Raw genomic sequence first — 115,343 nt, forward strand, 5'->3', positions numbered from 1 at the left:
CGAGGAGACCGTCGGACACCCAGTGCGCGATCGACAGATCGAGGGCGGTGCCTGGCACGGCGATGTGGACGTCGATGAAGGCGGCGAGCGCATCATGCGTCGGGAGGTTCGCGAGCAGCAGGCCGAGCCCGGCCGCGAGAAGGAGGAGGACGGCGGGGAACTGCTGTCCGCGGAGGGGGTTCGCTGAGATGCGCATCCCGTCCATCGTAGGTCGCACACGTGCTGCGGGCCTCCGATGGCGCAGTGACGCAGTGCGTCGTCATGCGTGCAGGCGACCCCTCGCACGCGGGATACTCTCGAGGGGTGACCCCCGCACACTCCTTCTCCGAACCCACGAACACCGAGGCCATCCGCGTGATCGGCCGATTCGAGGCGGGCCAGGGCATCCCCGATGCCATGCGCACCGATGTCCGCATGCTGGGCCAGCTGCTCGGTCAGGTGCTGCGCGAGGCCGGTGGCGACGACCTGTTCGACGACGTCGAACGTCTGCGCCTCGCCACGATCCAGGCCTATGAGGACGAGACCTCGGACGCCTTCGAGCGCGCCGCGGCCATCGCCGAGTCGTTCACGGTCGCCCGTGCCGATGAGGTCGCCCGCGCCTTCACCTGCTACTTCCACCTCGTGAACCTCGCGGAGGAGCATCAGCGCGTGCGTGTGCTGCGCGAGCGCGCCGGTCAGCCGGGTCGCGAGGACACCGCGGACACCGTCGCCACCGCATACGCGCGCCTGCGCACCGAGGTGGGGGACGACGAGGCGCGACGTCGGCTGGAGGGGCTCCGCTTCCACCCGGTCTTCACCGCGCACCCGACCGAAGCCCGCCGTCGCGCGGTGTCGTCGAGCATCCGCCGTCTGTCCGAGCTGCTCACACAGCACGATGCGGCGAGCGAACGCGGTGCGGAGGAGCACCGTGCGCGCCGGCGCATGCTGGAGGAGATCGACACGCTCTGGCGCACGGCCCCGCTGCGGTCGCAGAAGCCGACTCCGACCGACGAGGTGCGCACCGTGATGGGTGTGTTCGACGAGACGCTCTTCACCACGGTGCCGCACGTCTACCGCCGTATCGACGATGCCCTCCGCGGAGACGATTCGGGTGCGAGCGCTCCGGTGGTCCCCGCGTTCGTGCGCATCGGCTCCTGGGTGGGCGGTGACCGCGACGGCAACCCGTTCGTCACGGCCTCCGTCACGCGGGAGGCGTCGCAGATCGCGGCGGACCATGTGCTCCGCGGCCTCGAGCGCGCGCTGGGGCGCATCGGCCGGACCCTCACTCTCGCCGCCGACGACACGCCGCCGAGCGCCGAGGTCACGGCGCTCTGGGAGCGCTTCGCCCAGACGGAGCCCGACCTGGCGGCCGAGCTCGCCACCCGCTCCCCCGATGAGCCGCACCGTCGCGTGCTGCTCGTGCTGGCGCGCCGCGTCGCCGACACCCGCCGCGGAGACGGCGGCCAGCCCTACGCGCGTCCCGAGGAACTGCTCGCCGACCTGCGGGCGGTGCAGGCGTCGCTCGCGGATGCCGGCGCGAAGCGCCACGCGTTCGGCGGGGTGCAGCACCTCATCTGGCAGGTCGAGACCTATGGCTTCCACCTGACCGAGCTCGAGGTGCGTCAGCACTCCCAGGTGCACGCGAAGGCTCTTGCCGAGCTCGATGCGGGCGAAGCCGTCAGCGCACAGACCGAAGAGGTGCTCGACGTCTTCCGCGCGATCGCGGACATCCAGCACGACCGGGGTCTGCGTGCGGCCGGGCGGTACGTCGTCTCCTTCACCCAGGCAGCCTCCGACCTCGCCAACGTGCACCGTCTCGCCCGATACGCGCTCGGCGACGATGCGCCTGTGCTCGACGTCGTGCCGCTGTTCGAGACCTTCGCCGACCTCCAGGCCGCCCCGGGCATCCTCGCCGAGGCCGTGACCTTCCCGGAGTTCCGCGAGCGCATGGCCGCGACCGGCAACCGGCTCGAGGTCATGCTCGGCTACTCGGACTCGTCGAAGGACGTGGGCCCCGTCGCCGCGAACCTGGCGCTGTACGAAGCCCAGGAGAAGATCGCCCGCTGGGCGCAGGACAACGACATCGAGCTGACGCTCTTCCACGGTCGTGGCGGCGCACTCGGACGAGGGGGCGGGCCTGCCAACTCGGCGATCCTGGCGCAGCCGCCGCACTCCGTCGACGGCCGGTTCAAGCTCACCGAGCAGGGCGAGGTCATCTTCGCGCGCTACGGCGAGCCCGCGATCGCGATGCGGCACATCGACCAGGTCGCCGCGGCCACCCTGCTGGCGTCGTCCCCCACCGAGGAGGAGCGCACCAGCCGTGCGGCAGAGCGCTACGCCGAGGTCGCCTCGGCGATGGACGCGGCCTCTCGTGAGCGCTTCTTCTCGCTGGTGAAGGCCGAGGGGTTCGCATCGTGGTTCGCCACCGTGACCCCGATGGAGGAGATCGGTCTGCTCGCGCTCGGCTCGCGCCCGGCACGACGCGGGTTGTCGGTCGAGTCGCTGGAGGACCTCCGCGCCATCCCGTGGGTGTTCGCCTGGACGCAGGCCCGCATCAACCTCGCCGGCTGGTTCGGACTCGGCTCCGCCCTGCAAGCCGTCGGCGACGAGGAACTTCTCGTCGAGGCGTACCGGGAGTGGCCGCTGCTGCGCACCATGATCGACAACGTCGCGATGAGCCTCGCCAAGACCGACGAGCGCATCGCCCGCCAGTACCTCGCCCTCGGCGACCGCGACGACCTGGCCCAGCTCGTGCTGGACGAGCTCGCCCTCACGCGGCGCTGGGTGATCCGTCTCACCGGCGGCACCGGACTCCTCGAGAACAAGCCCGTGCTGCAGCGGGCCGTGCAGCTGCGCAGCCCCTACGTCGACGCCCTCTCGCTCCTGCAGCTCCGGGCGCTGCGTGCCCTGCGTTCGGCGGATCACGGCCCGACCGGCTCCGGAGCCGACGCGGAGCAGCAGCGGCTGCTGCTGCTCTCGGTCAGCGGGGTCGCCGCCGGGCTGCAGAACACCGGGTGACCCGAGCCCTCCCGCCGGGTGCGCTGACGCGGCTGTGGCCGACGCTAGAGTGAAACCTCCGCCTCACCCGGCTCTGCTTTCGCGCGCGACACGATCGCCCGCACCCCATCCCCCACCAGAAAGCCCTTCCGCGTGACCGCTACGTCCCCTGCTGACTTCCATCCGCTCGCCGACTCCGTGCAGCCTGTCTTCGACACGGTGCTCTCCCGCAGCCCGCACGAGCCGGAGTTCCACCAGGCCGTCCACGAGGTGCTGCACTCGATCGCACCCGTCCTGGAGCGTCACCCGGAATACGTCGACGGCGGCATCCTCGAGCGCCTGGTCGAGCCCGAGCGCCAGATCCTCTTCCGTGTGCCGTGGATCGACGACGCCGGGAAGCTGCACGTCAACCGCGGCTACCGCATCCAGTTCTCCTCCGTGCTCGGCCCGTACAAGGGCGGGCTGCGCTTCCACCCCTCGGTGAACCTGTCGATCATCAAGTTCCTGGGCTTCGAGCAGATCTTCAAGAACGCGCTCACCGGTCAGGGCATCGGCGGCGGCAAGGGCGGGTCCGACTTCGACCCGCACGGCCGCTCCGACGCCGAGGTCATGCGCTTCTGCCAGTCGTTCATGAACGAGCTCTACCGGCACCTCGGCGAGCACACCGACGTCCCCGCGGGCGACATCGGCGTCGGCGGCCGCGAGATCGGCTACCTGTTCGGCCAGTACCGCAAGGCCACCAACCGCCACGAGTCGGGCATGTTCACGGGCAAGGGCACCGGATGGGGCGGGGCCGAGGTGCGCACCGAGGCCACCGGCTACGGCGCGGTGTTCTTCGCGCAGGAGATGCTCGCCGTGCACGGCGACTCCCTCGACGGCAAGCGCGTCGGCATCTCGGGCTCCGGCAACGTGGCCATCTACGCGATCCAGAAGGCCACCCAGCTCGGTGCGACCGCGGTCACGGCGTCCGACTCGTCCGGCTACGTCGTCGACGACGCCGGCATCGACCTCGACCTGCTGCGTCAGATCAAGGAGGTCGAGCGCGCCCGCATCGTCGAGTACGCCAACCGTCGCCCGAGCGCCCGCTTCGTGGAAGGCGGCAGCGTGTGGGAGGTGCCCGTCGACATCGCGGTGCCCTCCGCCACGCAGAACGAGGTCTCCCTGGCCGATGCAGAGGCCCTGATCGCCAACGGCGTGCGCGCGGTGTCGGAAGGTGCGAACATGCCCTGCGTGCCCGACGCCGTCGACGCCTTCCAGAAGGCCGGAGTGCTGTTCGCCCCCGGCAAGGCCGCGAACGCCGGTGGCGTCGCGACCTCGGCGCTCGAGATGAGCCAGAACGCCTCCCGTCAGCGCTGGAGCTTCGGCGACAGCGAGAACAAGCTCCGCGAGATCATGGGCGACATCCATGGCGCCGCCTTCGACGCCGCGGAGCGGCACGGCGTCCCCGGCGACTACGTGGCCGGGGCCAACATCGCCGGCTTCGAGCGCGTCGCCGCCGCGATGCTCGCTCAGGGCGTCATCTGACCTTCCGGTCGCGATATGTCAGCTGTTTCCACCTTTTGAGCTGACATATCGCGACCGGAGCGGGTCAACTCTCGTCGACCGGCACCTTGACCACCTTGTTGTACCCGGTCACCGCCTGGTTCTCGTCGAACGCGACGACCTTCTTGCGGAAGCCCTTGGTGATGATCGCGAGGTAGACCACCCCGATCGCGGTCCACACCAGACCGCCGCGCAGCGCGTCCTCGTGCAGGTTCGCCCACAACAGGCCGGTGAGCACCATGCCGATCCCCGGCATCACGATGAAGCTGAAGATGTCGCCCGGGGTCTTGCGGCGGCCCTTGCGGATCGCGAACCACGCGATCACCGAGATGTTGACGAACGTGAAGGCGATCAGCGCGCCGAAGTTGATCCACGCCGCGATCAGCTCGAGCGTGAAGGGGATCGCGAGCAGCGAGATGGCGCCCACCAGCACGATGTTGAACGTCGGGGTGTGGGTGCGGGGGTTGATGTAGCCGAACGCCCGCTGCGGCAGCACGTTGTTGCGCCCCATCACCAGCAGCATGCGAGACACCGAGGCGTGCGAGGCGAGACCGGAGGCCAGGGTCGCGCAGAAACCGGCCGCGGTCAGCACGGCCATGAGCACGGGGCCGCCGACCAGGTTGCCGATGATCGGCAGCGTCGAGTCCTCGACGAACTGCATGTCGCCGCCGGGGGCGAACTCGTTCCAGTCGGGGAAACGCAGCTGCGTGAGGTAGCCCGAGATCAGGAAGATCGCCCCACCCAGCAGCACGGTGAGAAGAATCGCCTTCGGCATGATCTTCGGATCCTTCGCCTCCTCCGCGTACATGGTGACGGCATCGAAGCCGATGAACGAGAAGCACACGATCGTGGCGCCCATCAGCACCGCCCCCATGGTGGCGCCGTCGTGGAAGATCGGCGTCAGCGAGGCGACCGTGCCCGCACCGTCGCCGCGCATCAGCTGTGCGACGACCATCACGACGAACACGGCCATCACGACGATCGAGAACACCAGCAGGATCATGTTCATGTTCGAGGTGCCGCGCATCGTCAGGTAGATGATGCTCGTGACGAGGATGCAGTAGAGCACCACCCAGATCCACCCGGGGATCTCGGGGAACAGCGCCTCGAGGTAGCTGCGGATGATGAGGCAGTTCACCATCGGCAGCAGCACGTAGTCGATGAGCGACGTCCAGCCGACCATGAAGCCGAGGTTCGGGTGGATCGACTCGCGCACGTACGTGTATGCGGACCCGGCGCTCGGGATCGCACCGGAGATCTTGCCGTAGCTGATCGCGGTGAAGACCATCACGACCAGGGCGACGAGGTAGGCCGCCGGTACGACGTTGTCGGTGTCTCGGGCGACCATGCCGAAGGTGTCGAACACGACGGTCGGCGTCATGTACCCGAGACCGAGGCCGACGATCGCCCACAGCCCGAGGTTTCTCTTCAGCGTTCCTCCGCCTTGCGCGAGCGGCTTCGTCTTCGTGGCCATGGGTACTCCTCGGGGGACAGCGCATGGGTCGGACTTCGGGTCGTCCGACGCTGAGCAACAGTATGGACCGGAGGGAATCATCTGCGCTACGGCGAATTCGGTTCGAAATGCGCTTTTAACAATCGGACCGACCGCGGGATTCGAAGACCCGTCGCGCGGTCACCATCCTTCGGCGAGCACCCGATCCAGCATCGCAACGACATGGTCGGCGCTGTCGGCTGTGAGGCACAGCGGCGGCTTGATCTTCAGGACGTTGGATCTCTCGGAGGTGGTCAGCACGATCACACCGAGCTCGCGCATCCGCTCGCAGATCGCCGCGGCCTCTGCGGCCGCCGGCTCCATCGTGTCGCGGTCACGCACGAGTTCGACGCCGAGATACAGGCCCTCCCCGTGCACGACGGCCACCAGCGGATGCCGATCGACGAGACCGCGAAGCCCCTCGGCGAGGCGGGCGCCGATCACGGCGGCGTTGCGCTGCAGGTCGTCCTCGACCATGGCGTCGAGCACCGCGAGTCCGACACGACAGCTGAGCGAGCTGCCTCCGGCCGATGAGAAGAACTGCCCCTGCGTCGACAGCGCGTCCGCGATGCGCTTCGACGTGATCACACCGCCGATCGGGTAACCGTTGCCCATGGGCTTCGCGATCGTGACGATGTCCGGCACGACGCCTGCGAGCTCGAACCCCCAGAAGGCGGACCCCATCCGCCCGAACCCGACCTGCACCTCGTCGGCGATGCACAGCCCGCCCGCCGCCCGGATCTGCGCATAGGCACCATCCACGTAGCCCTCGGGGAGCACCACGCCGCCCGCGTTGCCGAGGATCGACTCGCAGAGGAACGCTGCGACCTCCCGCCCCTCGTCCTGCAGCCGGTCGAGATCGCTCGCGAGGTCGGCGAGGTAGTCGGCGGCGACATCCGCCCCTCGATACGTGCCGCGGAAGCGGTTGGGCACATCCGCGACGTGCACCCAGTCGGGACGCGTCTCGAGCGCGGAGGGGTTGTCGTACGCGCTGGTGGTGACCGCATCGCTCGCCGCGGTCCAGCCGTGATATGCCTCGCGCAGTGCGACGACCGTGCGTCGTCCGGTCGCGGCCTGGGCCAGACGGATCGCCAGATCGACCGCCTCGGAGCCGCTGTTGACCAGCAGCACGGTGTCGAGCCCGCTTCCTTCCGGCATCAGGGCGAGCAGCCGTTCGCTGTACTCCGCGAGGTCGCGGAACAGGAAGCGGGAATTCGTGGCCAGGGTGCGCAGCTGGCGGCCTGCCGCCTCCGCGACCTTCGGATGCGCGTGACCGAGGCCGGCGACGTTGTTCACCATGTCGACATAGGTGCGCCCTGTGGTGTCGATCAGATGGTGCCGCCATCCGCGTTCGATCTGCGGAGGACGCTCGTAGTAGCGCTCCTGCGCGGAGGCGAAGATCCGCTCACGTCGCCGCAACTCCGCGGCCGCGTCGTCGCGCTGCACGAACGACGGCAGCCCGAGCAGCGGGGCGGGGTCGGCGGTAAGACGGCTCCACGCCGGGACGCGCTCGGGCGCGACGAGTGGCGCACCGTCCGCCTGACGTTCGGGAGCATCATCGCGGTGGATGCCGACGGTCAGGCGCCGCGGCTCGAATGCGGCAGCGATCCAGCCCACGGTCTCGCCGACGTCCACGGGGCGCTCGCGCCGCTCCTCCGCATCGAGCCCCGAGATCTGCAGCACCCAGTCGTGACCGTCGCCAGCACCGTCGTCGCCTGCACCGTCGCCAGCACCGTCGTCGCCAGCACCGTCGTCGCCAACACCGTCGTCTCCAACACCGTCGTCTCCAACACCGTCGAGATCGAGGACGAGACGGGCCACCCCGCCCCGTTGCGTCACCCGCCCGCTCGCCGGAGCCGCCACCCTCACACGAGGGCCCGGAGGGAGATGCAGTTCGCACGACGTCGCCCACGTCTCCCCCGACGCGGCCTCGTCGATGCGCGCCCGGGTGAGTCGGAACACCCCGTAGGGCAGCACCGCTACGGCGACCCCGAGCTCGATCGCCTCGGCGACCAGTTCCCGCTCCGACGTCTCCTCGAGCCAGCGTCCGCCGTCGAGGTCCGCCGACTCGACGCCCGGATCGATCACGGCGACGCGACCGGTGAGATCCGGCAGGAGCGCGGCCAGCGGAGCGGCGTCAGGATCGGTCACCACATCCGCCGCATCGAAGCCGGGGCCCTCATCGACGCCGACCGTGGCGAGCACGTGCTCTGTCATCTCGACGAGCGGCAGCAGTGTCGCGGCGTCGAAGATCGCCTGCTCGCCCGCGACCCTCTCACGCGCGTAGTCGTTGTCCCCGTCGATCTCCAGCTGACGCCACCCGCTCGCGACCAGCAGGGCAGCGCGCAGCACCACGAGCGGCCAGACCGCTCTCGCCTCCGCGTCCCTCAGAGGTGCATGACGGTGGAAGGCAGCGATGGTCTCGAGCACCCGCAACGGCCGCTCCGGCTCGTGATGCAGCATCGATGCCGCGCACACCGCCAGCTCGGCGACGCGCCAGCCGAGCCCGAGGTCGCCGAGATCGAGCACCGTGCGCGGGTGCAGCCGTGCGTCGTCGCCGCGCTCCCCCATCACGTTGTCGTCCGTGAGGTCGCCGTGGATCGCCTGCACGGGGAGCCGGTCGGCGAGAGGCTCGACGGCGGCATGCGCCTTGGCCGCGGCGCGCAGCACCCGTCCCCGGAGCGCGGCATCGGCGATCGACGGCGCGAGCGCATCGATCTGCTCGTACGCGACGCGCATGTCCCACATCTGCCGACGGTCGAGGCCGGGATGATCCAGCGCCGACAGCGCGTTCACGGATGCGCCGGCCAGCGCCCCGAACTCCGCGAGCACGACGGGCGCGAGGTATCCGGCATCCACCATCGGCTCGCCCGGCGCGCACTCGCTGCGCCGCGCGGCGAAGCCGTTCCAGCGCTGGGTGAGCGCGCCGTCGAGCCCCGGGAGGACCGCCGGGACCTCGACGCCTGCGTCACGGTAGGCATCGAGTGCGACGTGCTGCGCCTCGCGCTCGTCATCGCCGAACACCGGGTTGTCGATCCTCAGCACGCTCTTCGCCCCATCCTGCGTGGTGAGCAGGAAGTTCCGATCCTGGTTGCTGCCCAGCTCCTCCGCGGTCGCCGCGATCCCCCAGCAGTCGAGGGCGATCCGCGCGGCGTCGGCCGTGCTGACGGCGGGGCGGACCAGGCCCACGTCGCCCGTCATGCGTGGGACTGCCCGCGGTGCGCGTCGAGGCTCACATCCTGCGCATGCCGTGCCAGCGAGCTGCCGTAGCGCTCCGTCAGCTGCACCATCAGGTCGGGGGTGTCCCGGTCGACCCCGAAGACGTGCCCGGGGAAGTCGAGGTCGGGCTGCGCCGCCGCGATCTCCTCCTCCCGGTCGGGCGAAAACAGCTGCACCGGATCGCCGACAGCCACCCAGCCGATCGGCACGACGGTGCCCTCAGGCAGCACCGCGCGGCGGAGCACGATCGCATTGACGCGCACCTCGCAGCGCGATCCGATCAGGGAGCCGTTGAACACCCTCGACCCCGAGGCGAGGAACGTCTCCTCCCCCACGGTCGCACCGGCGATGCTCGACAGCGTGCCGATCAGGGTGTGCGATCCGATGTGCACCGCGTTCGCCGCAGTCGCCCGGATGAGCGCGTTCTCCATGACGATGACGTGCTCACCGAGGGTGATCGCGCCTCCCTCGGCGGTGATCACGGCGCCGTGCAGCACCTGGCAGCCCGGCCCGATCTCCACGTCTCCGGAGACGACGGCGGTGGGGGCGATGACGGCGGTGTCATGGATGCGGGGGCGAGCCCCGAGGTGCTCGTACAACATGCGGCCAGACTAGTACTGCCGCCCGGGGCCCCGCGCTACTCGGCCTTGACCGGTTCGGGGAAGATCGCCGTGAACAGCTGTCCGACCCACTCGAGCAGTTGCGCATCGGGCAGGGGTTCGAGCCCCACGCCGACTGCAGCAGGGACCGTGGGCATCGGCACGACCAGAGCCTCTCCCCCGGAGACGAGCTTCGCCTTCGGGTACAGACGCTGCAGCCGCACCTTGATCGAGTCCTCGAGCCGCGCGGGCGCGATGCGCAGGTTCGACCCCATCACCACGACGTCCGTCAGCCCCGCCCGTGCCGCACGACGACGAAGGCGCGAGACGGCCAGCAGCCCTTCGACCTCTTCCGGCGGAGTGCCGTAGCGGTCGACGAGCTCTTCGACGACGAGATCGATGGCATCGTCCTTCGCGGTCGCAGCGGATGCGGCGGAGAGCTTCTGGTACGCCTCGAGGCGCAGCCGCTCACTGTCGATGTAGTACTCGGGGATGCGCGCGTCGAGGGGCAGCTCGAGCCGCAGCTCCTGCCCGGTCTCGACCTCGTCGCCGCGGAAGGTCGCCACGGCCTCGCCGATCATGCGCAAGTAGAGGTCGAAGCCCACGCCGGCGATATGACCGGCCTGCTCGGCACCGAGCATGTTGCCCGCACCACGCAGCTCGAGGTCCTTGAGCGCGACCTGCATCCCCGACCCGAGTTCGTTGTTGACCGCGATCGTCTGCAGACGGTCGGCGGCAGTCTCGCTCAGCGGCTTCATCTCGTCGTACAGGAAATAGGCGTAGGCGCGCTCTCGCCCACGACCGACGCGGCCGCGCAGCTGGTGCAGCTGGCTGAGTCCGTACTTGTCGGCGCGGTCGATGATGATCGTGTTCGCGTTCGCGATGTCGAGTCCGGTCTCGATGATGGTCGTCGACACGAGCACGTCGAACTTGCGCTCCCAGAAGTCGTCGACGACCTGTTCGAGCTGGTGCTCGGCCATCTGACCGTGTGCGACCGCGATCCTGGCCTCCGGCACCAGTTCGGCGAGCTCGCTCGCGACCCGCTGGATCGACTGCACCCGGTTGTGCACGAAGAACACCTGGCCTTCGCGCAGGATCTCGCGTCGGATCGCCGCCGCCATCTGCTTGTCGCTGCGGGGACCGACGAACGAGAGGATCGGATGCCGGTCCTCCGGTGGCGTCGCCAGGGTCGACATCTCGCGGATGCCGGTGACCGCCATCTCCAGTGTGCGCGGAATCGGGGTCGCGCTCATAGCGAGGATGTCGACGTTCGTCTTCATCTTCTTGAGCGCGTCCTTGTGCTCGACGCCGAAGCGCTGCTCCTCGTCGATGATCATCAGGCCCAGGTCCTTGAAGATCACCTGATCGGTGAGGATGCGGTGGGTGCCGATCACCATGTCGACCGAGCCCTCCAGCAGGCCCTGCAGGGTGAGGCGCGCCTCCTTGTCGGTCTGGAAGCGCGACAGCGGCCGCACCTTCACCGGGAAGCCCGCGAAGCGCTCCGTGAACGTCTCGAGGTGCTGCTTCACGAGCAGCGTCGTCGGCACGAGCATGGCGACCTGCTTGCCGTCCTGGATCGCCTTGAACGCGGCACGGACGGCGACCTCGGTCTTGCCGAAGCCCACATCGCCCGAGAGCAGACGGTCCATCGGGATCGGCCGCTCCATGTCGGCCTTGATCTCGTCGATGGTCTGCAACTGGTCCTGGGTCTCGGCGAACGGGAAGGCTTCTTCGAGTTCGCGCTGCCACGGGGTGTCGGGGCCGAACGCGTGGCCCTTCGCGCTCATCCGGGCGGAGTAGAGCTTCACGAGCTCGACGGCGATGTCGCGGACGGCCTTGCGTGCTTTGCCCTTGGCCTGCGACCAGTCGCTGCCGCCCATCTTCGAGAGCGTGGGGGCCTCGCCACCGACGTACTTCGAGAGCAGGTCGAGCTGATCCGTCGGAACGAACAGCTTGTCGCCGGGGTACCCGCGCTTGGAGGGCGCGTACTCGAGCACGAGGTAGTCGCGGATCGACTTCGTGGCGTTGCGTCCGCCGGTGGACACCTCGCGCTTGGTCATCTCGACGAAGCGGCCGATGCCGTGGGTGGCGTGCACCACGAAGTCGCCCTGCTTGAGCTGCAGCGGGTCGACCACGTTCTTGCGGCGCGATGCGAGCTTCTTGACCACCCGCTGGTCACCGCCGATCGTGCGGCCGTAGAACTCGTTGTCGGTGAGGACCGCGAGCTTCGCCTCCGCCACCTGGAAGCCGGCTTCCACGGACCCGATGACCAGCGTCGCGACGCCGCCCTCCGGTGCATCGCCGAGCGTCTCGACCACTCGGGCGGCCAGGCCGCGGTCGGCGAGCACGTCGCGTGCGCGGTCGACCAGACCGCCACCGGCCGCGATCACGACGACGCGCCACCCGTCGGTCAGCTTCGCCTCGACGAAGGAGATCGCGCCGTCGACGTTGCCGTGGAAGGACGGGATGACGGCGGCGCCGAGGTTCGTGGCGTCCGCGTCGCCCTCGCCGAGCCCGGCTCCGAACGGGCTGAGCCGCCACCACACGCCGTCCCGATCCCGCACGACCTCGCGCAGCTCGGCGATCGTCAGGAAATCGCCGGCACCGAGGTCGATGGGAGCCGACGCCCCCGAGGTCGCGGCGCTCCACGCGGCATCGAGGAACTCGCGATTCGTGTCGCCGAGGGTGATGGCACGCGCACTCGAACGCTCCGGGTCGATGATCGCCGTGGCGCTGCCGACGGGCAGGTACTCGGCCAGCGACTTCAGCGGCCCTGCGACGGCGGGGAGCAATGACTCCATGCCCTCGACCGGGATACCCTCGGCCATCTTCTCGAGCATTCCCGAGATCGCGGGGAAGCCTCCGACCAGGGCACGGGCACGATCTCGGACCTCGGCGGTGAGCAGCAGCTCGCGGGTGGGAGGCAGATCGACACCGGTGACGTCGCCGGGCAACGAGCGCTGATCGGCGACCGAGAACGCGCGGATCTGATCGATCTCGTCGCCGAAGAACTCGACGCGATACGGATGCTCCGACGTCGGAGGGAAGACGTCGAGGATGCCGCCGCGCACCGCGAACTCGCCGCGACGGGACACCATGTCGACGCGCGAGTAAGCCCGCTCGACCAGCTGCTCCACCGCGAGGTCGAGTTCGTTCCCCCTGCTGCCGACGGCGAGTTCGAGCGGGGCGATCTCTCCCAGGTTGCCCGCGATCGGCTGGAGCGCGGCGCGCACGGATGCCACGACGACGAGCGGGTGATCGCCCGACCACTCGGCGATCCGGCGCAGGGTCTGCAGCCGCTGGCCGACCGTGTCGGGGCTCGGGCTGAGCCGCTCGTGCGGCAACGTCTCCCAGGCCGGGAAGGTCAGGACATCGGCCTCCGGAAGGTAGGCGTGCATCGCGAGCGCGAGGCTCTCCGCCCTCCTGCCCGTGGGGACGACGGCGAGCAGGGCGGCGGGGTGCCCTGCCGCGGCGCGCTTCTCGAGCAGCCCGGCGAGCGCGGGCGCATCGAGCCCGTCGACCAGGCCGAGATCGGCGTCGGTGCGCGCCCAGCTGAGGGCATCGCGGTACAGAGACGCCTCTTCCAAGGCGCGCAGAATCCCCGGAACAGTCACCGGACAAGACTAGTCGCGCCCACCGACACTCCGGCCGCTCCGCGTTCGCAGGGGCATCGTTCTCCCTAGGCTGTCGGGATGGAATCCGTCGTCCTCACCACCGAACGCCTCGTCCTCCGCGCCCCGACGGAGGCGGACATCGATGCGATCACGGATGCCTGCCAGGACCCGGAGATCCCGCGCTGGACGACCGTTCCGAGTCCGTACGGTCGCGAGGACGCCGCAGAGTTCGTGCGCATGGTCGCCGCGCAGTGGGACACCGGGTCGGAGGTCGTCTGGGGCATGTACGCGGATGGCGAACTCGTCGGCATGATCGGTCTGCACAACATGACCGAGCACTTCACCGGCGCGACTGCCGAGCTCGGCTACTGGGTGACGGAGGCGGCCAGGGGCAAGGGCTATCTCGCAGAGGCGGGGAGGGCAGTGGTCGACTGGGGGTTCGTCGGACTCCGGCTGGTGCGCATCCGCTGGCAGGCCGTCGCGGGCAACGTCCCCTCCGCCCGCGCTGCGCGCGCCCTCGGCTTCCGGTACGAGGGACTGCAACGGCAAGCGCTCACGGGCCCGCGCGGCCGGGACGACGGCTGGATGGCCGGGCTGCTGCCGAGCGACGACCGCACGCCGGTGGACTGGCCCATCCTCTGAGGTTCGTGACCGCGCGGCGAGCGATGACCTCGGCAGCCGAGGGTGACAGTGTCGGCGGCCGATGACAGGATGAACGCATGCCGGAGATGCCGGAAGTCCAGGGGCTGTCCACCTTCCTCGACGAGCGCGCCGTGGGGCACACGATCACGCGCGCCACCGTCTCGGCGATCGCCGCGCTGAAGACGTACGATCCGCCGATCCATGCGCTTCAGGGGCAGACGATCACGGCGTCGACCCGTCTCGGCAAGTTCGTCGTGCTCTCCTGCGGCGACGAACTGCACCTGGTGTTCCACCTCGCGAAGGCCGGCTGGCTGCGCTGGTACGAGACCCTCCCCACGACGCTCATCAAGCCGGGCAAGTCGCCGATCGCCCTGCGCGTCGCGCTCGACGACGGGAGCGGGTTCGATCTCACGGAGGCGGGCACGAAGAAGTCGCTCGCGGTGTATGTCGTCCGCGATCCGCAGGAGGTGCCGGGCATCGCCAGGCTCGGACCCGATCCGCTCGACGAGGCGTTCACGCGCGAGACGTTCGCCGCCCTGCTCGACGGCCGCCGCATGCAGATCAAGGGGCTGTTGCGCGACCAGGCGGTCATCGCCGGTATCGGCAACGCGTACTCGGACGAGATCCTGCATGCCGCTCGCATGTCGCCGTATGCGATCGCCGACACGCTCGACGGTGCCGAGATCGATCGCCTCTTCGATGCCATGCGCGAGACGCTCACCGAAGCGGTCGCCGAAGCCTCCGGCAAGCCACCGGCCGACCTGAAGGATGCGAAGCGCCGTGGGATGCAGGTGCACGCCCGCCGGGGGGAGGCCTGCCCGGTGTGCGGCGACACGGTCCGCAGCGTGTTCTTCGCCGACCGTTCGCTCGAGTACTGCCCCACCTGCCAGACGGGCGGCAAGGTGCTCGCCGACCGGCGTCTGTCCCGGCTTCTCAAGTGACGGCGAGCGCGTGGCGCACCCGGATGCATGTCTTGGAATGAAATCTGCGCAGATGCGTTGACTACACTCAGATCAACAACGTGCTCCGGGGTCGGTGGGAATCCGAACCGGCGGTGACAGTCCGCGAGCGTCTCGAGAGATCGAGATGCCGATCCGGTGGAATTCCGGGACCGACGGTGATGCGAGGGAGACCTCGCTAGTCCGGAAGGGAGGCAGCACGAGACGCATACGTGCGTCCGTTCCGCCATCCCTGCCCGAATCCGGAGCCTCAGAGGAGGACGACGGATGGCAGTGAACGCGGCAGAGCGCACCGCGATGGACCGCGCTCTCCATCTCGCCGCTCGCGGGCCCCGCGGGGCGAACCCGCAGGTCGGCGCGGTCATCCTCTCCCCCGACGGCACCGTGCTCGCCGAGGGCTGGCACCACGGCGCCGGCACTCCGCACGCCGAGGTCGACGCTCTCTCGAAACTCGCTCCCGGCGAAGCCGAAGGCGCGACGGCCGTGGTCACACTCGAACCCTGCAACCACACCGGCCGCACTGGCCCCTGCGCCGTCGCCCTGATCGAGGCGGGCATCTCACGGGTGGTCTACGCTCTCGACGATCCCGGCGCGGTGTCCGGGGGCGGCGCGGAACGTCTGCGCACTGCCGGCGTCGAGGTCGAGTCCGGCGAACAGGCGGATGCCGCGCACGCCCTCATCGCCGGATGGCTGACCGCCCAGCGACTCGGCCGTCCGCACATCACCGTCAAGTGGGCGCAGAGCCTCGATGGCCGCGCCGCCGCCGACGACGGGTCGAGCCGGTGGATCACCGGATCCGCAGCCCGCACCGACGTGCACCGTCGCCGGGCAGCGGCCGATGCGATCGTCGTCGGCACGGGAACGGTGCTCTCCGACGACCCCGCTCTCACGGCCCGCGACGGTGAAGCTCTGCACCCGCATCAGCCGATCCCCGTGATCATCGGAACGCGGCCCACACCCGCCGCGGCAGCGGTGCATCGCCACCCGCAGACGCCCCTGTTCTTCGACACCCGCGACCTGCATGCCGTCGCGGCCGACCTCCATGCCCGCGGCGTGCAGAGCGTGTTCGTGGAGGGCGGCCCGACGCTCGCCAGCGCCTTCATCGCGGCGGGGCTGGCCGACCGGGTGCTCGCCTACATCGCGCCCGTGCTGCTGGGCGGACGCCGGCTCGCCCTGACGGAGATCGGCGTCGGATCCATCGGCGAGGCGCGCCGCCTCGTCGTCGACGAATGGGTACCTCTCGGCGAGGACCTGCTCGCCGTCGCACACCCCGCGGACGCGGCGGACCCTGCGCAAACCACGAACCCCCAGAGCGAAGGAGCCGCCTGATGTTCACCGGAATCATCGAGGAGATGGGCGAGATCACCGCGATCACCCCCGCGGGCGACGGCTGGCGACTCACCGTGCGCGCGCCCCGCGCCGCTGCGGATGCCGTGCACGGCGAGTCGATCGCCGTCTCCGGCGTGTGCCTGACCGTGGTCGGCTCGACCGCGGACACCTTCGACACCGACGTGATGAAGCAGACGCTCGATGTGGCCGCGATCGGGTCGGCGACCATCGGCACCCGCGTGAACATCGAGAAGGCCATGCCGGTGGGCGCCCGACTCGGCGGACACATCGTGCAGGGCCACGTCGACGGGGTCGGCGAGGTGCTCGAGGTGCGGCCCGGCGCGCAGTGGAGCGTGCTCCGGATCAGTCTGCCCGCCGATCTCGCCCCACTCGTCGTCGACAAGGGCTCCATCTCGGTCGACGGCACCTCGCTGACGGTGAGCGCCGTCAGCGCCCCTGCAGACCCCTCTCCGTGGTTCGAGGTCTCGCTGATCCCCGAGACCCTCGCCGCGACGACCCTCGGCGTCCGCGCCGTGGGGGACCGCGTGAACCTGGAGACCGATATCCTCGCCCGCCACGTGGAACGCCTCCTCGCGTTCCGGGCTGCACCGGAAGGAGGCTCGCGATGAGCCTTTCCACCATCGACGAAGCCCTGGAAGCCCTGCGCGCCGGGCGACCCGTCCTCGTCGCCGACGATGAGAACCGCGAGAACGAGGGCGATGTCATCCTCTCGGCAGAGCTCGCGACGCCGGAGTGGGTGGCGTGGACCGTGCGCTGGTCGTCCGGTTTCATCTGCGCCCCGATGCCCGCCGACCTCGCCGACCACCTCAACCTGCCGCCGATGGTCGCCGCCAGCGAAGACGCCCGCTCGACCGCCTACACCGTGAGCGTCGACGCCGCGCAGGGGGTCACCACCGGCATCAGCGCCCATGACCGCGCCCACACGCTGAACGTGCTGTCGAACCCGGAGTCGACGTCGACCAGCATCATCCGCCCGGGCCACGTACTGCCTCTGCGGGCGGTCGACGGCGGCGTGCGCGAGCGCAGCGGCCACACCGAGGCCGCCGTCGAGCTCATGAAGCTGGCGGGGCTCCGCCCGGTCGGAGCGATCGCGGAGGTCGTCGCGGAGGACGGCAGCATGATGCGCCTGCCCGGACTCATCGAGCTCGGTGCGCGAGACGGCGTACCCGTGATCACGATCGAGCAGCTGATCGCCCACCTGAACGAGATCGACCCCGATGGCGCGACGCCCAGTGCGCACCACGGACGCCGCGTGAGCCTGCGCGCCGACGCCACCGTCCCGACCACGCACGGCACGTTCCGCTTCCTCGCGTACAAGGACCGCATCACCGGCACCGACCACATCGCGGTCGTCTCCGGCGAGCCTGGCGACACCGCGCTGGTACGCGTGCACTCGGAGTGCCTGACCGGCGAGGCGTTCGGGTCGCTGAAGTGCGAGTGCGGCCCACAGCTCGACTCCGCACTCGACGCGATCGAGAAGGAGGGCGGGATCGTCATCTACATGCGCGGCCACGAGGGGCGAGGGATCGGCCTGATCAACAAGCTGCGCGCCTACAGCCTGCAGGAGGAGGGCCTCGACACGGTCGATGCCAACCTCGCTCTTGGCCTGCCCGCAGATGCGCGCGACTACGCCGCGGCGGCCGGCATCCTCTCGGACCTCGGCGTATCGAAGGTGCGTCTGCTGACGAACAACACCGACAAGGTCGCGCAATTGCGCGAACTCGGCCTCGACGTGATCGAGCAGGTGCCGCTGATCGTCGGAGTGGGTCCGAACAACCACCAGTACCTCGAGACCAAGCGTGACCGGATGGGTCACATCATCGGCGAAGCAGACCTCGCAGAGGCACTCGCCCACGGAAAGGACGACGAATGAGCGGCGCAGGAGCACCCGAGACAGGAAACATCGACGGGCGGGGTCTGAACGTCGTCATCATCGCCGGCACCTGGCACGAGACGATCTCGAACGGCCTGATCGCCGGGGCGGAGCGCGTGCTCGACGCCGCCGACGCCACGCACCGGCTCGTGCGCGTGCCCGGCTCCTTCGAGCTCGCGATCGCCGCGCAGGCCGCTTTCGCCGGGGGAGCCGACGCGGTCGTCGCGCTGGGCGTGATCATCCGCGGCGGAACCCCGCACTTCGAGTACGTCTCGGCGGCGACCACCGACGGCCTCACTCGGGTCGCACTGGATGCCGGCAAGCCCGTCGGCTTCGGCGTGCTGACTCTCGACGACGAGCAGCAGGGACTGGACCGCGCGGGGCTGGAGGGTTCCAAGGAGGACAAGGGCGCCGAGGCGGCCGATGCCGCCCTGCGCACCGCTCTCGTCACGAGGGAGCTCCGCGGCTGAGGTCAGCCTGCCCTTGCTAGCGCAGGAGGGCTCCACGCTCGTACGGTGAGGGCATGGAGACCCTGCGTCATATCGTCGTGTTCATCCACCTGATCGGCTTCGCCGTGCTTTTCGGCGCCTGGGCCGCGCAGGCCTTCGGCGGTAAGCGCCAGATCACGAAGATCATGGACTACGGTCTCGCGATCGCCGGTGTCGCAGGTCTCGCCCTCGCCGCGCCGTGGGGCATCGACTACGACCTCAACTACGTGAAGATCGGCGTCAAGCTGGTCGTGCTGGTCATCATCGGCGCGCTCCTCGGCATCGGTTCGGCGCGACAGAAGCGCGGAGACGCCGTGCCGCCGGCCGTGTTCTGGCTGATCGGCATCCTGGCACTCCTGAACGCGGGACTCGCCGTCATCTGGCGCTGACCGGCGCCACTTCCTCCCCCTCGAACAGCTTTCGCACGCGCGGCAGCACTCGCGCATAGGTCCGCTGCACCTCGGCGTAGGCTGCTCTCGCTTCGGGGTCCACGTCCACTTCCGCCCCCACCGCGACCATCGAGGCCATGGCAGCGTCCCACGAGGGGTGAATGCCGGTGCCGACGGCCGCGCAGATCGCCGCCCCCATCCCGGCGGCGTCGTGCACCAGGGGCACCCGCACCGGGACTCCGTACACCGCGGCGAGGATGCGCAGCATGAGCGTCGATGCGCTCCCGCCGCCTGTGACGAGCAGGCCGCTGCGGGGGCGACCGAGTACCCGTCTGGCACGGGAGTCCGCCGCCTCGGTCTCGATCGCGAGAGCCTCGAGGATCGCCCGGTGGATGTGGAAGCGTCCCTGCGTGCCGTCGAACCCGACGAGGGCGCCGCGTCGCCACGGTTCATCGGCGGGCGCGAGCCAGTCCAGAGCAGCGACCAGGCCGCCGGCACCGACGGGCACGTCCTGGGCGCCCCGGTTCAACTCCTCTTCGGAGATGGTGACGTCGGCGCCCGACAGCAGGTCACGGAACCAGCTCACCGTCCACATCCCACGGCGCACACCTCCGCTCTCGTAGAGGAACGCGCCCGGCTCCGCGGCGAAGTTCGTCCAGACGTCCGGGTGCTCCGGCAGCGGCCGATCACCCGGCGTCATGGTCGCCACGTAGGTCCCGAGCGACAACAGGGCATCGCCCTCATCGCGGAGGCCGGCGCCCAGTGCCTCCACGGCCTTGTCGTTCGAGGTCGCGATCACCGGAATCCCGGCGGGCAGACCGGTAAGCTCGGCGGCGCGCTGGGTCAACCGGCCGAGGGGCTCGCCCGGCGCCACGAGCTCGAACAGCATCGAGGGATGCATACCGGCGCGGGCATATTCATCCGCATCGTCGCTCCACCCCCAGCGATCCGCATCGATCGGCCAGACCCCCTGTACGTTCCCTGCGGCATCGCGCCTCTCCCCCGTGAGCCGGTGCCCGAGGTATCCGGACGACGTGGTGACGTACACCGCGTCTTCGACCTCCCTCTCGTAGGCTCGCGAAAGCCGCTCGTCCATCCAGCTCATGACGGGCTGCGCCAAGGTGCCGTCGGCGCGCAGTACCGCCCGGCAGAAGCGGATGGTGCACAGGCCCACACCGCGGATCTCCGTGGCGTCTCCGGAGAACTCCGCCATCGCCTTGCGGACGGCGGCCACGATCGAGTCCCACAGATCGTCGTCCGGGTGCTCCCATCTACCGGGCGCCGGCGAGGAGTACGGGCGCAGGGCTGCTCGCGCGCTGGCGTGCACGACGCCCGTCCCGTCGACGATGAGCACCTTCGTGCTCTGGGAGCCGTTGTCGATCGCGACGACGTAGCCCGGCGCCGTTGCGCTCACGCCGTCAGCTCGCCGTGCTCCAGCGGGTAGATGGTTCCCCGATTCATGATCCCCCTGGGGTCGAGCCCGTCCTTGAGCATCCGCAGCAGCCGGTACGCGCTGCCGTGCTCCTCGTGGGTCCACGGCGTGCGGTACTTGCCGATGCCGTGGTGGTGCACCATCGAGCCGCCCAGACGCAGCGCCTCCTCGACCACGATGGCGTTGAGGGGCTCGTGGTACTCGGTGATCTCCTCGCGCGGCTCGCACCGGATGTCGTAGTCGTACACGAAGTAGAGGTTGGTGCCGGTCTGGTAACTGTGCGACGAGTGCGCGCCGAGCAGCGTCAGGTCGGCCGCGCGTGGGAACTCGGTCCTGGCACGGAGCATCACGGACTCGAACAGCTCCTCCACGCCCGACCAGTCGATCGACACCTCTGTGGTGTAGCCGAGGCGTGCGTTCTGGAGCATCTCGCGCTTCTCGGCGTCGATCTTGTCCTGACCCCAGTTGAGGTTGTCGAACCATTCCTCGATCAGCGCCGGGTCGACCTTCTCGTGCGGGATTCCGGCGAAGATCTCCTCGACTCCCGCGGCCGTGGCATCGGCCACGCCCTTCGGTCCCTCGGCGACGACGACCACGACCGCTCTGCCCCCCGCGAAGTGCGAGAAGTGCTGCGCCGCATCCTCCTCGGAGTACGCGCGCGCGACGGAGGGCCGGTAGCCGGCGACGACGATCTCGCGAAGACCGGCCACACCGGCGGGGAGCGAATCGACCAGATACCCGAGGAAGCGGTTGTTCTCGGGCTGGTACGTGAACACCTTGACGGTGACCTCGGTGATGACCGCGAGCGCTCCCTCGTTGCCGATCACGATGTGGCGGATGTCGGGGCCGGCCGCACGACGCGGGACGTTCTTGACCCGCACGACGTCTCCCTCGGGGAGCACCGCCTCGAGCCCGACGACCATATCCTCGATCCCGCCGTACAGGGTGGAGAATTGGCCGATGGACCTGGTCGCGACGAGTCCTCCCATCTGTGCGAGAGGCTTGGACTGCGGAGAGTGCCCTGTCGTCAGGCCCCGCGCCCGCAACGTGTCCTCGAGCACCTGCAGGGGAACTCCGCACTGCGCGGTGACCATCATGTCGACGGGGTCGATCTCGAGGATCGCGTCCATGCGGGAGCCGTCGAGCACGAGGGAGTCCTCGACGATCGTCTCGAGGCCGCCCTCGGTCGCCGTGCGTCCGGTGCGGGGCACGACGTTGACGAGATTCTCCGCGGCGAACGCGAGGATCGCCGAGACGTCCGCCGTCGAGCGGGCATAGACGATCGCGGCCGGGATCGGGCCGTCGAAGATGCCGTGCACCGAGGTGTACTTCTTGAAGCGGTCGACGCTCGCCTCGCGCAGCGCCTGTGCCTCGGTCTCGACCTGGTCGGCGCCGAGGAGCTCCTGCATGCGGGTGACGATCTCCTCGCGTGAGAGAGCGGATCGTGAAGTGACCATGGGGAGGGTGTCCTGTTCTTTGGGTGTGGAGGCGCGCCGCTGTCAGCGCACCAGGTAGCCGCCGTCGACCGACAGCACATGTCCGTTGACGAAGTCGGAGGCGGGACTGGCGAGGAAGACGGTCGCCCCCATGAGGTCGGCGACGTCCCCCCACCTCCCCGCCGGGGTGTGGTCGACGATGCGGCGGTTCGCCTCGTCGTCGGCCCTGGTATCGGAGGTGAGGGGAGTCGCGAAATATCCCGGGGCGATCGCGTTGACCTGGATGCCGTGGCTGCCGAGCTCGTCGGCGTACGCCCTGGTGAGACCGGCGATGCCGTGCTTGGTCGCCGCGTAGGCGGGCGACCCGAGTCCGCCAAGGAACGAGAACAGCGAGGCGATGTTGATGATCTTCCCCGAACCCTGCGGGATCATCCGCTTGGCCGCTTCGTGCGACATCTCGAACGCGGCGGTGAGGTTGACCGCGACCATGGGGTCCCACTGCGCGCGGCCGAAATCGGTCACGTCCGCGATGCGGCTGATCCCGGCGGAGTTCACCAGGATGTCCAGCCCCCCGAACGCCTCGACGCATGCATCGATCACCCGGGCAGGTGCCCCGTCGGCGGTGATGTCGATGCGCAGCTCCCGGTAGCCGACCCCGGCCTCGGTGAGGAGCGCAGCGGTCTCGCCACCGTCATCGAAGAGGGTGGGGACGAACACGTCGGCTCCCGCCTTGGCGAGGGCGAGCGTGAACGCCTGACCGAGGCCGGTGTTCCCGCCCGTTACGATCGCTCGTCTGCCCTGGAGTGAGAAGTGATCGAGGGAGAATTCGGTGATGTGCACGATGATCCTTCAGGAAAGAGAGCCAGCGAACGGATCGGCGATGCCGATGTAGGTCGTCTCGAGGTATTCGTCGATCCCCTCGAACCCGCCCTCACGACCGATGCCGGACTGCTTGACGCCCCCGAACGGGGCAGCCGGGTTCGACACGAGGCCGGTGTTGAGGCCGAACATCCCTGTCTCGAGCCGCTCGGCCAGACGGAGACCGCGATTGAGGTCCTGCGTGTACGCGAAGCACACGAGGCCGTACTCGGAGGCGTTGGCGAGCCGCACCGCCTCGTCCTCGTCGCGGAAGGTCGTGATCGGCGCGACCGGGCCGAAGATCTCCTCCTGGAGGATGCGGGCGTCCCGAGGCACATCGACGAGCACGGTCGCAGGGTAGAAGTACCCACGACCCTGCGGAACGCTTCCGCCGAGTGCGATGCGCGCGCCGTCCTCGACAGCGCCGGACACGAGCTCGACGACCTTGTCCCGGGTCGACTGGTCGACGAGCGGGCCGAGCGTCGATTCCGGGTCGGTGCCGCGCGCATTCACGGAGCCGGCCATGCGGTCGATGAGGCGGGAGGTGAAGACGTCGGCCACGCTCTCGTGGACGAGGAATCGGTTCGCCGCCACGCATGCCTCCCCGCCGTTGCGCAGTTTCGCGAGGAGGGCTCCTTCGACGGCCGCATCGATGTCGGCGTCCTCGAAGACGAGGAACGGTGCGTTGCCGCCGAGTTCCATCGACACGCGCAGCACCTGGTGGGCGGCGTCGGCGATCAGCCGTCGTCCCACCTCGGTCGATCCGGTGAAGGAGAGCTTGCGCAGGCGGGGATCGGCGATGAGTGGCCCGGTGACCGCACCCGCGCGGCTGGTCGGGATGACGTTCACGACCCCGTCCGGCACCCCGGCCTCGCGCAGGACTTCGGCGAAGAGCAGGGCTGTGAGGGGCGTGAGCGCCGCAGGCTTGAGCACCGAGGTGCACCCGGCGGCGAGCGCCGGAGCGATCTTGCGTGTCGCCATCGCGAGCGGGAAGTTCCAGGGCGTGATGAGAAGGCTGGGTCCCACGGGGCGTTTCGCGACGAGCAGTCGATTGCGGCCGTCCGGTGCGGTGGCGTAGCGCCCCGAGATGCGCGGCGCCTCCTCCGAGAACCAGCGCAGGAACTCGGCTCCGTAGGCGACCTCGGCACGCGACTCGGCGAGCGGCTTGCCCATCTCGAGGGTCATGACGAGTGCGAAGTCCTCCGCGCGTGCCGTGACGATGTCGAATGCCCGGCGCAGGATCTCACCCCGTTCACGCGGAGCGGTCGCTGCCCAGGCCGCCTGTGCTGCGGCGGCCGCATCCAGCGCCGCCATGCCGTCCTCCGGCGTCGCGTCGGCCACCTCGGCGAGCACGTCGCCGGTCGACGGGTCGTGAACCGCGAAGGTATGCCCTGAGGCTGCGTCCCGCCACTGCCCGCCGATCAACAGGCCCTTCGGTATGGAGGCGATGACGTCGAGCTCGCGAGCGGCGCTCATACGGCCACCTCCCGACGCAGGTCGCGTCCGAGGACCTCTTCGTACAGGCGCACGGGTGTCATCTCGCCGGCACGGTCTCCGTAACGGGCGCGCGCCCGACGGAAGATCTGCTCGACGAGCGAGGACACCTCCACCGGCATTCCCACCGATCGAGCGAGGTCGATGGAGAGGCCCAGGTCCTTGCACGCGAGTGCGATCGCGAACCCCTCGTCGTAGTCGCCGTGGTCGAGGATGGACAGCACGTCGCGGGAGACGAAGGTGCTGTTCGCCGGGCTCGCGATGAGCGCGTCGCGAAGCACACCGAGGTCGACGCCCGCCGCGACGCCGACCGAGAGCACCTCGGCGGTCGCAACCAGGTGCGAGAACCACAGCTGGTTGATCATGAGCTTCACTGCGTACCCGGCGCCGTGACCGCCCACATGGAGGATCCGCTCCGGGTCGCCCATCGCCTCGAACACGGGGCGCAGCCGCTCGACGTCTGCGGCCTCCCCTCCCACGAAGATCTGCAGCATTCCGTTCGCCGCCCCCACCGACATCCCGCTCACGGGCGCATCGACCAGGTGCAGACCGCGGCTGGCGGTCGAGGCCCTGACGCCGTCCAGCACATCGGGCACGGAGGTGGACATGTCGATCCAGGTGCCGCCGTCGGGAAGCCCGGCGACGAGACCTTCCGGGCCCGTCGCCACGGCTTCGACGTGTTTCGGCGTCGGCAGCATCGTGATCACGAGGTCGCTGGATGCGGCGACCTCGCGGGGCGTGTCCGCCCACGTCGCACCGCCGGCGATCAGCGCGTCCGCCGACTCGCGTCGGAGATCGGTGACCACCAGGGGGAAGCCGGCAGCCTGCAGGTTGAACGTCATGCCGGAGCCCATGTTGCCGAGGCCGATGAAGCCGACGGTGGGCCGGGTCTCGACGCGTTCGGGGTCGAGGACGGGGGTGGGAGAACTCATCGGTCGTGCGTGTCCTTCGAGATCGGAGTGGAGGGGGTGAAGAAGGGATTACGTGGCTCGTGCCGCGCAGCGAGCACCTCGTCGAGGAGCGGCAGCCCACCGGCGCCGTTCACCAGTGCGGTGCGCGTGGCCTCGCGGTTGTTCCGGTAGACGGCCTCGGCGTCGTCGGCTGCGGGGTTCACCCACACCGCGGCGATGAGGGCGTGCGTCTCCGCGGACTCGGAGGGGATGGCCCCCTCGGCCACGGCATCCGCGACGCCGGCCGCCACGCCCGCCTGCGCGGGGCCCCAGATGAGGAGGCCGTGCTCGTCGCCGACCGGGGCCGCCTTGGTGACGAACAGGGTCATCGGCTTGACCGGTAGGGAAGGCCGGAGCACGGCGACGAAGGGCACGTGCCCTGCGCTGGGGCTGGCGAGGGCGGTGGCCCATGCCGTCCCCGCCGGGCCCTCGCGATGACCGAGCACGGTGTTGATGTGCGCCGCGTTCACGCCTTCTCCGACGAAGCTCTCGCCGATCTGGAGGGACGCGGTCATCAGATGAGTCCCTGCTCTTCGAGCCAGTCGATCGCGATGTCCTCGGGATCCTCACCGTCGACATCGGCCTTGGCGTTGAGCTCCTGCATGACCTCGGTGGTCAGCAGCGGGCTCAGCTTCGCCAGCACGTCGGCGATCGCCGGGTACTCGTCCAACGTGCTCTGCTTGAGCGTGAAGCCGCCCTGGTAGCTGGGGAAGAACTCCTTGTCGTCCGCCATGACCACCAGGTCGAGTGCGGGGATACGGCCGTCGGTCTGGAAGACCTCGCCGAAGTTGCAGTCGTCGCCCTTCTGGGTCGCGGTGTAGATGACCCCGGTGTCGAGCATGGTGACGTTCGCGTCCGGAGCGTCGAAGCCGTAGGCGGCCTTGAGTCCGGGCCAGCCGTCGTCCCGCGTCGAGAACTCGCTCTCGATGCAGAAGGTCTGGTCTGCGCCCGGCAGCTTCGCCACGTCGCTGAGCGTTTTCACACCCAGCTTCTCGGCTTCACTCTGGCGGATCGCGAAGGCGTAGGTGTTGTTGAACGGAGCCGGATCCAGCCATGCGATGCCGTTCTCGGCGTCGGCCTTCTTCACGGCGTCGAACTGCGCCTCGGCGCCCTGCACGGGTGCGGTGTTGCCGTTGTAGGTGATCCACGAGGTGCCCGTGTACTCCCAGTACCCGAGGAACTGGTCGTTCTCGAGCGCCTGCCGCACGTTCGCGGATCCGACGAGCTTGGTGTTGGCTTCGACGTCCGCGCCGTGGGCGTTGAGCAGCTCGGCCGTCATGTAGGCGAGGATGTACTGCTCCGAGAAATCCTTCGAGCCGATCTCGCCGGTGAGACCTTCGAGCTCGTCGCCCTGGGCGCCGGAGCCCCCTGCGGAGCTGGAGGAGCAGCCGGCGAGCAGCAGCGTGCCGGCGGCGATCGCGGCGAGCGAGGCGGATGCGATGGTACGGGAGTTCATTGCGGTTCCTTTCGGGATGAGGACGTGAGGAGGACGGTGGGTGTCACAGGCCTTTGGGGCGCACGATGTCTTCCACGACACCGGCTGCCCAGTCGATGAGCACGGCGATCGCGGCGACGAGGACCGCCCCGACGACGAGCACGGGATAGCGCTGGAGCTTCAGACCGTTGATGATCATGTCGCCGAGACCTCCGGCGTTGATGAACGTCGCCACCGTGGCGACTCCGACGGCGAACACGAGAGCGGTGCGAAGACCGGCGAGGATCACGGGTGAGGCGAGAGGGAGCTCGACCCGACGGAGGACCTGCGCGGAGGTCATGCCCATTCCCCTGGCCGATTCACGGATGTTCGGGTCGACCTGCGCGAGTCCGGCGATCGTGTTCTGCAGCACCGGGAGGAAGGAGTAGATCACGAGGGCCAGGAGGGCGGTGGTGAATCCGGTCTGCCACACGATCGCCAGCAGGATCACGACGCCGATCGCCGGTGTGGCCTGGCCGATGTTGGCGATGCCGATCACGATGCCGCGGAAGACCTTCGACCGCGAGCGGCTCACCGCGATTCCCACCGGGATGGCGAGCACGGCGACGAGGATCGAGGCGATGATCGAGAGCACCAGGTGCTCGCCGATCCGAGACGTGATGTAGCCGGCGTTGAGCGTGCGCTGCTCGATCGAGTCGAGCTCCAGGCTGGAGACCCACGCGTAGGTGAGCAGCAGCACGACCGCGACCACGATCAGCGGCATCGTCCGTCGCAGCAGCACGGGCATCCCCCGGCGCCGGACACCCTGCGTCTGCAGCACCGTGGTCGCCGAGGGGACCACCTGCGGGCCGGTCATGATCAGCCCTCCTCGGCGCGGCGCACGGGACCTTCGACCCCGAGCGCGGCGGAGATCGCTGCCTGGTCGACCGAGCCGACGACCTGGCCGGCACGCGTCACGTTGACCCGCGCGGCTCCCGTGACGACCAGGGTGTCGAGTGCCTCACGAAGGGAGGCGTGCTCGTCGACGGTCGCCAAGGGTGCCGCGGTGTCGGCCGCCCCGATGCGGGCATCGGCGACCGGGATGAGGGTGAGGCGCTTGAGCGCCGCACCCTCCCCGATGAACGAGCGCACATAGTCGTTGGCCGGTGCCGCGAGGATGCGCGCGGGGGTGTCGAACTGCTCGATCTGGCTCCGATCGCTCAGCACGGCGATGCGGTCCCCCATCCGGATCGCCTCTTCGAAGTCGTGCGTGACGAAGATGATGGTCTTGCCGATGTCGGCCTGGAGACGGAGGAACTCGGCCTGCAGCTTCTCGCGCGTGATCGGATCGGTGGCGCCGAACGGCTCGTCCATGAGCATGACGGGCGGGTCGGCGGCGAGGGCTCTGGCCACTCCGACGCGCTGCTGCTGTCCCCCCGACAGCTGCCGCGGATAGCGCTGTGCGAACGTGCCGGGGTCCAGCTGCACGGTGCGCAGCAGCTCGTCGACACGCTCGGCGATCTGGGACTTCGACCAGCCGAGCAGCTTCGGGACGATCGCGATGTTCTCGGCGATCGTGAAGTGCGGGAACAGACCGATCTGCTGGATCACGTAGCCGATGTGGCGGCGCAGCTCGTTGCCGTCGAGCGAGAGCACGTCGTCGCCGTTGATGCGGATGGATCCCGACGTCGGTTCGATGATGCGGTTGATCATCTTCATGGTCGTGGTCTTGCCACAGCCGCTGGGGCCGACGAACATGATCAGCTCACCGGGTTCGATGCGCATCGAGAAGTCATCGACGGCCGGTGCCGACTGCCCCTGGTACTGCTTCGTGATGTGGTCGAGCACGATGTCGACCCCGCCCTGCTGGGCTGCGAGAGAGGTGAGAACGCCGGTGTTCGTGGTGATGTCAGGCACGGAGACCCCTTGAGGTGGTGAGACGGGCGATGAGCACGAGGATGCCGTCGAGGACGAGGGCGAGGAGGATCACGGCGACGGTGCCCGTGAGCGCGTAGTTCAGAGCGTTCTTCGAGCCGAGCGAGCTCAGCCCCTTGAAGATGTACTCGCCCAGTCCGGGGCCGGCGACGTACGCGGCGATCGCGGCGATGCCGACCGTGAGCTGAGCGGCGACGCGGATGCCGGTCATGATCACCGGCCAGGCGATCGGGAGCTGGACCGTGAACAGGATGCGGGTCGGGCCGAGACCCATTCCGCGAGCAGACTCGAGCACCGGGAGGGGGACCTCCCGGAGCCCGACCACCGTGTTGCGGACGACGGGGAGCAGGGAGTAGAAGACCAGCGCGACGACGGTCGGAAGCCATCCGAGTCCGAGCACCGGGCTCAGCAGCGCCAGGAGCGCGAGGGACGGGATCGTGATCGCGACGGCCGCGGCGGTGAGGACGCTGGTGCGGGCGATGCGATGGTTGCGCACCAGGATGCCGAGCCCCACGCCGATGATCGCCGCGAGGACGACGGAGATGAGGACGACGACGAGATGATCGCGAGTGAGCTCGAGGATGTCGTCGGCGCGACGTGCGAGGAAGGCCATGAGGTCTTCCCAGTTGAATCCGGACAAGGGGGCTCCTGTCTCGTCTTTGAGGCCGGTACCGGGTATGTGATTCACCGTAGCCGGTGTAACCATTTCGCCAAAGTGTGTTGCGTATATGGCAACAGAAGCAGGTAGACTTCCGGTGTGAGCACGACTCCCTCCGCCCCACGGCGCAACTCCTCCGGCCTCGGCCGCGACATCGAGATCCTCGAGCTTCTCGGCGGTGACGACGCACTGAGGGCCGGTGGACTCGGCGTCTCCCAGGTCGCTCAGGCGACAGGTCGCGACAAGGCCGTCGTGTCACGGACGCTCGCCACGTTGGCCGAGACGGGCCTCGTCGAACGGGACGAGGTGACGCTGCGCTATCTGCTCGGTCCGCGGCTGTACGCTCTCGCGGCGCACACCGCCACCTCCACGCTCGTGCACGCCTCGCGCAGCATCCTCCGCCGCCTCGTGCAGTCCACGCGGGAGACCAGCCACCTCTGTGTGCTGCGCGGAGGCAACGTGCTGACGCTGCTGAGCGAGCTCAGCCCGCACGACGTGCGCACGACGGGCTGGGCCGGCACCACGACGGCTGCATGGCGGACACCCTCCGGTCGCGCGCTGCTGAGCGACTGGGACGAGGAGTCGCTCTCCCGCTGGTACGACGATCACGGACAGGATCAGCCGCTCGTCGGGCACTTCGATCAGGCGGACCCCTTCGGATTCCCTGTGCTCGACGCTCCGCCGCCCGGCAACTCCCCCGTGACAGACCTCGGCACCCTGCAGTCCGAGCTCGCGCGCATCCGCGATCAGGGCTACGCGCTCTCGGACGAGGAACTCGAGTTCGGAGTCGTCGCGGCGTCAGCACCTATCGTCGATTTCACCGGTCGTATCGTCGCCGCGGTGAACGTGAGCGCGCCGAAGGCACGCATCGGCCCTCGCCTCGACGCCCTCGGGGCGCTCGTCTCACGCGCCGCGCGCGAACTGTCCCTCCGCCTGGGCGCGAGCTGACGTCCGGAACCGATCCGCCTGTATCCCCGGGGAACGGTCAGTAGTTCGCGAGCCGTCGCTGCAGCTCGACGCTGGCCGTTGCAGCGTCCACGTCGCGGATCCGCTGCCAGTTGCGGCCCCCGCGGGCGAACGCCACCTCCACCCCCGGCGGCACGAGCGCAGCCGGCATCGGCGTCGCCAGCCAACGGCATGACCTGATGTGCATGAGGTCGACCTCGTGGGCGCCCGGAGAGGAGTCGAAGCGCCACGGCCCGTCGAGTGCGCCGAGCCAGAAGAGGCCGTCGACGTCGCGTGTCCACACCAGTGCTCCGTCCGGCGCCGCAGCGAAGCGCTCGACCTGTCGAGCCATGCGTTCGCCATGGCGGAGATCGACCGCGACGAGGGCGTCCCTCAGGCGTTCCGGGGCGGAGTCGAGTCGTCCGCCCAGCCCGCAGACACCGAGGAGGAGCGCACGCTCCACCGCCGCCCCGGCCGGCACGAGATCGTCACGTGACCGCATCGGCGCACGGTAGACGGGAATCTCGCTCACGACAGTGGCACCAGCGTCGCGTCCACCGCGGCACCATCGACCTCGACCCATATCATCGTGCGGGCGGGTCGGCGGCGACGGTCGGTCGGTGACCCGGGGTTCAGCAGTCGCATGCCCGCGTGCACGACGAGGTCGGCCTCATCAATCGCCTGCAGGACAGCGTCCGGCAGGCGCTTCGCCCTCTTCGGGACGTGCGTGTCAGCGAGCAGCAGCATCCTCGTCCCCATGGTGTCCTCCCCGCGTTCCGCCTCCCCGACTCTACGCACCACCATCGCCCTCCGGGATGACACGCGACATGCGCGTACAGCGAACACTCAGGAAGGCGTAAACTCGCCCGAGTCCCTTGGTATACCGGGGACTCGATCGGAGGAACACACATGAGCACTGCCACTGCGCCGGCGAATCCCCGCTCGCGCGTCATCACCGCGAGCCTGGTCGGCACCACGATCGAGTTCTACGATTTCTACGCGTATGCGACGGCGGCCGTGCTCGTGTTCCCGGTGCTGTTCTTCCCCACCGGCGACGACACGACATCGCTCCTCTCCTCGTTCGCCGTCTTCGGCGCCGCGATGGTCGCCCGCCCGATCGGCGCTGTGGTGTTCGGCCACTTCGGCGACAAGTTCGGACGCAAGGCCACGCTCGTGGCATCTCTGCTGACGATGGGCATCGCGACCTTCGTGATCGGTCTGCTGCCGACCTACCAGGACATCGGCTGGTGGGCGGCACTGCTGCTGCTGATCCTCCGCCTCGCGCAGGGCTTCGCGCTCGGCGGCGAGTGGTCAGGGGCGGCCCTGGTCGCGACCGAGAACGCCCCGAAGGGCAAGCGCGCCTGGTACGGCACCTTCCCGCAGTTGGGAGCCCCGCTCGGGTTCATCATCGCGAACTTCCTCTTCCTCGCGATCAACTGGCTGCTGCCGCACGCCGACAACCCGGCACTGAAGTCCGAGGCGTTCCTCGCCTGGGGCTGGCGCATCCCGTTCCTGTTCTCCGCCGTGATGGTCATCATCGGCCTGTGGGTGCGGCTCAAGCTCGTCGAGTCCGACACCTTCAAGAAGGCCGAGACGAAGGGCGTGATCCGCAAGCTCCCGCTCGCGACCGTGTTCCGCCACCACTGGAAGCAGCTCATCCTCGGCACGTTCATCATGCTGGCGACGTACGTGCTGTTCTACCTGATGACGAACTTCACCCTCGCCTACGGCACCAAGCCCGCGTCGCTGGAGACGGCCTCGGCTGCGGCGAAGGCGGCGGCCGAGGCGACCGGCGCCTCGTTCGATCCCACCAAGTTCGCAGCGCAGTTCTATCCGGGACTCGGCTTCGGCTACACCGACTTCGTGCTGATGCAGATCATCGGCGTGGTGTTCTTCGGCGTCTTCACCCTGCTCTCGGGTCCCATCGCCGATGCGGTGGGCCGGCGCAAGCTGCTGCTGTGGGTCACGGGAACCATCATCGTGTTCGGCCTCACCTTCAACGCGTTCCTGCTCCCGGCGATCGACCCCAAGTTCACGGGTGCGCTCACGCAGGCGTTCCTGGTGTTCGGCTTCATGCTGATGGGCGCCACGTTCGGGCCCATGGGAGCCCTGTTGCCCGAGCTGTTCCCGACGAACGTCCGGTACACGGGGTCGGCCATCGCCTACAACGTCTCCTCCATCCTCGGCGCGGCGGTGGCCCCGCTCATCGCTCTGAAGCTGTGGGAGGTGGCCGGCGGCGCGCCTTGGCTGGTCGGTCTGTACCTGTCGGCGATGGGTGTGCTGACCTTCATCGCGCTGATCCTCTCGCCGGAGACGAAGGACCACGACTACGACGACGACCTCGGCGTGGCCGCAGCCGTCGAGCTCTAGTCCGCCCGAGGGCGGGGATCAGAGGACGATGACGTCGCAGTAGCGTGCGGCCGATTTCGCGAGTCGACGGTCGAGCGTCAGCAGAGGCACGCCGAGCGCCTCCGCCAGTGCGACGTACCCGGCGTCGTAGGCGGAGATCTCGTCGCGCAGCATCCACACCCTCGGGATCAGACGACGCAGAGGATGGCGGGTGATCTCCAACTCGCTGAAGGCATCCAGCGCCTCGCGCGCGATGTGCGCTGGGAGACGCTGGTGGATTGCCTGCCGCCGCAGGACGGAGAGCACCTCGATGTCGAGACCGGCATGCGCATGGAAAATATCGCCGCCCAGCCACTCCTCAGTACCGATCACCGCCTCGATCGCAGCCGAGGCGTCGAGCACCGCTCCGGCGCTCACCGATCGTGCTCAGCATCCCGGTCGGCGCGCGCCGCGTCCCGCGCCTCGAGGACCTGGTCTCGGGTGAGGGCGCTGCCGCGCGCGGCAGCCCTTGCTCGGGCCGCCGCGACGATCTCCGCGTTCGTCCTGTACTGCACGAGGCTCGTGAGCTGAGCGGCGACATAGTCGGAGAGGGACATGCGCTCTGCGGCGGCTCGCTCCTTGAGCCGTGCGTGAACGTCGTCCGGAAGGTTTCTCACCTGCAGCATCCGACCCATTTTTCCAGCGTCGCATGTTTAGCACATGCGGTAAAGAGCAATCTGTGGATAACTTCAGCCGGCGAGGAATCCCTCGATCGCGGCGATCGTCGTCGCGTTGTCGACATGCCGCACGGCGCGGATCCCGACCGCTTCGGCTCCGTGGACCGACACCTGGTGGTCGTCGATGAACAGCACGTCTCCCGGCTTCGCCCCCATGCGCTGGAGCGCACGCAGGTAGGCCTCACGTTCCGGCTTGTTGACGCCCTGCTCGTGGCTGTAGCAGATCGGATCGAAGATCTCGGAGAACCCGAAGCGGCGTTCCTCCTCCTCTCGCGCGCCATCGGCCGAGTTGGAGAGGATCGCGGTTCCCGCGCGCGACGAGAGGGTTCGCGCGTACTCGATCAGTTCCCCGTTGGCGGTGCCGCAGTACGCGTCCCAGAAGTCGGCGCGCATGGCGCTGCGTTGCGCGGCATCGAGGTCGAGCGCTGTGCTCACCGCGTCCCAGAAATCCGACTCCGTCCCCGTGGTGACGTCGATCGCGGGAAGATGGGCGGCCGCGATGCGCGCATCGAAGACACCGCGGTCGAGACCGCTCGCCACCTGCCAGCGATCCCACCATTCCTGCTGCCATACGAAGTCATCGCCCCAGACTGTCACGTCAACATGTATTGACTTCCCGGCCCGCGTCAATGACTATTGACGCAGGAGGCTCATCATGACACTGCCGACGACAATCGCCCAGGACGACGGGAGCGAGCCGCTGGCCGCCCTGCACCGCCTCGCCGAGGTGCGGAAGGAGGTCGCCCGCGCCGAGGAGGCGAACGTGCGTCGCGCACGCAACCTCGGCTACTCGTGGCAGGCCATCGCCAGCGCTCTCGGTGTGAGCAAACAGGCGGCCCACCGCCGTTTCGGCCGCTCCTGAAGCTCTTACAGCCACTCCATAGGATCCGACCGCGAACGAAGTACGGTCGAAGTACCATCTCCAGATAGAGGTCCCGCATGTCCGGTTCGGCGACAGCACGCCGTCGCGGACGTGGCGCACAGCCCGAAGGCCCCCGCGCGACGTTCCGCCAGCTCCTCCCCTTCCTCTTCGAGCACAAGCGCACCCTCATCGTGGTCGCCGTGCTCAGCGTCATCGGCGCAGCGACGTCGCTCGTGCAGCCGCTCCTCGTGGGTCAGGTCATCGAAGCCGTGCAGTCCGATACGGGGATCGGGATCCTCGTCTGGCTCCTGGTCGGCTTCGTGATCGTGTCGTCGATCATCTCCGGCTTCCAGCACTACCTGCTCCAGCGCACCGGCACCGCCGTGGTGTATTCGAGCCGTCGCAAGCTGATCGCCCGCATCCTGCACCTGCCGACCTCCGAGTTCGACGCCCGCCGCACCGGTGACCTCGTCTCACGCGTCGGCACGGACACGACGCTGCTCTACGCCGTGCTCACTCAGGGCCTCGCCGATGCCGTCGGCAGCGCAGTGCTCTTCGCCGGAGCACTGATCGCGATGCTCGTGATCGACCCGATCCTGCTGCTGCTCATCGTCGTGGTGATCGGCATCTCGGTCGCGGTCGTCGTGCTGCTGAGCGGACGTATCCGCACCGCATCGACCGCCCAGCAGGAGAAGGTGGGTGAGCTCGCCTCCGGCGTGGAGCGTGCCGTCGGCTCGATCCGCACCATCCGCGCCTCCGGGGCGACCGAACGCGAGACCACCGCCGTCACCGCCCTCGCATCAGACGCCTACGGGATCGGCGTGCGCATCGCCAAGATCTCCTCCATGGTCGTGCCCGTCTCCGGCATCGCCCTGCAGCTCTCGCTGCTGGTGGTTCTCGGCGTCGGCGGCTTCCGTGTGGCGGCCGGAGCGATCACGATCGCCTCCTTGATCTCGTTCATCATGTTCCTGTTCCTGCTCGTGATGCCCTTGGCCACCACGTTCGGCGCCATCACCTCGGTGAACCAGGCCCTCGGTGCGCTCGGTCGCATCCAGGAAGTGCTCGATCTGCCGACCGAGTCGCAGGACGACGAGAAGATCGCCGCGTCGCTGCCTCGCGAGACGCCGACCCCCGACGCACCGGCCATCGAGTTCCGCGACGTGCGCTTCCACTACCCCGCGAACGTCGTCGCTGCCCGTGCGGCCGCAGCCGAGGAGGCCCGGACCCTGCTCGCGGATGCACACCTCGAGTCCGCAGAGGAAGCGACGTCCGCCGTGCAGGACCACGAGGTGCTCCGCGGCGTGTCCTTCGCCGTGCCCCACGGCTCCCGCGTCGCCCTCGTCGGCCCCAGCGGCGCCGGCAAGAGCACGATCCTGTCGCTCATCGAGCGCTTCTACGACCCGACGGGCGGCTCGATCCGCCTGCACGGCCACGACGCGCGCACGTATCCGCGCGACGAGCTGCGCGCCCACTTCGGCTACGTCGAGCAGGACGCGCCGACGCTGGCCGGCACTCTCTCCGAGAACCTGCGGCTCGCCTCTCCCGAGGCGACCGACGCCGACTGCGAGCGCGTGCTGCGCGCCGTGAATCTCGGCGACGTGCTCGAGCGCAGCCCCCTCGGGATCGAGGCACCCGTCGGCGAGGACGGCGTGATGCTCTCCGGCGGTGAGCGTCAGCGACTCGCGATCGCCCGCGCGCTGCTGACCGACGCCCCGATCCTGCTGCTCGACGAATCGACGTCGTCGCTCGACGGTGTGAACGAGCAGCGCATGCGCGAGGCCATCGATGCGGTCTCCACCGACCGCACGCTCGTGGTCATCGCCCACCGCCTGTCGACGGTCGTCGACAGCGACCTGATCGTGGTCCTGCAGGACGGCGTCGTGGTAGGCCAGGGCACGCACGCCGAGCTCGTGGAGTCGACACCGCTGTACCGCGATCTCGCCCGGCACCAGCTGCTCGCCTGATCCCCGCCCCACCCTCGCCCCACCCGCGCCCCACCCCCGCCCCCGCGGCGTCGAGACCCATCGTGCTCGTCGAGACCCATCCTCCCCCACGCTTGAGAGCGTGGGTCTCGACGACGAGCGTGGGTCTCGACCAGCGCCCGAACAACACGAAGGCGGGACGTCGGAGACCACTCAGCCATGGGTTCGTCTCTGATGTCCCGCCTTCGCGGGTTTGCAGGACACGAGGCCCTGAGGGTGCCGGCTCCCCCGAACCGGCACCGGTCTGGGGAGCTACGCCTTGTCGAGGCGGTAGCGCAGCGAGGCCAGTTCGGCGCGCAGCGCCGCCGGAACCTTGTCGCCGAAGGTGTCGTAGAACTCCTCGGTCAGATCGGCCTCGGTCTTCCACGCCTCGGCGTCGACGGAGAACAGCTCGTCGAGGTCGGCGGCGGGGATGTCGAGTCCGTCGAGATTGAGGTCTTCCACGCGCGGCAGGCGTCCGATCGGGCTGTCGACCGCGGGCACGTCACCGGCGATGCGGCGGATGATCCAGTCGACGACGCGCGAGTTGTCGCCGAAGCCCGGCCACAGGAACCGGCCGTCGTCGCCGCGGCGGAACCAGTTGACCTGGAAGATGCGCGGTGCGCGGTCGAAGCGCAGACCGCGGCCCACCTTGAGCCAGTGGCCGAAGTAGTCCGCCATGTTGTAGCCGCAGAACGGCAGCATCGCGAAGGGGTCGCGGCGGAGCTCCCCGACCGTGCCTTCAGCGGCAGCCGTGCGCTCGGACGAGATGTTCGAGCCGAGGAACACGCCGTGCGTCCAGTCGGTTGCCTCGACGACGAGGGGCACGTTGCTCGCGCGGCGTCCGCCGAACAGGATGACGTCGAGCGGGACGGCCTCCTCCCAGTCCTCGGAGATCTGCGGGCACTGAGCCGCCGACACCGTGAAACGGGAGTTGGGGTGCGCGGCAGGGCGTCCCGACTCGGGGGTCCAGTCGTTGCCCTCCCAGTCGATCAGGTTCGCCGGTGCCTCGTCGGTCAGGCCCTCCCACCACACGTCGCCGTCGGGGCGGAGCGCGACGTTGGTGAAGATGGTGTTGCCCCAGAGCGTCTCGACCGCGGTGACGTTGGTCGATTCGCCGGTGCCCGGCGCGACGCCGAAGAAGCCCGCCTCGGGGTTGATGGCCCACATGCGACCGTCTTCACCAGGACGGATCCATGCGATGTCGTCGCCGAGGGTCTCGACGCGCCAGCCCGGGATGGTCGGACGCAGCATGGCGAGGTTCGTCTTGCCGCAGGCCGAAGGGAAGGCCGCAGCCACGTGGTAGGCCTTGCCCTGCGGGTCGATCACGCGGATGAGCAGCATGTGCTCGGCGAGCCAGCCCTCGTCGCGGGCGATCACCGAGGCGATGCGCAGCGCGAAGCACTTCTTGGCGAGGATCGCGTTGCCGCCGTAGCCCGAGCCGTACGAGTAGACCTCGAGCGTCTCCGGGAAGTGCACGATGTACTTGTCGTCGTTGCAGGGCCACTCCACGTCCTGCGCACCCGGCGCGAGCGGGGCACCGACCGTGTGCACGGTCTTGACCCACGGCGCACCCTCGGCGATCTGACGCGTGACGGCATCGCCGACGCGGGTCATGATGCCGATCGAGGCGACCGCGTAGGCGCTGTCTGTGATCTGCACGCCGATGTGCGAGAGCGGGCCGCCGACGCGTCCCATCGAGAACGGGACGACGTACATGGTGCGCCCACGCATCGATCCCTCGAAGATCTCATCCATCTTGGCGTGCATCTCGGCCGGAGCCGCCCAGTTGTTCGTGGGGCCAGCGTCCTCCTCGCGCTCGGAGGCGATGAACGTCCGCCCCTCGGTGCGAGCGACGTCGCTGGGGTGCGAGCGCGCGAGGTACGAGCCGGGTCGCCACTCGGGGTTGAGCTTGATCAGCTTGCCCTCGTCGACCAGTCCGCGCAGCAGCCAGTCGTTCTCGGCCCGCGAGCCGTCGACCCAGTGCACGGAGTCGGGCTGGGTGAGCGCCCGGATCTCCTCGACCCAGGTGGCCAGCTCGGCCATGGCAGGAGTGTCATACGTCGGAGCCGCCCCGAACGTGCGCGTCGGGGAGACGGGAGACGTGCGAGGGGTGAGGACTTCGGCCATGGCCATGACTGCTCCTTAGAAGTGTGGGGCGTTGCACCTATCTTCTTCCGGTTCGAACGCGACTTTCGGCCATTTCAAGCGATAAGAAATGGAATTCTTTCGCTAGACTCAAGGAATGGCGTCCTCCGGCATCCACCTCACGACCCTCGGCCACCGCATCCGTCACCACCGACTGGAGAACGGTTACACGCTCGATGAGCTCGGCGCGCTGGTCGGCGTCGCCGGCTCGCAGCTGAGCCTGATCGAGAACGGCAAGCGCGAGCCCAAGCTCTCCCTCCTTCAGGCGATCGCGCAAGCGACCAAGACCGAGGTGACCGATCTCATCTCCGGTGAGCCGCCGAACCGGCGTGCCGCGCTCGAGATCGCCCTGGAGCGCGCGCAGGAGAGCCCGGTGTTCCGGCAGCTCGGCGTCGCCCCCGTGCGCGTCACCAAGGGGATGAGCGACGAGACGATCGAATCCATTCTCGGCCTGCACCGGGAGTTGGAGAGGCGGGAGCGCGAGGCGATCGCGACCCCGGAGGAAGCACGCCGCGCCAACACCGAGCTGCGGCTGCGGATGCGCGCCCAGAACAACTACCTCCCCGAGATCGAGAAGCTCGCCGAGAAGCACCTCAAGGCTGCGGGACACGTGCAGGGTGCACTCACCCACCGCACCGTGAGCATCATGGCCGAGAAGCTCGGGTTCGAACTGATCTATGTCAACGACCTCCCGCACTCGACACGGTCGGTCACCGACCTCGAGAACGGGCGGATCTACCTGCCGCCGGCCTCGATCCCCGGCGGTCACGGCCTGCGCTCGATGGCGTTGCAGGCGATGGCGCACCGACTTCTCGGACACACCCCGCCGACCGACTACGCCGACTTCCTGCAGCAGCGCCTGGAGATCAACTACTTCGCCGCATGCTGCCTGATGCCGGAGACGGCCTCCGTCGCGTTCCTGCAGCAGGCGAAGAAGGACCGCAACCTCGCCGTCGAGGACTTCCGCGACGGCTTCGGCGTCACGCACGAGGCGGCGGGCATGCGCATGACGAACCTGTTGACACAGCACCTCGGCATGGCGCTGCACTTCCTGCGCGTCGACTCCACCGGGGCGATCACCCGTGTGTACGAGAATGACGACCTGCCGCTGCCGATGGATGTGACCGGTGCCGTGGAGGGACAGCGGGTGTGTCGCAAGTTCCAGGCCCGCGCGGCGTTCACGCAGCAGAACCGCACGGTGGAGCACCACCAGTACACCGACACCCCGTCCGGCACCTTCTGGTGCTCGACGCAGACCGGGTCGTCGACCGACGGCGAGTTCTCGGTGACGGTCGGGGTGCCCTTCGACGACGCACGGTGGTGGCGTGGACGCGAGACGAACGACCGCGCGGTATCGACGTGCCCCGACGAGTCGTGCTGCCGTCGCCCCTCGGCCGAGCTGAGCGATCGATGGAGCGGACGGGCCTGGCCGAGCGCGCGCGTGCACACGCACATGTTCTCCCCTCTCCCCCGCGGCGCGTTCCCGGGCGTCGACGACAACGAGGTCTACAGCTTCCTCGCCCGCCACGCCAGCGAGTAGGCGCCACGCCAGCGAGTAGGGGCGGGTCGGGCTCGGGCGGCCGTCTCAGTCGTCGGCGAAGCGGGCGAACCGCGCGAGGGCTGCGGCGACGACCTCGGGATCCTCTGGCGCCTCGAAGAGCTGCGGCGGTTCACTCCTGGTCGCGCTCGCATGCGACCAGCAGCCGATGACGCGGCCCTGTTCGACGATCGTCGGACGCACCATGCCGTTCTTCCCCGGCCCGATCGCCGCCAGATACGCCGGGTCGCATACGGCCGTGCGATCGGCGTAGGAGATGTAGTACTCGTCGAACGCGCCGAGAGCATGGACCGACGCGGCGCCGCTCGCCCGACGCGGAGGCCGGCACGCGACGAAGAGCCCTTCGTCGACCTCTTCGACGCTGGAGGCCGCCCGCTCTGCCGCCTCACGCGACTGACCCAGAGTGAGGCCCGACCACCACGCGAAGTCAGCGACCCCGGCAGGACCATGGCCGTCGACGTAGCGGACGAACAGCTCGGCGAGCGGATCGTCGGGTGCTGCGTGCTCGCGGATGTGCTCCTCCACGAGGACGAAGCGCTGTTCGCGGGCGACACCGGCGCGGGCCACGACCGGTCCCTGGCAGATCAGCCCGGCGATCGTGAGGGTGAACAGCAGGTGGATGCCGCGCTGACCGGAGGAGTCGATGCCGATCCCCTCCAGCACCTCGAACACCTCCGCACGCGTGCACCCGCCATCGCGCAGGCGCGGCGTCAGGGCGCGAACGGCAGCGGCGACCATGTCGTCGTCGATGCCGAGGTCACGGTGACGGGTGGCTGCCTGCTGCCGCTGCCGCCCGGCGGTGACCTGGAGCATCCAACCGAGGTCTCGCGCCGGGACGGTGTGCAGGGTGCCGCGCATCGTCCACGCGCGCACGATGTCGCCGCGGTCGAAGGCCCGGTCGACGTCGCGCAGTGTCGGCTCACCGCGGGTACGCACGGCGAGCGCCCACCGACCGGCCGTGAAGTCCTGACTCTGCACGGCGAGCATGTGCTGCGCCGCATCCGTCACGGTGCGCGCCGGAGCGGTCAGGCGATGCGAACGGAGGCGTTGTGAACGGAGACGATCGGTGCGCTGAGCCGCGGTCTTCATGACCTCATCATGCCGGGTACTCCGGACGATACGACGAAACCCGGCGAACGGCGAGACTTAGCCCTGCAGGGTCACCTCGCGGCGCTCCGGCAGCACGATCGGGTGCGAGCCCGCCATGACCTCGAGCACACGGATGACCTGGCAGGAGTATCCGAACTCGTTGTCGTACCAGACGTACAGGATGAGGGTGTCCTCGTCGGCGATGGTGGCGAGGCCGTCGACGATGCCGGCACGGTGCGAGCCGACGAAATCGGTGGAGACGACGTCGGGGCTCTCCACGTAGTCGATCTGCTGACGGAGCTTGGAGTGCAGCGAGACGCGGCGCAGGTAGTCGTTGACCTCGTCCTTGGTCGCGGGACGCTCGATGGTCAGGTGCAGCACCGCGAGCGACACGTCGGGCGTCGGGACGCGGATCGAACTGCCGGTGAGCTTGCCCTCGAGCTGCGGGAGCGCCTTGGCCACGGCCTTGGCCGCCCCCGTCTCGGTGATGACCATGTTGAGCACGGCCGAACGTCCGCGTCGGTCGCCCTTGTGGAAGTTGTCGATCAGGTTCTGATCGTTCGTGAACGAGTGCACGGTCTCCACGTGCCCCTTGACGACGCCGTACGCCTCATCGATCGCCGCGAGCACCGGAGTGATGGCGTTGGTCGTGCAGGACGCGGCCGAGATGATGCGGTCGGAGTCGGCGATGGTGTCGTCGTTGATGCCGTGGACGATGTTCTTGAGCGGGCTCTTGCCGGGGGCCGTGAGCAGCACGCGGGCGACGCCCTTCGACTGCAGGTGCTGGGAGAGCCCCGCCTCGTCGCGCCAGCGTCCGGTGTTGTCCACGACGATCGCGTCGTGGATGCCGTGCGCGTTGTAGTCGATGGTCGCCGGGTCGTCGGAGTAGATCACCTGGATGCGAGTGCCGTTCGCGATGATCTGCTCGGCATCTTCGTCGACCGTGACCGAACCGGCGAAGCGGCCGTGCACGGAGTCGCGCAGCAGCAGCGACGCGCGCTTGACGAGATCGTTCTCGGCACCGCGGCGGACGACGATGGCACGCAGACGCAGCCCGCTCCCCCCTCCCGTGTGGGCGATGAGGATACGAGCGAGGAGGCGGCCGATCCGCCCGAACCCGTAGAGCACGACGTCGGTGGCCTCAGCGGCGACAGCTCCCATGGCCGGAGCGAGCACATCTGCGAGATAGGCCTCCAACGGCTGACCGCTCTCCGCGTGGCCGGCGACCAGGCGGGCGACGTCGAGGGAGGATGCCCCGGGCGCGAGAGCATGGATCGCTTCCAGCACCGCAAGGCTGTCCTCGATCGGCAGACGCTCGTGACCGAGCTGGGCGACACGCTCGTGCACCTCGACCAGCCCCGTCGCCGACAGGCCGAGCAGACGATGCCCGTGGAGCGACGTGACGACGTCGTGCTCCCGTCGGAGCGCCCCGATGAGCGGGATCATCCGCTCCGCCAGCTCTTCGCTCTCTGTCCAGTCGTCGCGGTGTGCCGCGGAATCGTTCATCTGCGTCCTTGCATGTGTGAGCGCGCGCCGAGGTCGCCGGCGCGCGAGTTGCCGGGTGGATCGGGGGATGCATCCAGCGTACAAGTCGCAGGAACACGTGCCGAATCCGACGGCTGCGGACCGGGGTCGAGCAGGCCCGGCTTCTCGCGGGAATCCCCCGGTCACCCGTCGCGTTCTCCCCCTCGGACGCTCCACGAAAGGCTCGCGATGACCCCCAGCCCCCGCCGCTCGGCATGGCCGCCCCTGCTGCTCGCGATCGCCCTCGAGGTGAGTGCGACCCTCTCCCTCCGCGCCGCCGAGGGGTTCACGCATCCGTTCTGGCTCGTCGTCGTGGTGCTCGGCTACACGGGGTCGCTCTGGCTGCTGTCGGTCGTGCTCGACCGCGGCATGGCCGTCGGCGTCGCATACGGCATCTGGTCGGCGATCGGCGTCGTGCTCACCGCCGCGCTCGGCACGGTGCTGTTCGGCGAGCTGCTGGGACCGGTGCAGATCGTCGGCGTCGGCGTGATCGTGGTCGGCGTGCTGCTCGTCGAACTCGGATCCCATACGCGCGATACGACGGAGGCGACGTCGTGACCTGGGTGTTCCTCGCCCTCGCGATCGCGAGCGAGGTCACGGCGACGCTGAGCCTGCGCGCATCCGAGGGCCTGCGCCGTCGCCGCTGGATCCCCGTGATCGTCGTCGGCTATCTCGCCGCCTTCACCCTGCTCGGCACGATCCTCGCGATGGGGATGCCGGTGGGCGTCGCCTACGGGATCTGGGCCGCCGCCGGTGTCGCGCTGACCGCGGTGCTCGGGCGGGTGATCTTCAAGGATCACTTCTCGACCATGATGGCGATCGGCGTCGCGCTGATCGCGGTCGGAGTGGCGATGATCGAGTTCGGCGGCGGCCACTGACGACAACGCGCCATGAGCTTCTCCTCGGCAGCAGTTTTGCGTCTACACTGGTGGAATAATGACACAGTCACTCCACGGCGACGATGCCGACCTGATCATCCGCGGCGGCCGCATCCGCACCCTCGACCCTTCCGACACGATCACGGAGTCGCTCGCCGTCCGCGACGGGGTGATCATCGCTCTGGGTGCGGAGGCGGAGGCTCTGGATTCGCGCGCGGTGATCGAGCTGGACGGGCGCACCGCGATCCCCGGCATCAACGACGCCCACCTGCACGCCGCATGGCTGGGGGCACGGTGGCCGCATCTCTTCTTCTCCGACACACCGCCGGAGGAGCAGCCGTCCGGACGGCTCGTGTCGACGTCGGAGGAACGCCGGTCGGCGCTGCGACGCGCATGGGCACTGCTCGCCGAGCTCGGCATCACGAGCTACACCGAGCCGGGGATCGGCCCCGGCGAGGACGACGGCGAGACCGGATGCTTCGGCTCCGACATGCTCGACACCTACCTCGAGCTGCATCGCGAGCGCGCCCAGACCTCCCGCGTGACCCTGCTGAGACTGTTCGGCACGATCGACGGTGAGAGCACGCTCGACGACTTCGAGCGCGGGGTGCGCATCCCCGCACCGCCCTCCGACCCTCGATGGCTCGCGATCCCCGGCGTGAAGATCTTCGCGGACGGCATCCCCCCGATGGCGACCGCCTGGGTCGATGAACCCTACGCCGACGGCACCACCGGCGGACTGCTCACCCGTGGCGAGCCCGACGCCCGCACCGCCTTCCGACGCATGCTCGAACTGGCCTCTGCCCGCGGGCTGCAGATCGCGGTGCACGCGACGGGAGACCGTTCGATCGCCGAGTTCCTGTCCGTGCTGGAGGGCCTGCACGCACAGCACCCCACGCCGTCGGGTCCGCACTATGTCGTGCACGGCGATCTCGCCACGACCGAGCAGATCGCCAGGATGGGGCACATCGGCGCGGGGTTCGCGGTGCAGCCGCTGATCGCGGCGCACACGCACTCCTGGGCGGCGATGCAACTGGGAGAAGCCAGACTCGCCTCCGCATGGCCGCTCGCCGAGATGCTGACCTCGGACGCGCTGACCACGATCACGAGCGACTCCCCCGTCGCGAGCCCGGACTGGCGGCTGGGTCTCGACGCGTCCCTCTCGCTGCTCACCGCCACGGGCGCCACGGACGACGCGGGCACCAGGAACCGGCTGCTGCGCTCCGTCACCGTCGACCCTGCTCGACAGGATGGCGCCTCGACATGGAAGGGCTCGCTGGCCATCGGCATGGTCGCCGACGTCACCGTCCTCGATGAGGACCCCCTGACGCCCGGCCGCGACCTCGCGACGATCGGCGTCGCCCGCACGATCGTGGACGGGCGCACGGTCTTCTCGCGCGGCTGATCCCGAAAGCGATGCACGAAAACGGCGGGCGGCATGTTCACGCATGCCGCCCGCCTCTGATCCCCCTCGGACCAGTCGTGTGCCCCGGCGCCGGTCACCCGGCGCCGGGACGAGTCTCACACCGCCGTCGCCACGAGCACCCGCGGGCTGCCGGGCAGCGCGACCTTGTCGCGCACCGACCAGCCGGCGTCGGCGAGCCATCCGCGCACCTCGGTCTCGGGATAGACGACGGTGCCGTCGATCACGAGGTACTCGCCCGCGTGCAGGGCGTCGAGCCCGCGCTGCTCCACATCCTCGTCCAGGAAGAAGTCGAGCACGGTCAGGGTCGCGCCGTCGACGGCAGCCGCCCGCAGGTTGCGGAAGATCTGCGCATTCTCCTCGGCGGAGAAGCGGTGGATCACGTGGTTCGCGAAGACCGCGTCGTACTCTCCCTCGGGAGCGGTGGTCGCCGTGTCGCCGACCTCGACCGTGGCACGCTCCTGCACTCCCGCAGCTGCGACCGCGTCGGCGATGCCGTCTTCGAAGCCGGGGGCGTAGAGGAACGTGGTGTGCAGCTCGGGGTTGTCCGCCATGACGGACAGCGCGAACTCGGCGGACAGGCCGCCGAAGTCGAGCGCCCTGGTCGCACCGTCGAGGTCGACGTGACGGCCGAACTCCTGCGCGTGCAGACGGTTGTACGTCATGACGCCGGCCATGAAGGTCGCCCAGCGGGCGTCGTCCATCTGCAGGTCGCCCGGCTCGGTCGTGTCGACCGTATGCGCGAACTGCAGCCAGTGCGGGTAGCTGATCTCGTCGAGGAACGTGAGGAAGGGAGCGAGGTCGATCGCCGCCTCGTCGCCGACCAGGTACGCGGCGGCATCCTCGGCGAGCGCGTAGCGTCCGCCGGTCCTGGTGAGCAGGCCCTTGGCGGTCATCGCATCGGCGAGCAGCGTCGCGATGCGCTCGCTGACCGCGCACCGCTCGGCGATCGCGGCCGTCGTGTCCGCCCCGTCGGCGATCGCGGCGAACAGGCCGACCCTGCTGGCCTGGAAGAGCTGCTTGGAGGCCATGTAGCCGGTGGCGATGTCGAGGATCCGCGCCGCGTCGGCGGTGGGGGTTTCGGTCATGAGCGAGCCTTTCGAATTATCTACGAATGTTGGAAATAAAGATCATGGTTGAAGCCGGATGTCGAGGGGGCTTCAATCCGCGAGGAACTCCCGCACCGCGGTCCGGAACCCCGGTGCGTGCAGGGCCGCGAGATGGTCGCCGGGAATGCGCCGTGTCCGCGCATCGGGTAGCAGCGCCGCGAGGTCGTCGATCCCCGCCGCCATCCCGTCGTCGACTCCACCGATCAGGAGGACCGGAATGCTCGGCCCGCCGCGATCGGCGACGAAGGGCTCCGCCGCCAGACCCTCGATCAGATCGAGCAGGTCGGCAGGACGGTTGCCCGGCATCGACACCATGCCGAGGATCATGCCCGTGAGCGGATCCCTCGGCGCGCTGCCGTCCGCGAGGGAGGCTCGCGCGGCCGGGAGGTCGACGAAGGAGAAGGGCTCCCCCGCGCTGAGTCCGCCAAGCACGAGCCGCCGAACGGCGATGTCGTGACGGGACGCGAGGTCCCATGACAGCCGCGCCCCGAGCGAGTAGCCGACGAGGTCGACCTCCTGCTCACCGACGGCCGCACGGATCGATGCGGCGATGGCGTCGGTCACGGCCGATGTCGTCGCGGTCCCGAGCGCGATGCTGTCGCCGTGAGCCGGAAGGTCGATCACCACACGCGGTCGATCGCCGAGCACGGCGTCCCACTCGCTTTCGGGCCAGTCCAGACGCCCCCTCGAGGCCAGGCCGTGCAGGAACACGACAGGACGCCCCGCTCCCGGATGGTGCGAGACGGACAGTGGTGCGGTCATGAGGCGCCTTCCTCTCGAATGCGGCGCCTCGCGGTCAGCGGAGTCGCGCCAGGAACTTCCGGATGTAGTCCTCGTAGTCGGCGATACGCTCGCCCTCGGGATACATGAGGTTGATCACCGTCGCTCCGACGGCGACCGAGATGAACTCGTTCGCGAGGGCCGCATAGTCCTGATCCCGGATGGATCCGGCATCGCGCGCCGCCTCCATCCGCTCGACGAGCATCGCGTGCCACCGCGCGAGATGCGTGCGGTAGAGCACCGTGAGCTGATCGTTCGACATCGCGTACTCCCAGAGGGCGAGGAGCACACGCCCACTCGCGATCTCCCCGACACTGCTCGGCAGCGTGCCCTCGAGCACCTGCTGCAGCATCCGCTCGGGCGTCGCGCCCTCGGAGATCGACTCCTGGAGCCAGGTGTCGTGCTCGAGCAGCACGGTCTCGAAGGTGGCGGCGACGATGCTCTCCTTCCCGGGGAAATAGTGCTTCAGGGCACCGTTCGCGAATCCGGCCTCGGCGGCGATGCTGCGCATGGTCGCCGCCTCGAATCCGCCCTTCAGGATGATGCTCTTCGCCACCTCGACGATGTCCCGTCGACGCTGGTCGTGGTCGATGATCTTCGGCATGTCGTCCTTCCGGCCGATTCTGCTGCGTGGAGTGTTCCGGCCTGGAGCTACCGTACCGCCGCATCGCGCACCTCCCGCAGAGCGAGCCACTGCGCGCGACGTTCGCGCTGGGCGCGCGGGTCGGCGACAGGCGAGGCCAGCCGAAGGCGCTCGGAGTAGGGATGCTCGGGGGCACGGGTCACCTGCTCGCCCTCCCCGACCTCGACCAGCTCACCGCGGTACATCACCGCGACCCGATGGCAGACCCGTCGCACGACGCCCAGGTCGTGGGAGACGAAAAGGTAGGCCACACCGGTGTCGCGCTGCAGCTCGATGAACAGGTCGAGGATCGTCGCCTGCGTGGTGAGGTCGAGCGCACTCACCGGCTCGTCGCACACGATCAGGCGAGGGCCCCGCACCAGCGCGCGTGCGATCGCGACCCGCTGCCTCTGCCCGCCGGAGAACTCGCTCGGATACCGGTCCACCGACGTCGACGGCAGCCGCACGCGATCGAGCATCTCCCGCACCTTCGCCTCTGCGGCCTTGGCACCGATGCCGGTGGTGAGCAGCGGCTCAGCGAGGATGTCGCCGATCGTCATTGCGGGATTCAGCGAGCCGTAGGGGTCCTGGAAGACGACCTGCACGTCATCGGCGAGCGCTCGGCGATGACGGGTGCCGAGGTGGCTGATCTCGCGCCCGTCGAACCGGATGCTGCCGGCTGTGACGGGAGCGAGCCCGAGGATGGCCTTGCCGAGCGTCGACTTCCCCGACCCGGACTCTCCGACCAGACCGAGGCACTCCCCGGGTGCGATGTCGAGCGAGACGCCGTGCAGTGCCCGGTAGGCCTGCCGTCCGCGACCGTATTCCACGACCAGGTCGTTCACCTCGAGCAGCGGGTTCATGCGGGGACTCCCGTCTTGCGGCGGTCGAGCTCGGCTCTGCCCTCGGCGTCGTCGAGCGACGCGGCGATCAGTTCTCGCGTGTAGTCGACGGCGGGGGCGGCGAAGAGGTCGTCGACAGGGCCCGACTCCACAATGTCGCCGCCGCGCATCACAATCACCCGATCGCAGATGTCCGCCACGACGCCGAAGTTGTGCGTGACGATGAGCAACGCCATCCCGTACTCCGCCTGCAGCTCGCGCAGCAGCTCCAGCACCTCGGCCTGCACCGTGACGTCGAGCGCGGTCGTCGGTTCGTCGGCGACGAGGAGCGACGGCTTGCCGGCGATAGCCCCCGCGATCAGCACCCGCTGCGCCATGCCTCCCGACACCTGGTGGGGGTAGCTGCGCATCACCCGGTCGGGGTCGGTGAGGCCCACTCGCACGAGCATCGCCCTGGCGCGCTCCTTCGCCGCAGCCTTGCTGAGCCCGTGCGTGCGGCGCAGCGGCTCGACCAGCTGATGGCCGATCGTGTACGAGGGGTCGAGGTTGCTCATCGGCTCCTGCGGCACGTAGCCGATGGAGCGCCCCAGCAGGGCATGGCGCTGCGCGGGTGTCGCCGGCGTGACGTCGACACCACCGACCCAGATCGCGTCGGCGGTCGCCCGCCCGGTGGCCGGAAGCAGGTCGAGCACCGAGAAGACCGTCTGCGACTTGCCGGATCCCGACTCGCCGACGATGCCGACGACCTCGCCGGGCGCGACGTCGAGGGTCACCCCGTGCACCACCTCGGTCTCGCCGTTCGGTGTGGCGTGCACGACCCGGAGGTTCTCCACGCGCAGAGCCGAGGCCTCCGCGGCGTGCTGCGCCGTGCCGGACGGGGAATCCGGTCCGGAGAGGGCAGCGGACCCGGCAGCGGAGACGGCGACGTCCTTCCGACGACGGGACACCCGTGGCGTGCGCACCTGCACCAGCTCGGCGAGCGTCGACCCCATGATCGCGAGCACCGCGATCGTGAGCCCGAGGGCCGCCGACGGCCACAGCAGCATGAGCGGATACGTGAGCATGAGACGGAAGCCCTCCAGCATCATGGCTCCCCAGCTCGGGACGTTGGAGTCGCCGATGCCGAGGAACTGGAGGCCTGCCTGCATGCCCATCGCGATACCGGCGGTCAGCGCCGTCTGGATGATCACGGGCGGATAGACGGCCTTGATCACGTGGCGGAAGATGATCCGTCCGTCGGAGAGTCCGGAGACCCTCGCGGCGTCGATGTAGGGCTCGCTGCGCACGGCGAGCGTCTGCGAGCGGGCGATGCGGAAGTAGCCGGGCACCATGAACACGCCGACGGTGGCCATCAGCAGTTCGAAATTGTTGCGAGACCCTGCGGCCACGACGAGCAGGATGATCATGCCGGGGATCGACTGCAGGGCATCGCTGATCCATGTGGAGACCCGGTCGAACGCTCCCCCGAAATAACCGGCGGCGACACCGGCGGGCACACCGATCACGAGGGCGGTGACGATCGTGATGAGCGCGCCCCACAGCGTCGTGCGGGTGCCGTAGATGAGGCGGCTGAGGATGTCCCGCCCCGTGGAGTCGCCACCGAGCAGATGCTCCGGTCCCGGTGCGGCCTTCGCGGCGGACAGGTCGACGAAGTTCGGGTCCATCGGTGCGAGCAGCGGGGCGAACACGCCCACCAGCACGATGAGCACGAAGATCGCGAGCGGGATGTACCCGCCGGGGTGACGGAGGAACCGCCGGAACAGGCTCGACCTCCGCTTCTGCGCCGCGCGGTCGAACGCGACCCTGATGTCTGTCGTGGTCATGCGACGCGCACCTTCGGATTGATCCAGCCGAGCACGAGGTCGAGCAGGAGGTTGATGAGGACGACGAAGACGACGGAGACGACCGTGATGCCGAGCAGCATGGGGATGTCGCCGTTCTGCGATGACTGGTTCGTGAGCTGGCCGAGCCCCGGGAGGCTGAAGATCTGCTCGACCACGATCGCGCCGGAGAGGAGGCCGACGAACATGAGCGCGATCACGGTGAGGGCCGCCGGCGAGGCGTTTCGCAGGATGTGCAGGTTGACGCGGGCGGCGGAGAGTCCTCGGCTGCGGAGAGTGCGTACCCAGTCCTGTCGGCTCTGCGCGATGACGGCGTTGCGCAGCTGCTCCGACACCGCGACGATGCCGCCCAGCGCGAGGGAGATCGCCGGAAGGGTGATGGAGCGCAGCCAGCCGTCGACGGACTGCGTCGGGGGCACGTAACCCACGGCCGGGAACCACTTCAGCTGCACGGCGAGCCACATCACCAGCACGAGGCTGACCCAGAATCCCGGGAGTGCGAACAGCACGACGGAGATGCCCTTGATGATGCGGTCGAACCAGGTGCCGGGTCGGAGTCCGGTGATCATGCCGAACCCGATGCCGACGACCGCGGTGATGAGCGTCGCGAAGGTCACGACGCTCAGCGTCACCGGGACCTTGATCGCGAGCTGCGCGCTCACCGGTTGGAAGTTGCGCCAGGAGACGCCGAAGTCGAGCAGCACGGCGTGTGAGAGCCAGTCCCAGAACTGCACGAGGAGCGGACGGTCGAGACCGATCTTCTCGGCCAACGCCGCCTGCTGCGCTGGGCTCGCCGTGGTGCCGAGCAGGGATGCGGTCGGGTCGCTGATGGCCAGGTGCGCCAGGAAGAAGGTGCCGATCGAGACCGCGACGAGCAGGAGGATGCCGGACAGCACCCGCTTCGCCGTGAACACAAGCATGAGAACCTCGGGAGGGGTCGGAGGGGGCAGGACCCGGGGGCGGCCGTGTCGTGGCCGCCCCCGGAGGGCATCAGCCCTGGGTGATGTAGCGCAGGGTGGGGAACATCATCCCGACGACGGGCTGCAGCTGGATGCCGGGTGCCGTGTAGTAGATGTTGTTGGCCTGGTACCAGACCGACCACCACGCCTGATCGACGAGGGCCTTGTTGAGCTCCTTGACGGCGTCGGTCTGCGCGTCGCCGCGTTCCTTCTGCACCTTGTCGACGAGCGGGGCGATGACCTCGTTCTGGGCATAGTCGGGTTCGGGGTTGAACCACTGCACGCTGGTGACCTGACGGGCCACCGTCGCGACGTCGTTGCCGTCCATCGCGAGGAACGAGATGAACATCGGGTAGTTCGGCGCGTTCAGCTGGTAGTCGGGCATCTGCATGTTGTCCCAGGTGACCGTGACACCCAGCTCGTTGAGCGCCTGCTCCGCGGAGGGCTTCCACATCTCGAAGATCGGCGACATGGGCATCGAGATCGCGAACCCGTCGGGGTAGCCGGCGTCGGCGAGCAGCTTCTTGGCCTTGTCCATGTTGTAGGCGTAGGTCTCGTTGAGGGCGGGGTCGTTGACCGTGCCGCCGTCGGGGAACACCTGGTTCGTGGCGACGCCGGCACCGCTGCCGACGGCGGCCAGGATCGCGGCGCCGTCGAAGGCGTAGTTCAGGGCCTGGCGCACCTCGAGCTTGCCGAGGGGCTCGCTCTTCGCGCCGGTGTGGTCGGTGATGACGAGTCCGGCCCAGCCGGAGACGCGCTCCGCGGTGTTCCAGCCCTGCTGCTTCGCCTGCTCGAGGTTGGCGACGTCGCCGTACTGCACGTTGATCTGGCCGCTGAGCATCGCGTTGTGCCGGGCGGTGGCGTCGGTGATCGGGTAGATCGCGAGCTCGGAGAACGGATAGGTCTCGGCATCCCAGTAGTCGGCGGTCTTGGTGAAGTGGTACTCCGCACCGGCGACGCTCGTGGCGCTGTCGAGGACGTACGGGCCGGAGCCGATCGGCTCGCTGCCGAGTGTTCCCGCCTCGATGGCCGCGGGCGAGGCCACGTAGCTGCGGCCGAGGCCCATGAAGTAGAGGATCGTGTCATCGCGCTGTGTAAGCACGATGCGCACGGTGTCGTCGTCGACCTTCTCGAACGAGGCGACGTTGACGTAGGCCTCCCCGGAGCGCGCTCCCGCCTTCAGGTACTCGAGGCTGGTGATGACGGCGTCGACGTCGACCGGGGTGCCGTCGCTGAACACGGCGTCGGTGCGGATGTCGAGGTCGATGCTCAGGTCGTCGTCGGCGACCGTCCAGTCTGTGGCCAGCGACGGGATCGGTTCGCCGTCGGCGTCGAGGGCGATCAGGGCGTCGTAGACCGCGGAGAGGTACGGACCGTCGAAGCCGATGTCGGCGAGGGAGGGATCCCACGACGTGATGTCGAGGAAGTTGCCGATGTTCAGGGCGTCGGGGCCTTCGGCAGCGCTGCCGTCGGACGGGGAGGGCGTTGCGCCGCCGCTGCAGCTGGTGAGCGCGAGGGTCGCGGCCACGGCTGCGGCGAGCGCGAGGGGCATTCGTTTCATGGTTCCTTCTCTCGGGTGCAAGGGTGGTGAAGAAGGCTCGGAGTGCCGCTGGCCGGTAGCCGGATCCGGCGTCACCTCGATGTGTCGCGCTGGTTAGTCTACAGGTGTGGAAAAAGAGCGCAAGGGCGATTCTTGCTGCGGATGCCCCACCCCATGCCCGAGGGCGCACCGGGCTTGTCCGAGCGCGCAGGCATAGCGGCAGATCGGCACCCCGTTCAGGTGACGCCCGCCTCAGGCAGCGCCCCTCTCAGGCAGCACCCCTCTCAGGCAGCACCACCCTCAGGCAGCACCACTCTCAGGCGACGACATCCCCAGGCAGCGACATCCCCAGGCAGCACCACCCTTAGGCAGCACCACCCTCAGGCAGCACCACCCTCAGGCAGCACCACCCTCAGGCAGCACCACCCTCAGGCAGCACCCCTCTCAGGCAACGACATCCTCAGGCAGCGACATCGAAGCGTGCTCGCCCACCCAGCCGCGGAGTGCGCGCCGGATCAACCGAGGCGGGCGGCAGGAACCACACCTTTTCGCGACCACCGCCACCGCCACCGCTACCGCCACCGCCACCGCCACCGATGCGGATGCCCCACCCGTTGTCGTGGATGCGGTGATGACAGGTCTCGCACAGCAGCACGCCGTTCGAGAGGTCAGTCGGCCCCTGGTCGCGTCTCCACCAGCGGATATGGTGCGCCTTCGTCATCTCCGGGGGGAGTCCGCACATGGCGCAGCCGCCGTCCCTCTCCACGAGGGCCAGTCGTTGCGACCGCGTGAAGAGGCGCTTCTCCCGCCCCCAGTCGAGCACCTCGCTCACGGTACCGAGTACGCACGGGATCACTCCCCCGCCCGCAGCCATCCGCCGCGCAGCTCCGATGCTGACGGGCTGCTCGATTCCGTCGATCTCGGCCGATCCCGCACCCGCTTCCAGGGCGTCGAGACCCACCCGCACGATGACGGTCGCGCCCGCCAACGGCACGCGAGCCTCACAGTCGAGCACATGCCCGGCGAACACCGCGAGCGCATCGGCCTGGATCATCGGCACGGTGCGACGATCGGCATCGGGCGCGTCCGGGGCCGTCGCATCCTTCCGGGCGGCGAATGCGGCGCTCACGTAGCCGCGGATGGCGGTCACGACGGGCGCGGCAGTCTCCGCATCGAGGACGGCGTTCAGATGCACCATCCCGCCGCGCTCGTGGATGGTCAGGGATCGTCGGGAACGCTGCTCCTCGAGACGCGACTCCACCCCATCCGGGTCCAACCAGGCTTCCGCCCGCACGACCAGCTTCCGTACGTCGTCGACCGCGAGCGCCGCCGACTTCTCGACCAGCACACGCTCCGCTTCGGCGACACGCTCGACACCGACCACCACGCGGCATCGGTCGAGCAGCGCGATGATCACCGCTGCCGCCTGAGCGCTGAGTGCGCCCGCGTCGAGCGCCTCCCGAATCAGCGGATACCTCGCCGGCAGCGGTCCACCGAGGAGACCGGCGCGTGGTGCGACCGCCTCTCCGACCTTCACCAGCCGATGCGCCTCACCGCGCGACACCCCGACAGTCGCCGCGATCAAGGTCGCCGGATTCCGGAAGCCCTGCTGCTTCGCAAGGCTCTCCGCCCCCAGCTCCGGACGCGACTCCCGCGAGATGCATGCGGCGACCTCGATGTGCACCGCGTCCAGCCGGCGTTGCAGCACGCCGATCGAGGTGCTCACCGTGATCAGCTGCTCACGCGAGAGGTCTTCCGAACTCTCGGCGTCGGCCCACGCCGCATCGAGGCGGGACATCGCCTCGTGCAACACGGCCAACTTCGACATGCCTCGATTCTACCGAATCAGCGCTCGACATTCGAAGTTATGTTCGATCTCATTCCGGCATTCCGCGCCTCATCGACCAGCGCACGATACCCGGGGAGGAACGGCTCGACGAGCTTCGTCTCGAGCTGCGACTCCAGATCCCAGAGCACGCGCCGCTGCGCCTCATCCACCACGAGCGCATCACTTTCGTTGGCAGCGGCCAGCCATTCGAAGAGCACCAGCGCTTCGCCAGCCGTCAGCTGCACCTCGACGGACTCGCTCTCTCCAGTTCCCGTCATGCGCATCATGCTCGCATGGTTCACTGGAGCAACCGCACCGGACGACAGATAACCGGACGACAGCGCACCGTACGACAGAGAAGAGAACGACGTGGGCACCTGGGGACCGGGGAACTTCGACGACGACACCGTCGCGGACGGACTGAGCGCGATCACCGACGACCTGATCGCGAAGATCGCCGAGGTGTTCGCGGACGAGGACGACGACACCGAGCTGCAGCCGGACGAGTGGGGAGGATCCATGGCCCCGGCGTGGCTCGAGATCCTCACCGACATCGCGTCCGCAGGTCGCGTGGGGGCGACCTTCCCCTCCCGCAGCACGCTCGAAGGGTGGCGGGATCGATACGTCCGCGTGTGGGACGAGTACATCGACGAGCTCGAACCCGACGACGACTATCGCATCGACCGGCGACAGGTCATCGTGTCGACCTTCGACCGCGCCGTATCACTCGCCCGCGAGCGCGAGTCGTAAGCACGACCCGCACCCCCCCACCACTCACCACGCTCCATCCGCCCGCACTCCGCGGTCGACCCAGCAGTCGGCGAGGGCGGTGCGCACCTCGTCGCCGTGGTCGCGCGCCAGCGCGAGGGCGGCATGGTTGAGCTCGAGCTGTGCGACGCGTGAGGCGCCGAACAGCACGTTCGCCGTCGCGGGGTTGGACAGGCAGAAAGCGATGCCGAGTGCTGCCGGCGTCACGCCGAACCCCTCGGCGACCCGCGCGACCTCGGGGTAGACGGCCGCGATCCGCTCACGGATCCCGCCGACGTCGGCACCGATCTTCCGTTCCGGCATCCGTCCGGTGGCGAGGATGCCTCCCTCGAACACGTCCGACGCCTGGAGGGTGAGCGTGCCGTCGGCGAACAGCGGCCCGTAGGCGTCGCCTTCCGCCATCGACCGGCGAGCGATGCCGTACTTCAACTGTGCGAACACCGGTCGGGCCACCCCCTGAGCCTCGGATTCCGCGAGTGCCTGCCGCGTGTGCTCGATGCGCCAGTTGTTGATGCCCCAGGAACCGACGAGACCTTCGTCGATCAGCGCGTTCACGTCGGCCACGAGCCGCGGCAGGTCGGGGGCATCGAGGTAGTCGCCCACCACGAGGGTGTCGAACCGGTCGAGGCCGGCCCGCTGCAGCGACTCCACGAGTTGCGCACGGAACCCCTGGTTCGGCCAGTCCCACAGCCAGAGCTTCCCGCACAGCACGATGTCCGCGCGGTCGACGCCGCTCGCCCGCAGCGCCTCGCCGAACAGGATGTCGGTGCGGGAGTTCTCGGCGTGCGGACCCATGTTGTAGTACGCGACGTCGAAGAACCCCGCATCGAGCTCCACCGCGCGCCGGATGAGGGCGACCGCCTCGTCCCGCTCCATGCGATCCCAGGTGTTCCACGACCCCAGGGCGAGCGGCGGCACCGGCGCTCCGCCCGAGAACAGGGGTGTGCGGGGATATGTCGGATCGGGCATGAGGGCTCCTTCGCCGTCTCGTGGCACGGGGTTGTGTTTTTCTATGTTTGTAGAATATAACGGACTCATCCCGTCAGAACACCCGTCAGTGAGGACGAACATGACCGTTTCCCCCCGCCGCATCCTGGTCACCGGAGGGGCGTCCGGGCTCGGCCGCGGCATCGCCACCGCCTTCCGCACGGCCGGCGACGAGGTGTTCATCGGCGACGTGGACGCCGACGCAGCCGCCGCCGTCGCCGCCGAGATCGGCGCCACCCCGCTCCCCCTCGACATCGGCGACGAAGCGTCGGTGCGAGCGGCGGCCGAGCGGGTCAGGGAGTCCGGCGGCATCGACGTGCTGGTCAACAACGCCGGCATCGTCGCTGGTGGCGGCACGCTGCAGGAGGTACCGGTGGATGTGGTGGATGCCGTCCTCCGCGTCAACGTGCGCGGCACGTTCCTCATGCTCCACGTCTTCGGCGCACTGCTGGCCGAGGCGGGGCACGGTTCGATCGTCAACATCTCCTCGATCGGCGCCCGCCAGCCCACCGCGGGCCTCGGACACTACGAGGCGACGAAGGCCGCGGTCGACGCCTTCACCCGCACCGCCGCCCTCGAGCTCTCCGCCTCGGGAGTGCGCGTGAACGCCGTCGCACCGGGTCCGGTCCTCACCCCGCTGACGGCCGGCTTCGCCTCCGACCCCGACGCCCGAGCCGCCTGGGAGTCCCGCATCCCCCTCGGGAGCATCGCCGAGGTCGACCAGATCACGCCGCTCGTGCTGTTCCTCGCGAGCGACGCCGCCAACCACATCACCGGAGTCTCCGTCGCCGTCGACGGTGGCCAGCTCCTGGTCTGAGAGGACCCCCATGTCGATACCCACCCTCACCCGCGCCGCCGTGCTCACCGCCCACGGCGAACCCCTCACACTGCAGGAGCTCCCCCTTCCGAGCGAGGTCGAACCGGGCGCCGCGCTCGTGCGCATCGCCTGCACCACGCTCTGCGGCACCGACATCGAGATCTGGGAGGGGAGGATGACCTTCCCCGGCATGCTGCCCATGGTCCTCGGGCACGAGATGGTCGGCGAGATCGTCGCCGTCGGCACGGATACCCGCGATGCGCTGAGTCGACCGCTCTCCGCCGGCGACCGCATCGGCTGGTCGGAGTCGACCTGCGGGGAGTGCCACGGCTGCGTCGTGCTGCGCGAACCCGTCGCCTGCTCGCGCCGCGGCTACGGATTCCTGCAGCGCGCCGATGTGCACCCGTTCGCCACCGCGGGGCTCTCCGAGTACGCCTACGTCACCCCCGGTGCAGCCAAGCTGCTCCTGCCGCCGACGGTCAAGGACACGTGGGCGTCGATGGCGGGATGCGCGGCGAAGACCGTGCTGCGCGCCTTCGAGCGCGCGGGCCGCATCCGTCCAGGCTCGACCGTCGTGGTCCAGGGGTCCGGAGCCCTCGGCATCTTCGCCACCGCCGTCGCGAAGATCGCCGGTGCGGGTCGCGTCATCACGGTCGGCGCTCCCGCCGTCCGCCTCGAGCTCGCCGCGCGCTTCGGTGCGGATGCCGTCGTCGACTTCCGCGACGGACCCGTCGTGGATCAGGTTCTCGAGCTCACCGGCGACCTCGGCGCCGACCACGTCTTCGACTTCGCCGGGGCACCGAGCGTCGGCCCCGACGCCGTCGGCATGGCCGCGCAGCGCGGCACTATCGCGATCGTCGGCTCCACGGGACCAGCGGGCGACGGCTTCGCCCTCAGCACGATCATGGGCAAGGAGCTCACGGTGGTCGGCTCGCTGAACGGCGACATCTCGGACTACGCCAGGGCTATCGACTTCTTCGCCGCCTTCGCCGATCGCTACCCGTGGGACGCCCTGTTCAGCGCCCCCGTCGGTCTCGCCGACGCCTCGGACAAGATCGCCCGCATGCACCACCTCGATGAGGTCAAGGCCGTCATCGACCCGAGAATGTGAGCCTCCGATGACCACTCCCCTCCGCACCGTCCCCCGCCGCGAGATCGGTCGCAGCGGCATCGACGCCTCGCTGTTCTCCCTCGGCTCCTGGCACACTTACGACCGCATGGACTTCGCCGACGCGGTGGCCATGCTGCGGGAGGCCGTGGAGCGCGGTGTCAACCTCTTCGACGTCGGCGTGTACTCCGCGCCCGGCGCCCCGCCCGTGTTCACGGATGTTATCTTCTCCGCCATGGTCCGCGCCGCCGGTCTCGCCCGTGAGGACTGGCTGCTGTCGTCGAAGCTGTGGCTCGAGGCCTTCGACGCCGACGGCTTCCGCCCGCAGCTCGAGAACGCCCTGATGCGGGTGGGCGTCGAGCACGCCGACCTCGTGATCCTGGGCGACCTGCGGCGGGACGACCTCGACCTGCGCGACCTCGTGATCGATCTCGCCCGACTCACCGAAGCCGGACTCATCCGCGCGTGGGGCGTGAACAACTGGTCGGCCTCGAGCATCCAGACCCTGATCGACCTCGCCGCACGAGAGGGGGTCGCCGGCCCGCAGATCGCACAGCTGAAGTACAGCGTGTCCCGACGCTCGATCCCCGACGGCGCCCCGTTCGCCCGCCTGTGGGAGCAGGGCCTCACCCTGCAGGCTTCGGACTGCCTGGAAGGCGGCGTGCTCGCCGGAAAGGTGAACGGCGACCGGCAGATCGGCCGCGACCCCGGAGACATCCGAACGCGGATCATCGCCGACGTGCCCGCGTTCACGGCGCTCGCGGAATCGCTCGACGTCTCGCCCGCACAGCTCGGCCTGGCGTTCACCCTCACGCATCCCGCCCTCACGACCACGCTCTTCGGCGCATCGAGCGTCGCGCAGCTGCGGGCGAACCTCGACGCCGCCGCGCTGGTCGAGCGCGTCGGCGCCACGACGCTCCGCGAACTCGTCGAACCGTTCTGGGCCGACCGCGACGTCGTCGACCCCGAGGGCCCCTGAACATCGCCCCGCGACCGTGCCCGCCCGAAGCCTCGCAAGGAGACCCATGACCACCCCCACCGCCACCGCCACCGCCGCCGGACGCCCCACCCTCACCCCCGTGCCGTTCGACCCCGAGGTGCAGGCCGTGCTCGATGAGCTCGACAGGAACCCGCAGCCGGCGCTGACCCGCGACACCCTCCCGCGCGAGGGCACCGACCGCATGTTCCCCGACAACGACGCCGTGATTGCCGGACGTGCGATCGAGTGGGAGGACCGGATCATCCCCGGCCCCGCCGGCGCCCCTGACATCGAGATCACGGTGTTCCGTCCCGTCGGCACCGCGCACGAGGTGCTCCCCGGCTTCGTGAACATCCACGGTGGGGGCATGATCGTCGGACACCGCTCCTGGGAGACCGGCCGCGTGGTCGACATCGTCGCCGAGCACCACGTCGTCGCAGTGAACGTCGAGTACCGTCTCGCGCCGGAGGACCCTTTCCCGGCCGGAGTCGAAGACTGCTACGCCGCCTTCCTCTGGGTGCACGTCCACGCCGCCGACCTCGGGATCGACCCCGATCGCATCGTGGTCGGAGGCGGCAGCGCCGGTGGTGGCCTCACGGCGGCCGTCGCGCTGATGGCCCGCGACCGGCGCGGACCGGTCATGGCAGGGCAGCTGCTGCTGTGCCCGATGATCGACAACACGAACACCACCGTCGCGAGCCGCCAGTACGACGGCATCGGAACCTGGCAGCGGGAGATGAACCTGCTCGCCTGGTCGTGCGTGCTCGGCGACGACCTCGCCTTCAGCCCGGAAGCCCCGGCGTACGCCGCTCCGAGCCGTGCGACCGACCTCGCCTCCCTCCCACCCGCCTTCATCGAGGTCGGCGAGGCGGAGGCCTTCCGCGACGAGGACACCGAGTACGCCCTGCGCATCTGGGCCACCGGCGGTCAGGCGGAGTTGCACGTGTGGGGCGGTGGCGCGCACGGCTTCGACATGTACATGCCGGATGCCGAGATCTCGCGCGCGGCCCTCGCCACCCGCGCCTCCTGGCTGCGCCGGATCTGGCGGGAAGCCCGATGACCGCCCCCGCGCCGGTGCCGTACGACCCCGCGCTCGTCCCGGGGCTGACCGCGTTCGTCGACCTCGTCGAGGTGATCCCGCTGCGCGCCGAGACGATCCACGCCAACCGCGACCACTTCGCGACCATCATCCCGCCCATGGCGACACAGGCCGCCGGGCGGGCGGTCACCTGGGAGGACCGGACCATCCCGGGCCCCGACGGCGCACCCGACATCGAGGTCACGATCGTCCGCCCGACCTCACCCGCGTATGCACCGGCGCCGGCCGTGCTGTCGATCCACGGCGGCGGCATGGTCCTCGGCACCCGGTTCTTCGGCACGGGCGAGCTCATCGACCTCGCGGAACGCCACGGCGTGATCGGCGTCGCCGTCGAGTACCGCCTGGCCCCCGAGCATCCCGGTCCCGCACAGGCGGAGGACTGCTACGCGGCATTGGAGTGGATGGCCGCGCACGCCGACGAGCTCGGCATCGACCCGGACCGCATCATCGCCTCCGGCATGAGCGCGGGCGGCGGGCTCTCCGCTGCCGTCGCCCTGATGACACGTGACCGCGGCGGCCCACGCCTGGCAGGACAGCTGCTCGGCTGCCCGATGCTCGACGACCGCAACGACACCGTCTCCAGTCGCCAGTACGACGGGTTCGGCGCCTGGGATCGCCACAACAACGACACGGCCTGGAACGCCATCACCGGATCCGACCGCGGCACGGACCGGGTCTCCCCGTACACCTCGCCCACGCGCGCCGACGACCTGTCCGGCCTCGCGCCCGCGTTCATCGAGGTCGGAGCGGCCGAGACGTTCCGAGACGAGGCGGTCGACTACGCCCTGCGCATCTGGGCGACGGGAGGCCGCGCGGAGCTGCACGTCTGGGCCGGCGGCTATCACGGGTTCTCCGGCTTCTCCCCCGAAGCGGAGGTCTCACGGGCGGCCGTCGCCGCTCGCGACAGCTGGCTGCGGCGCACCCTGCGCCTGGACGGATGAGCATCACCTCGTCCGGACCGACCCCGCGCCCGCGGATGGGAACGCTGCGGGCCATGCTCGTGCTCGGCATGCTGGAGGCGTTCGGTCCGCTGTCGATGGATCTGTATCTGCCCCAGCTGCCGCAGCTCGCCGCGTCCCTCGACACCACCGGGGCGCTCGCTCAGGCGACGATGTCGGCGTGCATGATCGGCCTCGGCCTCGGCCAGCTCGTCGCCGGGCCGCTCAGCGATCGTCTCGGCAGGAGGCTCCCGCTCATGGTGGGCGTCTCGGCCTTCGCCGTGCTCTCCCTCCTGTGTGCTCTCGCCCCGTCGATCGAGGTCCTGCTGGTGGTCCGCTTCCTGCAGGGTCTCGCGGGGTCGGCCGGCATCGTGATCTGCCTCGCGATCGCCCGCGACCAGTTCGAGGGCGTCGAGCTGTCGCGCATGCTGTCGCTGTTGTTCCTGGTCTCGGGCACCGCGCCGATCGTCGCACCCGTGGTCGGCGGTCAACTCGCACTGATCATGGATTGGCGAGGCATCTTCGGCGTGCTCAGCGCGGTGGGTGTCGTGCTGCTCCTGGTCGTCGTGCTCGCCCTGCCGGAGACCCTGCCTGCCACCGCCCGTCACGGCGGAGGTCTGCGCACGCTCGGACTCCATGCCGGGGCCGTCGTCCGCGATCGTCTGTTCGTGGCCGTGCTGTGCGCCGCGGCAGGAGGCGGTGTCGCCTTCTTCACCTACCTGTCGATGTCGTCGTTCGTGCTGCAGGACGAATTCGGCCTGAGCCCGCAGTCGTTCAGCCTCGCTTTCGCGGCCGGAGCGCTGGCCAGCATCGCCGGCAGCCAGCTCAGCCGTCTCGTGGTCGGCAGATGGGGCCCGCTGCGCGTGTACCTCGGCGGCATCTCGGCCACGCTGGTCGCGACGACCGCATTCCTGGCGCTCGCCCTCTCCGATGTCGGCGTCACGGGCATCGTCGCCGCGTTGATCGGCTTCATGCTGTGCTCGGGGCTGGGTGGCCCCAACGGCCAGACCCTCGCGCTCGCCCACCACGGAGCACGAGCGGGCACCGCCTCTGCCCTGCTCGGCATGTCGACGTTCCTGTTCGGCCCCGTGCTCGCGCCGATCGCCGCGGGAGTCGGCGGCACGAACGCGGTCACGATGGCGGTGACGATGACCGTGGCTGCGGCCGTCGCCGCGGTCGCCGCGTGGGCGTTCGTGCGCCCGGCCGCGGTCGTCTGAGAGCTCCGCTCAGAATCCGAGGCACATGACAGCGACGCCGGCAGCCATCGCCCACGACTCGACGGTGAGCAGACGCGCCGTGCGACCTCGATGCACGGGAGCGACGAACCACTCCGCGACGACCGTCCACAGCACGACCCCGACGACTCCGACCAGCACGAGCACCGACAGCACTCCCGACAGCCCGTGCCCGCCGTGACCGGACGACACGGATGCCGAGGCGCCTCCTCCGACCGGATCTGCCGCCACCGCTCCGTCGAACGCGCACATCGCCATCACCAGGGAGACCAGCGCTCGATGACAGCAGCTCGCCGCCGCCGCCGTGCCGCGCACCCCCATCGTGCCCACCATGGCCGAGGCCAGCAGCACCGCACCCAGGACGAGCCCGACCAGCGGGTTGCGGCCGTCGGTCGCCGCGAGCACGAGCATGGCTGCAGCCATGATGAGCGATGCCTGCCGCCCCTGCCAGGGCACGGCGCGCCAGAGCGCCGCTGTAGCGGCGGCCGAGACGATCGCCGCCGCGGCCATCAGCCACGATGCTGCGGGGAGGAGGTGATCCACAGCCGCAGTATATTGATCAATCGCTCAATAAAGCTAGACCGCAATGCCGCAGGTCTCGACGCCATGCGCCAGGATGGAGTCATGCCCCGCATCGTCGACCACGATGAGCGCCGCAGGCAGATCGCCGAGGCGCTGCTCGCCGTCGCCGCTCGCGACGGACACGAGAGCGTGTCATCGCGGGCGGTCGCGAAGGAGCTGGGCGTCGCGACGGGTGCACTCTGGCACTACTTCGACGGCTTCGACGAGGTCGTGCGCGCAGCCGCGACCGAGGTGACCCGGCGCACCGAGGAGCGCATCGCCGCGGCCACGGCAGGACTTCGCGGCCTCCCCCGCCTCCACGCACTCATGCGCGAGGTGCTCCCGATCGATGAGCGCACCCGCACCGAGGCGCACGTCGTGGTCGGATTCTGGGGGCGCCTCGCAGCACTCGCCCCCGCGCCGGACGCGGCGGTACCCACCCTCGCCACCTGGCAGGAGAGCACCCGGCTCGCGCTGCGCGAGGCGGTCGAGGACGGCGAGCTGCGCACCGACACCCCGACCGAGACGATCGTTACGCTGCTGCGCTCCATCACCTACGGGCAGCAGATCGTCGAGGTCACGGAGCCGCAGTCCGCCGCCGCGCACCTCGCCGTGCTCGACGCCGCGCTCGCCCCCTGGCGCGCCTGAGACCCCCTCCGCACGCCTCGTCGGTAAGACGCCCCGTTGCGAAGGACGGGCTGTCGGCCCTATCATCGTGCCAACCCGTTTATTGAGCAGTCGCTCGAAAATAGTGAGGTCGATGATGTCCCACCATGCTCCGCAGCCCGTGTCGATCGGGAAGATCGCCGCTCCGCACCCGCACGATCCCCTCACCGGAACCGAGATCGCCGCCGCCCGTGAGGTGCTCGACGCCGCTGGTCTGATGACGGCGACCACCCGCGTGCCGATGCTGCTCCCCGACGAGCCCACCAAGGACGAGCTCGCGACGTGGACCGCCGGATCCCCCGTCGACCGCCGCGTCGACGTGACACTGCTCGACATCGCCACCGGGATCGCCACGGAGGTCGTGGTCTCGATCACCCGTCGTGAGGTGCTGCGCACGCACCGGGTGCCGAACGACGCCCCGCCCTACGGACAGCCGCAGTATCTGTTCGAGGAGTACGAGCGCGCGGAGAGCATCGCGAAGGCCTCGCCGGAATGGCAGGCCGCGATGAAGCGTCGGGGGCTCGAGGAGCACATGGCTCTCGCCTTCTGCGGCCCCCTCGCTCCCGGATACACCGGGCGTGCCGACGAGGTGGGCCGCCGGGTGATCCGCTCGCTGACGTTCCTCAAGTACGACGAGCACGACTCCCCGTGGGCGCACCCGGTCGAAGGTCTCATCGTGCACATCGACCTCACCTCGAACAGCGTGATCCGCGTCGAGGACCACGGCGACGTGCCCGTGCCGGCCGGACACGGCAACTACTACCCCGAAGTGCAGGGCGAGGCGCGCACCACTCTGAAGCCCATCGAGATCACCCAGCCGGAGGGGCCCAGCTTCTCCGTCACCGGGTCGCTCGTGGAGTGGGAGGGCTGGTCGATGCGCGTCGACTTCAACGCCCGCGAGGGACTCGTGCTGCACGACGTCACGTTCCAGGGACGATCCGTGCTGAGCAGGGCGAGCGTTCCGGAGATGGTGGTCCCCTACGGCGACACCGCTCCCGGACGCTTCTGGATCAGCTACTTCGACGCCGGCGAATACCTGCTCGGCAAGAACGCCAACCACCTCGAGCTCGGCTGCGACTGCCTCGGTGTGATCCGGTACGTCGACGGCTACGTCGCCGACGACCACGGCCACCCGGTACGGATCCCGAACGTGATCTGCATGCACGAGGAGGATTACGGCATCCTCTGGAAGCACACCGACCTCGCCGGTCGCTCCGACGTGCGCCGCTCCCGTCGGTTCGTGGTGTCGTACTTCTCCACGATCGGCAACTACGACTACGGCTTCTACTGGAACTTCGGCCTCGACGGCTCGATCGAGGTCGTCGCCAAAGCCACGGGCATCGTGTTCGCCGGTGCGGGTGAACCCGGCGTGCGGCAGAGGCATGCGACCGAACTCGCGCCCGGCGTGTTCGCCCCGGTCCACCAGCACCTGTTCTGCGCGCGCCTCGACGTCGCGATCGACGGCGAGGACAACCGGCTCGTCGAGGTGGATGCCCAGCGCATCCCGATGGGCGAGGACAACCCCTTCGGCAACGCCTTCACATGGTCGGAGACACCGCTGCGCACGGAGTCGGATGCGCAGCGCGACGCGGACTCCTCTGTGGCGCGGGTCTGGGAGGTGCAGAGCGCCTCGCGGACGAACCACGTCGGCCGACCCACGGCGTACCACCTGATCCCGGAGCCGACCGCGCTGCTGATGGCCGACCCGGAGTCCTCCGTCGCCGCGCGCGCCGCCTTCGCGACGAAGCACCTGTGGGCGACGCGCTTCGAGCCGGGGCAGATCTGGCCGGCCGGTCGCTACCCGAACGCCCATCAGGGCGGCTCCGGACTGCCGGAGTACGCCGCCGCGGACCGTGACATCGACGGACAGGACATCGTGCTCTGGCACACCTTCGGCCTGACGCACTTCCCCCGCCCCGAGGACTGGCCCATCATGCCCGTCGACTACGCCGGCTTCTGGTTCAAGCCCGCAGGGTTCCTCGATCAGAACCCGGCCATGGACGTGCCGGAGTCCTCGCAGGCGCACGGAGGTGCGGCATCGGCCTGCTGCGGCGGAGGGTCTTGCACCTGCGGGCACTGATCCTGCGCCTGCGGAGCCGAGCCTGCAGGGCACCGGCACCGGCACCGGCACAGGTACCGGCACAGGCACCGGGCCCGCAGGTCGCAGGCCCGGCGTCAGTCAGTACTGCGCCGAGAAGGCCCCGTCGGACTTCAGCAGCTGCCCCGAGATCCAGCGACCCTCGTCGGACACGAGGAACTCCACCACGGCCGCCACATCCGCGGGCCGGCCGAGGCGTCCGAGCGGGGTCATCCCGGCCAGGCCCGTGCGCGTCTCGTCGTCCATCCAGCCGGTGTCGACGGGTCCGGGGTTCAGCACGTTCGCGGAGATCCCCCGGGGGCCGAGCTCGCGCGCCGCGGAGATGACGAGGCGGTCGAGCGCCCCCTTCGACGCGCCGTAGGGGAGGTTGCCGGTCACGTGGTCGCTGGTCAACGCCAGGACCACTCCCCCGTCGTCGCCGACCTGACGGGCGAAGGCCGCGATCAGCAGCAGGGTCGCTCGCGCGTTCACGGCGACGTGCAGGTCGAAGCTCTCCGCTGTGGTGTCGAGCACTCCTGACTCCACATCGTGCGCGTGACTCAGGATGAGCGCGGTGATCGGCCCATGAGCCGCCGTCACCTCCGCGATCAGCGCTTCTGGTCCCTCGACCGTGGAGAGGTCGGCGGGGTGGTCGGCATCGTGTAGGTCGCTGGTGACGACGGTCCAGCCGGCGGCGCGCAGTCGGGGGACGATTCCGGCGGCGATGCTGTCGGCGCGCGCAGCGCCGGTGATCAGAGCGAGGGGCATCCGCATACCGTATCGGACGCGCGGGAAGCGCGCCGATCAGGCGAGCGCGGTGATGGCGTCGCGAAGGATCCCGTCGGCCTCGTCGAGCGCGGACGCCGCAGCATCCGCCGTCGCATCGGCGGCGAGCATCAGCAGCGCGAGCTTGACCGAGCCGTCCGCCGCCTGCAGCGCCGTGGCCGCCCCCTCGGTGTCGACGCCGGACAGCTGCGACACCGTGCGGATCGAACGGGCGTGCAGCTTCTCGTTCGTGGCCAGCAGATCGACCATCACGCCGCGATACGTCTTGCCGAGGTTGATCATCGACAGCGTCGTGAGCATGTTCACGACGAGCTTCTGCGCCGTCCCGGACTTCAGCCGCGTGGACCCGGAGATGAACTCGGGTCCGGTGACGACCTCGATCGCGACCTCGGCCGCGGCCCCGATCTCGGAGTCGGCGTTCGACGCTATCGCCACCGTGAACGCGCCGATGCCGCGCGCATACGTCAGGCCGCCGACGACGTATGGAGTACGGCCAGAGGCCGAGATGCCCACCACCGTGTCGCGCTCGGTGAGTCCGAGCTCGCGCAGCGACGCCTCGGCGGCCGCGTCATCGTCCTCGGCGTTCTCGACGGCGGAGCGGATGGCCGTCTCACCACCCGCGATCAGACCGACCACCATCGAGGGATCCGTGCCGAACGTCGGCGGGCACTCGCTCGCGTCGAGCACGCCGATGCGGCCCGCGGTGCCCGCTCCGATGTAGATGAGGCGTCCGCCGCGACGGAACCGCTCGGTGATGCCGTCGACGGCAGTCGCGATCTCCTCCGCGCGCTCGGCGACGGCTTCCGGCACCCGGCGGTCCTCCGCGTTCATCCGTCGCACGAGCTCGGCCGTGCCGAGCAGGTCGAGGTCGCCCCGCTCCGTCGTCGAGGCCTCGGTGTCGAGGCGCTCCAGCACGGAGAGGAGGGCGGTCAGGCGGGAGTCGTCATTCGGCACGGTGGACGAACCTTTCATGGGGGAGGTCGGTGCGGCGCGCGAGAAGCAGCGCCCCGTCGAGGGCGTCGCCGCGCGCGGGCACGACCCGACGCTCGGCTGCCTGCAGGGACGACGTGAGCTGCGGGCGGAACCAGACGTGGTCGGTCAGACCGCCGTGGATGACGGTGTCGGCGGTGAGCGCGGAAGCGGCGGTGGCCGTCGCCGTGAGCAGACGGACGCCCTCGTCGACGATCGCGGAGGCAGCCGCATCGCCGTTCTGCGCGGCATCGAGCACGAGGGGCGCGAGCGTCGCGAGGCGCCGCGGAAGGGGCTCGCCGCCGGCGAGCCACGCCTGGATGTCGGCGACGTCGCCGACCGGATCGGCGATCGCCGCGGTGAGGACCGTGCTCGGCCCCAGCGAGTCGTTCGCGCGCAGTACGGCGCGCAGCGCTTCCCGTCCGAGCCACGAGCCGCTGCCGAGGTCGCCGAGCTCAGGGCCCCAGCCGTCGACGAGGCGCGCGCCGTCGGAGTCGATGCCCAACGCGGCCGCCCCGGTCCCGGCGATGAGGAGCACGCCGGCGCCGCCGTCGAGGGCTCCCGCATGAGCGGTGACCACGTCGGACGCGACAGCGGTCTGCGCTCCGGTCGCCGCGGCGAGCGATGAGGCCAGATCCCGCGCAGCATCGGGTGCGAGCCATGCGCCGGCCGCACCCACCCCGACCAGCTCCAGCCCCTCGTCGCCCGACAGGAGCCGCAGGATGGCCTCGAGCGCGCTCTTCACCCCGCCCGCTGCGGCGAGTCCGGGCGCTCCGACGCCGTCACGCTCGATCCGGCGGTCGGGGCCGGTGACGAGGACGCGGCACCGCGACTTGCCGAGGTCGACGGATGCCGTGACGCGTGCGTCCATGGGCCCTCCTCCGGATCGGCGACAAAGTCTGTGAAAAGAGCCTACATCGGAAGTAGACTCGGCAAAAAGAATTTACACCGTGCACCTCGCACCTCACACCTCGCACTCACCACGACGGAGGACGGCATGAGCATCCAGTCGACGATCGAGGCGGCAGCATCCACGCTGACCCCTTCCCTCGCCCGCATCGCCCTCGTCGTGCGCGAGAACCCCTCCGTCGTGATCGACAGCACCATCAACGAACTCGCCACGGAGTGCGGCACCTCGGTCGCGTCGGTCGTGCGCTTCTGCCGGGCGATCGGCTTCAGCGGGTACGCCCCGCTGCGCATGGCCCTGGCCTCCGAACTCGGCAAGGAGGCCGCCCAGTTCTCGGCACGGGGCGCCTACGGGTCGGAGATCTCGGAGTCGGACACTCTGCAGGAGGCGGTATCGAAGGTCGCATCACTCGAACTGCTGGCGATCGAGGAGACCGTCGCGCGGCTCGACTTCGAGGTGCTCGAGGCTGCCGTCGACGCGATCGACCGCGGGGAGCGCATACTCCTCTACGGCCTCGGTGCCAGCCGCTTCGTGGCCGAGGACCTCAGCCACAAGCTGCTCCGTGTCGGACGCAACGCCCACATGCCCGCCGACCCCCACGAGGCCGTCGCCGTGTCGGCGCTGCCCACCGCGGGCACGGTCGCCATCGGCTTCTCGCACTCGGGTTCGACCCTCGAGACCGTGCGGTTCCTGGAGACCGCGCGTGCGAGCGGCGCGACCACGATCGCGGTCACCTCCGCCAAGGACTCTCCGCTCGCCCGCGCGGCCGACCATGCGCTGTTCACCGAGGTGCGCGAGTCGAGCTTCCGCGCGGGGGCGATGGTGAGTCGCATCGCCCAGCTCACCCTCGTGGACTGCCTGTTCCTCGGCGTCGCCAAGCGCCGCTACGCCGAGACGGTCGACGCGCTGCAGCGCACCGGCCAGGCGACCCGAGAGCTTCGCGGCTGAGCGATCTCACCCGAGTGCCGCCGCCGTCGGAATGTCGGTGGCCCATGATGGACTGAGTCCATGAACGCACTGCTCGACGCGACGGACACCCAGATGGCGATGCTCGCCGATCTGGTCGCGTCGCTCGAAGCGGCGGAGGCCACGCTGAGCAGCATGCACGCCGCTCGCGACGGCATGCTGGCGATGGCAGGGCGCCTCGCCGTCGACATCGCCCGCGCCGCGGAGCACCCCGACCGGGGAGACATGGCAATCCGCGCCGTGGCCGCCGAGATCGGGGCCGCACAGCGCGTGAGCGACCGCACGGTGGAACGGCGGATGGCCGACGCCTCCTGGCTGGTCGAACGCTTCCCGGCCGCGTGGCGGGCCCAGGGCGAGGGGCGCATCAGCGCGGCGCATTCGCGCGTCATCGTCGATGCGGGCGCGCACCTCGAGCACGCGGCGGATCGACAGGCGTTCGCTGACGAGGCGGTGGAACTGGCCGCGGGCGAATCCCCCAACCGGCTGCGCAGGCTGGCCCGCCGGCTCGCGGAGCGGTTCCAGGAGCGCACGCTCACCGAGAGGCACCTCGATGCGCGGGAGAAGCGTCGGGTCTGGGTGCGCGACCTCGATGACGGCATGGCCGAGCTCGGCGTCCAGGCTCCCGCCGTGCTCGTGCACGGTATGTTCGATCGGCTCTCGCAGATGGCTCATGCGGTGAAGCAGCAGAGCGCCGTTGTTGATCAAGGCACCGCTGATGAACGCACCGCTGATGAAGGCACGGCTGATGAAGGCACCGCTGATGTGAGCACCACCGAGGAGCACGACCGCGAGGCGCGTACGGTCGATCAGCTGCGCACTGACCTGCTGACCGACCTCGTGCTGACCGGAACGCCCACCGGACACGACACCGCCGACGGCCTGCTCGGAGAGATCGAGGCCCGCGTCGAGGTCACGGTTCCGGTGATGACGCTGATGGGCCGCGACGATGCCACACGACAGGGGCTCCCGTTCGTGCCCGGTTCCGTGCCGCCGCGAGCAGGTTCCGTACCGCCGCCGGCCGAGCTCGACGTTGTGCCGCCGCCGGCCGAGCTCGACGGTGTGGTTCCGATCGACACGGCGACTGCTCGAGCACTCGCCGGTCTCGTCTCCGGGTGGGATCGGGTGCTCACGCATCCGATCTCCGGCGAGATGCTCGCGGTGGATCGCTACCGACCGAACGCGCGGCTGCGACGACACCTTCGAGCGCGAGATCAACGCTGCCGGTTCCCCGGGTGCGGGATCGTCGCCCGAAAGTGCGACCTCGATCACAATCATGCGGCCTCGAGCGGCGGTGCCACCTGCGAATCGAACCTCTCCGCGTTCTGCCGACGACATCACATGCTCAAACACCATTCCCCCTGGAATGTCGAGCAGCGCCCCGGTGGCGTCTTGGAATGGACGAGCCCGACCGGGCGCGAGTACATCGACCGCCCACCGCCCCAGAACACGGTGGTGTTCACCGACGAGTCACCGCCAGACCAGCCGGCACCGGACGAGCCAGTTCGCCCGCGCTTCTGAGACACCTCGCAGGAGCACGCTTCAGGAGCACACTTCAGGAGCACGCTTCAGGAGCACGCTTCTGATCAGAATGCCGACCTGAACGGACTGCCGCGTTCCCAATCGGCCCGTGACAAGTGGAACCGCAGGTACCGCGAATCGGCGCCGAGAAAGCTCTCCGAAGTGCCGTGGCCCGTTTCCGTCATCCCGATCCGGCGAAGCACGCGGACGGAACCGGTGTTCGCCTCCACCGCCTCAGCCCAGATCGACGACAGTCCCAGCTGCGTGAATCCGTGATCGAGGCCGGCGAGGGCGGCCGCCGTACCCCATCCGTGTCTCCACCGACGAGAGGGCCCGATCAGGAACCCGAGTTCTCGAGGTCCTCCCTCCGCATCGTGCAGGCCATCCGTGTCGTGAAGGTCGACATGACCGATCAGCTCGCCCACCTCGTCTACGGCCGCGAGCCGCACCAGGCGGGGGTCGCGGTGTTCGATGATCTCGCGCCACCACGAGGCGACTCGATCGACCGTCATGTCCTGGCTCCACCCCGCGTGTGCGCGGAACACCGGATCCTCGGCCCACGACGCGAACGTCTCCGCATCGGCGGGGATCATCGGACGCAGAGCGAGCTTCACACCTTCACCGTAATCATCGGAGCCACCCGACGCGAGCACCCTCGAAACGCGAACGAGCCGCCCGGACCCGAGGGTCCGGACGGCTCGTGTTCCGCGACGACGAGCGTCGCGGAGCGATGTGTCTTACTGGTACGACTTCACGATCTCGAGGAGGCTCGGGACGTTGGCGTAGGCCTCTGCCGCGTTCTCCTTGGTGACGATGATCGGGTCGAGCAGGTAGGCCGGAACGACCTTCACGCCGTTGTCGTACTGCTCGGTGTCGTTGACGTCGACCTCTTCGCCCTTCTGGAGCTGGCCGACCATCTTGATCGACTGCTCGACGAGGAGCGTGGTGTCCTTGTTGATCGTGGAGTACTGGACGCCCTCCATGATCGACTTCACCGACTCGACCTCGGAGTCCTGACCCGTGACCACCGGGACCGGCTTGCCCGCACCCTGCACCGAGGTGATGATGGCGCGAGCGAGGGTGTCGTTCGGGGACAGGACGCCGTCGAGCGTCTCGGAGCTGTACGTCGACGTCAGGAGCGAGTCCATGCGGCGCTGAGCGTTCTCCGCCTTCCAGCCCTCGGTCGCCGTCTGGGCGATCTCGGTCTGACCGGAGACGACCTTCAGCGTGCCGTCATCGATCTTCGGCTGCAGCACGTCCATCGCACCGTTGAAGAACACGGCCGAGTTCGCGTCATCGGGCGAGCCCGAGAACAGCTCGATGTTGTACGGAGCCTCGTGACCCGCGCGCTCGGCGAGCCCGTCGAGCAGAGCCTGACCCTGCAGCTGACCGACCTTGAAGTTGTCGAACGCCACGTAGTAGTCGACGGCTTCGGTGTTCTCGATCAGACGGTCGTACGCGATGACCGTGACGCCGGCGTCACGGGCGGCCTCGACCTGGGTGGCGAGCTGCTTGCCGTCCTTCGCGCCGATGATGATGACCTTGGCGCCACCGGTGACCATCGCCTGGATCTGGTTCTGCTGCTCGGCGACCGTGTTGCTGGCCGGTGCGTACTGCACGTCCGGCTTGAATCCGGCCTTCTTCAGGCCGTCGGTGAACAGCTGACCGGCGAGAACCCAGTTCTCCGAGGTCTTGTCCGGAAGGGCGACACCGATCGTGGCGTCGGCGGCGAAGCCCTTGGCGGTCTCCTCCCCCGCTCCCGATCCGGTGCCACCGCGCTCCGAGGAGCAGCCGGTGAGGGCGAAGGCGCCCGCGACGACAAGCGCTGTCGCCGACAGAAGAATCTTCTTCATGTGATCTCTTTCTCTGGTGTGTGAAGGACCAGGTGCGCGTGCGGTACGCGCCTGGGCCCCTACTATCCGCGCGTCTCTTCGACGGCGGGGGCTTCGTACTTCTGGCTGGTGGGGTAATTCGTCTTGGTCGGATCGAACGTGTCGGTCGCCGGGTCCTGCTTGCGGCCGAATCGACGCGTGAGGAATCCGATGATCGACGGGCGGCCCTGCTGCTTGTTCCAGACGTCGACACCGACGGCGAACAGCAGCACGAGGCCCTTGATCATCGACACCACGTCGGCACCGGCGCCCAGGAGGGCGAGACCGTTGTTGAGGAAGGCCATCACGAGACCACCGATGATCGAGCCGATCACGGTTCCGATCCCGCCGGAGACGGCCGCGCCACCGATGAAGACCGAGGCGATCGCATCCAGCTCCCAGCCGTTGCCGTCCTGGGGACCGGAGGCGGTCGCCCTGGCGACGTAGATCATGCCGGCCAGCGACGCCAGCACCGACATGTTCATCATCACGAAGAAGTCGACCCAGCGGTCCTTCACACCCGACAGGCGCGCAGCCTGCCGGTTGCCGCCGACCGCGTAGATGTGGCGACCGAAGACGGTGTTGTTCGTGATGAACGAGTAGAGGATGACCAGGGCGAGCAGGATGATGCCGGAGATCGGGAAGCTGGTGCCCTCGCGCCCGGTGGCGAACAGCCAGCCCGCGATCAGGATCACGGCGGAGATCAGCACGACCTTGGTGACGCTCACCCACGCCGGCGCCATCTCGGCACCCATCTTGCGCTGGATGCGACGCGTGCGGAACTCCCAGAACACGATCCAGGCCACCCCGAGAAGGGCGAGGAGCATCGTGAACACGTTGAACGGCACCGGGATGAACGGCAGCTCGGGCAGGTAGCCGGCACCGATCACCTTGAAGCCCTGCGGCACCGGCACGGACTGCGAGTCGCCGACCCACTGGTTCGCGCCTCGGAAGAACAACATGCCCGCCAGCGTCACGATGAACGCCGGCACCCCGACGTAGGCGACCCAGAACCCCTGCCAGGCACCGACGAGCACGCCGACACCGAGACCGAGCAGGATGCCCAGCGGCCAGGGGAGGTTCCAGTCGGCCATGGCCTTGGCCACGACGATGCCCGTGAACGCGGCGACGGATCCGACGGAGAGGTCGATATGACCCATGATGATGACCATCACCATGCCGATGGCCAGGATCAGGATGTACGAGTACTGGTTGACGACGTTGATCAGGTTGCCGGAGGACAGCGTCAGGCCGGTGCCCTTGAAGATCCACGTCAGCACCTGGAAGACGACCAGGATCACGACGAGGCTGCCGAGGATGCCGAACTGACGGAGGGTCGACTGCCCTCCCCCGAACATCTTCGTGATGTCCTTGAAGTGGAAGCCGCGCTTCGTTGCGGTGGTGTCGGTGGTCATGCGGATGCTTTCTGGTTCGTGGAGGTCATGCTGCGCATGAGGTCCTCGGGTGTCGCCTGATCGGCCGGGATGCAGTCGGTGACCCGACCCTCGAAGACGGTGTAGATGCGGTCGGAGATGCCGAGGAGTTCGGGAAGCTCGCTGGAGATGACGATGACACCCTTGCCCTGGGCGGCGAGCTCGTTGATGATCGCGTAGATCTCGTACTTCGCGCCCACGTCGATGCCGCGGGTCGGCTCGTCGAGGATCAGCAGGTCGGGATCGGTGAACATCCACTTGGCCAGCACGACCTTCTGCTGGTTTCCACCGGAGAGCTTGCCGACGCCCTCTTCGACCGACGGCGTCTTGATGCGCAGCGCCTTGCGGTAGCGCTCAGCCACCGAGAACTCCTCACGGGAGTCGACGACGCCGTTGTGGGCGATCTTGGAGAGCTTCGCCGCGACGATGGACCGCTTGATCGTGTCGAGCAGGTTGAGTCCGAGCACCTTGCGGTCTTCGCTGACGTACGCGAGCCCGTGCTTGATCGCCGAGGCGACGTCGTGCAGGGCGACCTCCTGGCCGTCCTTGATCAGGGTTCCGGAGAGGAAGGTGCCGTACGAGCGCCCGAAGATGCTCATGGCGAACTCGGTGCGACCCGCTCCCATGAGACCGGCGATGCCGACGACCTCGCCGCGGCGCACGTTGATGTTCGAGCCCTTGACGACCATGCGCTCGGGCACGGTCGGGTGCTGCACCCACCAGTCCTTGACCTCGAAGAACACCTCGCCGATCTCGGGGGTGCGATCCGGGTAGCGGCTCTCGAGGGAACGACCGACCATGCCGCGGATGATGCGGTCCTCGTTGATCTCTCCGCGCGAGATGTCGAGCGTCTCGACCGTGCGGCCGTCGCGGATGATGGTGATCTCGTCGGCGATCTGCTCGATCTCGTTGAGCTTGTGGCTGATCATGATCGACGCGATGCCCTTGGCCTTCAGCCCCAGGATCAGGTCGAGCAGATGCTGCGAGTCGTTCTCGTTGAGCGCGGCGGTCGGCTCGTCGAGGATCAGGAGCTTGACGTCCTTGTTGAGCGCCTTCGCGATCTCGATGAGCTGCTGCTTGCCGACGCCGAGGGTCTTGATCTGCACGTCGGGGTCTTCGCTCAGCCCGACGCGGGCGAGGAGCTCGATGGCCCGCTCCTTCTGGGCCGTCCAGTCGATGCGGCCTCCGCGCTGGATCTCGTTGCCGAGGAAGATGTTCTCGGTGACCGAGAGCTCGGGGATGAGGGCGAGCTCCTGGTGGATGATCGCGATGCCCGCCTGCTCGCTGGCCGCGATGTCCCTGAACCGCTGCTCCTCTCCGTAGAGCAGGATCTCGCCGTCGTAGGTCCCGTAGGGGTACACCCCGGACAGGACCTTCATCAGGGTCGACTTCCCGGCGCCGTTCTCACCGCAGATCGCGTGGATCTCGCCGGCTCGGACGGTGATGGAGACGTCGGCCAACGCCTTGACCCCGGGGAACTCCTTGGTGATGCTGCGCATCTCCAGGATGGGGCCTGACACGGTAGGCAACGTTGCTGTGGTGCTCACGGATCTTCCTCGCGACGTGCGGTCACCTTCGATGTGACCGTTCACATCGCTATATCGTCGTCTTCGTCGGGACCGCTGTCAAGTCGGCATCGGCATTTCGAATCCGGACCGTGACACTGCCGAGATGCGCGCGATCGCAAGCCCCCGGGCGACAGCGCGGATCGAAAGGATTCGATGCGTTCGCGAGCCTTCGCGCAGCGCCGCAGGGAACGAGTCAGCGGGCGACGGCGGATTCGCGGGCGCGCAGGATCGTCTGCAGCGGACCGAAGGCCGGCACCTGCTCGCCGCGGATCTCCGCGAGCAGGATCCGCACCGCCCGACGACCGAGCTCGGGGAAGTCCTGGTGCACGGTGCTCAACGTCGGAGCGACGTGTGCCGCGACGGGGATGTCGTCGAAGCCGATGACACTCACGTCGTGCGGCACCCGCACCCCCGAATCCCGGAACCCGTGCATCAGACCGATGGCCATCAGGTCGTTCGCGGCGAACACCGCCGTGAAGTCGCGTCGAAGCGAGAGCTCCTTGCCCGCGAAATACCCGAAGTCCGCCGTCCAGTCGCCACGGATGGGCGGAAACGTGGGCAGATCGGCCTCACGCAATCCGTCGAGATAGCCCCGCATGCGCGACTCGGCCTCGATCCAGTCCTGGGGACCGGCCAGGTGCAGGATGTCGCTGTGCCCGAGGGAGATGAGGTGCTCCGTTGCCGCCTTCGCACCGGCCACCTGGTCCGCCGACAGACTCACGCCGTCGGATCCGGACGCCGTCTGCAGCGTCACGAACGGCATGTCGACGGACATGCCGCGCAGGACATGGAAGACCCGCACCTGGGGGGCGAGCACCACGATCCCATCGGCTTGCTCCCGCGACAGCTGCCGCACCGCATGGCCGATCGCCTCCGGCGTCGTGTCGGCGAGGTTCAGCGTCGAGACCGAATAGCCCTCCTCCCGCGCCGCATCCTCGATGCCGGCGATGGACGAGGTGGGTCCGAACTCGCCGATCGTCGCGGACAGGATCCCCAGCATGTTCGACTTGCTGGTGACCAGGGCGCGCGCGGCGAGATTGGGCCGGTAGTCGAGGACCGAGATGGCGTCGAGCACCTTGGCCTTCGTCTCCGGCCGGATGCTCGGATGGTCGTTGAGCACGCGGGACACGGTCTGATGCGAGACACCGGCGAGGCGGGCGACGTCGCGGATACTCGGCAGGCGGGCGCGCTCGGAGGCGGTGGACATCACTTGCCTCCTTGCGTGTGCACGGTCACATCCCCAGTACATTATGTCTGTCGACGCCTTCCCGTGCACCTCCCCGTGGACCGGGGCGCGCAGAACGGGTTGTACGACGGCACCGGAACCACCACCCGGTTTCGTCGCACCGCACCGGATCGCCCCCGTCCCGCATGGCAGGGTGACAGCGTGGACACTCTGCTGCGCGGCGGGCGCGTCATCGACCCGAAGACGGAGACCGACCGGATCACCGACCTCCTCCTCGCCGACGGGCGCGTGGCCGCTCTCGGCGACGGACTCACGGTTCCGGCCGATGCCGAGGTGGTTGACGCCACCGGTCTCATCGTCGGGCCGGGGTTCGTCGACCTGCACAGCCACGTGCACTCCATCGCGGGACAGCGGCTGCAGGCGATGGACGGCGTCACCACGGCACTCGACCTCGAAGCCGGACTCATGCCCATCGCCGAAGCCCTCGCCCGTGCCGCCGCGGACGGCCGACCGCTGAACTACGGGTTCTCGGCCTCCTGGTCGCAGGCGCGGGCGTACGCGCACCTCGACCGGGTGCCCGTCGCCGACTTCACCGCGTCGATGGATCTGCTCGGCAAGCCGGAGTGGCAGCGCTCGTCCTCCCCCGCGGAGCGCCGCCGCTGGCTGGGGTTGTTGGAGGACGAGCTGGGGGCCGGTGCCCTCGGCATCGGCGTGCTCATGGGGTACGCGCCGCGCTCCGATCCGGACGAGTTCCTCGACCTCTCTCGCCTCGCCGCCGCCGCGCACGCTCCGACCTTCACGCATGTGCGAGAGCTGATCGAAGCCGACCCCCGCACTCCGATCGACGGCTCTGAGGAGCTCGTCCGCGCCGCCGCCGAGACGGGTGCCGCGATGCACCACTGCCATGTGAACAGCACCTCGCTGCGGCACGTGGACCGCGTGCTGGGGCTGATCGACCGCAGCCGCGCCGCCGGGTCCCGCGTCACGGTCGAGGCCTACCCCTACGGCGCGGGCAGCACCGCGATCGGCGCGTTCTTCCTCGCCCCCGAGAAGCTCCCGGGCCTGGGCATCACCCCGAGCTCGCTGGTGCTCGTGGACACCGGCGAGCGCATCGCCGACGAAGCCCGGCTGCGGGAGGTGCGGGCGACCGACCCCGGAGCGACCTGCATCGTGACGTTCCTCGACGAGGCCGATCCGTTCGACCGCGCGCACCTGCACCGCGCACTCGCCTACCCCGACGCGATCGTGGCGAGCGACGCGATGCCGGTCTCCTGGACGGGGATCGACGGCCGCACGCTGTACGAGCAGCGCGACTGGCCGCTCCCTCCCGGTGGGCACACGCATCCGCGCACCGCCGGCACGTTCGCCAAGTCGCTCCGGCTCATGGTGCTCGAGAGCGGCACGTGGAGCTGGCTCGACGCCTTCCGCCGCTGCTCCTTCCTGCCCGCCCGCGTGCTGGACGAGGTCTCGTCCGGGATGCGGAGCAAGGGGCACCTGACCGTCGGAGCGGATGCGGACGTGGTGGTGATCGACCCGACGACGCTGAGCGACAGGGCGACCTACGCCGATCCGACCCGACCGTCGCAGGGCGTACGGGAGCTGTTCGTTCACGGCACTCGCGTCGTGCACGAAGGAGAGCTCGTGACCGCTGCGCTTCCGGGGCGCGCCGTACGGGGGGATGCATCATGAGCACAGCACAGGGGACGAGCGCAGACCTGCAGGGGTTCCTCGATGAGACGGCCGCTGCCTTGAACGTGCCTGGTGCGGTCGTCGGGGTGATCGACGGGGACAGGGAGATCGTCTCGACGACCGGTGTCGCGGCGGTCGACACGGGCGCAGCCGTGACGGAGCGCACCCTGTTCCAGATCGGCTCCACCTCGAAGACCTTCACCGGGACGGTCGCGATGCATCTGGTCGAGATCGGGGCCATCGACCTCGACACCCGCGTGGTCGAGGTGCTCCCCGGCCTCCGGCTCGCCGACGAGGAGGCGCTGGCTGAGCTGCGCATCCGGCATCTCCTCACCCACTCCGGCGGCTTCCTCGGCGATGCGGATGAGCGCCCCGGGTGGGACGACGACGCCCTCGCCCGCAACGTCGCGACCTTCGCCGAGCTCCCGCAGCTCTTCCCTCCCGGCACCATCGCTTCGTACAGCAACGCGGGAATCCGGCTGCTCGGCCGTGTGATCGAGCGGGTCACCGGCGAGACGTTCGAACGTGCCGTGCAGCGCGTCGTGTTCGATCCACTGGTCATGTCGGAGACGTTCTTCTTCCCCTGGGATGTGATCGCCCGCCCGCACGCGGTGGGTCACATCCCCGACGGGTCAGGAGCGGCGACGACGTTCCCGCACTGGCCGCTGACCCGTGACATCGCACCGGAGGGCGGGATCGTGTCGTCCGTACGCGATCAGCTCGCATACGCCCGCTTCCAGATGCGCGGCGAGTCCTCGGGAACGACGCCGGTCAGCGACGCCACGCGACTCCTGATGCAGCAGCCCCACCTCGCGGCCGGCCCGCCCGTCGATGCGATCGGTCTGCCGTGGCTGCTCGGCCATCACGGTTCGGCGCGGGTCGTGATGCACGGAGGGAACATCGCCGACACGCAGCTCAGCGAGTTCGTCCTCGCCCCCGACGAAGACCTCGCGGTCACGGTCCTGACCAACAGCGGTGGCGGGAAAGCGCTGGGGACGGCCGTCGTCGACTGGTGCTTCCGCAACCTTCGCGGCATCGAGAAGGCGCCGGAGAAGGTCGAGCTCGGCCCCGCGGACAGGCTCGACGACGTGGTGGGCATCTACGACGCCGGGCAGTGGCACTACGACGTGACCCGCGCGGGTGATGCTCTCGAGTTCGCGATGGTGCTGCGCGCGGACATCGCCGCGCTCGGCATCCCTCCGCGGCCGCCCCTGCGACTGCGTGTGCGTGCCGACGGCGCCCTGATCACGGATGCTGCCCAGCCCGTCGGTCGTCTCCTCGACGAGACGGAAGGCGGCCCCGAACTGCTCCATGTGGGCCTGCGCGCCGTGCGGCGGCGCTGACTCGGGGAACGTTCGTCCGGCCGCACCAAGGTCTGCGCAAGTCTCGTCGCCGGGAACCAACGAGGCGTCGGATCGCCCGAATAGTCTCGGCCCCATCGCCGTCGCCCGAAGACGACGGCCTACTCGACGAAGAGGAGCGCACGTGTCCGACCTGAACGAAATCGGCAGCTGGGTGCGGGAGAACCTTCCCACGATGCTGGCCGACGCGCATATCCCTGCCGCATCCGTCGCGATCCTGGCCGGTGGCGAGATCTTCACCACCGCAGCCGGGATCCTCAATCGCAACACCGGCATCGAAGCCGACGAGGACTCGGTCTTCCAGATCGGGTCCATCACGAAGACCTGGACGGCCACGCTGATCATGCAGCTCGTCGACGAGGGTCTGCTCGACCTCGACGCCCCGGTGCGCGAGGTGGTACCGGAGTTCACGATCGGCGACGACACGGCGGCGAGCGCGATCACCCCTCGTCAGCTGCTGAGCCACGTGAGCGGGTTCGAGGGCGACCTGTTCAACGACACCGGAGTGGGCGACGACGCGGTGGAGAAGTACCTCGCGACGATCGCCGACGCCCCGCAGCTCTTCGCTCCCGGCGAGCGGTTCTCGTACAACAACGCCGCGTTCGTGGTGCTCGGCCGCATCGTCGAAGTGCTGCGCGGCACGTCCTACGATCAGGCGCTGCGTACCCACCTCGCTGCTCCCCTGGGGCTCACTCACGTCGCCACCACGGCCGCGGAGGCGATCATGTTCCGCGCGGCGCTCGGGCATATCCCCGCGGAGGGCAGCGACGAGCCCGTGCCGGCGCCGGTGTGGAGCCTGGTGCGCTCGAACGCCCCCGCGGGATCGATGCTCGCCATGACGGCGCGAGACCTGGTGACCTACGCCCGCATGCATCTGGACGGCGGCGTCGCCGCCGACGGCACAAGGGTGCTCTCGGAGCAGAGCGTGCTGGCCATGCAGGAACGGCAGGTCGACCTGCCCGAACTCGGACTGATGGGCGACGCCTGGGGTCTGGGCTGGGAGATCTTCGACTGGGACGGCGGACCCGTGATCGGCCACGACGGCGGCACGATCGGCCAGAACGCATTCCTGCGCATGGTGCCGGGCGCGGGAGTCGCGGTGGCGGTGCTCACGAACGGCGGACGCACGGTCGATGCGTACCATGCCATCACGTCGAAGGTGCTGGCCGCCCTCGCCGGGGTCACGGTCCCGGAGCTGCCGTCGATCCCCGACTCCCCGGTCGCGATCGACCTCGAGCGGATCCTCGGCACGTACTCGTCGTCGGTCTCCGACTCCACCGTGCGGGTCGACGACGATGGCCGCATCTGGCTGGAACGCACCATGAAGGGGATCTTCGCCGAACTGGGGCCGGCACCGGAGCCCGTCGAGCTGATCGGCTGGGTTCGGCGACACCCTGCTCCCCCGCGAAGCGCAGAACGGGATGCGCATGCCGCACGCCTTCGTCGGCGACGACGGCAGCGGACGTGCTCTGTACCTGCACACCGGACGAGCCGACCGCCGGGTGGACGCATGAGCAGCATCGCGGCCGCCGTACCGGAAACGGACACGACGGGCGTCGAACGACGGATCGCCGAGATCTTCGCAGATGCAGGGGCCACGGGCTTCCTCCATGCCAGGGAGATCGGTGTCGAGGGCGGTCCTGAGGTGACCGTTGGCGCCGATGAGCCGGTGGTGCTCGCCTCGGTCTTCAAGATCCTGGTGCTGACCGCTTTCGTACGCGCGGTCGCCGCGGGAGAGCTCGACCCCGCGGCGCGCACGACCGTGACGGCGCGCTACCGCATCGGAGGGGTGGGCACGGCCGGCTTCGCGGACGACGTGGAGATGAGCTGGCGCGATCTGGCCCTGAACATGATGACCATGAGCGACAACGCGGCGACCGACGTCATCTACCACCGCCTGGGCGCAGAGGCCATCGATCGCGTCATCTCCGAACTCGCGCTGCGGCAGACCCAGCTCGCGGGATGCTGCGAAGACCTGTTCGCCTCGGTGGTCGCCGACCTCGGCGGCGCGGCCGACAGCGACCTGGACGACCTGTTGACCGGAGCGAGCGCGGAGCAGATCCTCGCCCTCGACGCCGTGCAGCCGCTGCGGACGTCGCACTCCACGCCGCGCGAGGTGACCGCCGTGCTGAACGCGCTGTGGACCGACGCCGCCGCCGCACCGGAGGCCTGTCGTCAGGCGCGCGACATCATGGCACTGCAGATCTGGCCGCACCGACTCACCTCCGGGTTCCCTGCCGAGGTGCGCATCGCCGCGAAGACCGGCACACTCCCGACCTGGCGCAACGAAGCCGGTGTGGTCACCTACCCCGACGGCCGTCAGTACGCGGTGGCCGTGTTCACTCGAGCAGCATCGCTGAGCGACCGACAGCCGCTCGTGGACGCCTCGATCGGACGCGCCGCCTTCGCCGCCGTCGAAGACCTGCGCGCGCGCTGATCCCCGACCCGTATCCCCCTGCACCACCCACCTGCACCATCCCGAACACTGCTGGAGGCTTCTGATGCGTTCTCGTACCCCGCTGGTCGCGCTGCTCGGCGCTGCGGCGCTCGCCCTGACGTCCTGCGCCGGAGGCGCCCCGCCCAGCGGGGATGCCACGGACGGCGTGCTCGCCGACGGCAAGACCTTCACCTCGGTGATCTCCACCGATCCGGGCAGCCTCGATCCCTTCGTCACCGTGATGTCCGTCGCGCGCTCGATCGACCGCTTCCTGTACGCGCGGCTCGTCGAGGTGCTGGAGGACGGCAGCATCGCCTCCGGCCTCGCCGACTCCTGGGAGGCGGACACCACGACCGCGACCTTCACGCTCCGTGACGGTCTCACGTGCGAGGACGGCACCCCGCTCACGGCCACCGACGTGGCCGCGAACATCACCCACATCGGAGACCCGGCCAACGGCTCGCCCCTGGTCGGGCTGCAGGTGCAGCCGGGCACCAGTGCCGTGGGCGACGACACCGCCGGCACGGTGACCGTCACCAGCGGAAGACCGGACTCGTTCCTGATCGAGAACATCGGCAGCATCTCGATCGTCTGCGGATCGGTGATCGACGACCCGGATGCGCTCGCCAAGGGCGAAGGGGCCACCGGCATGTTCACCATGACCGAAGTCGTCCCCAACAGCCAGTACACGCTGACCCGTCGCGACGACTTCGCCTGGGGCCCCGACGACTGGGACCCGAAGCAGAAGGGGCTCCCCGACTCCGTGGTCTTCCGCGTCATCCCGAACGAGACGACCGCCACGAACCTGCTGCTCTCCGGCGAGGTCAACGCCGCCCTCGTGATCGGTCCGGACAACAAGCGCCTCAAGGACGCCGGGCTGTTCCACACCGAGATCCCGACCCCGGCAGGACAGTTCATCTTCAACCAGGCGGAGGGGCGCCCCACCGCTGACCAGGCCGTGCGCGAGGCGCTGCTCGAGGCACTCGACCTCGACCAGATGCGCCAGGTTCTCGGCAGTGGATCCGCCAGCGTGCCCACCGGGCTCGTGACCGTGTCGCCGAACCCCTGCCGTGCGGACGTGCTGAAGGGCTTCATGCCCGAGTTCGACGCGAAGGCCGCAGCCGCAGCGCTCGACGGGGCGGGGTGGAAGGCCGGCAGCGACGGCGTGCGCACCAAGGACGGCGAGACGCTGACCCTGCGCATGATCTACTCTTCGCAGCTCGGCGACGCCGGCAACGCCGCAGCGGAGCTCGCCCAGGCCGCCTGGAAGGAGCTGGGCGTCGACATCACGGTCGCCGCCGTGGACTCGCCCACGCTGAGCGAGACCCTGTTCTCCACGGGCGACTGGGACATCTCGGCCGCGCCGCTCACCGTCTCGCTGCCGAGCATGCTCGTGCCGTTCTACTCGGGCCCGACGCCGCCGAACGGCACCAACTTCGCCTCGATCGACAATCCGGAGTACACGGAGGCCGTCACCGCGGCATCCGCGAAGGCCGGCAGCGAAGGGTGCGACGACTGGGGCACCGCCGAGCAGGCCCTGTACGCGACGACCAGTGTCATGCCGTACGCGAATATCGACCGGTCGACCTTCGCGACCAAGGCGACGTTCACCGAGGGCGACGGCATCGACCCCACGTCGATCCGCATGTACGAGTAATCGGAGACCGGAGACAGCCGATGGCCAGCACCACCGCCACGCAGGCGATACTGATCAGATCCGCCCGGTCGGACAACCCCTGGTTGTCCTTCCTGGTCCGGCGCGGAGGGCAGTTCCTGCTCTCGGTGTGGGTGCTGGTCACGGCTGCCTTCCTCATGATCCACCTCGTGCCGGGCGACCCGGTGCGCGCGGCGCTAGGGCTGAACGCCCCGGCCGAGCTCGTCGAGGCCCGGCGCGCGGCTCTCGGCCTCGACCAGCCGCTCATCGTGCAGTACTTCCGCTACATCGGGGGGCTGTTCACCGGCGACATGGGCTCCTCGATGATCACCAGCCAGCCCGTCTCCGAGATCATCGCCACCCGGCTCCCCGCGACTCTCCAGCTCGCCCTGCTCGCGGTCGTGCTCGTGCTGCTGGTCTCGGTCCCGCTCGGGGTGACCATGGCCGTCGCCACCCGCGGCGGTCGCCGACGCGGGCTGGAGCTGGCGTTCGCGACCGGTTCGGTCATCCTCGCCGCGATCCCCGAGTTCCTCCTCGCTGTCGGCCTCGTGTACGTGTTCGCGGTGTCGCTCGGGTGGTTCCCCGTCGCCGGGAACAGCGCTCCGTTCGCGCTCGTGCTGCCGGTCGTGGCGCTCGCGGTCGGCCCGATCGCGGTGTTCTCACGCATCATCAGGGTCGAGGTGCTCTCCGTGCTCGGCCAGGACTTCATCCGCACCGCGCGGGCCAAGCGCCTCGCCCCGCGCCGCATCTACTCCCGCCATGCGCTGCCGAACGCCATGACCGCGACCCTCACCCTCACCGGACTGCTCCTGACGGGGATGGTCGCCGGCACGGTGCTGGTCGAGAACGTCTTCGCCTGGCCGGGGCTCGGCACCATGATCGTGCAGTCGATCCTCACCAAGGACTACTCGGTCGTGCAGGGCATCGTGCTCGTCTACGGCGTGGGGGTGCTGGTCGTGAACCTCGTGATCGACGTGATCCTCGCGCTCCTCGATCCTCGCTCCACCATCAGGGAGGCATGATGTCCGCACGCACGGCATGGTCCGGCATCGTCCGCTCGCCCCTCGGCATCACCGCCCTCGGTCTGATCCTGCTCGTCACGCTCGGCGCGATCTTCGCCCCGATGATCTGGGGCGCCCAGGCCGAGCAGGTGGACCCGACCGCGATCACGCAGGGACCGAGCGCGGAGCATCTGCTGGGAACCGACGCCCTCGGCCGCGACGTGCTCGCCCGCGTACTGGTCGCGACCCGACTCTCTGTGGTGCTCGCCGTGGTCGCGGTGGTCATCGGCGTGGTCGCCGGAACGCTGCTCGGCACGGCACCGTCGGTGCTCCCCCGATGGGTCGGACGCCCGATCGTCGGCTTCGTCAACATCGCCGTGGCCTTCCCCGGCCTCCTCCTCGCCCTGTTCTTCGCCGTCATCTTCGGCGTCGGCTCCACCGGTGCCGTGCTCGCGATCGGCTTCGCGATGGCGCCGCAGTTCGCCCGTCTCACCCAGACCCTGTCGGCGGCGATCGCCGGTCGCGACTTCATCTCCGCCGCCCGGGTCGCCGGAGTCTCGCGCCTGCGGGTCCTCATCCGCCACATCCTGCCCAACATCGGCGAGCCGCTCATCGTGAACGCGACCGTCGCGGCCGGTTCGGCACTGCTGGCCTTCGCCGGACTCTCGTTCCTCGGTCTGGGCGTGCAGGTGCCGGAGTACGACTGGGGCCGCCTACTCGGCGAGGGCCTCAACCGCATCTACCTCAACCCCGCGGCGGCGCTCGGACCGGCCGTGGCCGTGGTGATCGCCGGCCTCGCCTTCAACCTCCTCGGAGAGACGGCGGCTGCAGCCCTGGGCGGACGGTCGGCTCGGCGCCGCCATCGCCTTCCCGCCGTCGCGCTCCCCGGAGCGACCGGACTCGATGCCAGCAAGCCCGCGCAGGTCGACGGTGAAGAAGTGGTGCTCCTCGTCGACGACCTGCGCGTCTCCTTCCCCACGGCCGCCGGGTGGGTCACCCCGGTGCGCGGCGTCTCGTTCACCGTGTCGCGCGGCGAGGCGATCGGCGTGGTCGGCGAATCCGGATCCGGCAAGAGCCTGACCGCCCTCGCCGCAGCCCGCCTCATCGAGCGTCCCGGCCATGTCGCCGCCGCGCAGCTGGACTTCTGCGGCATTCCGCTGCTGACCAGCTCGGATCGGGCAGTGCGAAGCCTGCTGGGCACGTCGCTCGCGATGGTCTTCCAGGACCCGATGACGTCGTTCAACCCGACCAGGCGCATCGGATCGCAGCTCGCCGAGGCAGCCTCCGAGCACCAGGACATCACGCGGAAGCAGGCCATGGACCGGGCGATCGAGCGCCTGCAGTCGGTGCGGGTGCCCGCGGCCGCCCGCCGCGCCCACCAGTACCCGCACGAGTTCTCCGGCGGCATGAGGCAGCGCGCGATGATCGCGATGGGTCTCATGAACCACCCGCGGCTGATCATCGCCGACGAGCCGACGACGGCGCTCGACGTGACGGTGCAGCGACAGGTGCTCCAGCTGCTCGCGGGAGTGCGGCGCGACACCGATGCCGCGATCCTGCTGATCAGCCACGACATCGCCGTGGTCGCGCAGACCTGCGACAGGGTGCTCGTCATGTACGCGGGCCGCATCGTCGAAGACCTGCCCGCGGCGACCCTGCACACCGACGCCAGGCACCCTTACACCCGGGCACTGCTCGAGGTCGTACCCGAGCTCGACGCCGACCGCAGCGAGCCGCTCAAGATGATCCCCGGCCGCCCGCCGGCGCCAGGGGCCTTCCCCGTCGGATGCGCGTTCGCCGCCCGGTGCCCCCTCGCCACCGATCTCTGCCGCGAGAGCGACCCCGAACTGGTGGCCGACGCAGCGGGACACCGGGTCGCGTGCTGGCACCCGGTCGACGGCGAGGCTCCGGTGCCGGTGGCGGTGGCGATCGACACGAGCACCGAAGAGGAAGAGACGGTCCTGAGATGAGCGAACTGCGATTCGATCGGGTCAGCGTGCGCTACGGAACGCACCGCGCCGGTCTCACGGCCGTCGACGACGTCTCCCTCGTCGTGCCGTCCGGCTCCGTGGTCGGGCTGGTCGGCGAATCGGGGTCGGGCAAATCGACGCTGGCTCGCGCGGCGATCGGCCTCGCGCCGATCAGCGAGGGAACGATCACTCTCGACGGTGCGGATGTGCGGAGCTTCCGTCGTCGGCGCCCCATCCAGATGGTGTTCCAGGATCCGTTCTCCTCACTCGACCCCCGGATGACGATCGGCGAGTCCATCGCCGAGGCGCTCCCCCGCGACATCCGCGGCACCACTGCCCGACGCGCCGAGGTCGCCAGACTGCTCGACCTGGTGAGCCTGGACCCCGACCGCGCCCCGTCTCTTCCGGCAGCGCTCTCCGGCGGTCAGCGACAGCGCATCGCCCTCGCCAGAGCGCTCGCCGCGAGGCCGGAGGTCGTGATCGCCGACGAGATCACCTCGGCGCTCGATGTGTCGGTGCAGGGCTCGGTACTGAACCTCGTGCGGGAGCTGCGCGGTGAACTCGACCTCACGATGCTGTTCATCTCGCACAACCTCTCGGTCGTGCGCTATCTGAGCGACCACATCGCCGTGATGTATCTCGGGCGGATCGTGGAGTTCGGCCCCACCGAGCAGGTGCTCGCCGACCCGCAGCACCCGTACACGAGGGACCTGTTGCAGGCGGCGCCCACCAGGAACGGTGACCTGCTGGCGGTCGACCCGCTCGCCCCGGTCGACGTGGAGCCCGCCGACCCGCATGCGCCTCCCAGCGGATGTCGGTTCCACCCGCGGTGCCCGATCGGTCCCGCGGCACGACCCGATCGTCAGATCTGTGTGATCGCGGATCCTCCCCTGCCCTCCGGTTCAGCCGGAGCCGCATGCCATTTCGCCGGCACGCACGCGGACCTCGCGCTCGGAACTGTGCCCACCTCCCAAAGCATCCCCCTGGTTTCGGCCGCGACCACAACACCGTCCCCGCTCTCAGCGGACACAGTGAACTGACCATCGATTGGAGCTCTCATGAACCGCGTCACCGTCGACGACCTGCTCTCCGTCCGCACACCGGAGCAGCCCGCGCTGTCTCCGGACGGCACCCGCATCGCCTACGTGCTGCGGACGACCGACCGCGACGGCGACCGCGACACCCGCGCGCTCTGGCAGGTGGCGTCCTCCGGCGGAGCCCCCTCCCCGCTGACGCACGGCACAGGGGATTCTGCCCCCGTGTGGAGCCCCGACGGCGCGCAGCTGGCATTCCTGCGGGCGCAGGACGGACCCGCGCAGCTCTGGGTCCTCCCTGCGGGCGGCGGCGAGGCCCGCAGCCTGACCGCTCTCCCTCTCGGCGCCGGCGCCGCGGCCTGGAGTCCGGATGGTGCACGCATCGCCTTCACCGCCCCGGTCGACAGCGCGGCCCTCCCCGGAGAGGGCAAGGACACCATCCTGGCCCGTCGTTCGGCTCCCACCGGCACCGACCGTCTCGGCTACAAGGCGGATGGCGCCGGAACCCTCGGCACGCTCGTGCAGCAGCTGCACGTGCTCGACGTCGCCTCCGGGAAGATCACCGTGCTCACGCGTGGACGCTCGCACGCCTCCGAGCCCTTCTGGTCGCCGGACGGCACCCGCATCGCCTACTCCGCGAGCGTCGGGGACGATGCGGACCTGACGATGCGGATCCCCGTGCTCGTGTGCTCGTCCACCGACCCGAACAGCCCCCCGGTGCAGGTCAGCGCCGCCGACGTGCAGGCGACGGCGGTGGGCTGGACCCCCGACGGTCGCCACGTGCTCGCGGCCGGACGCACCGACACCGAGGTCGGCAACGCGGACCTGCTGCTGTTCCCCGTCGACGGCGGAGACCCGCGGAACCTCACCGCCGGCCTCGACCGCAACGTGATGCCCGGTGGTCCGGGCTACCCCGGCGGCATGCCGCAGTTCACGGAGGACGGCGACATCGTGTTCTGCCTTCGCGACAACGGCTACTCGCACGTGTACCGGGTCGCGCAGGACGGCTCCGGTGCCACATCGCTCGTGAACGGCACCGCGAACGTCTCGGGGCTGTCGGTCGCAGGATCGTCCGCCACGATCGTGCTCGCCACACCGGAGTCGTTCGGCGATGTCTCGCTCCTGGACCTCTCCGACGGCACGGCGCGCACCCTCACCGACTACGGCACTCCCGAGTTCGAGCTCGTGCCCGCGGAGGAGCGCCGATTCACGATCTCCGACGGTACGGTCGTCACCGGCTGGCTGCGCCGCGACCCCGACGCCGCTGGCCCGCTCCCGCTCCTGCTCGACATCCACGGCGGGCCGCACAACGCCTGGAACGGGGCAGCGGACATCGCCCACCCTTATCACCAGGTGCTCACGCGACGCGGCTGGGCGGTCCTGACCCTCAACCCCCGAGGAAGCGACGGCTACGGCGACGCGTTCTTCTCGGCGGTATCCGGCGGCTGGGGAGTCAACGACGCGAACGACTTCCTGGAGCCGATCGACGCTCTCGTGGCGGAAGGCGTCGCGGATCCGGCGCGCCTCGCCGTCACGGGCTACAGCTACGGCGGCTTCATGACGTGCTTCCTCACCTCGCGCGATGACCGCTTCGCCGCCGCTGTCGCCGGTGGCGTCGTCACCGACCTCTTCTCGATGGGCGGCACGTCGGACTTCGGCCACTACCTCTCCTCCAAGGAGAACGGCGGTCTGCCGTGGCGCGACGAGGAGCGCATCTCCGCGCAGTCGCCGTTCACGCGGGTCGATCAGGTGAAGACGCCGACGCTGATCCTGCACGGCGCAGCCGACGACCGCTGCCCGGTGGGTCAGGCGGAGCAGTGGTTCACCGCGCTGCGCGAGCGCGGGGTGCCGACCCGTCTCGTGCTCTACCCCGGTGGCTCGCACCTCTTCGTGCTCTCCGGTCCGCCGTCGCACCGCGCCGACTTCTCGCAGCGGGTGATCGATTGGGTGGAGCAGTACGCCCCGCCAGCGGGGAAGCCGGTGCGCGCACGACTCGACGCCCGGCACTGGCAGCAGCGACTGAGCGCCCTGGCCGAGGCGCACAAGGTTCCCGGGGCGACCCTCGGCATCCTCCGTCTCGGGGAGGAGCCCGTGTATGCGCACCACGGCATACTCAACGTGCGCACGGGGATCGAGACCACCGACGACTCGGTGTTCCAGATCGGCTCGATGAGCAAGGTGTGGACCACCTCGGTGGTGATGAAGCTCGTCGACGAGGGCAGGCTCGACCTCGACACCCCGATCGTGGAGTACGTCCCGGAGTTCGCCTCGTCGGATCCCGAGGTCACCCGCACCGTGACGATGCGTCACCTGCTCAACCACACGAGCGGGATCGACGGCGACGTGTTCACCGATACCGGCCGCGGAGACGACACCCTGGAGAAGTACGTCGCGCTGCTCGACGGCATCGCGCAGAACCACCCGCTCGGTGCCACGATGTCGTACTGCAACTCCGGATTCGTGCTGGCCGGTCGGGTGATCGAGAAGATCACGGGTACCAGCTGGGACCAGGCGATGCGCGACCTGTTGATGACGCCCCTCGGTCTCACGCACTCCTGCACGCTCCCCGAAGAGGCCATCATGTTCCGTGCCGCCAGCGGCCACACCGAAGTGGGTGATGACGGACCGACCCTCGCCCCCGCCTGGATGCTCCCGCGCGCGATGGGTCCGGCGGGGCTGGTGAACTCCACGACCGCCGACGTGCTCGCCTTCGCCCGCATGCACCTCACGGGGGGACTCGCAGCCGACGGCACGCGGGTGCTGTCGGAGGAGAGCGTGCGACGGATGCAGCAGCGGGAGGTCGACATGCCCGACCCGTACTCCCTCGGCGATGCCTGGGGCGTGGGGTGGATCCTGTTCGACTGGGACGGGCGCCGACTCTACGGCCACGACGGGAACACCATCGGCCAGGCGGCGTTCCTGCGCATCCTGCCGGACGAGCAGCTCGCGGTGACGATGCTCACCAACGGCGGCAACACGCACGACCTGTACGCCGAACTGTTCGACGAGATCTTCTCCGAGCTCGCGGATGTGCACGTGCCGGCGGGCCTCACCCCGCCTGCGGAGCCGTTCGCCGACGACTTCTCCGAGTTCGAGGGCATCTACGACCGCTCAGGGGTCCGTACCGAGATCTTCCGCGACGACGAGGGCCTGCGCATGCGCACCACGCTCAACGGCCCGCTCGCCGCCCTCCTCCCCGATCCGGTGCAGGAGCACCCGCTGGTCCCGGTGCGTCACGGCGAGTTCGTGATGCGACCGGAGGGCGAGCAGGGGTGGCATGCTGTGGTCTTCTACTCCCTGCCCAGCGGCGAGCGCTACCTGCACCACGGTGTGCGCGCAGCGCCGAAGGTGTCGTGATGCGCGTGCAGGCGGACGCGGACCTCGACCTGGTCCTCGCCGACATCGAGACCCTCGTCTCCTGCGAGTCGCCGTCGGACGACCTCGAAGCCGTCTCCCGCAGCGCCGACGTCGTCGCTGCCCTCGGTGAGAGGCTGCTGGGGGTCGCCCCGGAACGCATCGTCATCGACGGGCGCACGCATCTGCGCTGGCGATTCGGCGATCCGGTCGTGCTGCTCCTCGGCCACCACGACACGGTATGGCCGCTCGGCTCGCTGCGGCGGTTGCCGTTCACCGCCGAGGACGGTGTGCTCCGCGGACCCGGATGCTTCGACATGAAGACGGGCGTCGTGATGGCGCTGCATGCCGTCGCCGCACTGTCCGATCGCACCGGCATCAGCATCCTGATCACGGGTGATGAAGAACTCGGTTCTCCGAGTTCGCGCGCCCTGATCGAGCAGGAGGCGATCGGCTGCGCTGCGGCGCTCGTGCTCGAGGCCTCGGCCGACGGCGGTGCCGTGAAGATCGCACGCAAGGGCGTCTCGCTCTACCGTGTGCATGTCACGGGGCGCGCCGCCCATGCCGGGCTCGAACCGGAGCGTGGCGTGAACGCTGCCGTCGAGGCGGCTCACCTCGTGCTCGCGATCGCGCGGCTCGACGACCAGTCGGTGGGGACCAGCGTGACGCCCACGCTCCTGCGCGCCGGCAGCACCACCAACACGGTGCCGGCCGAGGCGGAGTTCGCCGTCGACGTGCGCGTGCGCACGGTCGCGGAGCAGGACAGGGTGGATGCCGCCCTCCGTGCGATCCCTGCCACCGTCCCCGGTGCCTCCGTACGCGTCGACGGCGGTGCGAATCGTCCGCCACTCGAGCCCGAATCCTCGGCACCGCTGTTCGCGCTGGCGCTCGAGATCGCCGAGCGTGCCGGTCTCACTCCGTTCCACGGCGTCGAGGTCGGCGGCGCGTCCGACGGCAACTTCACCGCCGCGCTCGGGGTGCCGACGCTGGACGGGCTCGGCGCGGTCGGCGGCGGCGCCCATGCCGACGATGAGCACGTGATCGTCGCACTGATCCCGGAGCGCATCGTGCTGCTGCGGGAGCTGATCCTCGCCGTCAGAGAACGCACGCCGGCGCGGAACGGAGGACGGGCATGAGCCTGACGGACGCCGCGGCCTTCCCCGCGTCGCCGGAGGAAGCCGCCGATGCCGCGAACGCCGCCGCGTCGAAAGCGGGGGTGGAGATCCGCCTGCTGGAGGATGTGGACGACTTCACCCTGGTCGCCGAGCTGTTCCAGAGCATCTGGACCAAGCAGGGCGAAGCCTCCCCCGTGAACGTCGAGACGCTGCGGGCGCTGTCGAAGGCCGGCAGCTACGTGGGCGGAGCATTCGAGCACGACGAGCTCGTCGGCGCATGCTTCGGCTTCTTCGCCGCTCCCGAGCAGCGTGCGCTGCACAGCCACATCGCGGGCGTCTCGTCGCGGATGCGCGGTCGCAGCGTCGGCTTCGCCCTCAAGGTGCACCAGCGCGCGTGGGCGCTCGAGGAGGGTCTGGACGAGATCTCCTGGACGTTCGATCCCCTCATCAGCCGCAATGCGCACTTCAACCTCGTGAAGCTCGCCGCGACCCCGACGTCGTATCACCGCAACTTCTACGGACACATGGCCGATGCGCTCAACGGGGCGGACGACACCGATCGGATGCTCGTGACCTGGTACGTGCGCGACCCCAGGGTGGTCGCCGCCTGTCACGGGGGGCCGGTGCCTGAGATCGTGGAGATCGACACCGAGGAGATCAACGCCGAGGAGATGTCCGTCGAGCCGCTGCTCAGCGTGGGCGGCGACCTCGGGCCGCTGCGGCATCGCACCGACGCGCGCCTGGTACGGGTGGCGCTGCCACGCGACATCGAGACCTTGCGCCTGACCGAACCCGCACGGGCGACCGCATGGCGTCTGGCGTTGCGCGAGACGCTCGGATCATCGCTGGAGGGTGGAGGGCGCGTGCTCTCGTTCGACCGCTCCGGCGCCTACACCATCGACAGAGGAGAACAGGGATGAAGCTCACCGGATTCGAGCTGCGCGTGATCGAGATGCCGCTGGTGTCGCCGTTCCGGACGTCGTTCGGCGTGCAGACCGTGCGCGAGGCCATGGTGGTCCGCGCCCTCACGGACGAGGCGGAGGGCTGGGGCGAAGGCGTTGCCATGAACGACCCGCTGTACTCCTCCGAGTACGTGGAGGCGAGCGTCGACGTCATCACCCGGTTCCTGCTGCCGGCGCTCGCGCAGGTCGAGGACCTCGATGCGAGCGGCGTCGCCCCGGCCCTGGCGAAGTTCAAGGGTCACCGCATGTCGAAGGCCGCGGTCGAGCTGGCGATCCTCGATGCCGAGCTGCGGGCCGCCGGAGTTCCGCTCTCGCGCGAGCTGGGAGCGGTGCGTGAGCGCGTCGACTGCGGCGTGTCCGTCGGGATCATGGACTCCGTCCCCGAGTTGCTCGAAGCCGTCGGCGGCTACCTCGACGAAGGCTACGTGCGCATCAAGCTCAAGATCGAGCCCGGGTGGGACATCGAACCGGTGCGCGCCGTGCGGGAGCGCTTCGGCGACGACGTGCTGCTGCAGGTCGACGCGAACACCGCGTACCACCGCGGTGATGCGCGGCACCTCGCCAAGCTCGATCCGTTCGACCTGCTCCTGATCGAGCAGCCGCTCGACGAGGAGGACCTTCTCGGACACGCGCAGCTCGCCCGGGCGATCACCACCCCGGTGTGCCTCGACGAATCGATCGTGTCGGCCAGGGCCGCGGCGGACGCGATCGCCCTCGGCGCCTGCTCGATCGTCAACATCAAGCCTGGCCGTGTGGGCGGGTACCTGGAGGCACGACGCATCCACGACGTGTGCGCGGCGAACGACATCCCGGTGTGGTGCGGCGGCATGCTCGAGACCGGGATCGGGCGTGCGGCGAACGTCGCCCTCGCAGCCCTCCCCGGTTTCACCCTGCCCGGCGACACCTCGGGATCCGGACGGTACTACGCGCACGACATCACCGAGCCGTTCGTCGTCGAGGACGGCACGCTCACGGTGCCGACCGGCCCGGGGATCGGGGTCACCCCTGACCGGGAAGCGCTGGATGCGGTGACGATCCGCACCGAGTGGATCACCTTCTGAGAGCGGGCTGACGGCCCGTGCGGGGCACGACGATCCTGTCGAGATCGACCAAGAGTCGATACGATTTCGTCGTGCCCCACAGCTCCCCCACCCGTGGTCGCCCCCTAGCCTGGGCGCTGTGCTCATGTCCGTGACGACCAGGCCCCGCGCCAGCCTCGGCCGGGTCATCGAAGACCTCGGCACCACCCTGCTCGAGGTGGTGAGCGGCGCCGTCGACGACGAGGCCGAGATCGAGACCGTGGTCATCCACGACGTCCTCGACGACGCGATGCCGATGCGCGGGGCACTCGTGCTCGGTGTCGGGCTGAGCGATCCCGATGAGATCGCCGAACTCCTGCAGAACCTTGCTGCCCAGCACGCCTCCGCCCTCGTGCTGCGCGCTCCGGTGCGGGCCGAACAACCGGTGCGCGATGCGTCCGAGGCCACGGGCATCCCGGTGCTCGCGCTCACCCGCGGGGCGTCGTGGGCGCAACTGGCTGCCATGCTGCGCTCGCTCATCGCCGAGGGTGACGTCGGCGATCAGGGAACGACGACGCTGGGCGGCATGCCCTCCGGCGACCTCTTCGCCCTCGCCAACGCGATCGCCACGCTGCTGAACGCACCGGTCACGATCGAGGACCGCAACTCGCGGGTCGTCGCGTTCTCGGGTCGCCAGCACGAGGCCGATCCGGCGCGCATCGAGACGGTGCTCGGTCGGCAGGTTCCCGAACGGTTCGCGCGGCAGCTCGAGGAGCGCGGCGTGTTCCAGGAGCTGTACCGCAGCGAGGATCCGATCCACGTCGGACCGGTGTCCAACACCGAGGGTCTGCCGTCGTTCCCGCGCGTAGCGCTGGCCGTACGTGCGGGCGACGAGATCCTCGGATCCATCTGGGCGGCTGTGCAGGAACCGCTCTCGCCCGACCGCGTGCGAGCGCTGAAGGACTCGGCCGGGCTGGTGGCCCTGCACATGCTGCGTCTGCGCGCCGGCGCCGACGTGGAGCGCCGACTGCGCGCCGACCTGCTCTCCACGATCCTGGAGGGAGGGCCGGGGGCTGCGGATGCGACGGCTCGTCTGCGCCTGAGCGATCATCGGTGCGTCGTGCTCGCCGTGTCCGCCACGGAGGACATCGACGACGAGCCCTCCGCCGGGGCACGAGGTGTCGCGGAGAGGCAGCGGATCGCCGATGCGTTCGCCGTGCACCTGGGGGCCGTGTACCTCCGCTCGGCTGTGGCCGTGATCGGCGATGTCGTGTACGCCGTCGTCGGGATCCGCCCAGAGCAGGGCGATGCCGATCCCGGATCGGAGCATCCCGACGCGGACAGCCGCGCCGCGCGCGTCGCCACGGACTTCCTGGGCCGGCTCGGCGCGACCGCTGAGATTCGCATCGGCGTCGGCACGGTGGCGGAGGCGGTCGCAGACATCCCTTCCTCGCGCGCGAATGCCGACCGCGCTCTGCGCGTGGTCCGTCAGGCGCCTTCCGGCGAACCGGTCGCACGGTTCACTTCGGTGCAGATGGAGGCGCTGCTGGTCGAACTCGCCGACCTCGTCCGCGCCAGGGGCGATCAGCCCACCGGTCCGGTCGCGCAGCTGCTGGCGCAGGACAGGGAGAAGGGGACGCACCTGGTGGAGACCTTGCGCGCCTGGCTCGACGCGTTCGGAGATGTGGCCGTCGCCGCAGCCCGCGTCTACACGCATCCCAACACGTTCCGCTACCGGCTGCGTCGCCTGTCGGAGATCAGCGGACTCGACCTCGCCGACCCGGAAGCCCGGTTCTCGGCCATGGTGCAGCTGCGGCTGCTGGTCCCCCGCGACTGAGACGCAGACGGCCCTGACATCCGGAGAGTGCGCCCGCCCCGCCCCCTTGCTGAACGAGGCGGCTGCAGGGACGGGGCCGGTCGAGGCTCGTGGCCCGTCGCCCTCTGCACCCTGGTCGTGAGGCTCGTGGCCTGTCGTTCGGGTGCGCGTGATGTCCGCTCGTGACCGACATCGTGCGTATCTGACACCAATTTGACCACAATGCAATCATTCAGACCATAGAGTGATTTCTGATTGAACGATCCGATCAATCGTGACTCCGCACAGAAGGCGACGGTGATCGAAATGGCCAACCTCGACGCGACCGACCGCAGGATCCTCACCGTGCTCGACGGTGACCCCCGCCGTCCGGTCGCCCTGATCGCCCAGGATCTCGGCCTCGCCCGCGGCACCGTGCACGCTCGACTGGATCGCCTCGAATCCGGAGGATACCTGCGTGCGCACAGCTCGCGAGTGCTGCCGCAGGCCCTCGGGCGCGGTGTCGCGGCCTCGATCCTGGTCGAACTCGATCAGCATCAGATCACGGACGCGATCGATGCGCTCAGTCGCGTCCCCGAGGTGCTGGAGTGCTTCGCTCCCGCCGGCGACACCGACCTGCTGCTGCGTGTCGTCGCGAAGGACCCCGACGACCTCTACCGCGTCGCCGAGGTCGTCCGGCTGTGCCCCGGCATTCTCCGCACGTCGACGAGCCTGTTCCTGCGCGAAGTGATCCCCTATCGGGTGAGCGCGCTCCTGCAAGCCGACTGAGCCGGCACTCGATCCTCAGCCGATGATGCGGGCACCCGGCACGGGGCCGTGCACGTGCAGCGGGTCGAGCCCGTTCTCCCGCAGGGACGACTGCACGTCCTGCGCCGTCTCAGGGTCGGGGCAGAGCAGCGCGATCGTGGGCCCCGAGCCCGACACGATGCCCTGCAGCGCACCGGCGGCGACCCCGAGGCTGATCGTCTCGGCGAGGTCGGGCCGTTCGTACAGCGCCGCGGCCTGCAGATCGTTGAACAGGGTGTCGGCGAGCTGGGCCGGGTCCCCCGAACGCAGCGCCTGCAGCACGGGGATGGGCACGTCCAGCGACAGCTGCGGGTCGTCGGCCAGGGCACCCTCGTCCTCGCGCAGCAGGTCGAGGCGCTCGTACACCACGGGCGTCGACAGCCCCTGCTCGCTGGGCACCAGGATCCAGTCGAAGCGTCCGCGGGCGAGTGCCGGGTTGAGCTGGTCTCCCCGCCCCGTGCCCACAGCCGTTCCCCCGTGCAGCGCGAACGGCACGTCGGCACCCAGACGCGCGGCCAGGTCGTGCAGTCGGGCCTGCGACAGCCCGGTGCCCCACAGCGCATCGCACGCCACGAGGGCGGCTGCCGCGTCCGCCGACCCTCCCCCCATGCCGCCGGCGACGGGCACGCTCTTGCGGATCTCGAGCGCCACCCCGCCCGGATGATCCACCGCGACGGCGAGCAGCTTGGCCGCGCGCATCGCGAGGTTGCGGTCGTCCAGCGGCACGGACTCGATGTCCTCCACTCCGGAGACCGTCACCGAGAAGTCGTCGGCGGGGAGCGCGATCACGTCTTCGTAGAGCGAGACCGCCTGGAAGACCGTCGCCAGCGCGTGATAGCCGTCGTCGTGCCGGCCGCCGACCCCGAGGAAGACGTTGATCTTCCCCGGGGCGCGCACGTGCACGGAATCGGCGAACGCGGCATGGCTCATGATCGGGTCACAGCTCCGAGGACTTCGCCCACAGGTTGACGTCGATGGCGCCGGCGAGCTCGTCGATGCGGGCGAGCTCCTCGGTCGTGAAGTCGGGACCGTTCACGGCCGCGATGTTCTCATCCAGCTGCTCAGGACGCGAGGCGCCGATCAGCGCCGAGGCGACGACGGGGCTGCGCAAGGTCCACTGCAGTGCGAGCTGCGCGAGCGACTGGCCGCGCCCCTGAGCGACCTCGTTCAGCGAACGCAGGGTCTGCACGGCCTCGTCCGTGAGCCGGCCCTCCGGCAGCGAGCCGCGCTTCTGCGCACGCTCGGCCGTGCCGTCTCCGAGGTACTTGTCGGTGAGCAGGCCCTGAGCCAGCGGGGTGAACGCGATCGCGCCGAGGCCCGACTGCTCCAGGGTGTCGGTCAGTCCGTCTTCGACCCAGCGGTTCAGGATCGAGTACGCGGGCTGGTGGATGACGAGCGGGGTGCCGAGATCCTTGGCGACGGCCACGGCCTCGGCCGTACGCTCCGCACTGTAGGAGGAGATACCGACGTACAGGGCCTTGCCCTGGCGCACGAGCGTGTCGAGCGCGCCGACCGTCTCGGCGATCGGGGTGACCGGGTCGACACGGTGGGAGTAGAAGATGTCGACGTAGTCGAGGCCCATCCGCGTCAGCGACTGCTCGGCGCTCGCGAGGATGTACTTGCGGCTCGCGAAGTCGCCGTACGGGCCGGGCCACATGTCCCAGCCGGCCTTCGACGAGATGATCAGCTCGTCGCGGTAGGGGCGGAGGTCTTCGGCGAAGATGCGGCCGAAGTTCTTCTCGGCGGAGCCGTAGGGCGGGCCGTAGTTGTTCGCCAGGTCGAAGTGGGTGATGCCCCGGTCGAACGCGTGGCGCAGCAGTGCGCGCTGGTTGTCGAGCGGGATGTTGTCGCCGAAGTTCCACCACAGCCCGAGCGAGATCGGGGGCAGGTACAGGCCGGACGTGCCGACCTGACGGTAGGCGAACTGCTGGTAGCGGCTCTCGTCCGCGGCATACGGACGGTGCAGCTCGGGGACATCGGGACGGAAGCGGGGGGAGTCGGTCACGGTGCCAGATTACTGGGTGGAAGCGACATCGTCGGAGAGCACGTCCAGCGCGGGAGCGTGCTGCGCGATGCGCTGGTAGTCCTCGACCGTGAGGTCCTCGCCCCGAGCCGTCGGAGCGACACCGGCGGCGGTCAGCACCTCCGAGGCGGCAGCCGAGCTGCCGAAGATCCCGGACAGTGCCTGACGCAGCATCTTGCGGCGCTGGTTGAAGGCCGCATCGACGATCTGGAACGTGCGACGGCGCTCCTCCTCCGTGCCGCGCTCACCCTCGGACCGGTCGAAGCCGACGAGCAGGCTGTCGACGTTCGGCACCGGCCAGAACACCTGGCGGGAGACGTTTCCGGAGAGCTTCCACTCGCCGTACCAGGCGGCCTTGACGCTGGGCGAGCCATAGATCTTCGAGCCCGGCTTCGCGGCCAGCCGTTCGGCGACCTCGGCCTGGACCATCACCACGCCGCGCTGGAGATACGCGAAGTTCTCCAGGAAGTGCAGCAGCACCGGCACCGAGACGTTGTAGGGGAGGTTGGCGACCAGCACGGTGGGCTCGCCGGGGAGCTCGGTGATGCGAAGCGCATCCGCATCGACGACCGTGAGGCGGTCGGCCTCGACACCGTGCTCGGCGGCCGTCTGCGCGAGCCGGGCCGCAAGTCGGTGGTCGATCTCGACGGCCGTGACGGAGGCGCCGGTCTCGAGGATCGCCAGCGTCAGGGAGCCGAGACCCGGACCGACCTCGACCACGCGCTCGTGCGGCTGCACACGGGCGGCCTGCACGATCTTGCGCACGGTGTTCGCATCGGTGACGAAGTTCTGGCCGAGCTTCTTCGTCGGGGTGACGTCGAGCTCGGCGGCGAGGCGGCGGATCTCGGAGGCGCCGAGCAGGGTGACGGTCATCCCCCCATTCTCCCCCACACTCCGATGTCCCCACTCCTCAGTAGTCTTCTCTGGTGCCTTCCCTCGGAGAACTCGTCGCGCCCCGTCGCATGGGCCGCGATTTCCGATGGTTGCTCGCGTCGTCGTGGACGAGCAACGTCGGTGACGGCGTCGCGCTCGCGGCCGCTCCCCTGCTGATCGCATCGATGACCTCGTCGCCGATCCTGGTGGCGGCCGGCGCGATCCTGCAGTTCCTCCCCTGGCTCCTGTTCGGCCTGCATGCGGGAGCGATCGCCGACCGCTTCGACCGACGCCGCCTGGTCATGTTCGCGAACGCCGCCAGGGCTGTCGTGCTCCTCGCACTGTGCGTCTTCCTGATCACCGGCGTCGCGAACATCTGGATCGTGCTCGCTGTGGCCTTCCTCTACGGCACCGCCGAGGTCTTCGTCGACACGGCGGGCAGCACGCTGCTGCCGATGCTGGTGAAGCCCGCCGACCTCGGCATCGGCAATGCACGTCTGCAGGCCGGATACCTGGTGGCGAACCAGTTCGCCGGTCCGCCGCTGGGCGCCTTCCTGTTCGCCGCCGGCACCGCCTGGCCGTTCCTGCTCGAAGTCGTGTGCGTCAGCCTCGCGGTCGTCCTCATCTCCCGCATGGCTCGCACCCCGGTGCCGCCGCGCGCGATCGACGAGCGCACGCCGGTGCACACCGACATCGCCGAGGGGCTCCGCTGGCTGTGGCGTAACCCGCCCGTGCGCATGCTGGTGCTCATCATCCTGGTGTTCAACATCACCTGGGCGGCGCCCTGGGGTGTGCTCGTGCTCTACGCGACGGAGCACCTGCAGATGGGCGCGGTGGGCTACGGCGCCCTCACGACCGCGTCGGCGGCCGGTGGCATCCTCGCGACGCTCAGCTTCGGCTGGTTGGAGCGACACGTCTCCTTCGCCACCCTGATGCGTGTCGTGCTGTCGCTCGAGGTGCTCATGCACCTGGCGTTCGCCCTCACCACCGCCGGATGGGTCGCGCTGATCATCATGTTCTTCTTCGGGGCGTACGCGTTCGTCTGGGGCACGATCTCCACGACCGTGCGACAGCGTCTGGTGCCCGCCGAGCTGCAGGGCCGGGTGGCCTCCGTGAACATGGTCGGGGTGTTCGGCGGCATGGTCGTCGGGCAGGCGCTCGGCGGCGTGATCGCCCAGGTGTGGGGACTCACCGCGCCCTGGTGGTTCGCCTTCGTCGGGGCGGCCCTCACCCTGCTGCTGGTGTGGAAGCCGATCTCGCAGATCGTGAGCGCGAAGCCCGTCGCCGAGACCGGGCCCGAAGACGTGAAACCCGAAACTCAGTCGGCGAACGAGCCGTAGACCCGCAGGGTGTTCTCGGCCAGCTGGGCGCACAGCTCGTCGACCTCGATGTCGAGCTCGGCGGCCATGAAACGCACGGTGATCGGCACGAGGTAAGGCGCGTTCGGGCGGCCCCGCAGCGGCACGGGGGTGAGGAACGGGGCATCCGTCTCGACGAGGATGCGATCGAGCGGCGTCACCTTCAGCGCATCCCGCAGGTTCTGCGCGTTCTTGAACGTCACGTTGCCGGCGAACGACAGGTGGTAACCGGCGTCCGCGCAGAGGCGGGCCATCGCGTCGTCGCCCGAGAAGCAGTGGAACACCGTGGGTTCCGGGGCGCCGACACGGGAGAGCGTCTCGAGCACGGCCTCATGCGCGTCGCGGTCGTGGATCTGCATCGCGATGCCGTGCTTCTTCGCGAGCGCGATGTGCGCCTCGAACGAGGCGAACTGCGGCGCGCGGCGCTCGGGCTCTGTGCGGAAGAAGTCGAGCCCCGTCTCGCCGATCGCCCTGGTGCGGGGGTGCGCGGCGAGCTCGTCGATCACCTCGATGGCCTCGTCCAGGCCCACGCCGCCCCGCAGGCCCTCTTCCGCGTAGGTCGGGGCATCGTTCGGGTGGATGGCGACTGCGGCCAGGACGCGGGGATCCGACTCCGCGGCCTCGACCGCCCACCGGGACGACTCGATGTCGCCCGAGGCCTGCACGACGCCGGCGATGCCAACGGCCGCCGCGCGGTCGAGCTGCTCGGTGAGGCTCAGCGGCTCGTCGCCGTCGACGATCTCCAGGTGCGCGTGGTTGTCGTACACCGGAACGGCCAGCGGCTCGGGCGCGGCGGGATACCTCAGATCCTTGCGTCCGTCACCGTCACGGCGCTGCACATACGTACCCGACATCGCTCAGGCCGCGGACTCCACCCGCGGGAACAGCGGCGCCAGGCCGTTGACGCTGGTGCCGGGGCGCAGCACGCCCCAGGCTCCGGCCTCGCGGATCGGCTGGTCCTGCACACGGCCCAGGGTCTCGGCGGCGCCGAGGGCGATCCACAGCTTCTCCGTCGACTGCGGCATCACCGGCGAGAGCAGCACGGCGAGCGCACGCAGCCCCTCGGCACAGGTGTAGAGCACGGTGGCGAGACGCTCGCGCTGTTCCTCGTCGCCGCTGTTCGCCTGCTTGGCCAGCGCCCACGGCTCGTTCGCGGTGATGTACCCGTTGAGCGCGTCCACGATGGTCCAGATCGCCGAGATCGCCTCGTCGATGCGGAAGTTCGCGATGGCCGCATCCGCGTTCGACGCGGCATCCGCCACGATCTTCTGGATCGCGAGGTCCTTCTCGGTGTACTCGGCCGCCGGCGGCACGACACCCTCGAAGTACTTCTCGATCATCGCGGTCGTGCGCGAGGCGAGGTTGCCGAAGCCGTTCGCGAGCTCGGCCTGGTAGCGAGCGGACAGGTCCTCCCACGAGAACGAGCCGTCCTGGCCGAAGGCGATCGCGGAGAGGAAGTAGAAGCGGTACGCGTCGGAGCCGAAGACATCGGTGATCTCGGTCGGCGCGATGCCGGTGAGCTTCGACTTCGACATCTTCTCGCCGCCGACCAGCAGCCAGCCGTGCGCGAAGACGCCCTTCGGCACGTCGAGTCCCGCCGCCATCAGCAGCGCGGGCCAGATCACGGCGTGGAAGCGCAGGATGTCCTTGCCGACCACGTGGTACGCCGGCCAGCGGCGCGCGAAGGTCTCCTCGTCGGAGCCGTACCCGACGGCCGTGGCGTAGTTGAGCAGCGCGTCGACCCACACGTAGATGACGTGCGACTCGTCCCACGGCAGCGGGATTCCCCAGTCGAAGGTCGAGCGGGAGATCGAGAGGTCCTTGAGGCCCTGGCTCACGAACGACACGACCTCGTTGCGCGCCGAGTCGGGGCGCACGAAGTCGGGCTGGGTCTTGTACAGCTCGAGCAGCCGGTCCTGGAACTCGCTGAGCTTGAAGAAGTAGTTCTTCTCCTGCAGCAGCTCCAGCGGCTTCGAGTGGATGGCGCAGACCTTCAGGCCCTCGAAGGGTCCGGTGCCGTCGACGATCTCCGACTCCGGCTTGAACTCCTCGCAGCCCACACAGTAGAGCGCCTCGTACTCGCCCGCGTAGATATAGCCGCGGTCGTACAGGCGCTGGAAGAACGTCTGCACGTTCGTCTCATGCCGCTCCTGCGTGGTGCGGATGAAGTCGTCGTTCGCGACGTCGAGGGTCTCCAACAGCGGGAACCAGCTCTCGCTGACGAGCTTGTCGACCCACTCCTGCGGAGTGACCCCGTTCGCCGCGGCGGCGCGCAGCATCTTCTGACCGTGCTCGTCGGTACCCGTCAGCATCCAGGTGTCATCGCCCGCCTGGCGGTGCCACCGTGCGAGGGTGTCGACGGCCACCGACGTGTACCCGTGACCGATGTGCGGCACGTCGGAGGGGTAGTAGATGGGCGTGGTGATGTAGAAGGATTCGCCTGCGGGCATGGAGCAATTCTAGGTGCCGCACGAGAGGTGGTTTCGCGCTCAGCCGACGGAGACGTCGATGCGGTGCCATCCCTGCGCACCGTCGGGTGCGGGGGCGGCCGGATCCGAGGTCTGCGTCTCGCCGTCGGCGCTCAGCGCCCGGCATTCGATGGTGTGCGAACCGCTCTCGGCGGTCCATTCGAGGCTCCACTGCACCCACGTGTCGGCGGAGATCGCGGTGGCGAGATCCGCCCTGCGCCATGGCCCTTCGTCGATGCGCACCTCCACCCCGGCGACCCCGACATGCTGCTGCCACGCCATTCCCGCGATCACGGCGTCCCCGGCCGGGATCGACTGTCCGCGGCGCGGGACGTCGATGCGCGACTGCAGCTTGATGGGCCCGCGGTCGGACCAGCCGCGGCTCGTCCAGTACGCCGTGGCGCGGTCGAACCTCGTGACCTCCAGCTGCGTGACCCACTTCGTGGCCGACACGTAGCCGTACAGCCCCGGCACCACCATCCGCACCGGGAAGCCGTGTTCGATGGGCAGCGGCTCGCCGTTCATGCCGATCGCGAGCAGAGCGTCCCGATCGTCGGTGAGCGCCTCGAGCGGCGTCGACGCCGTGAAGCCGTCTGCCGAGGTGGAGAGCACCATGTCCGCTTCCGCGTCGACGCCCGCACGCGCGAGCAGCTCGCGGATCGGCAGCCCCAGCCAGCGCGCGTTGCCGATGAGCGATCCGCCCACCTCGTTCGACACGCAGGCGAGCGTCACGTCCGCCTCCTGCAGCGGCATGGCGAGCAGTTCGTCCCAGGTGATGCGCACCTCGCGATCGACCATGCCGTGGATGCGCAGCGACCAGTCGGCGGGGTCGACCTGAGGGACGATCAGTGCCGTGTCGATGCGGTAGAACTCCGCGTTCGGGGTCACGACCGTGGCGAGACCGGGGATGTCGAGCTCCGCGCCGGCAGGAACCGCGGCCGCCGTCCTGGCTGCCTTCGGAAGCCGCAGGGCATCGCGGACCGCGTCGATCGAGCGGCTCGCGCCGCGGGCGACGTTGCCGATGATGAGCGCCACGGCACCGGTCGCGGCGACCCCGACCGTCCACAGCAGGAACCTCCGCCGATCCTCGCCGTCGGGGTGCAAGCCGGCGACCGGACGCAGTCGAGCGACGAGGAGACGCAGCACGACCACCGCGACGAGTCCGGCGACGAGACCCGGGAGCCAGGCGAACGGTCCAGCGCCCGGACGGATCATCGCGGCCACGACCGCGAGCACACCGAGTGCGCCGAGGATGACCGCTCCGATACCGGACCGCCGCCGCTCCAGGATACCGGCGAGCGCGGCGACGACCACGAGCACTAGAGCGATGCCCACGATCAGCGCCACCTTGTCGCCGGTGCCGAAGAGCGCGATCGCGGTGTCCTTCGCCCAGCTCGGTGCGAGGTCGATGAGTCCGCTCCCGATCACCGCGAACGGGCTCGCACTCGGCTCGACCACAGCGGCGACGAGCTCTGCCAGCCCGACGGCGAGGAACGACGCGCTCAGTCCGGCCGCAGCCGAGCGGAGCGTGTCGTCCCTCGTCGCGTGCTGCGCGTTCGTCATGACCCGAGGGTAACCCCGCTCAGAGCCCGTTGCGCCGCGCGACCTCTCCCAACCAGGCGAGGGAGGGCTTCGGGAACCGCTCGAAGGTCTCGTGGTCGAAGCCGATCAGCCCGAACGTGGGCCGGAAGCCGCTGGCCCACTCGTAGTTGTCGAGCGCGCTCCAGTGCTGATAGGCACGCACATCGACGCCGTCGGCGATCGCGCGGTGCAGGCCTTCCAGCGCTCCCTGCGTGTAGGCGACGCGTCGGGTGTCGTCGGCGGTCGCGATGCCGTTCTCCGTCACGAGGATCGGTACCCCACCGCTGCGCTCCCACGCACTGCGCACGCCCAGTTCGAGCGCATCGGGGAAGAACTCCCAGCCTGTGAGCGTCGTCTCGACGTCGTCCGACACCGGACGCGGACCTTCCGGGCCGATGAAGGTGCGGGTGTATGCCTGCACGCCGACGAAGTCGTCTCCGGCCGACTGCTCGAGGTACCAGTGGTCGCGCGGGTCGCCGTACGTGGCGAGCATCTCGTCCGCTCCCGGTTCTCCGGTGGAGTGAAACGCCTGCGTGGCGATCGTCCATCCGGCTTTGACTCCCGGCACCGAGTGCAGGATCTCGCTGGCACGGTGGTGCGCGTCCAGCAGGGTGTCGGCCACGGCGAGGTCAGGGTTCGGGAGGCCGTAGGCGACGAGGTTCGCAGCGTCCTCTCCCCCGGCCAGCATCGCGGCGATGTTCGGCTCGTTGATCGTGCACACGTAGTCGACGCCGTCGAGGATCGGGAGCACGGTCTCGACGTAGCGGGAGAACAGATCCACCGCGTCGTCCGCGCGCCAGAAGCCGTCCTTCTGGAACCACTGCGGCACCGTGAAGTGCATGAGCGTGACGGTGGGGTCCAGTCCATTCTCACGCGCCGTGTCGATCATGCGGCGGTAGTGGTCGAGCATCGCCCGCGAGATGAACCCGCGCTCCGGCTCGATCCGCGCCCACTCGACCGAGAAGCGATAGGAGTTCAGCCCCGCCTCGGCGAGCAGCCGCATGTCCTCCGGGTAGCGGTGGAAGTGGTCGGCAGCGTCACCGGAGGGCTCCACCATGGGCGAGTCGGGAGCATGCTCCATCGCCCACCAGTTGCTCGTGGTGTTGTTGCCCTCCACCTGGTGGGCCGCTGTCGCGGCACCCCAGAGGAAGCCGTCGGGGAATGTGAGCACGGATGCGCTCCTCTCTCTTTCTTGCAGGCGTCGTCCGCGCGTCAGCGGGCGCGGGCGGGGTTCGGCACGGCGTCGAGCAGTTCGACCGTGTACGGGTCCTCCGGATGCTGCAGCACCTGCGAGGTCTCACCGCGTTCGACCACTCGGCCGCTGTTGAGCACGAGGATGTTCTCGGTGACGAGACGCGCGCTCAGCAGGTCGTGCGTGATGTAGAGCATGCTGATGCCCCACCGCTCGCGCAGGTCCTCCAGCAGCGCCAGCACTCCGGCGCGGAGCGATACGTCGAGCATCGAGACCGGTTCGTCGGCGATCAGCACCTGCGGGTCGCTCGCGAGCGCCCTGGCGATCACCACGCGCTGTCGCTGTCCTCCGGAGAGCTGGTGCGGCAGCTTGGCCGCGAACTGCTCGACGGGAGTCAGGCCGACGGTCTCGAGCAGCTCGAACACCCGGGCTCTGGCCTCCGGACCGCGCAGCTTCGTGTAGTTCACGACCGGCCGGGTCAGGGCGTACTCGACCGTGTGCAGCGGGTTGAGCGCCGCGTACGGATCCTGGAACACCATCTGCACGTCCTTGCGCAGATCGCGCAGACCACGGCGCTTGAGCGTCGCCACGTCGGTGTCCCCGAAGCGGACGGTGCCGGAGGTGGGCTTCTCGACGCCGGTGAGCATCTTGGCGATGGTCGACTTGCCCGAACCCGATGCGCCGACCAGGGCGAGGGACTCCCCCGGTTCCAGCCGGAACGACACGTCGTCGACCGCGGTGACGGCGCTCTGTCCGCGACGCGGTGCCGGGTAGTGCTTCGAGACGCCCTCGACCACGATCGCCGCATCCGCCCGACGGGTGTCGCGCGACGACACGGTCGGCAGGGTCTCGGTGACGTCGGTGCGCGAACGTCCCTCACGACGCCGGGTGCCCGCGTCGAGGAATCCGGGGATCTCGATCTTCTCGGCCCGGGGGTCGGCGTAGTGGCTCAGCAGCATCCGCGTGTACTCGTCCTGCGGGCGTTCCAGGATGTCGATGCTCCTGGCGTCCTCGACGATGTGTCCCTCGTGCATCACCATCACCCGGTCCGTCGCCTCCAGCACGATGCCGAGGTCGTGGCTGATCAGGATCGCGGTGAAGCGCTCGGCCCGCTGCAGGCCCTTGATCGTGTCCATCACGGCATGCTGCACCAGCACGTCGAGCGCGGTGGTGGGCTCGTCGAACACCATCAGCTGCGGTTCGAGCGACAGGGCGAGGGCGATCGAGGCGCGCTGGCGCATACCGCCGGAGAGCTCACCCGGGAAGCGGGCGAGCACCGAGGGATCGAGGCCCACCTTGCCCACGAGCTCCTGAGCCCTCGCCTCGCGCGCGTCCTTCGGCACGTGGCCGTGCGCAGCGAAGATGTCGCGGAAGTGGTTGCCGATCGTGCGCACCGGGTTGAGCGCGTTCATGCCCGACTGCAGCACCATCGCGAACCCACCCTGACGCTGACGGCGCAGCTCCTCGGCGTCGAGCTCCCGGATGTCACGTCCTCCGAACAGGATGCGTCCTGCGCTGATCCGTGCCGGCGGCTTCTGCAGTCGCGTGAGGGCGAATCCGAGCGTGGACTTCCCTGAGCCGGATTCACCGACGAGTCCGACGAACTCCCCACGGCGGAGGGAGAACGAGACGTCCTCGACCGCGGTGACCGGCGTCGTCCCCGGCGAGGCGTACTCCACCGAGAGGTTCTGCACGTCCAGCAGGATGTCGTTCTCGCGCATGTCGATGTTCTCCGTCATGGCGGTCATCGCCCCTTCCCCTCTCGCAGGCGCGGATTGGAGATGCCGTCCACGCCGAAGTTGATCAGTGTCAGACTGAGCGCCAGCAGGGCGATGCACAGACCGGGGGCGAACAGCAGCAGCCACTGTCCGGTGAGCAGCGAGTTGGAGTTCTGCGCCCAGTAGAGCATGGTGCCCCAGCTGACGATGCTGGAGTCGCCGAGGCCGAGGAACTCCAGCCCCGCCTCCGCCAGGATCGCCGCAGTCGCCGCACCGAAGAGGGTGCCCGCGATGATCGAGGTCATGTTCGGCAGGATCTCGCGGAACACGATGCGCGTCCTGCTGTCGCCCGAGAACTGCGCCGAGGTGACGAAATCGTTCCCCCGCAGCGACTGCGTCTGGCTGCGGAGCACACGCGCACCCCACGCCCAACCGGTCACGACGATCACCGCGATGATCATCAGGATGCCGCCGTTCTGCAGGTAGGCGGCGATCACGATCATGAGCGGCAGGCCGGGGATCACGAGGAAGAGGTTGACGATGAAGCCGATCACCTCGCCGAGGAACCCTCGCATGTACCCCCAGCTGAGGCCGATGAGCACGGCCACGATCGTGGACAGGATTCCGGCGGCGAAGCCGACAAGGAGGCTGACCTGTGCGCCGTAGATGAGCTGGCTGAGCACGTCCTCCCCGGCAGCGGTCGTGCCGAGCCAGTGCGCCCACGACGCATCGGCGTTGCGCTCGAAGCCGTTGTCCTTCGCGCCGTACGGGGCCAGGAGAGGGGCGAACACCGCCACCAGCACGAAGAAGGCGAGGATGCACAGCCCGAGCCGCGCCTTGCCGTTGCTCCAGAGCGTGGCGACCATGCGTCCGAAGGCGCGCCACGGGCTGGGCGCGGCGATGCGCTCGGCGGGGATCTTGACGTTCATGGTGGAGGTCATCGGCGAGTCCTCGGGTCGAGAACCCCGTAGAGGATGTCTACGAGGAAGTTGGCGATGAGCACGCTCACGGTGATCATCAGGAAGAGCGCCTGCATGAGCGGGTAGTCCTGCCCGATCACGGCGTTGAACAGCAGGTATCCGATGCCGGGATAGCCGAAGACCTGCTCGACGAGGATCGATCCGCCCACCACGCCGCCGAGCGTGAGCCCGAAGCCCGTGAGGTTCGGCAGGATCGCGTTGCGGGCCGCGTACCGGAGGGCGATCGTGTGCCCCCGCAGACCGTTCGCCTCACCGAAGGTGATGTAGTCCTCGCCGAGGGTGTTGATCATGGCGTTGCGCATCCCGATGATCCAGCCGCCCAGCGAGGTGAGCAGGATCGTCAGCGCCGGAAGGAACGCATGACTGATCAGATCACCGAGGAACTCCCACGTGAAGCCAGGGGTCGTCGTCGCGGAGTAGGCGCCGGTCGTCGGGAACCAGTGCAGCACGTACCCGAAGAAGAAGAGCAGCAGCAGCGCCGTCCAGAAATAGGGGAACGTGCTCAGGAACGATCCGGTAAGCGTGGGCAGCGAATCGAGCCACGTCCCTCGGCGCCAGGCGGCCATCACTCCGATGAGCGTGCCGATCACGAACGCGAGCACGGTGACGATGCCGACCAGCCCGATCGTGTAGGGGAAGGCCGTGGAGACCATGCTCGACACCGACTGCGGGTAGAACGTGTACGAAACGCCGAAGTCGAGCCGCACGACCTGACCGAGGTAGGCGATGTACTGATCCCACAGCGACCCGGTCGGAACACCCAGCTGCGCCTCGATGGCGGCACGCGTCGCATCCGACACCGGCCCGTTCTGGGACAGCTTGGCGATGGCGGCATCCGCCGGGGAGCCCGGCATCATCCGCGGCAGGAAGAAGTTCAGGGTGACCGCGGCCCACAGGGTGAGCACGAACAGGCCGAACTTCTGGAGCACGTACTTCACTTGTCGTCCTCCTGCACTCGCTCCAGCCGGGTGAAGATACCCAGCGGCGCGGAGTCGTAGTTCTGCGGGATCATGTACGGGTCTTCCTCACTCGGCCAGCCGGTGAACTTGGCATCGCTGAACAGGCCCCAGATGCCGCCGTAGTAGAGGCCGATCACGGGCATCTCGTCGTAGACGATGCGCTGCAGCTCCTTGACGATCTCGGTCTGGCGAGCGGTGTCGACGGTCTCGCGGTACTCGGCCAGCAGCTCATCGACCTCGGGTGACTTGTAGCGCTCGAAGTTGTTCGCCGTGGCCTCGCCGGACGGCACATAGAACTCGCTGGAGAGCAGGTTGTTGTACGCCTGGTAGATGTCGCCGTTCCCCATGCCGCCGATGGCCATCTCGAAGTCGCCATTGCTGATCGCGCTCTGATAGCCCGCGGGCTGCGGGAGCTTGAGGGTGACCTTCACGCCGACCGCGGCGAGCTGGCTCTGCACGGTCTGCGCCGCGCGCGTCCAGTCGGAGTAGCCGTTCGCGGTGGTCAGGGCGAACTCGAGCTGCTGGCCGTCGGCCCCGATGAGCCGGTCGCCGTCGAGTGTGTACCCCGCCTCGGCGAAGGCGGCGAGCGCTGCGTCCCTGTCCTGCGTGATCATGCCCTGGTCGGGGATGCTCGGGTCGAGGTACTGCTGCTGGTTGGGCAGGATGAGTCCGGTCTGACCGGCCGGCTTCATGTAGCCCTCCGATGCCGTCTCGGCGATCTCGTCGCGGTCGAGCGAGAGAGCGATGCCCCGGCGCACGTTCACGTCGTCGAAGGGCGCCACCTCCAGGTTCGGCATGAGCGCGATCACGCCACCCGGCGGGAACCACCAGTTGTTGTGCTCGCTCGCCGCGCCCCAGGTGCCCTCGACGTCGGAGATGAAGGAGTAGGCCCAGTCATAGCCGCGGGTGACGGTGTCGAGCTGGGAGTTCGTGGCGGGGAGGATGATGTGCTCGATCTCGATCGAGTCGGCCTGCCAGTAGTCGGGGTTCTTGTCCATCGAGTACTGCTGGTCGTTGTAGTTGCCGAGCACGAAGGGACCGGTGCCGACCGGGTTCTCGTTGCGGTATGTGCCCGGATCCTTCACGTCGGCCCAGAGGTGCTCGGGGACGATCATGGTCTGGCCCAGGATCGACAGCGAGGGGGCGTCTTCGGTCTTGAGGTGCAGCACCACATCGTCGCCCGAGGTGTCGACACTGTCGAGGTGCTGCCACGCACCCTTGATATCGAGGGACGGGTTGTCCTTGAGCAGCTGGAAGGTGAACGCCACGTCTTCGGGCGTCAGGTCTTCCCCATCGCTCCAGGTGACGCCATCGCGGATCGTCATGACGATGGTGCGGGCGTCGGGCTGCGTCCATTCGGACGCGAGCCAGGGGTTCTGCGTGCCGTCGAGCGGGTTGATCAGGATGAGCGGCTCGTAGATCCACCGGGACGCGGTGCGCGTGTTGGTGAGATACGGGTTGAAGTTCTTCGTGAAGAACGGGTTGCCCTTGTCGGCATTGATCAGCATCGTGTCGGCACCGATCGAGGGATCGGGTTGGGATGTGATCTGGATGCTGCAGCCGCTGAGTGCGACCGCCACGGCCGCGAGGCCCACGATCGCCGCTCTGCGCCAGCGCTGCATCACGCGCCCTCTCGGCGTTGTGCCCTCTGACATCTGCCACCTCATGTCGTCTCTGTCATGACCGGCGACCGACGCCGCCTTCCAGATTGTAAGCGCATACATTTTGAGATCGCAACCCCTTGACACCGGCGCGGCGAGCGTTTCCGGCCGGTCAGACGGGGCGCTGCGAGCTCTCGCGGAGCAGGATCTGCAGCGGCAGACGGGCCACCACGGGCTCCGCCTCGGCGTGCTCGAGACGGCGGGCCAGCACCTGCACGGCCGCGCGTCCGAGGTCGATCATCGGCTGACGGATCGTGGTCAGCGGGGGCTGCGACAGGGCAGCGGCCTCGATGCCGTCGAAGCCCGTCACGAGCATGTCGTCCGGTACGTGGACGTCCGCTCCGCGGAACACGTCGAGCGCTCCGAGCGCCATCTGATCGTTCGCCGAGATCAGCGCGGCCGGCGCCCCCGTGGCGAGAAGCTCCTCGGCCGCCCTCCGACCAGACGCCCGTGTGAAGTCGCCGCGCAGCACCGTCACGTCGTCGAGGCTCCGCCCCGCCCCCGCCACCGCGGCGGCGAAACCGTCCCAGCGCTGCAGACCGTCGGGAGAGTCCGCCGGTCCCGCGAGGAAGGCGAGCCGCCCGTCTCCCACCTGCCCGAGCACGTGCCGGGTCAGCTCCGCCATGGCCTCGGCGTTGCTCACCGTCACGTGGTCGTAGTGATCTCCGCGCGGCGGGCCGGAGAGCACCACCACGGGGATGCGTCGCGCCAGTCGCGCCAGAACGTCGTCCGGCACGCTGCTCGCGAGCACCATGAGGCCGTCGACCCGACCAGCCATGTCCCGCACCGTGGAACGGTCAGGATCATCGCGGCCGACGCCGACCATCAGTACGAAACCCTGCTTCCATGCTTCGAGCTCGGCGCCGCGCAGCACCTCGTCGAGGAACAGCATCGAGGTGTGCCCGCCGTCGGACTCGGTCTCATCGCGGACGATCGCGAAGGGAGGCGCGTGTTCCTCAGCGGCGGAGAGCGCGTCGAGCGGCGGGGCATCCTCCGCGGCGTCGAAGCCGGGGAAGTACAGCCCGAGCACGCCGGTGCGGCGTTCGGCGAGTCCGCGGGCACTGCCGCTGGGGACGTACCCGAGAGCGGTCACCGCATCGAGCACGCGCTCCCGCGTGACCGGACGCACGGCATCCGGCGAGCGCAGCACGCGCGAGACCGTGGCGATCGAGACGCCGGCCCGATCGGCCACGTCGTACACGGTCGCCGCCTTGCTCACGGTCACACTCCTCCGGAGCGAGCGGCGAGAGCCGCCTGGTAGAGGTCGCGGGAGGAGAGACCGGTGAGGGCGGCGACCTCGGAGGCGGCGTCCTTCAGGCGGACGCCGTCCGCGACGAGCGTCTGCACCTGGGTGAGGGCGTCTTCCGGAGAGGCGTCTCGGCGGGAGGCCCCTTCGACCACGATCACGATCTCGCCCTTGACGCCGTCCTCCGCCCACGCGACGAGTTCGGGCGCAGTGCCGCGGCGTACCTCCTCGTAGAACTTCGTGAGCTCGCGACACACGGCGATGCGCCGCTCGTCGCCGAACGCGGCTCCTATGTCCGTCAGCGCACCGGCCAGACGTGCGGGCGACTCGAAGAAGACCATGGTGCGGGGTTCGGCAGCCAGGGCGCGAAGGGTCGAACGCCGCTCCCCCGGCTTGCGCGGCAGGAAGCCCTCGAACGTGAAGCGATCGGTGGGCAGGCCTGAGATCGCCAGTGCCATCAGCACCGCGCTCGGCCCGGGGATCGCGGTCACCGTCACGCCCTGGGCAACGGCCTCGGCGACCAATCCGTATCCCGGATCGCTCACCGTGGGCATCCCGGCATCGCTCATCACGACGATGTCGGTCTCCGCGGCGAGCGCCGCCAGCTCGGCCGCCTTCTGCTTCTCGTTGTGGTCGTGCAGGGCGATCAGGCGAGGTCTGTTGTCGATCTCCAGCGCCTTGAGCAGTCGCTGCGTGGTTCGGGTGTCCTCGGCCACGACGACCTCGGCGTTCTCCAGCACCTCCACGAGGCGGCGAGACGCGTCGCCGAGATTTCCGATCGGAGTGGCGGCGAGGATGATCACCCGCCCAGCTTAGGCGGGCGCGATGCAGCGGAACGAGAAGGCACGTTGTCTAGGCTGGACCGGTGACCGCGCCCGAACCATTGCTCCCCGCTCCCCCCGAGCGGTCGACGCGCTACGGGCAGCTCCGCGATCGTCTGCTGCTGGATCCCGACTGGGGTCGCGCGATCCGCTGGCTCGCGCCGCTCGTCATCACCGCGATCGCCGCGCTCCTGCGCCTGATCAACGTCGCCCACCCGCACCAGCTCGCCTTCGACGAGACCTACTACGTCAAAGACGCCTGGTCGCTGTGGACCCTGGGCTACGAGGGCACCTGGGGCGAGAACGCCAACGATGCGTTCGTCACGCTGCAGCAGCTGCCGTTGTCCGAGCAGGGCGCGTTCATCGTGCACCCCCCGCTCGGCAAGTGGCTCATCGCGCTCGGCATGGCGATCGGCGGACCCGACAACAGCGCGGGATGGCGCCTCGCCACCGCGGTGCTCGGCACCGCATCGGTGCTGCTGGTCTACCTGATCGCGCGCCGCCTCAGCGGCTCCGTCGTCGTCGCGAGTGTGGCGGGGACGCTGCTCGCGATCGACGGACTCAGCATCGTGATGAGCCGGATCGCCCTGCTCGACGGCATCCTGACCTTCTTCGTCCTGCTCGGTGTGCTCTTCGTGATCATCGACCGGCAACGCACGATACCCGTGCTCGAGAGACGAGACCCCGATCGTCCCGATCCGTTCTGGGGGCCGGTGCTCTGGCGCCGCCCCTGGCTCGTCGCCGCAGGGCTGGCGCTCGGGGCGGCCTCGGCGGTGAAATGGTCGGGCCTGTACGTGCTCGCGGGTTTCGGCCTCTACGTCGTCATCACCGATGCGCTGGCGCGGCGCCGCGCCGGAGTGGTCCTGTGGCCGACTGCCGCCGCGTTCCGCCAGGGTCCCGTCTCGTTCGTGCTGCTCGTCTTCCCCGCTCTCGCCGTGTACCTGGTCAGCTGGACCGGATGGCTCGTGACGGCCGGAGGGTACGACCGGCAGAGCGACTCCAACCCGCTGATCGCCCTGTGGAAGTACCACGAGTCGATGCTCGGCTTCCACGTCGGTCTCACCAGAGGGCACCCGTATGCGAGCGCCGCATGGGAGTGGCCGTTCCTGCTGCGCCCCACCGCGGTCTGGGTCGACTCCGAACCCACGGGATGCGGCACCGACCACTGCATCGGCGTGATCTCGGCGATCCCGAATCCCCTCATCTGGTACGCGGGCGTCGCGGCCTCGATCTACCTGGTGTACCGCCTCGTGCGGGGGTGGATCACGAAGCAGCCCGTGGGCCCGGAGCTGAGCATCCCCCTGGTCGGTCTCGCTGTGACGTACCTGCCCTGGCTCATGTTCCCCGAGCGCACGATCTTCCAGTTCTACACGGTCGTCATGATGCCGTTCCTGGTGATCGCCCTCGCGATGACGTTGCGGATCATCGCCGGGAAGCGCGAGGATCCGCTGCACCGTCGACAGTCGGGCGAGCGCACCGTGATGATCTTCCTCGCCTTCGTCGTGCTGGTGTCGGCGTTCTTCCTGCCGCTG

98 protein-coding genes and 1 riboswitch (2 of these 99 running past the window's edge) are annotated in these 115,343 nt (G+C 69.3%); of the genes, 43 read left to right on the top strand and 55 right to left on the bottom strand.

Annotation, left to right across the window (positions count from 1 at the left end; all coding sequences use genetic code 11):
* Window positions 1–196, bottom strand: partial view of a Na+/H+ antiporter NhaA gene (gene nhaA, locus AAY78_RS18070; RefSeq protein WP_046749650.1) — the start only. Its footprint begins 974 nt before the window's first position; 196 of the gene's 1,170 nt are visible here — the first part of the coding sequence; it begins with the start codon at window positions 194–196; its stop codon lies off the left edge, out of view.
* A gap of 107 nt (window positions 197–303) precedes the next feature.
* Between nhaA and AAY78_RS18075 the strand changes: the two genes are divergently transcribed.
* Window positions 304–2,997 (top strand): phosphoenolpyruvate carboxylase, encoded by a 2,694-nt coding sequence (locus tag AAY78_RS18075; protein WP_046749651.1) that lies wholly within the window; start codon window positions 304–306, stop codon window positions 2,995–2,997.
* Between the two features lie 132 nt (window positions 2,998–3,129).
* Entirely contained in the window at window positions 3,130–4,500 is a 1,371-nt protein-coding gene (gdhA, locus tag AAY78_RS18080) for an NADP-specific glutamate dehydrogenase (RefSeq protein ID WP_046749652.1), read from the top strand.
* 64 nt (window positions 4,501–4,564) lie between these two features.
* Here the strand turns inward: gdhA and AAY78_RS18085 are convergent, their stop codons facing one another.
* The 4 genes from AAY78_RS18085 to mfd all read right to left on the bottom strand — a co-directional run bounded on the left by AAY78_RS18085 (window position 4,565) and on the right by mfd (window position 13,442).
* The gene (locus AAY78_RS18085; protein WP_231589750.1) at window positions 4,565–5,992 is read right to left on the bottom strand and encodes an APC family permease; all 1,428 of its coding nucleotides are present in this window, start codon (window positions 5,990–5,992) and stop codon (window positions 4,565–4,567) included.
* Between the two features lie 159 nt (window positions 5,993–6,151).
* Window positions 6,152–9,211, bottom strand: a complete 3,060-nt coding sequence (locus tag AAY78_RS18090) for an aminotransferase class III-fold pyridoxal phosphate-dependent enzyme (protein ID WP_046749653.1) — start codon at window positions 9,209–9,211, stop codon at window positions 6,152–6,154.
* Window positions 9,208–9,831: a gamma carbonic anhydrase family protein gene (locus AAY78_RS18095; protein WP_046749654.1), complete on the bottom strand. Its 624-nt coding sequence runs from the start codon at window positions 9,829–9,831 to the stop codon at window positions 9,208–9,210. Before AAY78_RS18095 ends, AAY78_RS18090 begins: the two co-directional genes overlap by 4 nt.
* Window positions 9,832–9,866: 35 nt before the next feature.
* On the bottom strand, window positions 9,867–13,442 hold the full coding sequence (gene mfd, locus AAY78_RS18100; protein WP_046749655.1) for a transcription-repair coupling factor: 3,576 nt from the start codon (window positions 13,440–13,442) through the stop codon (window positions 9,867–9,869).
* Between the two features lie 78 nt (window positions 13,443–13,520).
* Here mfd and AAY78_RS18105 point away from each other — a divergent pair, with 78 nt between their 5' ends.
* From AAY78_RS18105 to AAY78_RS18135, 7 genes are all read left to right on the top strand, one after another.
* Window positions 13,521–14,084: a GNAT family N-acetyltransferase gene (locus AAY78_RS18105; RefSeq protein ID WP_046749656.1), complete on the top strand. Its 564-nt coding sequence runs from the start codon at window positions 13,521–13,523 to the stop codon at window positions 14,082–14,084.
* A 77-nt stretch (window positions 14,085–14,161) separates the two neighbouring features.
* Complete coding sequence (locus AAY78_RS18110; RefSeq protein ID WP_046749657.1) at window positions 14,162–15,025, top strand: Fpg/Nei family DNA glycosylase; 864 nt, start codon at window positions 14,162–14,164, stop codon at window positions 15,023–15,025.
* Window positions 15,026–15,102: 77 nt separating this feature from the next.
* A riboswitch (FMN riboswitch) is annotated at window positions 15,103–15,247 on the top strand.
* Between the two features lie 63 nt (window positions 15,248–15,310).
* Entirely contained in the window at window positions 15,311–16,372 is a 1,062-nt protein-coding gene (ribD, locus tag AAY78_RS18115; protein WP_046749658.1) for a bifunctional diaminohydroxyphosphoribosylaminopyrimidine deaminase/5-amino-6-(5-phosphoribosylamino)uracil reductase RibD, read from the top strand.
* The gene (locus AAY78_RS18120; RefSeq protein ID WP_046749659.1) at window positions 16,372–17,001 is read left to right on the top strand and encodes a riboflavin synthase; all 630 of its coding nucleotides are present in this window, start codon (window positions 16,372–16,374) and stop codon (window positions 16,999–17,001) included. Before ribD ends, AAY78_RS18120 begins: the two co-directional genes overlap by 1 nt.
* Window positions 16,998–18,266, top strand: coding sequence for a bifunctional 3,4-dihydroxy-2-butanone-4-phosphate synthase/GTP cyclohydrolase II (locus tag AAY78_RS18125; RefSeq protein ID WP_046749660.1), 1,269 nt, complete (start codon window positions 16,998–17,000; stop codon window positions 18,264–18,266). The genes AAY78_RS18120 and AAY78_RS18125 overlap by 4 nt, the downstream gene beginning before the upstream one ends.
* Window positions 18,263–18,736 carry a 6,7-dimethyl-8-ribityllumazine synthase gene (gene ribH / locus AAY78_RS18130; protein WP_046749661.1) on the top strand — a complete coding sequence of 158 codons (474 nt, stop codon included), beginning with the start codon at window positions 18,263–18,265 and terminating at the stop codon, window positions 18,734–18,736. Before AAY78_RS18125 ends, ribH begins: the two co-directional genes overlap by 4 nt.
* Window positions 18,737–18,789: 53 nt before the next feature.
* Complete coding sequence (locus AAY78_RS18135) at window positions 18,790–19,143, top strand: hypothetical protein (protein ID WP_046749662.1); 354 nt, start codon at window positions 18,790–18,792, stop codon at window positions 19,141–19,143.
* Here AAY78_RS18135 and AAY78_RS18140 read toward each other — a convergent pair.
* The 10 genes from AAY78_RS18140 to AAY78_RS18185 are packed head-to-tail and all read right to left on the bottom strand — an operon-like array spanning window position 19,130 to window position 29,302.
* Window positions 19,130–20,557 (bottom strand): FGGY-family carbohydrate kinase, encoded by a 1,428-nt coding sequence (locus tag AAY78_RS18140; RefSeq protein ID WP_046749663.1) that lies wholly within the window; start codon window positions 20,555–20,557, stop codon window positions 19,130–19,132. The genes AAY78_RS18135 and AAY78_RS18140 overlap by 14 nt on opposite strands.
* Window positions 20,554–22,032, bottom strand: coding sequence for an FAD-binding oxidoreductase (locus tag AAY78_RS18145; protein ID WP_046749664.1), 1,479 nt, complete (start codon window positions 22,030–22,032; stop codon window positions 20,554–20,556). The genes AAY78_RS18140 and AAY78_RS18145 overlap by 4 nt, the downstream gene beginning before the upstream one ends.
* Window positions 22,033–22,074: 42 nt before the next feature.
* Window positions 22,075–22,851, bottom strand: a complete 777-nt coding sequence (locus AAY78_RS18150) for an SDR family oxidoreductase (protein WP_046749665.1) — start codon at window positions 22,849–22,851, stop codon at window positions 22,075–22,077.
* A gap of 9 nt (window positions 22,852–22,860) precedes the next feature.
* A complete protein-coding gene (locus AAY78_RS18155; RefSeq protein WP_046749666.1) occupies window positions 22,861–24,345 on the bottom strand; it encodes an NAD-dependent succinate-semialdehyde dehydrogenase in 1,485 nt (494 codons plus the stop codon).
* Window positions 24,342–25,295, bottom strand: a complete 954-nt coding sequence (locus AAY78_RS18160; protein ID WP_046749667.1) for an NAD(P)-dependent oxidoreductase — start codon at window positions 25,293–25,295, stop codon at window positions 24,342–24,344. Before AAY78_RS18160 ends, AAY78_RS18155 begins: the two co-directional genes overlap by 4 nt.
* On the bottom strand, window positions 25,292–25,828 hold the full coding sequence (fae, locus tag AAY78_RS18165) for a formaldehyde-activating enzyme (RefSeq protein WP_046749668.1): 537 nt from the start codon (window positions 25,826–25,828) through the stop codon (window positions 25,292–25,294). The genes AAY78_RS18160 and fae overlap by 4 nt, the downstream gene beginning before the upstream one ends.
* A complete protein-coding gene (locus AAY78_RS18170) occupies window positions 25,828–26,769 on the bottom strand; it encodes a glycine betaine ABC transporter substrate-binding protein (protein ID WP_052748837.1) in 942 nt (313 codons plus the stop codon). The genes fae and AAY78_RS18170 overlap by 1 nt, the downstream gene beginning before the upstream one ends.
* Before the next feature lie 43 nt (window positions 26,770–26,812).
* Window positions 26,813–27,604, bottom strand: a complete 792-nt coding sequence (locus tag AAY78_RS18175; RefSeq protein WP_046749669.1) for an ABC transporter permease — start codon at window positions 27,602–27,604, stop codon at window positions 26,813–26,815.
* Between the two features lie 2 nt (window positions 27,605–27,606).
* The gene (locus AAY78_RS18180; RefSeq protein ID WP_197077722.1) at window positions 27,607–28,644 is read right to left on the bottom strand and encodes an ABC transporter ATP-binding protein; all 1,038 of its coding nucleotides are present in this window, start codon (window positions 28,642–28,644) and stop codon (window positions 27,607–27,609) included.
* The gene (locus tag AAY78_RS18185; RefSeq protein ID WP_127012430.1) at window positions 28,637–29,302 is read right to left on the bottom strand and encodes an ABC transporter permease; all 666 of its coding nucleotides are present in this window, start codon (window positions 29,300–29,302) and stop codon (window positions 28,637–28,639) included. The genes AAY78_RS18180 and AAY78_RS18185 overlap by 8 nt, the downstream gene beginning before the upstream one ends.
* A gap of 117 nt (window positions 29,303–29,419) precedes the next feature.
* On the opposite strand from AAY78_RS18185, the gene AAY78_RS18190 reads away from it, so the two are divergent.
* Window positions 29,420–30,268, top strand: coding sequence for an IclR family transcriptional regulator (locus tag AAY78_RS18190; protein ID WP_046749670.1), 849 nt, complete (start codon window positions 29,420–29,422; stop codon window positions 30,266–30,268).
* A 37-nt stretch (window positions 30,269–30,305) separates the two neighbouring features.
* On the opposite strand, the gene AAY78_RS18195 is transcribed toward AAY78_RS18190, so the two are convergent.
* Entirely contained in the window at window positions 30,306–30,767 is a 462-nt protein-coding gene (locus tag AAY78_RS18195) for a GAF domain-containing protein (protein ID WP_082108762.1), read from the bottom strand.
* Window positions 30,768–30,793: 26 nt separating this feature from the next.
* Entirely contained in the window at window positions 30,794–31,069 is a 276-nt protein-coding gene (locus tag AAY78_RS18200; protein ID WP_442922348.1) for a hypothetical protein, read from the bottom strand.
* Window positions 31,070–31,174: 105 nt separating this feature from the next.
* On the opposite strand from AAY78_RS18200, the gene AAY78_RS18205 reads away from it, so the two are divergent.
* Window positions 31,175–32,635: an MFS transporter gene (locus AAY78_RS18205; protein ID WP_046749673.1), complete on the top strand. Its 1,461-nt coding sequence runs from the start codon at window positions 31,175–31,177 to the stop codon at window positions 32,633–32,635.
* Window positions 32,636–32,653: 18 nt separating this feature from the next.
* Here AAY78_RS18205 and AAY78_RS18210 read toward each other — a convergent pair whose 3' ends face one another.
* The 3 genes from AAY78_RS18210 to AAY78_RS18220 all read right to left on the bottom strand — a co-directional run bounded on the left by AAY78_RS18210 (window position 32,654) and on the right by AAY78_RS18220 (window position 33,927).
* Window positions 32,654–33,031, bottom strand: coding sequence for a type II toxin-antitoxin system VapC family toxin (locus AAY78_RS18210; protein ID WP_052748838.1), 378 nt, complete (start codon window positions 33,029–33,031; stop codon window positions 32,654–32,656).
* Window positions 33,028–33,279 (bottom strand): FitA-like ribbon-helix-helix domain-containing protein, encoded by a 252-nt coding sequence (locus AAY78_RS18215; RefSeq protein ID WP_082108764.1) that lies wholly within the window; start codon window positions 33,277–33,279, stop codon window positions 33,028–33,030. The genes AAY78_RS18210 and AAY78_RS18215 overlap by 4 nt, the downstream gene beginning before the upstream one ends.
* Before the next feature lie 63 nt (window positions 33,280–33,342).
* Window positions 33,343–33,927, bottom strand: coding sequence for an HAD family hydrolase (locus tag AAY78_RS18220; protein ID WP_231589751.1), 585 nt, complete (start codon window positions 33,925–33,927; stop codon window positions 33,343–33,345).
* Window positions 33,928–33,985: 58 nt separating this feature from the next.
* On the opposite strand from AAY78_RS18220, the gene AAY78_RS18225 reads away from it, so the two are divergent.
* A complete protein-coding gene (locus tag AAY78_RS18225) occupies window positions 33,986–34,192 on the top strand; it encodes a hypothetical protein (protein WP_046749675.1) in 207 nt (68 codons plus the stop codon).
* Between the two features lie 77 nt (window positions 34,193–34,269).
* Window positions 34,270–36,156 carry an ABC transporter ATP-binding protein gene (locus AAY78_RS18230; RefSeq protein WP_046749676.1) on the top strand — a complete coding sequence of 629 codons (1,887 nt, stop codon included), beginning with the start codon at window positions 34,270–34,272 and terminating at the stop codon, window positions 36,154–36,156.
* Between the two features lie 270 nt (window positions 36,157–36,426).
* On the opposite strand, the gene AAY78_RS18235 is transcribed toward AAY78_RS18230, so the two are convergent.
* Window positions 36,427–38,289, bottom strand: coding sequence for a phosphoenolpyruvate carboxykinase (GTP) (locus AAY78_RS18235; protein ID WP_046749677.1), 1,863 nt, complete (start codon window positions 38,287–38,289; stop codon window positions 36,427–36,429).
* A gap of 109 nt (window positions 38,290–38,398) precedes the next feature.
* Here AAY78_RS18235 and AAY78_RS18240 point away from each other — a divergent pair, with 109 nt between their 5' ends.
* Window positions 38,399–39,841, top strand: coding sequence for a helix-turn-helix transcriptional regulator (locus tag AAY78_RS18240; RefSeq protein WP_046749678.1), 1,443 nt, complete (start codon window positions 38,399–38,401; stop codon window positions 39,839–39,841).
* A gap of 45 nt (window positions 39,842–39,886) precedes the next feature.
* Here AAY78_RS18240 and AAY78_RS18245 read toward each other — a convergent pair whose 3' ends face one another.
* Together AAY78_RS18245 and AAY78_RS18250 are read right to left on the bottom strand one after the other, a co-directional pair.
* The gene (locus AAY78_RS18245; protein ID WP_046749679.1) at window positions 39,887–40,948 is read right to left on the bottom strand and encodes a winged helix DNA-binding domain-containing protein; all 1,062 of its coding nucleotides are present in this window, start codon (window positions 40,946–40,948) and stop codon (window positions 39,887–39,889) included.
* A 57-nt stretch (window positions 40,949–41,005) separates the two neighbouring features.
* Entirely contained in the window at window positions 41,006–42,454 is a 1,449-nt protein-coding gene (locus AAY78_RS18250) for a glyceraldehyde-3-phosphate dehydrogenase (protein WP_046749680.1), read from the bottom strand.
* A 207-nt stretch (window positions 42,455–42,661) separates the two neighbouring features.
* On the opposite strand from AAY78_RS18250, the gene AAY78_RS18255 reads away from it, so the two are divergent.
* The 3 genes from AAY78_RS18255 to AAY78_RS18265 are packed head-to-tail and all read left to right on the top strand — an operon-like array spanning window position 42,662 to window position 44,755.
* The gene (locus AAY78_RS18255) at window positions 42,662–43,030 is read left to right on the top strand and encodes a DMT family transporter (protein ID WP_046749681.1); all 369 of its coding nucleotides are present in this window, start codon (window positions 42,662–42,664) and stop codon (window positions 43,028–43,030) included.
* Window positions 43,027–43,350, top strand: coding sequence for a DMT family transporter (locus tag AAY78_RS18260; RefSeq protein WP_046749682.1), 324 nt, complete (start codon window positions 43,027–43,029; stop codon window positions 43,348–43,350). Before AAY78_RS18255 ends, AAY78_RS18260 begins: the two co-directional genes overlap by 4 nt.
* Before the next feature lie 58 nt (window positions 43,351–43,408).
* On the top strand, window positions 43,409–44,755 hold the full coding sequence (locus AAY78_RS18265) for an amidohydrolase (RefSeq protein WP_052748839.1): 1,347 nt from the start codon (window positions 43,409–43,411) through the stop codon (window positions 44,753–44,755).
* 116 nt (window positions 44,756–44,871) lie between these two features.
* Here AAY78_RS18265 and AAY78_RS18270 read toward each other — a convergent pair whose 3' ends face one another.
* From AAY78_RS18270 to AAY78_RS18310, 9 genes are all read right to left on the bottom strand, one after another.
* The gene (locus AAY78_RS18270; RefSeq protein ID WP_046749683.1) at window positions 44,872–45,861 is read right to left on the bottom strand and encodes a methyltransferase family protein; all 990 of its coding nucleotides are present in this window, start codon (window positions 45,859–45,861) and stop codon (window positions 44,872–44,874) included.
* Window positions 45,862–45,933: 72 nt separating this feature from the next.
* A complete protein-coding gene (locus AAY78_RS18275; RefSeq protein WP_046749684.1) occupies window positions 45,934–46,644 on the bottom strand; it encodes an alpha/beta fold hydrolase in 711 nt (236 codons plus the stop codon).
* Between the two features lie 34 nt (window positions 46,645–46,678).
* Window positions 46,679–47,266 (bottom strand): TetR/AcrR family transcriptional regulator, encoded by a 588-nt coding sequence (locus AAY78_RS18280; RefSeq protein ID WP_046749685.1) that lies wholly within the window; start codon window positions 47,264–47,266, stop codon window positions 46,679–46,681.
* A gap of 47 nt (window positions 47,267–47,313) precedes the next feature.
* Complete coding sequence (locus AAY78_RS18285; RefSeq protein WP_046749686.1) at window positions 47,314–48,147, bottom strand: ATP-binding cassette domain-containing protein; 834 nt, start codon at window positions 48,145–48,147, stop codon at window positions 47,314–47,316.
* A complete protein-coding gene (locus tag AAY78_RS18290; RefSeq protein ID WP_046749687.1) occupies window positions 48,144–49,949 on the bottom strand; it encodes a dipeptide/oligopeptide/nickel ABC transporter permease/ATP-binding protein in 1,806 nt (601 codons plus the stop codon). The genes AAY78_RS18285 and AAY78_RS18290 overlap by 4 nt, the downstream gene beginning before the upstream one ends.
* Window positions 49,946–50,887, bottom strand: coding sequence for an ABC transporter permease (locus tag AAY78_RS18295; RefSeq protein ID WP_046749688.1), 942 nt, complete (start codon window positions 50,885–50,887; stop codon window positions 49,946–49,948). Before AAY78_RS18295 ends, AAY78_RS18290 begins: the two co-directional genes overlap by 4 nt.
* Window positions 50,888–50,957: 70 nt before the next feature.
* Complete coding sequence (locus tag AAY78_RS18300) at window positions 50,958–52,487, bottom strand: ABC transporter substrate-binding protein (RefSeq protein WP_227750922.1); 1,530 nt, start codon at window positions 52,485–52,487, stop codon at window positions 50,958–50,960.
* 439 nt (window positions 52,488–52,926) lie between these two features.
* On the bottom strand, window positions 52,927–54,294 hold the full coding sequence (locus tag AAY78_RS18305; RefSeq protein ID WP_046749690.1) for an HNH endonuclease: 1,368 nt from the start codon (window positions 54,292–54,294) through the stop codon (window positions 52,927–52,929).
* Between the two features lie 17 nt (window positions 54,295–54,311).
* On the bottom strand, window positions 54,312–54,572 hold the full coding sequence (locus AAY78_RS18310; RefSeq protein WP_046749691.1) for a hypothetical protein: 261 nt from the start codon (window positions 54,570–54,572) through the stop codon (window positions 54,312–54,314).
* Window positions 54,573–54,663: 91 nt separating this feature from the next.
* On the opposite strand from AAY78_RS18310, the gene AAY78_RS18315 reads away from it, so the two are divergent.
* Window positions 54,664–55,044 carry a hypothetical protein gene (locus AAY78_RS18315; RefSeq protein WP_046749692.1) on the top strand — a complete coding sequence of 127 codons (381 nt, stop codon included), beginning with the start codon at window positions 54,664–54,666 and terminating at the stop codon, window positions 55,042–55,044.
* 24 nt (window positions 55,045–55,068) lie between these two features.
* On the opposite strand, the gene AAY78_RS18320 is transcribed toward AAY78_RS18315, so the two are convergent.
* Window positions 55,069–56,031, bottom strand: a complete 963-nt coding sequence (locus AAY78_RS18320) for an aldo/keto reductase (RefSeq protein WP_046749693.1) — start codon at window positions 56,029–56,031, stop codon at window positions 55,069–55,071.
* A gap of 100 nt (window positions 56,032–56,131) precedes the next feature.
* On the opposite strand from AAY78_RS18320, the gene AAY78_RS18325 reads away from it, so the two are divergent.
* The 6 genes from AAY78_RS18325 to AAY78_RS18350 are packed head-to-tail and all read left to right on the top strand — an operon-like array spanning window position 56,132 to window position 62,207.
* The gene (locus AAY78_RS18325) at window positions 56,132–56,866 is read left to right on the top strand and encodes an SDR family NAD(P)-dependent oxidoreductase (protein WP_046749694.1); all 735 of its coding nucleotides are present in this window, start codon (window positions 56,132–56,134) and stop codon (window positions 56,864–56,866) included.
* 10 nt (window positions 56,867–56,876) lie between these two features.
* The gene (locus tag AAY78_RS18330; protein ID WP_046749695.1) at window positions 56,877–57,977 is read left to right on the top strand and encodes a zinc-binding dehydrogenase; all 1,101 of its coding nucleotides are present in this window, start codon (window positions 56,877–56,879) and stop codon (window positions 57,975–57,977) included.
* A 7-nt stretch (window positions 57,978–57,984) separates the two neighbouring features.
* Window positions 57,985–58,953, top strand: a complete 969-nt coding sequence (locus AAY78_RS18335) for an aldo/keto reductase (protein WP_046749696.1) — start codon at window positions 57,985–57,987, stop codon at window positions 58,951–58,953.
* A gap of 46 nt (window positions 58,954–58,999) precedes the next feature.
* Entirely contained in the window at window positions 59,000–60,013 is a 1,014-nt protein-coding gene (locus AAY78_RS18340; RefSeq protein ID WP_046749697.1) for an alpha/beta hydrolase, read from the top strand.
* Entirely contained in the window at window positions 60,010–60,993 is a 984-nt protein-coding gene (locus tag AAY78_RS18345) for an alpha/beta hydrolase (protein WP_046749698.1), read from the top strand. The genes AAY78_RS18340 and AAY78_RS18345 overlap by 4 nt, the downstream gene beginning before the upstream one ends.
* Window positions 60,990–62,207 carry a multidrug effflux MFS transporter gene (locus tag AAY78_RS18350; protein WP_231589752.1) on the top strand — a complete coding sequence of 406 codons (1,218 nt, stop codon included), beginning with the start codon at window positions 60,990–60,992 and terminating at the stop codon, window positions 62,205–62,207. Before AAY78_RS18345 ends, AAY78_RS18350 begins: the two co-directional genes overlap by 4 nt.
* A 9-nt stretch (window positions 62,208–62,216) precedes the next feature.
* Here the strand turns inward: AAY78_RS18350 and AAY78_RS18355 are convergent, their stop codons facing one another.
* A complete protein-coding gene (locus tag AAY78_RS18355) occupies window positions 62,217–62,768 on the bottom strand; it encodes a hypothetical protein (RefSeq protein WP_046749699.1) in 552 nt (183 codons plus the stop codon).
* An 81-nt stretch (window positions 62,769–62,849) separates the two neighbouring features.
* On the opposite strand from AAY78_RS18355, the gene AAY78_RS18360 reads away from it, so the two are divergent.
* Both AAY78_RS18360 and AAY78_RS18365 read left to right on the top strand, forming a co-directional pair.
* Window positions 62,850–63,434, top strand: a complete 585-nt coding sequence (locus AAY78_RS18360; protein ID WP_046749700.1) for a TetR/AcrR family transcriptional regulator — start codon at window positions 62,850–62,852, stop codon at window positions 63,432–63,434.
* A gap of 112 nt (window positions 63,435–63,546) precedes the next feature.
* Complete coding sequence (locus AAY78_RS18365; protein WP_046749701.1) at window positions 63,547–65,532, top strand: primary-amine oxidase; 1,986 nt, start codon at window positions 63,547–63,549, stop codon at window positions 65,530–65,532.
* A 99-nt stretch (window positions 65,533–65,631) separates the two neighbouring features.
* On the opposite strand, the gene AAY78_RS18370 is transcribed toward AAY78_RS18365, so the two are convergent.
* From AAY78_RS18370 to AAY78_RS18380, 3 genes are read right to left on the bottom strand one after another with little or no spacing between them, the layout of a single operon-like run.
* A complete protein-coding gene (locus tag AAY78_RS18370) occupies window positions 65,632–66,297 on the bottom strand; it encodes an SDR family oxidoreductase (RefSeq protein ID WP_046749863.1) in 666 nt (221 codons plus the stop codon).
* Window positions 66,298–66,333: 36 nt separating this feature from the next.
* The gene (gene murQ, locus AAY78_RS18375; RefSeq protein ID WP_082108752.1) at window positions 66,334–67,269 is read right to left on the bottom strand and encodes an N-acetylmuramic acid 6-phosphate etherase; all 936 of its coding nucleotides are present in this window, start codon (window positions 67,267–67,269) and stop codon (window positions 66,334–66,336) included.
* Window positions 67,259–68,155, bottom strand: coding sequence for an N-acetylglucosamine kinase (locus tag AAY78_RS18380; protein ID WP_046749703.1), 897 nt, complete (start codon window positions 68,153–68,155; stop codon window positions 67,259–67,261). The genes murQ and AAY78_RS18380 overlap by 11 nt, the downstream gene beginning before the upstream one ends.
* 126 nt (window positions 68,156–68,281) lie before the next feature.
* Between AAY78_RS18380 and AAY78_RS18385 the strand changes: the two genes are divergently transcribed.
* Entirely contained in the window at window positions 68,282–69,139 is an 858-nt protein-coding gene (locus tag AAY78_RS18385; RefSeq protein WP_046749704.1) for a MurR/RpiR family transcriptional regulator, read from the top strand.
* Between the two features lie 60 nt (window positions 69,140–69,199).
* Window positions 69,200–70,675: an HNH endonuclease signature motif containing protein gene (locus AAY78_RS18390; RefSeq protein WP_046749705.1), complete on the top strand. Its 1,476-nt coding sequence runs from the start codon at window positions 69,200–69,202 to the stop codon at window positions 70,673–70,675.
* 65 nt (window positions 70,676–70,740) lie between these two features.
* Here AAY78_RS18390 and AAY78_RS18395 read toward each other — a convergent pair whose 3' ends face one another.
* From AAY78_RS18395 to AAY78_RS18415, 5 genes are all read right to left on the bottom strand, one after another.
* Entirely contained in the window at window positions 70,741–71,289 is a 549-nt protein-coding gene (locus AAY78_RS18395) for a GNAT family N-acetyltransferase (RefSeq protein WP_156172687.1), read from the bottom strand.
* Window positions 71,290–71,412: 123 nt separating this feature from the next.
* Complete coding sequence (locus AAY78_RS18400) at window positions 71,413–72,528, bottom strand: substrate-binding domain-containing protein (RefSeq protein WP_046749706.1); 1,116 nt, start codon at window positions 72,526–72,528, stop codon at window positions 71,413–71,415.
* A gap of 62 nt (window positions 72,529–72,590) precedes the next feature.
* Complete coding sequence (gene mmsB / locus AAY78_RS18405) at window positions 72,591–73,961, bottom strand: multiple monosaccharide ABC transporter permease (RefSeq protein ID WP_046749707.1); 1,371 nt, start codon at window positions 73,959–73,961, stop codon at window positions 72,591–72,593.
* The gene (gene mmsA, locus AAY78_RS18410) at window positions 73,958–75,571 is read right to left on the bottom strand and encodes a multiple monosaccharide ABC transporter ATP-binding protein (RefSeq protein WP_420845718.1); all 1,614 of its coding nucleotides are present in this window, start codon (window positions 75,569–75,571) and stop codon (window positions 73,958–73,960) included. Before mmsA ends, mmsB begins: the two co-directional genes overlap by 4 nt.
* Before the next feature lie 169 nt (window positions 75,572–75,740).
* Complete coding sequence (locus AAY78_RS18415; RefSeq protein ID WP_046749709.1) at window positions 75,741–76,754, bottom strand: LacI family DNA-binding transcriptional regulator; 1,014 nt, start codon at window positions 76,752–76,754, stop codon at window positions 75,741–75,743.
* A 180-nt stretch (window positions 76,755–76,934) separates the two neighbouring features.
* On the opposite strand from AAY78_RS18415, the gene AAY78_RS18420 reads away from it, so the two are divergent.
* The 13 genes from AAY78_RS18420 (at window position 76,935) to AAY78_RS18485 (ending at window position 96,913) form a co-directional block, all read left to right on the top strand.
* The gene (locus AAY78_RS18420) at window positions 76,935–78,422 is read left to right on the top strand and encodes an amidohydrolase family protein (protein WP_046749865.1); all 1,488 of its coding nucleotides are present in this window, start codon (window positions 76,935–76,937) and stop codon (window positions 78,420–78,422) included.
* The gene (locus AAY78_RS18425) at window positions 78,419–79,765 is read left to right on the top strand and encodes a serine hydrolase domain-containing protein (RefSeq protein WP_052748841.1); all 1,347 of its coding nucleotides are present in this window, start codon (window positions 78,419–78,421) and stop codon (window positions 79,763–79,765) included. The genes AAY78_RS18420 and AAY78_RS18425 overlap by 4 nt, the downstream gene beginning before the upstream one ends.
* 142 nt (window positions 79,766–79,907) lie before the next feature.
* Window positions 79,908–82,220, top strand: a complete 2,313-nt coding sequence (locus tag AAY78_RS19975; RefSeq protein WP_197077723.1) for a serine hydrolase — start codon at window positions 79,908–79,910, stop codon at window positions 82,218–82,220.
* Window positions 82,221–82,284: 64 nt separating this feature from the next.
* Window positions 82,285–83,877: an ABC transporter substrate-binding protein gene (locus tag AAY78_RS18440; RefSeq protein ID WP_046749711.1), complete on the top strand. Its 1,593-nt coding sequence runs from the start codon at window positions 82,285–82,287 to the stop codon at window positions 83,875–83,877.
* Between the two features lie 20 nt (window positions 83,878–83,897).
* Window positions 83,898–84,896 (top strand): ABC transporter permease, encoded by a 999-nt coding sequence (locus tag AAY78_RS18445; RefSeq protein WP_046749712.1) that lies wholly within the window; start codon window positions 83,898–83,900, stop codon window positions 84,894–84,896.
* On the top strand, window positions 84,893–86,845 hold the full coding sequence (locus AAY78_RS18450; protein ID WP_082108753.1) for a dipeptide/oligopeptide/nickel ABC transporter permease/ATP-binding protein: 1,953 nt from the start codon (window positions 84,893–84,895) through the stop codon (window positions 86,843–86,845). The genes AAY78_RS18445 and AAY78_RS18450 overlap by 4 nt, the downstream gene beginning before the upstream one ends.
* Window positions 86,842–87,885: an ABC transporter ATP-binding protein gene (locus tag AAY78_RS18455; protein ID WP_082108754.1), complete on the top strand. Its 1,044-nt coding sequence runs from the start codon at window positions 86,842–86,844 to the stop codon at window positions 87,883–87,885. The genes AAY78_RS18450 and AAY78_RS18455 overlap by 4 nt, the downstream gene beginning before the upstream one ends.
* A gap of 18 nt (window positions 87,886–87,903) precedes the next feature.
* Window positions 87,904–91,236 carry a serine hydrolase gene (locus AAY78_RS18460; RefSeq protein ID WP_046749713.1) on the top strand — a complete coding sequence of 1,111 codons (3,333 nt, stop codon included), beginning with the start codon at window positions 87,904–87,906 and terminating at the stop codon, window positions 91,234–91,236.
* The gene (locus tag AAY78_RS18465; protein WP_046749714.1) at window positions 91,236–92,369 is read left to right on the top strand and encodes a M20 family metallopeptidase; all 1,134 of its coding nucleotides are present in this window, start codon (window positions 91,236–91,238) and stop codon (window positions 92,367–92,369) included. The genes AAY78_RS18460 and AAY78_RS18465 overlap by 1 nt, the downstream gene beginning before the upstream one ends.
* Window positions 92,366–93,268, top strand: a complete 903-nt coding sequence (locus AAY78_RS18470; RefSeq protein WP_046749715.1) for a GNAT family N-acetyltransferase — start codon at window positions 92,366–92,368, stop codon at window positions 93,266–93,268. The genes AAY78_RS18465 and AAY78_RS18470 overlap by 4 nt, the downstream gene beginning before the upstream one ends.
* Window positions 93,265–94,371, top strand: a complete 1,107-nt coding sequence (gene menC / locus AAY78_RS18475) for an o-succinylbenzoate synthase (protein WP_046749716.1) — start codon at window positions 93,265–93,267, stop codon at window positions 94,369–94,371. Before AAY78_RS18470 ends, menC begins: the two co-directional genes overlap by 4 nt.
* A gap of 124 nt (window positions 94,372–94,495) precedes the next feature.
* Window positions 94,496–96,166: a helix-turn-helix domain-containing protein gene (locus AAY78_RS18480; protein WP_046749717.1), complete on the top strand. Its 1,671-nt coding sequence runs from the start codon at window positions 94,496–94,498 to the stop codon at window positions 96,164–96,166.
* Between the two features lie 285 nt (window positions 96,167–96,451).
* Window positions 96,452–96,913 (top strand): Lrp/AsnC family transcriptional regulator, encoded by a 462-nt coding sequence (locus AAY78_RS18485; protein ID WP_046749869.1) that lies wholly within the window; start codon window positions 96,452–96,454, stop codon window positions 96,911–96,913.
* 15 nt (window positions 96,914–96,928) lie between these two features.
* On the opposite strand, the gene AAY78_RS18490 is transcribed toward AAY78_RS18485, so the two are convergent.
* From AAY78_RS18490 to rsmA, 3 genes are read right to left on the bottom strand one after another with little or no spacing between them, the layout of a single operon-like run.
* Window positions 96,929–97,861 (bottom strand): 4-(cytidine 5'-diphospho)-2-C-methyl-D-erythritol kinase, encoded by a 933-nt coding sequence (locus AAY78_RS18490; protein ID WP_046749718.1) that lies wholly within the window; start codon window positions 97,859–97,861, stop codon window positions 96,929–96,931.
* A 7-nt stretch (window positions 97,862–97,868) separates the two neighbouring features.
* Window positions 97,869–98,936 (bottom strand): L-glyceraldehyde 3-phosphate reductase, encoded by a 1,068-nt coding sequence (gene mgrA / locus AAY78_RS18495; RefSeq protein WP_045262882.1) that lies wholly within the window; start codon window positions 98,934–98,936, stop codon window positions 97,869–97,871.
* 9 nt (window positions 98,937–98,945) lie between these two features.
* Complete coding sequence (rsmA, locus tag AAY78_RS18500; RefSeq protein ID WP_046749719.1) at window positions 98,946–99,827, bottom strand: 16S rRNA (adenine(1518)-N(6)/adenine(1519)-N(6))-dimethyltransferase RsmA; 882 nt, start codon at window positions 99,825–99,827, stop codon at window positions 98,946–98,948.
* Between the two features lie 89 nt (window positions 99,828–99,916).
* Between rsmA and AAY78_RS18505 the strand changes: the two genes are divergently transcribed.
* Window positions 99,917–101,167 (top strand): MFS transporter, encoded by a 1,251-nt coding sequence (locus AAY78_RS18505; protein WP_046749720.1) that lies wholly within the window; start codon window positions 99,917–99,919, stop codon window positions 101,165–101,167.
* On the opposite strand, the gene AAY78_RS18510 is transcribed toward AAY78_RS18505, so the two are convergent.
* The 10 genes from AAY78_RS18510 to rsmI form a co-directional block, all read right to left on the bottom strand.
* Window positions 101,146–102,039 (bottom strand): TatD family hydrolase, encoded by an 894-nt coding sequence (locus AAY78_RS18510; RefSeq protein ID WP_046749721.1) that lies wholly within the window; start codon window positions 102,037–102,039, stop codon window positions 101,146–101,148. The genes AAY78_RS18505 and AAY78_RS18510 overlap by 22 nt on opposite strands.
* Before the next feature lie 3 nt (window positions 102,040–102,042).
* The gene (gene metG / locus AAY78_RS18515; RefSeq protein ID WP_046749722.1) at window positions 102,043–103,635 is read right to left on the bottom strand and encodes a methionine--tRNA ligase; all 1,593 of its coding nucleotides are present in this window, start codon (window positions 103,633–103,635) and stop codon (window positions 102,043–102,045) included.
* A gap of 39 nt (window positions 103,636–103,674) precedes the next feature.
* On the bottom strand, window positions 103,675–105,216 hold the full coding sequence (locus tag AAY78_RS18520; RefSeq protein WP_046749723.1) for a molybdopterin-dependent oxidoreductase: 1,542 nt from the start codon (window positions 105,214–105,216) through the stop codon (window positions 103,675–103,677).
* A gap of 19 nt (window positions 105,217–105,235) precedes the next feature.
* Complete coding sequence (locus AAY78_RS18525; RefSeq protein WP_046749724.1) at window positions 105,236–106,405, bottom strand: glycoside hydrolase family 1 protein; 1,170 nt, start codon at window positions 106,403–106,405, stop codon at window positions 105,236–105,238.
* Between the two features lie 41 nt (window positions 106,406–106,446).
* Window positions 106,447–108,174, bottom strand: coding sequence for an ABC transporter ATP-binding protein (locus AAY78_RS18530; protein WP_052748842.1), 1,728 nt, complete (start codon window positions 108,172–108,174; stop codon window positions 106,447–106,449).
* Window positions 108,171–109,085: an ABC transporter permease gene (locus tag AAY78_RS18535; protein WP_046749725.1), complete on the bottom strand. Its 915-nt coding sequence runs from the start codon at window positions 109,083–109,085 to the stop codon at window positions 108,171–108,173. Before AAY78_RS18535 ends, AAY78_RS18530 begins: the two co-directional genes overlap by 4 nt.
* Window positions 109,082–110,062, bottom strand: a complete 981-nt coding sequence (locus AAY78_RS18540) for an ABC transporter permease (RefSeq protein ID WP_046749726.1) — start codon at window positions 110,060–110,062, stop codon at window positions 109,082–109,084. Before AAY78_RS18540 ends, AAY78_RS18535 begins: the two co-directional genes overlap by 4 nt.
* Window positions 110,059–111,738 (bottom strand): ABC transporter substrate-binding protein, encoded by a 1,680-nt coding sequence (locus AAY78_RS18545; protein WP_046749727.1) that lies wholly within the window; start codon window positions 111,736–111,738, stop codon window positions 110,059–110,061. Before AAY78_RS18545 ends, AAY78_RS18540 begins: the two co-directional genes overlap by 4 nt.
* Before the next feature lie 118 nt (window positions 111,739–111,856).
* Window positions 111,857–112,963: a LacI family DNA-binding transcriptional regulator gene (locus AAY78_RS18550; protein WP_082108765.1), complete on the bottom strand. Its 1,107-nt coding sequence runs from the start codon at window positions 112,961–112,963 to the stop codon at window positions 111,857–111,859.
* A gap of 2 nt (window positions 112,964–112,965) precedes the next feature.
* The gene (gene rsmI, locus AAY78_RS18555; RefSeq protein WP_046749728.1) at window positions 112,966–113,793 is read right to left on the bottom strand and encodes a 16S rRNA (cytidine(1402)-2'-O)-methyltransferase; all 828 of its coding nucleotides are present in this window, start codon (window positions 113,791–113,793) and stop codon (window positions 112,966–112,968) included.
* Between the two features lie 62 nt (window positions 113,794–113,855).
* Between rsmI and AAY78_RS18560 the strand changes: the two genes are divergently transcribed.
* On the top strand, window positions 113,856–115,343 hold the 5' portion of the coding sequence (locus AAY78_RS18560; protein WP_046749729.1) for a dolichyl-phosphate-mannose--protein mannosyltransferase. The gene runs 66 nt beyond the window's last position; the window shows 1,488 of its 1,554 coding nt (coding positions 1–1,488); it begins with the start codon at window positions 113,856–113,858; the stop codon falls past the right edge of the window.

Source organism: Microbacterium sp. Ag1, from assembly GCF_001005635.1.
GTDB lineage: Bacteria > Actinomycetota > Actinomycetes > Actinomycetales > Microbacteriaceae > Microbacterium > Microbacterium oxydans.

Coding starts and splice junctions, on each gene's coding strand:
- AAY78_RS18110 (WP_046749657.1), top strand. CDS start 14,162: ATGCCGGAGATGCCGGAAGTCCAGGGGCTGTCCACCTTCCTCGACGAG.
- AAY78_RS18425 (WP_052748841.1), top strand. CDS start 78,419: ATGAGCACAGCACAGGGGACGAGCGCAGACCTGCAGGGGTTCCTCGAT.
- AAY78_RS18445 (WP_046749712.1), top strand. CDS start 83,898: ATGGCCAGCACCACCGCCACGCAGGCGATACTGATCAGATCCGCCCGG.
- AAY78_RS18090 (WP_046749653.1), bottom strand. CDS start 9,211: ATGACGGGCGACGTGGGCCTGGTCCGCCCCGCCGTCAGCACGGCCGAC.
- AAY78_RS18135 (WP_046749662.1), top strand. CDS start 18,790: ATGGAGACCCTGCGTCATATCGTCGTGTTCATCCACCTGATCGGCTTC.
- AAY78_RS18125 (WP_046749660.1), top strand. CDS start 16,998: ATGAGCCTTTCCACCATCGACGAAGCCCTGGAAGCCCTGCGCGCCGGG.
- AAY78_RS18485 (WP_046749869.1), top strand. CDS start 96,452: ATGGCCAACCTCGACGCGACCGACCGCAGGATCCTCACCGTGCTCGAC.
- metG (WP_046749722.1), bottom strand. CDS start 103,635: ATGCCCGCAGGCGAATCCTTCTACATCACCACGCCCATCTACTACCCC.
- AAY78_RS18240 (WP_046749678.1), top strand. CDS start 38,399: ATGGCGTCCTCCGGCATCCACCTCACGACCCTCGGCCACCGCATCCGT.
- AAY78_RS18455 (WP_082108754.1), top strand. CDS start 86,842: ATGAGCGAACTGCGATTCGATCGGGTCAGCGTGCGCTACGGAACGCAC.
- AAY78_RS18145 (WP_046749664.1), bottom strand. CDS start 22,032: ATGGTCACTTCACGATCCGCTCTCTCACGCGAGGAGATCGTCACCCGC.
- AAY78_RS18340 (WP_046749697.1), top strand. CDS start 59,000: ATGACCACCCCCACCGCCACCGCCACCGCCGCCGGACGCCCCACCCTC.
- AAY78_RS18205 (WP_046749673.1), top strand. CDS start 31,175: ATGAGCACTGCCACTGCGCCGGCGAATCCCCGCTCGCGCGTCATCACC.
- AAY78_RS18390 (WP_046749705.1), top strand. CDS start 69,200: ATGAACGCACTGCTCGACGCGACGGACACCCAGATGGCGATGCTCGCC.
- AAY78_RS18280 (WP_046749685.1), bottom strand. CDS start 47,266: ATGCCGAAGATCATCGACCACGACCAGCGTCGACGGGACATCGTCGAG.
- AAY78_RS18245 (WP_046749679.1), bottom strand. CDS start 40,948: ATGAAGACCGCGGCTCAGCGCACCGATCGTCTCCGTTCACAACGCCTC.
- AAY78_RS18285 (WP_046749686.1), bottom strand. CDS start 48,147: ATGAACCCGCTGCTCGAGGTGAACGACCTGGTCGTGGAATACGGTCGC.
- fae (WP_046749668.1), bottom strand. CDS start 25,828: ATGACCGCGTCCCTCCAGATCGGCGAGAGCTTCGTCGGAGAAGGCGTG.
- menC (WP_046749716.1), top strand. CDS start 93,265: ATGAAGCTCACCGGATTCGAGCTGCGCGTGATCGAGATGCCGCTGGTG.
- AAY78_RS18450 (WP_082108753.1), top strand. CDS start 84,893: ATGATGTCCGCACGCACGGCATGGTCCGGCATCGTCCGCTCGCCCCTC.
- AAY78_RS18305 (WP_046749690.1), bottom strand. CDS start 54,294: ATGTCGAAGTTGGCCGTGTTGCACGAGGCGATGTCCCGCCTCGATGCG.
- AAY78_RS18085 (WP_231589750.1), bottom strand. CDS start 5,992: ATGGCCACGAAGACGAAGCCGCTCGCGCAAGGCGGAGGAACGCTGAAG.
- AAY78_RS18365 (WP_046749701.1), top strand. CDS start 63,547: ATGATGTCCCACCATGCTCCGCAGCCCGTGTCGATCGGGAAGATCGCC.
- AAY78_RS18095 (WP_046749654.1), bottom strand. CDS start 9,831: ATGTTGTACGAGCACCTCGGGGCTCGCCCCCGCATCCATGACACCGCC.
- AAY78_RS18215 (WP_082108764.1), bottom strand. CDS start 33,279: ATGCTGCAGGTGAGAAACCTTCCGGACGACGTTCACGCACGGCTCAAG.
- AAY78_RS18155 (WP_046749666.1), bottom strand. CDS start 24,345: ATGAGCGCCGCTCGCGAGCTCGACGTCATCGCCTCCATACCGAAGGGC.
- AAY78_RS18160 (WP_046749667.1), bottom strand. CDS start 25,295: ATGAGTTCTCCCACCCCCGTCCTCGACCCCGAACGCGTCGAGACCCGG.
- AAY78_RS18290 (WP_046749687.1), bottom strand. CDS start 49,949: ATGACCACGACAGACATCAGGGTCGCGTTCGACCGCGCGGCGCAGAAG.
- AAY78_RS18520 (WP_046749723.1), bottom strand. CDS start 105,216: ATGACGAACGCGCAGCACGCGACGAGGGACGACACGCTCCGCTCGGCT.
- AAY78_RS18440 (WP_046749711.1), top strand. CDS start 82,285: ATGCGTTCTCGTACCCCGCTGGTCGCGCTGCTCGGCGCTGCGGCGCTC.
- AAY78_RS18320 (WP_046749693.1), bottom strand. CDS start 56,031: ATGCCCGATCCGACATATCCCCGCACACCCCTGTTCTCGGGCGGAGCG.
- AAY78_RS18225 (WP_046749675.1), top strand. CDS start 33,986: ATGACACTGCCGACGACAATCGCCCAGGACGACGGGAGCGAGCCGCTG.
- AAY78_RS18535 (WP_046749725.1), bottom strand. CDS start 109,085: ATGACCTCCACCATGAACGTCAAGATCCCCGCCGAGCGCATCGCCGCG.
- AAY78_RS18510 (WP_046749721.1), bottom strand. CDS start 102,039: ATGTCGGGTACGTATGTGCAGCGCCGTGACGGTGACGGACGCAAGGAT.
- AAY78_RS18265 (WP_052748839.1), top strand. CDS start 43,409: ATGACACAGTCACTCCACGGCGACGATGCCGACCTGATCATCCGCGGC.
- AAY78_RS18195 (WP_082108762.1), bottom strand. CDS start 30,767: ATGCGGTCACGTGACGATCTCGTGCCGGCCGGGGCGGCGGTGGAGCGT.
- AAY78_RS18300 (WP_227750922.1), bottom strand. CDS start 52,487: ATGAAACGAATGCCCCTCGCGCTCGCCGCAGCCGTGGCCGCGACCCTC.
- AAY78_RS18480 (WP_046749717.1), top strand. CDS start 94,496: ATGTCCGTGACGACCAGGCCCCGCGCCAGCCTCGGCCGGGTCATCGAA.
- AAY78_RS18235 (WP_046749677.1), bottom strand. CDS start 38,289: ATGGCCATGGCCGAAGTCCTCACCCCTCGCACGTCTCCCGTCTCCCCG.
- AAY78_RS18120 (WP_046749659.1), top strand. CDS start 16,372: ATGTTCACCGGAATCATCGAGGAGATGGGCGAGATCACCGCGATCACC.
- AAY78_RS18175 (WP_046749669.1), bottom strand. CDS start 27,604: ATGACCGGCCCGCAGGTGGTCCCCTCGGCGACCACGGTGCTGCAGACG.
- AAY78_RS18370 (WP_046749863.1), bottom strand. CDS start 66,297: ATGCCCCTCGCTCTGATCACCGGCGCTGCGCGCGCCGACAGCATCGCC.
- AAY78_RS18330 (WP_046749695.1), top strand. CDS start 56,877: ATGTCGATACCCACCCTCACCCGCGCCGCCGTGCTCACCGCCCACGGC.
- AAY78_RS18350 (WP_231589752.1), top strand. CDS start 60,990: ATGAGCATCACCTCGTCCGGACCGACCCCGCGCCCGCGGATGGGAACG.
- AAY78_RS18270 (WP_046749683.1), bottom strand. CDS start 45,861: ATGACCGAAACCCCCACCGCCGACGCGGCGCGGATCCTCGACATCGCC.
- AAY78_RS18170 (WP_052748837.1), bottom strand. CDS start 26,769: ATGAACTCCCGTACCATCGCATCCGCCTCGCTCGCCGCGATCGCCGCC.
- AAY78_RS18545 (WP_046749727.1), bottom strand. CDS start 111,738: ATGTCAGAGGGCACAACGCCGAGAGGGCGCGTGATGCAGCGCTGGCGC.
- AAY78_RS18460 (WP_046749713.1), top strand. CDS start 87,904: ATGAACCGCGTCACCGTCGACGACCTGCTCTCCGTCCGCACACCGGAG.
- AAY78_RS18380 (WP_046749703.1), bottom strand. CDS start 68,155: ATGGACGCACGCGTCACGGCATCCGTCGACCTCGGCAAGTCGCGGTGC.
- AAY78_RS18360 (WP_046749700.1), top strand. CDS start 62,850: ATGCCCCGCATCGTCGACCACGATGAGCGCCGCAGGCAGATCGCCGAG.
- AAY78_RS18310 (WP_046749691.1), bottom strand. CDS start 54,572: ATGACGGGAACTGGAGAGAGCGAGTCCGTCGAGGTGCAGCTGACGGCT.
- AAY78_RS18230 (WP_046749676.1), top strand. CDS start 34,270: ATGTCCGGTTCGGCGACAGCACGCCGTCGCGGACGTGGCGCACAGCCC.
- AAY78_RS18470 (WP_046749715.1), top strand. CDS start 92,366: ATGAGCCTGACGGACGCCGCGGCCTTCCCCGCGTCGCCGGAGGAAGCC.
- ribH (WP_046749661.1), top strand. CDS start 18,263: ATGAGCGGCGCAGGAGCACCCGAGACAGGAAACATCGACGGGCGGGGT.
- AAY78_RS18295 (WP_046749688.1), bottom strand. CDS start 50,887: ATGCTTGTGTTCACGGCGAAGCGGGTGCTGTCCGGCATCCTCCTGCTC.
- AAY78_RS18255 (WP_046749681.1), top strand. CDS start 42,662: ATGACCCCCAGCCCCCGCCGCTCGGCATGGCCGCCCCTGCTGCTCGCG.
- AAY78_RS18105 (WP_046749656.1), top strand. CDS start 13,521: ATGGAATCCGTCGTCCTCACCACCGAACGCCTCGTCCTCCGCGCCCCG.
- AAY78_RS18385 (WP_046749704.1), top strand. CDS start 68,282: ATGAGCATCCAGTCGACGATCGAGGCGGCAGCATCCACGCTGACCCCT.
- AAY78_RS18400 (WP_046749706.1), bottom strand. CDS start 72,528: ATGAAGAAGATTCTTCTGTCGGCGACAGCGCTTGTCGTCGCGGGCGCC.
- AAY78_RS18335 (WP_046749696.1), top strand. CDS start 57,985: ATGACCACTCCCCTCCGCACCGTCCCCCGCCGCGAGATCGGTCGCAGC.
- ribD (WP_046749658.1), top strand. CDS start 15,311: ATGGCAGTGAACGCGGCAGAGCGCACCGCGATGGACCGCGCTCTCCAT.
- AAY78_RS18505 (WP_046749720.1), top strand. CDS start 99,917: ATGGGCCGCGATTTCCGATGGTTGCTCGCGTCGTCGTGGACGAGCAAC.
- AAY78_RS18200 (WP_442922348.1), bottom strand. CDS start 31,069: ATGGTGGTGCGTAGAGTCGGGGAGGCGGAACGCGGGGAGGACACCATG.
- AAY78_RS18490 (WP_046749718.1), bottom strand. CDS start 97,861: ATGAGCCATGCCGCGTTCGCCGATTCCGTGCACGTGCGCGCCCCGGGG.
- AAY78_RS18325 (WP_046749694.1), top strand. CDS start 56,132: ATGACCGTTTCCCCCCGCCGCATCCTGGTCACCGGAGGGGCGTCCGGG.
- AAY78_RS18415 (WP_046749709.1), bottom strand. CDS start 76,754: ATGTCCACCGCCTCCGAGCGCGCCCGCCTGCCGAGTATCCGCGACGTC.
- AAY78_RS18275 (WP_046749684.1), bottom strand. CDS start 46,644: ATGACCGCACCACTGTCCGTCTCGCACCATCCGGGAGCGGGGCGTCCT.
- AAY78_RS18465 (WP_046749714.1), top strand. CDS start 91,236: ATGCGCGTGCAGGCGGACGCGGACCTCGACCTGGTCCTCGCCGACATC.
- AAY78_RS18345 (WP_046749698.1), top strand. CDS start 60,010: ATGACCGCCCCCGCGCCGGTGCCGTACGACCCCGCGCTCGTCCCGGGG.
- rsmA (WP_046749719.1), bottom strand. CDS start 99,827: ATGACCGTCACCCTGCTCGGCGCCTCCGAGATCCGCCGCCTCGCCGCC.
- mmsB (WP_046749707.1), bottom strand. CDS start 73,961: ATGACCACCGACACCACCGCAACGAAGCGCGGCTTCCACTTCAAGGAC.
- AAY78_RS18250 (WP_046749680.1), bottom strand. CDS start 42,454: ATGAACGATTCCGCGGCACACCGCGACGACTGGACAGAGAGCGAAGAG.
- AAY78_RS18530 (WP_052748842.1), bottom strand. CDS start 108,174: ATGACCGCCATGACGGAGAACATCGACATGCGCGAGAACGACATCCTG.